This is a genomic window from Paracoccus sp. 22332 (assembly GCF_052045125.1).
Lineage (GTDB): Bacteria > Pseudomonadota > Alphaproteobacteria > Rhodobacterales > Rhodobacteraceae > Paracoccus > Paracoccus haematequi_A.
In genome coordinates this window covers 163,991-273,945 of sequence record NZ_JBQEOI010000003.1, presented here as the reverse complement: position 1 = coordinate 273,945, position 109,955 = coordinate 163,991, and the positions used below count along the sequence as shown (strand labels likewise).

115 protein-coding genes and 1 tRNA gene (2 of these 116 running past the window's edge) are annotated in these 109,955 nt (G+C 67.4%); 41 read left to right on the top strand and 75 right to left on the bottom strand.

Annotated features, from left to right (window positions below):
* The 13 genes from ACTJI6_RS05340 to cyoA all read right to left on the bottom strand — a co-directional run.
* Nucleotides 1-761 carry the start of an ABC transporter substrate-binding protein gene (locus ACTJI6_RS05340; protein ID WP_440798488.1) on the bottom strand. 835 nt of this gene lie to the left of the window's left edge, so 761 of the gene's 1,596 nt are visible here — the first part of the coding sequence; its start codon is at nucleotides 759-761; its stop codon lies beyond the left edge, outside the window.
* 94 nt (nucleotides 762-855) lie between these two features.
* Nucleotides 856-2,016, bottom strand: a complete 1,161-nt coding sequence (locus ACTJI6_RS05335) for a hypothetical protein (RefSeq protein WP_440798486.1) — start codon at nucleotides 2,014-2,016, stop codon at nucleotides 856-858.
* The gene (locus tag ACTJI6_RS05330) at nucleotides 2,010-2,627 is read right to left on the bottom strand and encodes a hypothetical protein (protein ID WP_440798484.1); all 618 of its coding nucleotides are present in this window, start codon (nucleotides 2,625-2,627) and stop codon (nucleotides 2,010-2,012) included. Before ACTJI6_RS05330 ends, ACTJI6_RS05335 begins: the two co-directional genes overlap by 7 nt.
* Nucleotides 2,624-3,523, bottom strand: a complete 900-nt coding sequence (locus tag ACTJI6_RS05325; RefSeq protein ID WP_440798482.1) for a VWA domain-containing protein — start codon at nucleotides 3,521-3,523, stop codon at nucleotides 2,624-2,626. Before ACTJI6_RS05325 ends, ACTJI6_RS05330 begins: the two co-directional genes overlap by 4 nt.
* On the bottom strand, nucleotides 3,511-4,455 hold the full coding sequence (locus ACTJI6_RS05320) for a VWA domain-containing protein (protein ID WP_126154186.1): 945 nt from the start codon (nucleotides 4,453-4,455) through the stop codon (nucleotides 3,511-3,513). Before ACTJI6_RS05320 ends, ACTJI6_RS05325 begins: the two co-directional genes overlap by 13 nt.
* Nucleotides 4,452-4,787, bottom strand: a complete 336-nt coding sequence (locus ACTJI6_RS05315; RefSeq protein ID WP_440798480.1) for a hypothetical protein — start codon at nucleotides 4,785-4,787, stop codon at nucleotides 4,452-4,454. Before ACTJI6_RS05315 ends, ACTJI6_RS05320 begins: the two co-directional genes overlap by 4 nt.
* Nucleotides 4,784-5,614 (bottom strand): DUF58 domain-containing protein, encoded by an 831-nt coding sequence (locus tag ACTJI6_RS05310; RefSeq protein WP_440798478.1) that lies wholly within the window; start codon nucleotides 5,612-5,614, stop codon nucleotides 4,784-4,786. The genes ACTJI6_RS05315 and ACTJI6_RS05310 overlap by 4 nt, the downstream gene beginning before the upstream one ends.
* On the bottom strand, nucleotides 5,608-6,567 hold the full coding sequence (locus ACTJI6_RS05305) for an AAA family ATPase (protein ID WP_440798476.1): 960 nt from the start codon (nucleotides 6,565-6,567) through the stop codon (nucleotides 5,608-5,610). Before ACTJI6_RS05305 ends, ACTJI6_RS05310 begins: the two co-directional genes overlap by 7 nt.
* A gap of 135 nt (nucleotides 6,568-6,702) precedes the next feature.
* Nucleotides 6,703-7,389 (bottom strand): SURF1 family protein, encoded by a 687-nt coding sequence (locus ACTJI6_RS05300; RefSeq protein WP_440798474.1) that lies wholly within the window; start codon nucleotides 7,387-7,389, stop codon nucleotides 6,703-6,705.
* Nucleotides 7,386-7,802, bottom strand: a complete 417-nt coding sequence (gene cyoD / locus ACTJI6_RS05295) for a cytochrome o ubiquinol oxidase subunit IV (RefSeq protein ID WP_126154183.1) — start codon at nucleotides 7,800-7,802, stop codon at nucleotides 7,386-7,388. Before cyoD ends, ACTJI6_RS05300 begins: the two co-directional genes overlap by 4 nt.
* Nucleotides 7,802-8,419 carry a cytochrome o ubiquinol oxidase subunit III gene (gene cyoC / locus ACTJI6_RS05290; protein WP_126154182.1) on the bottom strand — a complete coding sequence of 206 codons (618 nt, stop codon included), beginning with the start codon at nucleotides 8,417-8,419 and terminating at the stop codon, nucleotides 7,802-7,804. Before cyoC ends, cyoD begins: the two co-directional genes overlap by 1 nt.
* A gap of 3 nt (nucleotides 8,420-8,422) precedes the next feature.
* Complete coding sequence (gene cyoB / locus ACTJI6_RS05285; protein ID WP_440798472.1) at nucleotides 8,423-10,429, bottom strand: cytochrome o ubiquinol oxidase subunit I; 2,007 nt, start codon at nucleotides 10,427-10,429, stop codon at nucleotides 8,423-8,425.
* Nucleotides 10,430-10,439: 10 nt separating this feature from the next.
* Nucleotides 10,440-11,624: a ubiquinol oxidase subunit II gene (cyoA, locus tag ACTJI6_RS05280; RefSeq protein WP_440798470.1), complete on the bottom strand. Its 1,185-nt coding sequence runs from the start codon at nucleotides 11,622-11,624 to the stop codon at nucleotides 10,440-10,442.
* A gap of 223 nt (nucleotides 11,625-11,847) precedes the next feature.
* Here cyoA and ACTJI6_RS05275 point away from each other — a divergent pair, with 223 nt between their 5' ends.
* Nucleotides 11,848-13,167, top strand: coding sequence for an MFS transporter (locus ACTJI6_RS05275; protein WP_126154179.1), 1,320 nt, complete (start codon nucleotides 11,848-11,850; stop codon nucleotides 13,165-13,167).
* Between the two features lie 54 nt (nucleotides 13,168-13,221).
* Here ACTJI6_RS05275 and ACTJI6_RS05270 read toward each other — a convergent pair whose 3' ends face one another.
* From ACTJI6_RS05270 to cls, 8 genes are all read right to left on the bottom strand, one after another.
* A complete protein-coding gene (locus ACTJI6_RS05270) occupies nucleotides 13,222-15,381 on the bottom strand; it encodes a malate synthase G (RefSeq protein ID WP_440798649.1) in 2,160 nt (719 codons plus the stop codon).
* A gap of 141 nt (nucleotides 15,382-15,522) precedes the next feature.
* Entirely contained in the window at nucleotides 15,523-16,752 is a 1,230-nt protein-coding gene (locus ACTJI6_RS05265; RefSeq protein ID WP_126154178.1) for an AI-2E family transporter, read from the bottom strand.
* A gap of 94 nt (nucleotides 16,753-16,846) precedes the next feature.
* Entirely contained in the window at nucleotides 16,847-18,073 is a 1,227-nt protein-coding gene (locus tag ACTJI6_RS05260) for a saccharopine dehydrogenase NADP-binding domain-containing protein (RefSeq protein WP_440798467.1), read from the bottom strand.
* 35 nt (nucleotides 18,074-18,108) lie between these two features.
* Entirely contained in the window at nucleotides 18,109-19,203 is a 1,095-nt protein-coding gene (gene nspC / locus ACTJI6_RS05255) for a carboxynorspermidine decarboxylase (protein WP_440798647.1), read from the bottom strand.
* A gap of 95 nt (nucleotides 19,204-19,298) precedes the next feature.
* Nucleotides 19,299-19,664 (bottom strand): hypothetical protein, encoded by a 366-nt coding sequence (locus tag ACTJI6_RS05250; RefSeq protein ID WP_440798465.1) that lies wholly within the window; start codon nucleotides 19,662-19,664, stop codon nucleotides 19,299-19,301.
* A gap of 11 nt (nucleotides 19,665-19,675) precedes the next feature.
* Nucleotides 19,676-20,449 carry a DUF6478 family protein gene (locus ACTJI6_RS05245; protein ID WP_440798463.1) on the bottom strand — a complete coding sequence of 258 codons (774 nt, stop codon included), beginning with the start codon at nucleotides 20,447-20,449 and terminating at the stop codon, nucleotides 19,676-19,678.
* Between the two features lie 56 nt (nucleotides 20,450-20,505).
* Complete coding sequence (locus ACTJI6_RS05240) at nucleotides 20,506-20,790, bottom strand: 4a-hydroxytetrahydrobiopterin dehydratase (RefSeq protein WP_440798461.1); 285 nt, start codon at nucleotides 20,788-20,790, stop codon at nucleotides 20,506-20,508.
* Nucleotides 20,787-22,214, bottom strand: coding sequence for a cardiolipin synthase (gene cls, locus ACTJI6_RS05235; RefSeq protein ID WP_440798459.1), 1,428 nt, complete (start codon nucleotides 22,212-22,214; stop codon nucleotides 20,787-20,789). The genes ACTJI6_RS05240 and cls overlap by 4 nt, the downstream gene beginning before the upstream one ends.
* A gap of 91 nt (nucleotides 22,215-22,305) precedes the next feature.
* Here cls and accD point away from each other — a divergent pair, with 91 nt between their 5' ends.
* Both accD and ACTJI6_RS05225 read left to right on the top strand, forming a co-directional pair.
* The gene (accD, locus tag ACTJI6_RS05230) at nucleotides 22,306-23,226 is read left to right on the top strand and encodes an acetyl-CoA carboxylase, carboxyltransferase subunit beta (protein WP_126154171.1); all 921 of its coding nucleotides are present in this window, start codon (nucleotides 22,306-22,308) and stop codon (nucleotides 23,224-23,226) included.
* Nucleotides 23,227-23,285: 59 nt separating this feature from the next.
* Entirely contained in the window at nucleotides 23,286-24,557 is a 1,272-nt protein-coding gene (locus tag ACTJI6_RS05225; protein WP_440798457.1) for a bifunctional folylpolyglutamate synthase/dihydrofolate synthase, read from the top strand.
* Between the two features lie 15 nt (nucleotides 24,558-24,572).
* Here the strand turns inward: ACTJI6_RS05225 and zapE are convergent, their stop codons facing one another.
* Complete coding sequence (gene zapE, locus ACTJI6_RS05220; protein WP_126154219.1) at nucleotides 24,573-25,670, bottom strand: cell division protein ZapE; 1,098 nt, start codon at nucleotides 25,668-25,670, stop codon at nucleotides 24,573-24,575.
* A gap of 100 nt (nucleotides 25,671-25,770) precedes the next feature.
* Between zapE and ACTJI6_RS05215 the strand changes: the two genes are divergently transcribed.
* The gene (locus tag ACTJI6_RS05215; RefSeq protein ID WP_440798455.1) at nucleotides 25,771-26,418 is read left to right on the top strand and encodes a 5'-methylthioadenosine/S-adenosylhomocysteine nucleosidase; all 648 of its coding nucleotides are present in this window, start codon (nucleotides 25,771-25,773) and stop codon (nucleotides 26,416-26,418) included.
* A 52-nt stretch (nucleotides 26,419-26,470) separates the two neighbouring features.
* On the top strand, nucleotides 26,471-28,267 hold the full coding sequence (locus ACTJI6_RS05210; protein WP_440798453.1) for an ABC transporter transmembrane domain-containing protein: 1,797 nt from the start codon (nucleotides 26,471-26,473) through the stop codon (nucleotides 28,265-28,267).
* A 23-nt stretch (nucleotides 28,268-28,290) separates the two neighbouring features.
* On the opposite strand, the gene ACTJI6_RS05205 is transcribed toward ACTJI6_RS05210, so the two are convergent.
* The gene (locus ACTJI6_RS05205) at nucleotides 28,291-28,827 is read right to left on the bottom strand and encodes a CAP domain-containing protein (RefSeq protein ID WP_440798451.1); all 537 of its coding nucleotides are present in this window, start codon (nucleotides 28,825-28,827) and stop codon (nucleotides 28,291-28,293) included.
* A 169-nt stretch (nucleotides 28,828-28,996) separates the two neighbouring features.
* On the opposite strand from ACTJI6_RS05205, the gene lysM reads away from it, so the two are divergent.
* The 6 genes from lysM (at nucleotide 28,997) to ACTJI6_RS05175 (ending at nucleotide 34,077) form a co-directional block, all read left to right on the top strand.
* On the top strand, nucleotides 28,997-29,509 hold the full coding sequence (gene lysM / locus ACTJI6_RS05200; RefSeq protein WP_440798449.1) for a peptidoglycan-binding protein LysM: 513 nt from the start codon (nucleotides 28,997-28,999) through the stop codon (nucleotides 29,507-29,509).
* A gap of 143 nt (nucleotides 29,510-29,652) precedes the next feature.
* Nucleotides 29,653-31,536 carry an acyl-CoA synthetase gene (locus tag ACTJI6_RS05195; protein ID WP_440798447.1) on the top strand — a complete coding sequence of 628 codons (1,884 nt, stop codon included), beginning with the start codon at nucleotides 29,653-29,655 and terminating at the stop codon, nucleotides 31,534-31,536.
* 98 nt (nucleotides 31,537-31,634) lie between these two features.
* Entirely contained in the window at nucleotides 31,635-32,711 is a 1,077-nt protein-coding gene (locus ACTJI6_RS05190) for a glycosyltransferase family 61 protein (RefSeq protein WP_440798445.1), read from the top strand.
* Between the two features lie 23 nt (nucleotides 32,712-32,734).
* A complete protein-coding gene (locus ACTJI6_RS05185; protein WP_440798443.1) occupies nucleotides 32,735-33,583 on the top strand; it encodes a glycosyltransferase in 849 nt (282 codons plus the stop codon).
* Between the two features lie 5 nt (nucleotides 33,584-33,588).
* Nucleotides 33,589-33,867: an HNH endonuclease gene (locus ACTJI6_RS05180; RefSeq protein WP_440798441.1), complete on the top strand. Its 279-nt coding sequence runs from the start codon at nucleotides 33,589-33,591 to the stop codon at nucleotides 33,865-33,867.
* Nucleotides 33,868-33,936: 69 nt separating this feature from the next.
* Nucleotides 33,937-34,077 (top strand): hypothetical protein, encoded by a 141-nt coding sequence (locus ACTJI6_RS05175; protein ID WP_440798439.1) that lies wholly within the window; start codon nucleotides 33,937-33,939, stop codon nucleotides 34,075-34,077.
* Between the two features lie 178 nt (nucleotides 34,078-34,255).
* Here ACTJI6_RS05175 and ACTJI6_RS05170 read toward each other — a convergent pair whose 3' ends face one another.
* From ACTJI6_RS05170 to rimO, 6 genes are all read right to left on the bottom strand, one after another.
* A complete protein-coding gene (locus tag ACTJI6_RS05170) occupies nucleotides 34,256-34,825 on the bottom strand; it encodes a hypothetical protein (protein WP_440798437.1) in 570 nt (189 codons plus the stop codon).
* 134 nt (nucleotides 34,826-34,959) lie between these two features.
* Nucleotides 34,960-36,615: an energy-dependent translational throttle protein EttA gene (gene ettA / locus ACTJI6_RS05165; RefSeq protein WP_440798435.1), complete on the bottom strand. Its 1,656-nt coding sequence runs from the start codon at nucleotides 36,613-36,615 to the stop codon at nucleotides 34,960-34,962.
* A 56-nt stretch (nucleotides 36,616-36,671) separates the two neighbouring features.
* Nucleotides 36,672-37,589 (bottom strand): sulfotransferase family protein, encoded by a 918-nt coding sequence (locus ACTJI6_RS05160; protein ID WP_440798433.1) that lies wholly within the window; start codon nucleotides 37,587-37,589, stop codon nucleotides 36,672-36,674.
* Nucleotides 37,564-38,205 carry an MT-A70 family methyltransferase gene (locus tag ACTJI6_RS05155; protein ID WP_440798431.1) on the bottom strand — a complete coding sequence of 214 codons (642 nt, stop codon included), beginning with the start codon at nucleotides 38,203-38,205 and terminating at the stop codon, nucleotides 37,564-37,566. The genes ACTJI6_RS05160 and ACTJI6_RS05155 overlap by 26 nt, the downstream gene beginning before the upstream one ends.
* A complete protein-coding gene (locus tag ACTJI6_RS05150; RefSeq protein ID WP_126154157.1) occupies nucleotides 38,189-38,803 on the bottom strand; it encodes a BglII/BstYI family type II restriction endonuclease in 615 nt (204 codons plus the stop codon). The genes ACTJI6_RS05155 and ACTJI6_RS05150 overlap by 17 nt, the downstream gene beginning before the upstream one ends.
* Nucleotides 38,800-40,164 carry a 30S ribosomal protein S12 methylthiotransferase RimO gene (gene rimO, locus ACTJI6_RS05145; RefSeq protein ID WP_440798645.1) on the bottom strand — a complete coding sequence of 455 codons (1,365 nt, stop codon included), beginning with the start codon at nucleotides 40,162-40,164 and terminating at the stop codon, nucleotides 38,800-38,802. Before rimO ends, ACTJI6_RS05150 begins: the two co-directional genes overlap by 4 nt.
* Nucleotides 40,165-40,439: 275 nt before the next feature.
* On the opposite strand from rimO, the gene ACTJI6_RS05140 reads away from it, so the two are divergent.
* Entirely contained in the window at nucleotides 40,440-40,883 is a 444-nt protein-coding gene (locus ACTJI6_RS05140) for a hypothetical protein (protein WP_126154156.1), read from the top strand.
* On the opposite strand, the gene ACTJI6_RS05135 is transcribed toward ACTJI6_RS05140, so the two are convergent.
* From ACTJI6_RS05135 to ACTJI6_RS05120, 4 genes are read right to left on the bottom strand one after another with little or no spacing between them, the layout of a single operon-like run.
* Nucleotides 40,884-41,645 (bottom strand): ABC transporter permease, encoded by a 762-nt coding sequence (locus ACTJI6_RS05135; RefSeq protein ID WP_440798643.1) that lies wholly within the window; start codon nucleotides 41,643-41,645, stop codon nucleotides 40,884-40,886.
* A 5-nt stretch (nucleotides 41,646-41,650) separates the two neighbouring features.
* Nucleotides 41,651-42,592 (bottom strand): ABC transporter ATP-binding protein, encoded by a 942-nt coding sequence (locus ACTJI6_RS05130; RefSeq protein ID WP_440798429.1) that lies wholly within the window; start codon nucleotides 42,590-42,592, stop codon nucleotides 41,651-41,653.
* Complete coding sequence (locus ACTJI6_RS05125; protein ID WP_440798428.1) at nucleotides 42,589-43,785, bottom strand: MFS transporter; 1,197 nt, start codon at nucleotides 43,783-43,785, stop codon at nucleotides 42,589-42,591. Before ACTJI6_RS05125 ends, ACTJI6_RS05130 begins: the two co-directional genes overlap by 4 nt.
* Nucleotides 43,785-44,369 (bottom strand): NADPH-dependent FMN reductase, encoded by a 585-nt coding sequence (locus tag ACTJI6_RS05120; protein WP_440798427.1) that lies wholly within the window; start codon nucleotides 44,367-44,369, stop codon nucleotides 43,785-43,787. The genes ACTJI6_RS05125 and ACTJI6_RS05120 overlap by 1 nt, the downstream gene beginning before the upstream one ends.
* 136 nt (nucleotides 44,370-44,505) lie before the next feature.
* Between ACTJI6_RS05120 and chrA the strand changes: the two genes are divergently transcribed.
* Complete coding sequence (gene chrA / locus ACTJI6_RS05115; RefSeq protein ID WP_440798425.1) at nucleotides 44,506-45,723, top strand: chromate efflux transporter; 1,218 nt, start codon at nucleotides 44,506-44,508, stop codon at nucleotides 45,721-45,723.
* Here the strand turns inward: chrA and ACTJI6_RS05110 are convergent, their stop codons facing one another.
* Complete coding sequence (locus ACTJI6_RS05110; protein ID WP_440798423.1) at nucleotides 45,724-46,992, bottom strand: 4-aminobutyrate--2-oxoglutarate transaminase; 1,269 nt, start codon at nucleotides 46,990-46,992, stop codon at nucleotides 45,724-45,726.
* A gap of 115 nt (nucleotides 46,993-47,107) precedes the next feature.
* Here ACTJI6_RS05110 and ACTJI6_RS05105 point away from each other — a divergent pair, with 115 nt between their 5' ends.
* Together ACTJI6_RS05105 and ACTJI6_RS05100 are read left to right on the top strand one after the other, a co-directional pair.
* Nucleotides 47,108-47,530, top strand: a complete 423-nt coding sequence (locus ACTJI6_RS05105; protein ID WP_440798421.1) for an META domain-containing protein — start codon at nucleotides 47,108-47,110, stop codon at nucleotides 47,528-47,530.
* 4 nt (nucleotides 47,531-47,534) lie between these two features.
* Nucleotides 47,535-48,257, top strand: a complete 723-nt coding sequence (locus ACTJI6_RS05100) for a rhomboid family intramembrane serine protease (RefSeq protein WP_440798419.1) — start codon at nucleotides 47,535-47,537, stop codon at nucleotides 48,255-48,257.
* Here the strand turns inward: ACTJI6_RS05100 and mnmD are convergent.
* The gene (gene mnmD / locus ACTJI6_RS05095; protein ID WP_440798417.1) at nucleotides 48,254-48,925 is read right to left on the bottom strand and encodes a tRNA (5-methylaminomethyl-2-thiouridine)(34)-methyltransferase MnmD; all 672 of its coding nucleotides are present in this window, start codon (nucleotides 48,923-48,925) and stop codon (nucleotides 48,254-48,256) included. The two genes, ACTJI6_RS05100 and mnmD, sit on opposite strands and share 4 nt — an antisense overlap.
* Here mnmD and ACTJI6_RS05090 point away from each other — a divergent pair.
* Nucleotides 48,924-49,967 carry an NAD(P)/FAD-dependent oxidoreductase gene (locus ACTJI6_RS05090; protein ID WP_440798416.1) on the top strand — a complete coding sequence of 348 codons (1,044 nt, stop codon included), beginning with the start codon at nucleotides 48,924-48,926 and terminating at the stop codon, nucleotides 49,965-49,967. The two genes, mnmD and ACTJI6_RS05090, sit on opposite strands and share 2 nt — an antisense overlap.
* A 67-nt stretch (nucleotides 49,968-50,034) precedes the next feature.
* Here ACTJI6_RS05090 and ACTJI6_RS05085 read toward each other — a convergent pair whose 3' ends face one another.
* Complete coding sequence (locus ACTJI6_RS05085; protein WP_440798414.1) at nucleotides 50,035-50,556, bottom strand: NnrU family protein; 522 nt, start codon at nucleotides 50,554-50,556, stop codon at nucleotides 50,035-50,037.
* 67 nt (nucleotides 50,557-50,623) lie between these two features.
* Between ACTJI6_RS05085 and ACTJI6_RS05080 the strand changes: the two genes are divergently transcribed.
* Together ACTJI6_RS05080 and ACTJI6_RS05075 are read left to right on the top strand one after the other, a co-directional pair.
* Nucleotides 50,624-51,187 carry a DUF4202 domain-containing protein gene (locus ACTJI6_RS05080; protein WP_126154146.1) on the top strand — a complete coding sequence of 188 codons (564 nt, stop codon included), beginning with the start codon at nucleotides 50,624-50,626 and terminating at the stop codon, nucleotides 51,185-51,187.
* A complete protein-coding gene (locus ACTJI6_RS05075; protein ID WP_440798413.1) occupies nucleotides 51,184-51,861 on the top strand; it encodes a CbiX/SirB N-terminal domain-containing protein in 678 nt (225 codons plus the stop codon). Before ACTJI6_RS05080 ends, ACTJI6_RS05075 begins: the two co-directional genes overlap by 4 nt.
* Here the strand turns inward: ACTJI6_RS05075 and ACTJI6_RS05070 are convergent.
* Together ACTJI6_RS05070 and ACTJI6_RS05065 are read right to left on the bottom strand one after the other, a co-directional pair.
* The gene (locus tag ACTJI6_RS05070) at nucleotides 51,856-52,569 is read right to left on the bottom strand and encodes a GNAT family N-acetyltransferase (RefSeq protein ID WP_440798411.1); all 714 of its coding nucleotides are present in this window, start codon (nucleotides 52,567-52,569) and stop codon (nucleotides 51,856-51,858) included. The two genes, ACTJI6_RS05075 and ACTJI6_RS05070, sit on opposite strands and share 6 nt — an antisense overlap.
* Nucleotides 52,569-53,309: a competence/damage-inducible protein A gene (locus ACTJI6_RS05065; RefSeq protein WP_440798409.1), complete on the bottom strand. Its 741-nt coding sequence runs from the start codon at nucleotides 53,307-53,309 to the stop codon at nucleotides 52,569-52,571. The genes ACTJI6_RS05070 and ACTJI6_RS05065 overlap by 1 nt, the downstream gene beginning before the upstream one ends.
* Nucleotides 53,310-53,415: 106 nt before the next feature.
* Here ACTJI6_RS05065 and map point away from each other — a divergent pair, with 106 nt between their 5' ends.
* Nucleotides 53,416-54,213, top strand: coding sequence for a type I methionyl aminopeptidase (map, locus tag ACTJI6_RS05060; RefSeq protein WP_440798406.1), 798 nt, complete (start codon nucleotides 53,416-53,418; stop codon nucleotides 54,211-54,213).
* A 29-nt stretch (nucleotides 54,214-54,242) separates the two neighbouring features.
* On the opposite strand, the gene ACTJI6_RS05055 is transcribed toward map, so the two are convergent.
* The 4 genes from ACTJI6_RS05055 to kynU form a co-directional block, all read right to left on the bottom strand.
* Entirely contained in the window at nucleotides 54,243-57,284 is a 3,042-nt protein-coding gene (locus ACTJI6_RS05055; protein ID WP_440798404.1) for an efflux RND transporter permease subunit, read from the bottom strand.
* Entirely contained in the window at nucleotides 57,281-58,384 is a 1,104-nt protein-coding gene (locus tag ACTJI6_RS05050) for an efflux RND transporter periplasmic adaptor subunit (protein ID WP_440798402.1), read from the bottom strand. The genes ACTJI6_RS05055 and ACTJI6_RS05050 overlap by 4 nt, the downstream gene beginning before the upstream one ends.
* Nucleotides 58,381-59,367, bottom strand: a complete 987-nt coding sequence (locus ACTJI6_RS05045) for an efflux RND transporter periplasmic adaptor subunit (protein WP_440798400.1) — start codon at nucleotides 59,365-59,367, stop codon at nucleotides 58,381-58,383. Before ACTJI6_RS05045 ends, ACTJI6_RS05050 begins: the two co-directional genes overlap by 4 nt.
* Before the next feature lie 142 nt (nucleotides 59,368-59,509).
* Nucleotides 59,510-60,697, bottom strand: coding sequence for a kynureninase (gene kynU, locus ACTJI6_RS05040; protein WP_440798398.1), 1,188 nt, complete (start codon nucleotides 60,695-60,697; stop codon nucleotides 59,510-59,512).
* A gap of 61 nt (nucleotides 60,698-60,758) precedes the next feature.
* On the opposite strand from kynU, the gene ACTJI6_RS05035 reads away from it, so the two are divergent.
* Nucleotides 60,759-61,550, top strand: coding sequence for an alpha/beta hydrolase (locus ACTJI6_RS05035; RefSeq protein ID WP_440798396.1), 792 nt, complete (start codon nucleotides 60,759-60,761; stop codon nucleotides 61,548-61,550).
* Here ACTJI6_RS05035 and ACTJI6_RS05030 read toward each other — a convergent pair.
* On the bottom strand, nucleotides 61,540-62,010 hold the full coding sequence (locus ACTJI6_RS05030) for a YbaK/EbsC family protein (RefSeq protein WP_440798394.1): 471 nt from the start codon (nucleotides 62,008-62,010) through the stop codon (nucleotides 61,540-61,542). The two genes, ACTJI6_RS05035 and ACTJI6_RS05030, sit on opposite strands and share 11 nt — an antisense overlap.
* Nucleotides 62,011-62,091: 81 nt before the next feature.
* On the opposite strand from ACTJI6_RS05030, the gene ACTJI6_RS05025 reads away from it, so the two are divergent.
* The 3 genes from ACTJI6_RS05025 to ACTJI6_RS05015 all read left to right on the top strand — a co-directional run bounded on the left by ACTJI6_RS05025 (nucleotide 62,092) and on the right by ACTJI6_RS05015 (nucleotide 64,405).
* Nucleotides 62,092-62,427, top strand: a complete 336-nt coding sequence (locus tag ACTJI6_RS05025) for a hypothetical protein (protein ID WP_440798392.1) — start codon at nucleotides 62,092-62,094, stop codon at nucleotides 62,425-62,427.
* A gap of 84 nt (nucleotides 62,428-62,511) precedes the next feature.
* Entirely contained in the window at nucleotides 62,512-63,768 is a 1,257-nt protein-coding gene (locus ACTJI6_RS05020; RefSeq protein WP_440798390.1) for a lytic murein transglycosylase, read from the top strand.
* A gap of 115 nt (nucleotides 63,769-63,883) precedes the next feature.
* Nucleotides 63,884-64,405 carry a hypothetical protein gene (locus ACTJI6_RS05015; RefSeq protein WP_440798388.1) on the top strand — a complete coding sequence of 174 codons (522 nt, stop codon included), beginning with the start codon at nucleotides 63,884-63,886 and terminating at the stop codon, nucleotides 64,403-64,405.
* 56 nt (nucleotides 64,406-64,461) lie between these two features.
* Here ACTJI6_RS05015 and ACTJI6_RS05010 read toward each other — a convergent pair whose 3' ends face one another.
* The 6 genes from ACTJI6_RS05010 to rsfS form a co-directional block, all read right to left on the bottom strand.
* Nucleotides 64,462-64,950: an RNA pyrophosphohydrolase gene (locus ACTJI6_RS05010; RefSeq protein WP_440798386.1), complete on the bottom strand. Its 489-nt coding sequence runs from the start codon at nucleotides 64,948-64,950 to the stop codon at nucleotides 64,462-64,464.
* The gene (locus ACTJI6_RS05005; RefSeq protein ID WP_440798384.1) at nucleotides 64,943-66,373 is read right to left on the bottom strand and encodes a S41 family peptidase; all 1,431 of its coding nucleotides are present in this window, start codon (nucleotides 66,371-66,373) and stop codon (nucleotides 64,943-64,945) included. The genes ACTJI6_RS05010 and ACTJI6_RS05005 overlap by 8 nt, the downstream gene beginning before the upstream one ends.
* 17 nt (nucleotides 66,374-66,390) lie before the next feature.
* On the bottom strand, nucleotides 66,391-67,566 hold the full coding sequence (locus ACTJI6_RS05000) for a murein hydrolase activator EnvC family protein (RefSeq protein WP_440798382.1): 1,176 nt from the start codon (nucleotides 67,564-67,566) through the stop codon (nucleotides 66,391-66,393).
* Entirely contained in the window at nucleotides 67,563-69,080 is a 1,518-nt protein-coding gene (gene gpmI / locus ACTJI6_RS04995; protein ID WP_440798380.1) for a 2,3-bisphosphoglycerate-independent phosphoglycerate mutase, read from the bottom strand. The genes ACTJI6_RS05000 and gpmI overlap by 4 nt, the downstream gene beginning before the upstream one ends.
* A 117-nt stretch (nucleotides 69,081-69,197) precedes the next feature.
* Complete coding sequence (gene rlmH / locus ACTJI6_RS04990) at nucleotides 69,198-69,665, bottom strand: 23S rRNA (pseudouridine(1915)-N(3))-methyltransferase RlmH (protein WP_440798378.1); 468 nt, start codon at nucleotides 69,663-69,665, stop codon at nucleotides 69,198-69,200.
* Between the two features lie 15 nt (nucleotides 69,666-69,680).
* Nucleotides 69,681-70,064, bottom strand: a complete 384-nt coding sequence (gene rsfS, locus ACTJI6_RS04985) for a ribosome silencing factor (RefSeq protein WP_126153015.1) — start codon at nucleotides 70,062-70,064, stop codon at nucleotides 69,681-69,683.
* A 361-nt stretch (nucleotides 70,065-70,425) separates the two neighbouring features.
* Between rsfS and leuC the strand changes: the two genes are divergently transcribed.
* Both leuC and leuD read left to right on the top strand, forming a co-directional pair.
* Nucleotides 70,426-71,862, top strand: a complete 1,437-nt coding sequence (gene leuC / locus ACTJI6_RS04980; protein ID WP_440798376.1) for a 3-isopropylmalate dehydratase large subunit — start codon at nucleotides 70,426-70,428, stop codon at nucleotides 71,860-71,862.
* Nucleotides 71,863-71,873: 11 nt separating this feature from the next.
* Complete coding sequence (leuD, locus tag ACTJI6_RS04975) at nucleotides 71,874-72,479, top strand: 3-isopropylmalate dehydratase small subunit (protein ID WP_126153017.1); 606 nt, start codon at nucleotides 71,874-71,876, stop codon at nucleotides 72,477-72,479.
* 99 nt (nucleotides 72,480-72,578) lie between these two features.
* Here the strand turns inward: leuD and ACTJI6_RS04970 are convergent, their stop codons facing one another.
* The 5 genes from ACTJI6_RS04970 to ACTJI6_RS04950 all read right to left on the bottom strand — a co-directional run bounded on the left by ACTJI6_RS04970 (nucleotide 72,579) and on the right by ACTJI6_RS04950 (nucleotide 77,848).
* Entirely contained in the window at nucleotides 72,579-73,685 is a 1,107-nt protein-coding gene (locus tag ACTJI6_RS04970; RefSeq protein ID WP_126153018.1) for a site-specific DNA-methyltransferase, read from the bottom strand.
* Between the two features lie 112 nt (nucleotides 73,686-73,797).
* On the bottom strand, nucleotides 73,798-74,430 hold the full coding sequence (locus tag ACTJI6_RS04965; protein ID WP_440798373.1) for a ribonuclease HII: 633 nt from the start codon (nucleotides 74,428-74,430) through the stop codon (nucleotides 73,798-73,800).
* The gene (locus tag ACTJI6_RS04960; RefSeq protein ID WP_440798371.1) at nucleotides 74,427-74,906 is read right to left on the bottom strand and encodes an ureidoglycolate lyase; all 480 of its coding nucleotides are present in this window, start codon (nucleotides 74,904-74,906) and stop codon (nucleotides 74,427-74,429) included. The genes ACTJI6_RS04965 and ACTJI6_RS04960 overlap by 4 nt, the downstream gene beginning before the upstream one ends.
* Before the next feature lie 22 nt (nucleotides 74,907-74,928).
* Nucleotides 74,929-76,638, bottom strand: coding sequence for a glycosyl transferase family 90 (locus tag ACTJI6_RS04955; RefSeq protein WP_440798369.1), 1,710 nt, complete (start codon nucleotides 76,636-76,638; stop codon nucleotides 74,929-74,931).
* A gap of 7 nt (nucleotides 76,639-76,645) precedes the next feature.
* Nucleotides 76,646-77,848 carry an MFS transporter gene (locus ACTJI6_RS04950; RefSeq protein WP_440798367.1) on the bottom strand — a complete coding sequence of 401 codons (1,203 nt, stop codon included), beginning with the start codon at nucleotides 77,846-77,848 and terminating at the stop codon, nucleotides 76,646-76,648.
* A gap of 197 nt (nucleotides 77,849-78,045) precedes the next feature.
* On the opposite strand from ACTJI6_RS04950, the gene ACTJI6_RS04945 reads away from it, so the two are divergent.
* A complete protein-coding gene (locus tag ACTJI6_RS04945; RefSeq protein WP_440798365.1) occupies nucleotides 78,046-78,801 on the top strand; it encodes a GntR family transcriptional regulator in 756 nt (251 codons plus the stop codon).
* Here the strand turns inward: ACTJI6_RS04945 and ACTJI6_RS04940 are convergent.
* Nucleotides 78,798-80,048, bottom strand: a complete 1,251-nt coding sequence (locus ACTJI6_RS04940) for a TRAP transporter large permease subunit (protein WP_440798363.1) — start codon at nucleotides 80,046-80,048, stop codon at nucleotides 78,798-78,800. The genes ACTJI6_RS04945 and ACTJI6_RS04940 overlap by 4 nt on opposite strands.
* A gap of 172 nt (nucleotides 80,049-80,220) precedes the next feature.
* Here ACTJI6_RS04940 and ACTJI6_RS04935 point away from each other — a divergent pair, with 172 nt between their 5' ends.
* Together ACTJI6_RS04935 and ACTJI6_RS04930 are read left to right on the top strand one after the other, a co-directional pair.
* The gene (locus ACTJI6_RS04935; RefSeq protein ID WP_440798361.1) at nucleotides 80,221-81,504 is read left to right on the top strand and encodes a L,D-transpeptidase family protein; all 1,284 of its coding nucleotides are present in this window, start codon (nucleotides 80,221-80,223) and stop codon (nucleotides 81,502-81,504) included.
* Complete coding sequence (locus tag ACTJI6_RS04930; protein ID WP_440798359.1) at nucleotides 81,501-82,253, top strand: extensin-like domain-containing protein; 753 nt, start codon at nucleotides 81,501-81,503, stop codon at nucleotides 82,251-82,253. The genes ACTJI6_RS04935 and ACTJI6_RS04930 overlap by 4 nt, the downstream gene beginning before the upstream one ends.
* 9 nt (nucleotides 82,254-82,262) lie before the next feature.
* On the opposite strand, the gene ACTJI6_RS04925 is transcribed toward ACTJI6_RS04930, so the two are convergent.
* Nucleotides 82,263-83,006 carry a Crp/Fnr family transcriptional regulator gene (locus tag ACTJI6_RS04925; protein ID WP_241232640.1) on the bottom strand — a complete coding sequence of 248 codons (744 nt, stop codon included), beginning with the start codon at nucleotides 83,004-83,006 and terminating at the stop codon, nucleotides 82,263-82,265.
* 107 nt (nucleotides 83,007-83,113) lie between these two features.
* Nucleotides 83,114-84,448: a FliI/YscN family ATPase gene (locus ACTJI6_RS04920; protein ID WP_440798357.1), complete on the bottom strand. Its 1,335-nt coding sequence runs from the start codon at nucleotides 84,446-84,448 to the stop codon at nucleotides 83,114-83,116.
* 87 nt (nucleotides 84,449-84,535) lie between these two features.
* Between ACTJI6_RS04920 and ACTJI6_RS04915 the strand changes: the two genes are divergently transcribed.
* The 10 genes from ACTJI6_RS04915 to ACTJI6_RS04870 all read left to right on the top strand — a co-directional run bounded on the left by ACTJI6_RS04915 (nucleotide 84,536) and on the right by ACTJI6_RS04870 (nucleotide 90,101).
* Nucleotides 84,536-84,919: a FlgB family protein gene (locus ACTJI6_RS04915; RefSeq protein ID WP_126153028.1), complete on the top strand. Its 384-nt coding sequence runs from the start codon at nucleotides 84,536-84,538 to the stop codon at nucleotides 84,917-84,919.
* Nucleotides 84,919-85,311: a flagellar basal body rod protein FlgC gene (flgC, locus tag ACTJI6_RS04910; RefSeq protein WP_440798354.1), complete on the top strand. Its 393-nt coding sequence runs from the start codon at nucleotides 84,919-84,921 to the stop codon at nucleotides 85,309-85,311. The genes ACTJI6_RS04915 and flgC overlap by 1 nt, the downstream gene beginning before the upstream one ends.
* A 12-nt stretch (nucleotides 85,312-85,323) precedes the next feature.
* Nucleotides 85,324-85,608: a flagellar hook-basal body complex protein FliE gene (gene fliE, locus ACTJI6_RS04905; RefSeq protein ID WP_126153030.1), complete on the top strand. Its 285-nt coding sequence runs from the start codon at nucleotides 85,324-85,326 to the stop codon at nucleotides 85,606-85,608.
* Nucleotides 85,609-85,611: 3 nt separating this feature from the next.
* A complete protein-coding gene (locus ACTJI6_RS04900; protein ID WP_126153031.1) occupies nucleotides 85,612-85,878 on the top strand; it encodes a flagellar biosynthetic protein FliQ in 267 nt (88 codons plus the stop codon).
* Nucleotides 85,879-85,881: 3 nt separating this feature from the next.
* Nucleotides 85,882-86,598, top strand: a complete 717-nt coding sequence (locus ACTJI6_RS04895) for a flagellar hook-basal body complex protein (protein WP_440798352.1) — start codon at nucleotides 85,882-85,884, stop codon at nucleotides 86,596-86,598.
* Nucleotides 86,599-86,609: 11 nt separating this feature from the next.
* Nucleotides 86,610-87,395: a flagellar basal-body rod protein FlgG gene (gene flgG / locus ACTJI6_RS04890; protein WP_440798350.1), complete on the top strand. Its 786-nt coding sequence runs from the start codon at nucleotides 86,610-86,612 to the stop codon at nucleotides 87,393-87,395.
* Nucleotides 87,395-87,808, top strand: a complete 414-nt coding sequence (flgA, locus tag ACTJI6_RS04885) for a flagellar basal body P-ring formation chaperone FlgA (protein WP_440798348.1) — start codon at nucleotides 87,395-87,397, stop codon at nucleotides 87,806-87,808. The genes flgG and flgA overlap by 1 nt, the downstream gene beginning before the upstream one ends.
* A gap of 13 nt (nucleotides 87,809-87,821) precedes the next feature.
* Nucleotides 87,822-88,538 (top strand): flagellar basal body L-ring protein FlgH, encoded by a 717-nt coding sequence (gene flgH / locus ACTJI6_RS04880; RefSeq protein WP_440798346.1) that lies wholly within the window; start codon nucleotides 87,822-87,824, stop codon nucleotides 88,536-88,538.
* A gap of 9 nt (nucleotides 88,539-88,547) precedes the next feature.
* Nucleotides 88,548-89,072, top strand: a complete 525-nt coding sequence (locus ACTJI6_RS04875; RefSeq protein ID WP_440798344.1) for a hypothetical protein — start codon at nucleotides 88,548-88,550, stop codon at nucleotides 89,070-89,072.
* 60 nt (nucleotides 89,073-89,132) lie between these two features.
* Nucleotides 89,133-90,101 (top strand): glycosyltransferase, encoded by a 969-nt coding sequence (locus ACTJI6_RS04870; RefSeq protein ID WP_440798342.1) that lies wholly within the window; start codon nucleotides 89,133-89,135, stop codon nucleotides 90,099-90,101.
* Here the strand turns inward: ACTJI6_RS04870 and rfbA are convergent.
* The 10 genes from rfbA to ACTJI6_RS04820 all read right to left on the bottom strand — a co-directional run bounded on the left by rfbA (nucleotide 90,071) and on the right by ACTJI6_RS04820 (nucleotide 100,732).
* Nucleotides 90,071-90,949 carry a glucose-1-phosphate thymidylyltransferase RfbA gene (rfbA, locus tag ACTJI6_RS04865; protein ID WP_440798340.1) on the bottom strand — a complete coding sequence of 293 codons (879 nt, stop codon included), beginning with the start codon at nucleotides 90,947-90,949 and terminating at the stop codon, nucleotides 90,071-90,073. The genes ACTJI6_RS04870 and rfbA overlap by 31 nt on opposite strands.
* Complete coding sequence (gene rfbD / locus ACTJI6_RS04860) at nucleotides 90,946-91,803, bottom strand: dTDP-4-dehydrorhamnose reductase (protein ID WP_440798338.1); 858 nt, start codon at nucleotides 91,801-91,803, stop codon at nucleotides 90,946-90,948. Before rfbD ends, rfbA begins: the two co-directional genes overlap by 4 nt.
* A complete protein-coding gene (gene rfbB / locus ACTJI6_RS04855; RefSeq protein ID WP_440798336.1) occupies nucleotides 91,800-92,840 on the bottom strand; it encodes a dTDP-glucose 4,6-dehydratase in 1,041 nt (346 codons plus the stop codon). The genes rfbD and rfbB overlap by 4 nt, the downstream gene beginning before the upstream one ends.
* Complete coding sequence (gene rfbC / locus ACTJI6_RS04850) at nucleotides 92,837-93,397, bottom strand: dTDP-4-dehydrorhamnose 3,5-epimerase (RefSeq protein WP_440798334.1); 561 nt, start codon at nucleotides 93,395-93,397, stop codon at nucleotides 92,837-92,839. Before rfbC ends, rfbB begins: the two co-directional genes overlap by 4 nt.
* Nucleotides 93,398-93,484: 87 nt before the next feature.
* Nucleotides 93,485-94,567 (bottom strand): flagellar basal body P-ring protein FlgI, encoded by a 1,083-nt coding sequence (locus ACTJI6_RS04845; protein WP_126153115.1) that lies wholly within the window; start codon nucleotides 94,565-94,567, stop codon nucleotides 93,485-93,487.
* A 17-nt stretch (nucleotides 94,568-94,584) separates the two neighbouring features.
* Nucleotides 94,585-95,595: a hypothetical protein gene (locus ACTJI6_RS04840; RefSeq protein ID WP_440798332.1), complete on the bottom strand. Its 1,011-nt coding sequence runs from the start codon at nucleotides 95,593-95,595 to the stop codon at nucleotides 94,585-94,587.
* A gap of 2 nt (nucleotides 95,596-95,597) precedes the next feature.
* Nucleotides 95,598-97,052 (bottom strand): flagellar hook-associated protein FlgK, encoded by a 1,455-nt coding sequence (gene flgK / locus ACTJI6_RS04835; protein WP_440798330.1) that lies wholly within the window; start codon nucleotides 97,050-97,052, stop codon nucleotides 95,598-95,600.
* Between the two features lie 13 nt (nucleotides 97,053-97,065).
* Nucleotides 97,066-98,382 (bottom strand): flagellar hook protein FlgE, encoded by a 1,317-nt coding sequence (locus tag ACTJI6_RS04830; protein WP_440798328.1) that lies wholly within the window; start codon nucleotides 98,380-98,382, stop codon nucleotides 97,066-97,068.
* Nucleotides 98,383-98,450: 68 nt separating this feature from the next.
* The gene (locus tag ACTJI6_RS04825) at nucleotides 98,451-99,188 is read right to left on the bottom strand and encodes a flagellar motor protein MotB (protein ID WP_440798326.1); all 738 of its coding nucleotides are present in this window, start codon (nucleotides 99,186-99,188) and stop codon (nucleotides 98,451-98,453) included.
* 104 nt (nucleotides 99,189-99,292) lie between these two features.
* A complete protein-coding gene (locus tag ACTJI6_RS04820) occupies nucleotides 99,293-100,732 on the bottom strand; it encodes an aldehyde dehydrogenase family protein (protein WP_440798641.1) in 1,440 nt (479 codons plus the stop codon).
* A gap of 165 nt (nucleotides 100,733-100,897) precedes the next feature.
* Between ACTJI6_RS04820 and ACTJI6_RS04815 the strand changes: the two genes are divergently transcribed.
* Nucleotides 100,898-101,554, top strand: coding sequence for a peroxiredoxin (locus tag ACTJI6_RS04815; RefSeq protein ID WP_126153047.1), 657 nt, complete (start codon nucleotides 100,898-100,900; stop codon nucleotides 101,552-101,554).
* A 51-nt stretch (nucleotides 101,555-101,605) separates the two neighbouring features.
* On the opposite strand, the gene ACTJI6_RS04810 is transcribed toward ACTJI6_RS04815, so the two are convergent.
* From ACTJI6_RS04810 to ACTJI6_RS04775, 8 genes are all read right to left on the bottom strand, one after another.
* A complete protein-coding gene (locus ACTJI6_RS04810; protein ID WP_440798323.1) occupies nucleotides 101,606-102,388 on the bottom strand; it encodes a hypothetical protein in 783 nt (260 codons plus the stop codon).
* Nucleotides 102,389-102,470: 82 nt separating this feature from the next.
* Nucleotides 102,471-103,220, bottom strand: coding sequence for a hypothetical protein (locus ACTJI6_RS04805; RefSeq protein ID WP_440798321.1), 750 nt, complete (start codon nucleotides 103,218-103,220; stop codon nucleotides 102,471-102,473).
* An 85-nt stretch (nucleotides 103,221-103,305) separates the two neighbouring features.
* Nucleotides 103,306-105,450, bottom strand: coding sequence for a polyribonucleotide nucleotidyltransferase (gene pnp / locus ACTJI6_RS04800; protein ID WP_126153052.1), 2,145 nt, complete (start codon nucleotides 105,448-105,450; stop codon nucleotides 103,306-103,308).
* A gap of 268 nt (nucleotides 105,451-105,718) precedes the next feature.
* Nucleotides 105,719-106,357, bottom strand: a complete 639-nt coding sequence (locus tag ACTJI6_RS04795; protein ID WP_440798318.1) for a hypothetical protein — start codon at nucleotides 106,355-106,357, stop codon at nucleotides 105,719-105,721.
* Between the two features lie 184 nt (nucleotides 106,358-106,541).
* A complete protein-coding gene (gene rpsO, locus ACTJI6_RS04790; RefSeq protein ID WP_103172335.1) occupies nucleotides 106,542-106,811 on the bottom strand; it encodes a 30S ribosomal protein S15 in 270 nt (89 codons plus the stop codon).
* 135 nt (nucleotides 106,812-106,946) lie between these two features.
* The gene (locus tag ACTJI6_RS04785; protein ID WP_440798316.1) at nucleotides 106,947-107,921 is read right to left on the bottom strand and encodes a calcium-binding protein; all 975 of its coding nucleotides are present in this window, start codon (nucleotides 107,919-107,921) and stop codon (nucleotides 106,947-106,949) included.
* Nucleotides 107,922-108,086: 165 nt separating this feature from the next.
* On the bottom strand, nucleotides 108,087-108,212 hold the full coding sequence (gene ykgO / locus ACTJI6_RS04780; protein ID WP_042245282.1) for a type B 50S ribosomal protein L36: 126 nt from the start codon (nucleotides 108,210-108,212) through the stop codon (nucleotides 108,087-108,089).
* 78 nt (nucleotides 108,213-108,290) lie between these two features.
* A tRNA-Val gene (locus ACTJI6_RS04775) sits at nucleotides 108,291-108,365 on the bottom strand.
* Nucleotides 108,366-108,523: 158 nt separating this feature from the next.
* On the opposite strand from ACTJI6_RS04775, the gene ACTJI6_RS04770 reads away from it, so the two are divergent.
* Nucleotides 108,524-109,390 carry an N-formylglutamate amidohydrolase gene (locus ACTJI6_RS04770; RefSeq protein ID WP_440798313.1) on the top strand — a complete coding sequence of 289 codons (867 nt, stop codon included), beginning with the start codon at nucleotides 108,524-108,526 and terminating at the stop codon, nucleotides 109,388-109,390.
* A 58-nt stretch (nucleotides 109,391-109,448) separates the two neighbouring features.
* Nucleotides 109,449-109,955, top strand: partial view of an SPFH domain-containing protein gene (locus tag ACTJI6_RS04765; RefSeq protein WP_420899381.1) — the 5' portion only. Its footprint extends 351 nt past the window's final position; 507 of the gene's 858 nt are visible here — the first part of the coding sequence; it begins with the start codon at nucleotides 109,449-109,451; the stop codon falls past the right edge of the window.

Here is a 109,955-nt window from a genome sequence, read left to right as displayed (position 1 = left end):
TCGCCCTGTTCCAGCAGCAGGCGTTGCGCGCTGCTTTCCTGGACGTTGCGCACGATCACCCGCTTCATCGTCGGCGCGCCCTGCCAGTATTCCTCGAAGGCGGCAAGCTGCACGGCCTCGTTCGGGCGCCAGGCGGTCAGGGTATAGGGGCCGGATCCGGCGGCGTTGTTCGACAGCCAGGTATTGCCCAGATCGTCGCCCGCATTCGCCATGACGGTTTCCTTGTCGACCACGCTGGCGACATTCGCGGTCAGGCAGTTCAGCACGAAGGACGGCGCATAGGGCTTGTCCAGGTGCAGGGTCAGGCTGGTGTCGTCGAAGGTGATCTTGTCCTCGACATTGTCGGCGGTGAAGCCGAACTGCGTCAGGATGAAGGCGGGCGTCAGGTTCAGCTGGACCGCGCGTTGCAGCGACCAGGCGGCATCCTCGGCCCGGACCGGGTTGCCGGAATGGAACTTCACGCCCTCGCGCATTCGGAAGGTGATGGACAGGCCGTCCTCGGACACTTCCCAGCTTTCGGCAAGGCTGGGCTTGAAGCCCGCCTCCATGTCCATCGGATCGAAATCGACCAGACGGTCATAGGTGTTCTGGTTCACGTCATTGCCCGAGAATTCGAAGCTTTGCGCCGGATCCAGGCTGATGATGTCGTCGATTGTATGGGCCACCACCAGCGTGTCGGCGGGCGTCTCGGCCCAGGCGGCGGGCGCGATTGCCAGGGCCGAGGCCAGCAGGATGGCGCGGGGGGTCAGCAGATGTCTCATGATGGTTCCCTGTTCTTGTCGTCCCCGCCTTGGACGCGGGTTTGCATGACGTGAAGGGTGGCCCAAGGCCGCGCGGCTGGCAAGCCTTCGATGATCACGCCTGCCGCAACGTCCGCTGGAACGCCGCCAGCCAGCGGCGGGCGTCGAAGCCGGGCGGGGGCGCGGCGGCGTAAAGCTGGCGGTCCAGGTCGGCCAGGATCGGCGGGGCGGGCTGGCGCCGCCAGTGCAGATGGGCGGCGGCCGCGGCGCGCAGAGCCGCCAGGTCGCCCCGTTCGGCGGCGCGGCGCATGGCCCGCCGGTGCGGACCGGGCAGCAGGCGGCGCAGACGCGCGGCCATCGCGGCCCAGGGCAGCAGCCCCCGGCCCCGCAGCATCAGGCCCAGCGCGGCCGCCATCCCCCCGCCCAGCGCCGACAAGGCCAGCGGCCAGTTGCGCCAGGCCACCTGGTCCGAGGCGCCGAAGTTCGATCCGAAGCCCGCGAAGCCGAAGGGAATGGGCTTCATCGGCGCGACCTCGACATGGCGGTTGTCGGTGTCGAACCAGGAAAACGCCTCGGCGTGAAGGATGGCGGGCTCGCCGGTCCGGGGGCGCAACTGCCATTCCCAGACGACGCGCGCCACCGGCCCCGCCTCGGTCAGCACGGTCTCGCGGATCTCGGGCTGGCTGAACAGGATCAGCCAGGGTTCGGACAGGTCGGGCCGGGGCGGCAGCTGGTGGGCCAGCGTGCCCAACGCCTCGACCGTGACGCGGCGGGTCAGGATCTCGTCCTTTTTCAGGCGGCCGGGTTCGGCGGACAGCTCGTCCTTCACCGTCAACTGCCGCGCCGACAGCGGCGGGGCATCCGCCGGGAAGGGCTTTACCGACAGGGTGACCGGCGCGGAGGTCACGGTGGTTTCCGCGCGTCCGCCATCCGCCGTCACATAGGTCAGGTTGTGGCTGATCGGCCCGACCGTCACCGGGCCGTCGCGGCGCGGAAACAGCGCTATCTTGCGTTCGAAGATTTGCAGCAGTCGGCCCTGGACGCGTTCCTTGTGCCAGTCGTCCCGCGCCGTCTGGATCCAGTCGTAGTCGGGCGAATTCGGAAACTCCATTTTCTCGCGCGAGACGGTCAGGTCGTATTCGCCCCGGATCGTCAGTTCGACCATCTCGGACACGACGGGGTTGCCGTGGTCGTGCAGGATCATCAGCCGCGTGTCGCCCTGCGCCAAAGCGGCGCCCGCCGTCAGCAGCCAGGCCAGAAGGATGCGGATCACCATGGGTCGCCCTCTTGCGGGCGGATCAGGCCCAGCGCGGCGCGGCGGTCGAATTCGGCACGGATGCGCAGCTTGAGGAATTCGCCGGGATCGTCGGAAATGGTGTCCAGCCACTGGTCGGTCGCGGCAAGACCCCTGGCCTCGACCCGGCCCTCGCGCTGTTCCGGCCCTGCGGCGGTGGCCAGCAGCTCCGAGATGGGCTTCTGCCCCGCAGGCAGGCCGCCCGCGCCCTTGATGCGGCCCGGCACCACGGACTCGCCCCGGTGCGGGGGATACATCGCCGCGACCAGGTCTCGGTTGGCGCGGGCCTGTTCGTCGGCGGGATTGGCAAACAGCATCGCGTCGAAATAGGCCACCGACAGCGGATAATCCCCGACTGCCGCCAGCGACAGCCCCCGGTTATAGGTCTGCGATCGCCCCGCCCTGGCGAAGGCCGCGTCCGCCGCCGCGTAATCGCCCAGCCGATACAGCGCCACGCCCCGCGCCGCCGGGTCGGACAGCAGCCATGCCGCCGGGCGGTCCCATCCCGCATGCAGCGCCAGCCGCCCCATCGCGCCCGGTCCCGCGACGGCCAGCGCCGCGATCCCGGCCAGGGCGATCAGCGCGGGCTTCATTCCAGCCTCCGCAGCATGACCAGCAGCGGCGGCAGGGCCAGCATCGCCAGCCAGGGGCCAAGGTCGCGGTATTGCAGGGCTTGCAGGACCGGATCGCGGACCGATCCGCCGCTGCGGGCCAGCCGCGCGGCCAGACGGTCCATGCGGTCCCAGTCCATCGCCTCGCCCCCGCGCACCAGCCGGTCCAACGCCTCGGGGGGGGCGGCGGGCGCTTCGGCGGCGCGCTCGGTCAGGCGCAGCGCCCACAGCCGGACGCCCTGCGCGGCCAGCCGGTCGGCCTCGGCCACGGCCTGCCTGTCGATGCCGCCGCCGTCCGAAATCAGCACCAGGTCGGCGCGCAGCAGACCGGCCAGCATCTGCGCGGCCATGCCGATGGCAGCGGCGGGGCGGCTGCCCCCGGCGGGCATGGTGTCGCCGTCCAGGACGCCGATCTGGGTCTGCAAGCTGCCGACGTCCAGGGTGGGCGCGGCCGCCGTGAACGCCTCGCCCGAGAACAGCAGAAGGCCCACGGGGCGGCCCGACAGCGCCTGCGCCAGGCCCGCCGCCGCCAGCTTGGCCTGGTCCAGCCCCGGTCCCTGGGCGACGGATGGCGACAGATCCAGCGCCAGCACCACCGCATCGGCCTGGGCCAGCACCGGCGCATCGCTGCGCGGCACCGCCGGACCCGCCAGCCCGCAGATCAGCGCCGCCAGCGCCAGCGGCGCCAGCAGCCGCATCCACAAGGGCTGCCGCCCGCCCAGCGCGCCCAGCGCCTGCATCGCCCGCAGCATGTCGCGCCCCATCACCCGTTCCCAGCCGCCCGCATCGGGCGCGCGCGCCGCCCGCAGCAGGATCAGCCCCGCCAGCGGCAGCAGCGCCAGCAGCCACCAGGGCCGCAGCAGGATCAGCCCGTCCATCCGCGCCGCCCCCCTGCGATCAGCGCCAGGCACAGCGCCGCGACGGCGGCGGGCCAGACCCACAGCGGCTGCCACAGCCGCATAGGCGGCCGGGCCGAGGGGTTCGGCTCCAGCCGGTCCAGGCTTCGCGCCATGGCCTGCAAATCGGCGGCGTCGCGGACGCGGAAGCTTTCTCCCTGCGAGACCTGGGCGACCGCCCGCAGCGTCGCCACGTCCACCGCATCGCGGGACTGCGGCTGGTTTTCCAGGTCCTCGGGGCCGAGGGCGATGGAATGGACCCGGATGCCGTGGTCATGGGCCAGCCGCGCGGCCTCGACCGCAGGCACGGTGCCGGAGGTGTCCACCCCGTCCGACAGCAGCACGATCACCCGCGTCGGCGCATCGCTGCGCGCCAGCCGCTTGGCGGCCAGCCCCAGCCCGTCGGAAATCGCGGTGCCGCGCCCGGAAATGCCGATCTGCGCCTCGTCTATGGCGCGGGCGACGGCGTCCACGTCGAAGGTCAGGGGGGCGGCGAAATAGGCGCGCTCGCCAAAGATCACCAGCCCGATCCGGTCGCCCCGCCGCGCCGCCACGAAGGCCGAGGCGGTGCGCTTGACCGCGTCCAGCCGCGTGACCGGCTGGCCGTCCAGGAAGAAATCCGTCTTCAACATGCTGCCCGACAGGTCGATGACCAGAACGATGTCGCGGCCCGATGCCGGGATCACGTCGCTGGCGACCTCGATCCGGGGTCCGGCCAAGGCCAGGACCAGGGCGATCCAGGCCAGCCCCGCCAGCCATGGCGCGCGCATCCGCCCGCCCGCCGGTCGGGCCGCTTGCAGAAGATGGGCGGGCACCGCCAGCGCGGGACGGGGCACGGCCAAGGGCGGCAGCAGGCGCCGCAGGATCAGCGGCAGCGGCAGCAACGCCAGCAGCCAGGGCCAGGCGAGGCTCACCTGCGGCCCCGGCGCAGGGCGATGCGTTCCAGCGTCGCGTCGTCGGGCGCGGGCGCCGCGCCATAGGCGGCGGGGCGCAACGGCTCGGGCAGCCGCCCCAGGATCCGGGCGATGGCCAGGATGCGGTCCTGCGGCGGCTGGCCGCGCGTGGCCCGGATCAGCGCGCGCCGCGACGGCCTGCGCGCCAGCAGCGGGCGCAGCAGCAGCGCGACGGCCAGCCCGGCCAGCAGCCCGATCCCCGCCAGCGCCAGCATCTCTCTCCAGCCCAGCGCCGCCATGTCCAGGGGCAGGCGGGGCGGCGACAGCCGGGCCAGCAGTTCGTCGCGGGTCATGGCGCGATCTCGGCCACGGTGGCACCCAGGGCGCGCAGGCGCGTCACCTCGGCGGACAGGTCGGGGGCGCCCAGGCGGGCGAGGCGGCTGTTCTGTCCGTCGCTGACCGCCAGCGGACCCAAGGGCGGGCGGATTTCCGCGTCGTCCAGCATCAGCGCCAGCGTGACCGACCGGCGCCGGACCAGCGCCGCCAGGGCCGGTTCGGCGCCCTCCAATCCGTCCAGGCAGGTCGCGACCAGCACCCGCCCGCCCGAAGGCGACAGGCGCATGGCGCGGGCCAGGGCCTCGGACAGGGGCGCATGGCCGGGGGCGGCCAGGGCCTGATCGTGCTGGCGCGCAAGGGCGTGGCAGACGGCGGCCATCTGCCCGTCGCCGCCCGATCCGCGCAGTTCCGCCAGCCGCGTCCCCGCCATCAGCGCCGCCACAGACCCGCCGCGCAGCGCGACGGTCCAGCCCGCCTGCGCCAGATGCCGGGCGGCGCGGACCGAGCGCAGCGCCGCGCCCGTGCCCCACAGCATCGGCGCGCGGAAATCGGCCAGCAGCAGGACGGTGTCGTCGCGATCCTCGTGCAGGCTGCGGATATGCGGATGGCCGGTGCGCGCGGTCGCCGCCGGATCCAGCCGCCGGGGATCGTCGCCCGCGACATAGGCGCGGATTTCGCGCAGATCCATGCCGGCGCCGGGCATCCGCGCGGGAACCGCCCCGGCCCGGCGCGTCAGGGGCCGATGCTTGCCCCGGCCGGTCGCCTGATCGCGCAAGGCCAGCAGTTCGGCGGCGGTCAGCCGGATGCCCGAAGCGTCGGGGAAGCCCGCGGGCAGGGCTACCACGGGCGGACCTCGCGCAGGATGTCGGCAACCAGGCTGCGGCTGGTGCGGCCTTCGCCGATGGCCGACCAGGCGGGGATCAGGCGGTGGGACAGGGCGTCGGCGGCCAGGGCCTCGGCATCCTCGGGCAGGCCGTGGTCGCGGCCGTGCAGCCAGGCCCGCGCCCGGACCCCGGCCGCCAGCGCCAGCGTGCCGCGCGGCGAGACCGGATGTTCCACCCATTCCGCCACCGCCCCGCCCGGCCGGGTCGCCATGACCAGCCGGACGATGAAATCCTTGAGCGCGGGGGCAAGATGGATCCGCGCCACCTCGGCCCGCGCCTGGGCCAGATCAGCGGCCGCGATCATCGTGCCGCGCGCGGCGATGGGGGCGACCGCCTCGGCCTCGACCAGATCCAGGATGGCGCGCTCTGCCTCGGCCCCCGGCAGGTCCAGGCGCAGGTGCAGCAGGAAGCGGTCCAACTGCGCCTCGGGCAGCGGGAACGTGCCTTCGTGTTCGATGGGGTTCTGGGTCGCCACCACCATGAAGGGATCGGGCAAGGGCCGCGTGGTGCCGCCCGAGGTCACCTGCCCTTCGGCCATCGCCTCCAGCAGGGCGGATTGCACCTTGGGGGGCGCGCGGTTGATTTCGTCCACCAGGACGAGGCTGTGGAAGATCGGGCCGGGGATGAAGTCGAAGCCGCCGGTTTCCGGCCGGAACACCTGCGTGCCGGTCAGATCCGAGGGCAGCAGGTCGGGCGTGCATTGGATTCGCGCATGACTGCCGGGCAGATGCGCGGCCAGCGCCTTGACGGCGCGGGTCTTGGCGATGCCGGGCGGGCCCTCGATCAGGACATGGCCCCCGGCCAGCAGCGCGATCAGCAGCCGTTCCACCAGGACGGCATGGCCGATCAGCGTGGCGCCGATCTCGGCCCCCAGTCGCCGGACGGCATGGGATTGTTCGGACAGGTCGTCCATCGCTTCCTCCCTCGCGCTGGAACGGGACCAGACTGCCGCCGCAAACGACTGAAATCCAGCCGAAAAGGGGGAATTTACCTGCCACTTTGGTCTGAAATCCCGCCCCGCCACGGGATGATCCCGCACAAAGGCCCGTCAGCGGCGCAGCGCGCGCAGGGTCAGAAATGCCAGCAGGCCCGCCATCGCGAACCAGGTCAGCGCATAGGACAGGTGGTTGTTGCGAAAGGCGATCACTGTCATTCCGCCCACCGGCTGCTGCCCCTCGCCCGCTCGGTCGGCGTCGATGAAATAGGGTGCGGCCCGCGGCAGGCCCAGCGTGGCCGCGATGGCCTGGGTGTCTCGGGAATACCAGCGGCCCGCCCGGGGATCGTTGGCGCGCAGGAAGGCCCCGCCCGGCTGGGACAGGCGCAACAGGCCCGTCACGGTCTGCGCCCCCGCAGGCAGGGGCCGGTCGTCGCGGCGGTCGGCGGCGACAAAGCCCCGGTTGACCAGCACGGTCCAGCCATCCTGGGTCCGCAGCGGCGTCATCACCCAGAAGCCCGGCCCGCGTTCGGTCACCGCCTGCACCAGCACGTCGCTGTCGGGACGATAATCCCCCGCCACCGTGACACGGCGGTATTCGGCATTCTCCTCGGTCAGCGCATCCCATTCGGCAGGACCGGGCGCGGCCACCGGGGCCGCCGCCACCCGCGCGTCCACGCGGGCGATCAGGTCGGTCTTCCAGGCCAGCCGCTGGACCTGCCAGATGCCAAGCCCCATCAGCAGCAGAAAGACGATCCCCGCCGCGACCAGGACCGCGACGGGACGGCGGCGGGGGGTCACGACCCCAGGCCCAGCGCCTCGTGATCCATCTGCGGCATCATGTTGGTGTTCATGTGATACATGACCCACAGCGACCCGGCCAGGACGATGACCAGGATCACCACGGTGAAGATCAGCGCCATCATGGTCCAGCCTTCGTCGCTGCGGGTGTTCATGTGCAGGAAGTAGACCATGTGGACGATGATCTGCACGAAGGCCAGCCCGACCACCACGGCGGCGGTCAGCAGCCGGCTTTCGAAGCCGCCGCCCATCACCAGCGCGAAGGGGATCGCCGTCAGGACCACCGACAGGACGAAGCCGGTCAGATAGGACCGGACGCTGCCGTGGTCGTGGCCGTCATCATGGCGATCGCCATGCGAATCCGCGCGGCGATCGGCGCGGTGCTTGTCGCCCTGGGCCTCAATCGAACTCATCAGATCATCCCCAGCAGATAGACGAAGGTGAAGACGCCGATCCAGATCACGTCCAGGAAATGCCAGAACATCGACAGGCAGGACAGGCGGCGGCGGTTGGCGTCGATCAGCCCCCGCTGGCCGACCTGGATCATCAGCGTGACCAGCCAGAGGCACCCAAAGGCGACATGCAGCCCGTGGGTGCCCACCAGCGCGAAGAAGGCCGACAGAAAGGCCGACCGCTGCGGCCCGGCGCCCAGGTGGATCAGGTGGTGGAATTCGTAAAGTTCGACCGCCAGGAAGGCCAGGCCGAAGACCAGCGTCACCCCCAGCCAGCCCAGCGTGCCGCCCTTGCGGCCCTTGACCATGGCCAGCATAGCGAAGCCGTAGGTGATCGAGGACAGCAGCAGGAAGGCGGTGTTCAGCGCCACCAGTTCCAGGTCGAACAGATCCTTCGGCCCCGGCCCGGCGGCATAGCTGCTGCCCAGCACGCCGAAGACCGCAAAGAGAACCGCGAACATCAGGCAGTCGCTCATCAGGTAGACCCAGAAGCCGATGCCGGTCGAGGCGCCCTCGTGATGGTGGTGCGGCTCGACCTCCCAGAAATCGCCGGGGGGATGTTGGGAAACGGTGCTCATGGATCAGGCCCCCACGCTTGCCAGCTGGCGGTCGCGCGCGTCTTCGGTCTCGCGCACCTCCTCGGCCGGGATGTGATAATCGCGCGCATAGTTGAAGGTATGGACGATGGACGCGATCACCACGCCCGCGAAGGACAGCGCCGCCAGCCACCAGATATACCAGACCAGCGCGAAGCCGCAGACGGTGGCCAGACCGGCGATGATGACCCCCGCCCCGGTGTTCTTCGGCATGTGGATCGGCACATAGGTTGCGCGAGGGCGGGTCTGACCGAAGCGCTTCATGTCCCACCAGGCGTCCAGCCCATGGCTGACCGGCGTGAAGGCAAAGTTATAGGCGGGCGGCGGAGAGGAGGTCGCCCATTCCAGCGTACGCCCGTCCCAAGGATCGCCCGTTTCGTCCCGCAGCGCGTCGCGGTTCCTGATGGACACCCCGAACTGGATGAACATCGCGGCGATGCCGATGGCGATCAGCACGGCGCCGAAGGCGGCGATGCCGAACCAGATTTGCAGGCTGGGATCGTCGAAGACCCGCACCCGGCGCGTCACGCCCATCAGGCCCAGGATATACAGCGGCGCGAAGGCGACCCAGAAGCCCACCACCCAGAACCAGAAGCTGACCTTGCCCCAGAACGGATCCAGCCGGAAACCGAAGGCCTTGGGCCACCAGTAATAGACCGCCGCGAACAGCCCGAACAGCACGCCGCCGATGATGACGTTGTGGAAATGCGCCACCAGGAACAAGGAATTGTGCAGCACGAAGTCGGCGGGCGGCACGGCCAGCAGCACGCCCGTCATGCCGCCGATCACGAAGGTCAGCATGAAGGCGATGGTCCACATCATCGGCAGCTCGAACCGGATGCGGCTGCGGTACATGGTGAACAGCCAGTTGAAGATCTTGGCCCCCGTGGGAACCGAGATGATCATGGTGGTGATCCCGAAGAACGAGTTCACCGAGGCCCCCGACCCCATCGTGAAGAAATGGTGCAGCCAGACCAGATAGGACAGGATGGTGATGCAGACCGTCGCATAGACCATCGAGGTGTATCCGAACAGCCGCTTGCCGGTGAAGGTCGCCACGACCTCGGAATAGACGCCGAAGAGCGGCAGGATCAGGATATAGACCTCGGGGTGGCCCCAGATCCAGATCAGGTTCACATACATCATGGCGTTGCCGCCAAGATCGTTGGTGAAGAAGTTCGTGCCGACGTAACGGTCCAGCGACAGCAGCACCAGCGTCGCCGTCAGCACCGGGAAGGAGGCCACGATCAGGATGTTCGTGCACAGCGAGGTCCAGGTGAAGATCGGCATCCGCATCATGGTCATGCCGGGCGCGCGCATCTTGATGATCGTCACCAGCAGGTTGATGCCCGACAGCGTGGTCCCGACCCCGGCGACCTGAAGGCCCCAGATGTAATAATCGACGCCGACATAGGGGCTGTAGCCGATACCCGACAGCGGCGGGAAGGCCAGCCAGCCGGTCTGGGCGAATTCGCCCACGAACAGCGACATCATCACCAGCACCGCGCCGCCGACCGTCATCCAGAAGCTGAAGTTGTTCAGGAACGGGAACGACACGTCCCGCGCGCCGATCTGCAGGGGCACGACGAAGTTCATCAGGCCCGTAACGAAGGGCATCGCCACGAAGAAGATCATGATGACGCCATGCGCCGAGAAGATCTGGTCGTAGTGATGGGCGTTCAGATAGCCCTCGGATCCGTTGAAGGCCAGAACCTGTTGCAGCCGCATCATGATCGCGTCGGCGAAGCCGCGCACGAACATCACCAAGGCCAGCACGACATACATGATGCCGATCTTCTTGTGATCGACCGAGGTGAACCATTCGTGCCACAGATAGCCCAGCAGCCGGTGCTTGATCAGCATCCACATCAGCCAGGCGCCGCCGATGACGACGACGACGCCGGTCACCCAGACGATCGGATCGGCCGGGATCGCGTGCCAGTCCAGCCGGCCCAGAAGGAAGGTGGTGGGAATGTCGGAAGGGATCGCCATCGTAACGCCTCTAGAGGTTCTGCTCGGCGCCGACCTGCGGCACGGATTGGGTCAGTCGGTTCGGAATCAGGCCCAGGCCCAAAATGCCCTGGGGCGCATCCAGACCCCGCCCGCGCAGGGGCGACGGGTCGCGCGGCTGAGGGGCGGCGGGGGCGCTTGCCAGCATCCGGTCCAGTTCCTCGACCGTGCAGATGCCGCTGACCTGGAAGGGCGGCAGGCCCAGCACCGGGCGGGGCGTGCCGCGCCCCGGATCGGACAGCGCCGCGACATTGGCGATGCCCGGCAGGCCAAGCCCGCCCTGGGCGTCTAGGGCCATCATCTCGGCCATGCACATGCGGCCTTCCTCGACGCACATGTTCACGACGCGGCTGAACAGTTGCGGATCGACCTGGGCGAAGGTCATGGGCGGCACGTTCTCGCTGGGCTTTTCCAGCTCCAGATAGCGGGCGCGGTCCAGGGCCTCGCCACCGGCCTGGGCCTGCGCGACCCAGGCGTCGAAGCCCGCGTCGTCCAGCGCATGGGCCTTGAACCGCATCCCCGAAAAACCGTGGCCGGAATAATGCGAGGCAAGACCCTGGTATTCGCCCGCCTCGTTGAAGACGCCGTGCAGCGTGGTCTGCATCCCCGGCATGGCATAGATCATCCCCGCCATCGCCGGGATATAGAACGCGTTCATGACCGAGGTCGAGGTCAGCGTGAATTCCACCGGACGGTCGACCGGCACGGCCAGTTCGTTGACCGCCGCCACGCCCTGTTCGGGATAGATGAACAGCCATTTCCAGTCCATCGCCACCACCTGCACCTGCAACGGCTGCCGGTTGTCGACCGGCGTTTCCGCGCTGATCCGGTCCAGCGGGCGATAGGGATCCAGCAGATGCGTGCCGACCCAGGTCAGCGCGCCCAGGCAGACGATGATCAGCAGCGGGATCGCCCAGATCACCAGTTCCAGCTTGGTCGAATGGTCCCAGTCGGGATTGTAGGTCGCCTTGCGGTTCGACGCGCGATAGCGCCAGGCGAACCACACCGTCAGCGCCATCACCGGCACGATGATGATCAGCATCAGAAGCGTCGATTGCACCAGCAGATGCGCCTGCCGGGCGGCGATGTCGCCCGACGGCCGCAGCACCACGGCCTCGCACCCGGCCAGCGGCAGAAGGGGCGAAAGCCAGCAAAGACGTTTGAAAGGATGTGTCATGTCGGTGATGACCCCGTTTGGCCGCGAATCGCTTCGGCTGTTCGGACGGCGACGCTGATTTAGGCGGTTCGATTATCCGCCATGACTTAAGTCAAACATAAGACAATTTGTCGCGTGTCCATTTCGGGCATTCTGTAAGATGCAGTCCGGGCCAAGCGAATCCCGATGGATGTCGCCTGCCTTGCCTTCATGCCGTCTGGCGCAACCCGAGGTGGTTCATGCAATGGTGACATCGACCGCAACCCCGTCCCGTCATGGTCCCGGCAACGACGCCGACCAGATCCACGTCTCGCCCTCGGACATCGCGGTGGGCGTGGTGATCGGGCGCACGTCGGAATTCTTCGACTTCTTCGTCTTCGCCATCGCCGCGGTCATCGTCTTTCCGGCCCGGCTGTTTCCCTTTGCGGACCCGCTGACCGGGACGCTGCTGTCCTTCGGGCTGGTGCTGCTGGCCTTCGTCGCGCGGCCCGTCGGCACGGCGATCTTCATGTATGTCGACCGCAAGCAGGGGCGCGTGGCCAAGCTGACGCTGGCGCTGTTCCTGCTGGGCACGTCCACCGTGGCGATGGGGCTGGTGCCGTCCTATGCGGTGATGGGCGAATGGGCGATCGTGGTGATGGCGGTCCTGCGCATCGGCCAGGGCCTGGCCATCGGCGGCAGCTGGGACGGCCTGGCATCCCTGCTGGCGCTGAGCGCGCCGGAACGGAAGCGCGGCTTCTACGCCATGGTGCCGCAGCTTGGCGCGCCCATCGGGCTGATCGTCGCGGCGCTGCTGTTTTCCTTCCTGGTCTCGAACATGTCGGAACAGGACTTCCTGGACTGGGGCTGGCGCTATCCGTTCTTCGTGGCCTTCTCGGTCAACGTGGTGGCGCTGTTCGCGCGCCTGCGCATCATCGCCTCGCCCGAGTTCCAGGAGGCGTTCGAGACCCGCGAGTTGCAGCCCACTCGGATCCGCCAGACCTTCCGCAGCGACTGGCGCGCGATCTGGCTGGCCTCGTTCGTGCCGCTGGCCAGCTTCGCGATGTTCCACATGGTGACCGTGTTCCCGCTGTCCTGGGTGTATCTCTATACCGGCGAGACGTTGACCTTCTTCCTGAACCTCACGGCGGTCAGCGCGGCCTTCGGCCTGGGATCGATTCTGCTGTCGGGCTGGCTGTCGGATCGGTTCGGCCGCCGCCGCGTGCTGATATGGGGCGCGGTCGCCATCGGCGTCTTCAGCCTGATGGCGCCGCTGCTGCTGCAAGGCGGCAAGACCGGGGAATCGGTCTATATGATCGCGGGCTTCCTGATCCTGGGCATCAGCTTCGGCCAGTCCTCGGGCGCGCTGGCGTCGATGTTCAACAGCCGCAACCGCTATACCGATTCCGCCTTCGCCTCGGCCCTGGGCTGGCTGTTCGGGGCGGGCCTTGCGCCGCTGACCGCGCTGTTCCTGTCGACCACGCTGGGGCTGTTCGCGGCGGGCCTGTACCTGCTGTCGGGCGCGGTCGCCACGGTGGTGGCGCTGTGGCTGGTCCGGCAGCTGGAGTTCCAGAAGCAGGGCTGATCCCGCCCTGCCCCCAAGAAGAACCGCCGGAGCCGTCGCCCCGGCGGTTTTCCGTCATCCGCCGCGCCGCAGCGCCTTGGCCTGCCTGCGCCGGGCGTGCAGCGCCGGTTCGGTATAGCCCGAGGGCTGCGTGGTCCCGGTCAGCACCAGGTCGCGCGCGGCCTGGAAGGCAGGGCCATCGAAGCCGGGGGCCATCGGGGTATAGCCGGGATCGCCCGCGTTCTGCGCATCGACCTTCAGCGCCATGCGGCGCAGCGCGTCCTCGACCTGATCGCGGCCGACCAGCCCCTGTTCCAGCCAGTTCGCCAGCAGTTGCGCGCTGATGCGGCAGGTGGCGCGATCCTCCATCAGCGGCACGTCGTCGATGTCGGGCACCTTCGAACAGCCGACGCCCTGGTCCACCCAGCGGACGACATAGCCCAGGATCCCCTGCGCGCTGTTGTCCAGTTCGCGCAGGATGTCGTCCTGCGGGATCGGCGTGTCGCCGACCAGGGCCGGGGTCAGCAGGGCGTCCAGGCCGGGGACCGGCTGGCCCGCCAGTTCGTCCTGACGCGCGGCGACATCGACGGCGTGGTAATGCAGCGCGTGCAGGGTCGCGGCCGTGGGGCTGGGCACCCAGGCGGTACTGGCGCCCGCCTGCGGATGGGCGATCTTGGTCTCCAGCATCTCGGCCAAGGCGTCGGGTTTGGCCCACATGCCCTTGCCGATCTGCGCGCGTCCGCGCAGCCCGGCGTTCAGTCCGATCAGGACGTTGCGGTCCTCGTATGCTTTCAGCCAGCCCGACTTGCGCGTGGCGTCCCGCCCGGCGAAGGCCCCCGCCTGCATCGAGGTATGGATCTCGTCCCCCGTGCGGTCCAGGAAACCCGTGTTGATGAAGAACAGCCGGTTGCGCAGCGCGTGGATACAGGCGGCAAGGTTGGCGCTTGTGCGGCGCTCCTCGTCCATCAGGCCCAGCTTGACGGTGTTTGCGGGCAGGCCCAGGATTTCCTCGACGCGGGTGAAGGTCCGGTCGGCGAAGGCAGCCTCGTCCGGGCCGTGCATCTTGGGCTTGACGACATAGATGGCGCCGACGCGGCTGTTGCGGGGGCCGTCGGTCTTGCGCAGATCATGGATCGCGCAGGCCACGGTGACCAGGGCGTCCATCAACCCCTCGGGCGTGTCCTGGCCGTTCAGGCGCACCGCGTCGGTGGTCATCAGCAGGCCCACATTGCGCACCAGCAGCAGCGCCCGGCCCGGCAGGGTGACGGTGCTGCCGTCGGGGCGCGTGACCATACGGTCGGCGGCCAGACGGCGGGTCATTGTCTTGCCCCCCTTCTCGAAGGTATCGACCAGGTCGCCCTTCATCAGCCCCAGCCAGTTGGCATAGACGCCGACCTTGTCCTCGGCATCGACGGCGGCCACGCTGTCCTCGCAATCCTGGATGGCCGACAGCGCGGCTTCCACCACCACGTCGCGCAGACCCGAGGGCGAGGCCGCGCCGATGGGATGGTCGGGGTTGACGACCAGTTCGACATGCAGCCCGTTATGGCGCAGGACAAAGCCCGTGTCCTTGCCCGCGACATGCGTTCCGACAAAGGCGGTGGGATCGCGCAGCGCCACCTCGTCCCCGCCGAGGATCGCCTTCAGACCGTCGGCATCGGCGCGATAGCCCGACACCTCTGCATGGCTGCCCGTGGTCAGGGTGAAGGTTTCGTCCAGGAACCGCGCGGCACGAACCACGACGGCGTCGCGGCGCGCGGGGTCCAGGGGGCCGGGCGCGGGGGGCGGTCCCAGCACATCCGATCCGTACAGCGCGTCATACAGGGATCCCCAGCGGGCATTGGCGGCGTTCAGCGCGAAACGGGCATTGCTGACCGGAACCACCAGTTGCGGGCCTGCAACCTGGGCGATTTCCGGGTCGATCCGGCCGTTTTCGATGGCGAAGGGCGCAGGCTCGGGCACCAGATAGCCGATCTCGGTCAGGAAGGCGCGATAGGCGGCCACATCCCAGGGCTGGTTGCCGCGCGCCTTGTGCCAAGCGTCGATCCGGCCCTGCAATTCGGCGCGGCGATCCAGCAGCGCCCGGTTTTCGGGCGCAAACTCGGCCAGCAGATCCGCATAGCCCGACCAGAAGCGGTCCGCGTCCACCCCGGTGCCGGGAAGAACGCGGTTTTCCACGAAATCCGCAAGCTCGGGGGCCACGTCCAGGCCATGCCTTTGGGTATAGGGGGTCACGCTCATCTGGATCATCTCCTTGGGTCGGGCCACGGTATGCCATCGCACACTTTTGCGCCTTGCTTTACGGCAGGCCGGGCCCGTTTCCAAGTGGAGTGAAAAAATTTTCTGCCGCTTGGAAAAACCGCTGCGGCGTTCCGGTCAGGGCTTGGCGTCCCCCTCGGCCACCACCTCGGCGGTGACTTCGCGGGCGGCGGGCTCGTCCTCGGCCTCGCTGCCGGCCTCGATGATGTCGCGGGCTTCCTCTTCGTCCTCGTCCTCGATGGCGGGGGGGTCTTCGCCTGCCAGGAAGTTGCCGAACTTCTCCCATCCGGGGACGTATTCCGCCAGGACGCGCAGCACGACCAGCACCGGCACGGCGATGATCATGCCGATCACCGACCACAGCCAGGCCCACAGCGCCACGGCCAGGAACACCACCACCGTGTTCATCTGCAACCGCCGCGACACGAAATAGGGCGTGATCACCTGCCCCTCCAGCGAGGTCAGCAGCATATAGCTGCCCGCGACCATCAGCGGCCAGAAGATCCCCGGCATCACCACCAGGGCGACCATGCCCGAGGTGGCGACGCCCATGATCGCGCCCAGATAGGGGATGAAGTTCAGGATGAAGGCGCCGATCCCGAACAGCAGCGCGCCGGGCATTCCCCAGGCGAACATCGCCAGCCCGACCGCCAGCCCCAGCCCGGCATTGATGATGGTGATGGCGCCCAGGTAATTGCCCAGCGAATCCTCGATCTGGCGCAGGGCCAGATAGGCGCTGCGCTTTTCCGCCATGGAATCGAAGCTTTGCACGATCTTGAGATACAGCAGATCGCCCGAGGCCAGCATGAAGAACAGCAGGAACAGCGTGAAGACCACCTGGCCCGCGATGGCCGGGGTGAATTTCATCAGGGATGTCAGCGGACTGTCGCCATCCTGTTCGACCGCGATGACGGCCGGCGGGTCTTCGCCGCCTGACTGGACATTCTCGATCTCCTCGGCGGCCTGCTGAAGTTCCGCGAAGGATTCGCGCAGGTCGCTGAATTTGTCCTCGAGCCGGATCTTGATCGTGGGCAGGTTCTGCGCCGCCTGGTTGATCGGCCCGCTGGCGCCCAACGCGATCAGGGCGATGGCGATCACCAGCCCCAGGCTGACGGCCGTGGCGGTCAGCGCGTCGGGGATGCCCCGGCGGCGGGCAAGACGGCGCAGCGGCGTGAACACGAAGAACAACAGCGCCGCCAGCGTGACCGGCATCAGGAAATCGCGCCCGGCGGCGATGGCGGCAAAGGCCAGAATCAGGAAGATGCCGATGACGGCCCAGTTGGCCGCCCGCCCGCTGGCACCGCTGCTGTCGGGCCGGAAGCGCGGAAAGCTGAATTTCTCGGCCATGATTCCCGCGCCCCCACGCACTTGCCACGGCGCCGAACGCAAGCGGCGGCCCGGTCGTTCCGGGCCGCCGGGGGAAGACCGCGACGCGGGCGGTTCAGATCGGGTGATCGCCCGTCGCGTCGATCACACGCGTCGGCAGGCCCATCCGCCCCAGCAGTTCCAGGAAGGGCCGGGCGGGCAGATCCTCGACATTGGCCATCTTCTTCACGTCCCAGGTGCCGCGCGCGACCAGGATCGCCGCCGCGACCGGGGGCACGCCCGCCGTATAGCTGATGCCCTGCGATCCGACCTCCTCGAAGGCCTGCTTGTGGTCGGCGACGTTGTAGATGAAGACCTCGCCCGGCTTGCCGTCCAGGCTGCCCTTGACCAGATCGCCGATGCAGGTCTTGCCGGTATAGTCCGGCGCAAGGCTGGCCGGATCGGGCAGCACCGCCTTGACGACCTTCAGCGGCACGACCTCCAGCCCCTCGGCGGTCCTGACCGGCTGTTCGGACAGCAGGCCCAGCTTCTGCAAGACGGTGAAGACGTTGATATAATGGTCTCCGAAGCCCATCCAGAACCGCACATCGGCATCGGGATAGCGGGCCGACAGGCTGTGAACCTCGTCATGGCCCGACAGATAGGCCTTCTGCTTGCCGACCACCGGCAGATGCCATTCGCGGCCCACCTCGAACATCCTGTTCTCGCGCCATTCGCCGCCCTGCCAGGAATAGACGGTGCCGGTGAATTCGCGGAAATTGATCTCGGGGTCGAAATTCGTGGCGAACCAGCGGCCATGGGAACCGGCGTTGATGTCCACGATATCGATGCTGTCGATCTTGTCGAAATATTCATCCTCGGCCAGGCGGGCATAGGCGTTGACCACGCCGGGGTCGAAACCCGCGCCCAGGATCGCGGTGATCCCGGCCTTGGCCACGTCATCGCGCCGCTTCCATTCGTAATTGCCGTACCAGGGCGGCGTTTCGCAGATCTTCGCCGGATCCTCGTGGATGGCCGTGTCGATATAGGCCGCGCCCGCGCGGATGCAGCCTTCCAGAACGGTCATGTTGATGAAGGCCGTCCCGACATTGATGACGATCCCGGCGTCCAGTTGCCGGATCAGCGCCTCGACCGCCGCAGGGTCCATGGCGTCCAGAGCATGGCTGGCGAAGGGCATCCGGTGGCCCTTGTCGCGCAGGGTCTGGATGATCGCATCCGCCTTGGACTGCGTGCGGTTGGCGATGTGCAGGGCGCCGAATTCGGCGGCCGATTGCGCCACCTTATGCGCCACGACTTGCGCGACGCCACCCGCGCCGATGATCAGGACGTTCTTCTTGGCCAATTACGGATCCTTTCCGGGGTTGCAGAGAGGGTGCCTTACGACAGGCTGGACTTGTAGTCTTCATAGGGGAAGCTGCGGACGGTGCGGATCGCCCCGTCCTCTTCCCGGATGGCGATGCTGGGCATGGCGACGCCGTTGAACCAGTTCTTCTTGACCATCGTATAGCCCGCCGCGTCGGCGATGCTGATGCGGTCGCCGACGGCCAGCGGGCGGTCGAACCGCGCCTCGCCGAAGATGTCGCCCGCAAGGCAGGTCTTGCCCGCGATCTGATAGGCGTGATCGCCCGATTGCGGCAGCTTGGCGGTCTCGCGGTAGATCAGCAGATCCAGCATATGTGCCTCGATGCTGCTGTCGACGATGGCGACCTGCTTGCCGTTGTCGATGATGTCCAGCACGCTGACCTCCAGCGTGGTGGTGCCGGTGATGCTGGCCTCGCCCGGCTCCAGATAGGCCTGGACGCCGAAACGGTCCTGGAAGGATTTCAGCCGGTCGGCAAGGCGGTCGATCGGATAGCCCTCGCCGGTGAAATGGATGCCGCCGCCCAGGGAGACCCAGTCCAGCCGCTTCAGGATGGCGCCGAATTCGGTCTCGATCCGGGTCAACTGCTGGTCGAACAGGTCGAAATCGCGATTCTCGCAATTGTAATGGATCATCACGCCGCTGATGTGGTCAAGGGCCGCCTCAAGGCGCGGCAGATCCCATTCGCCCAGCCGGCTGAAGGGGCGGGCCGGATCCGCCAGGTCGAAGCCGCTGGTCGAAAAGCGCGGGTTCAGCCGCAGCCCGCGCGTGATCCCCGCCGCCTTGCCGCCGAAACGGTCCAGTTGGCCCAGGCTGTTGAAGATGATCTTGTCGGCATAGGAAATCGCCTCGTCGATCTCGTGATCGGCCCAAGCGACGGAATAGGCGTGCGTTTCCTTGCCGAATTCCTCGTGCCCCAGGCGCAGTTCGAACAGCGACGAGGACGTGGTGCCGTCCATGTAGTCGCGCATCAGGTCGAACACCGACCAGGTGGCGAAGCATTTCAGCGCCAGCAGAGCCTTGGCCCCCGACGCCTCGCGCAGATGCGCGACCTTTTCCATGTTGCGGCGCAACGCGGACGTGTCGATCAGGTAGAAGGGCGTCTGCATCACGGCCATGCGGAACCTTTGGGGTCGAAAGCGAAAGGGCCGATATAGCCACGGCCCCGGCTTTTCGCAAGAAAGCGTGACAGCCGGGTGACAGCCGCTCAGCCGCCCGCGGCCAGCCGCCGGAATTCGCGTTTCAGCAGATCCAGTTCGGCGCGCAGATGCGCGACCTCGGCCAGCAGCTCGTCGCCCGCCACCTGCCCCGACACCAGGGTCAGACGGGCCAGCACCTGCGAGCCGGGCGCGCCGGGTTCGCCCGCCACCAACAGCAGGCCATGCGCGCCCTGGTCGATGACGGTGCCCGGCAGGTCGGCCTCTACCGCCCAGACGCCCGGCCCGGCATCGCGCAGCCGGGCCTGGGCGACGACGGCGCCGCGATGGACCACGCAGGGCGGGTCGGGCTGGCGGTCCACCCGCAAGGCCCCGGTCCAGCAACCGCCCGCTACGCCGTGATCCTCGAACGTCATCGCGCGACCTTTCAGACCTGCGCCCGCGCACGATGCGACAGCAGCAGGTCGTTGATGCAGACCGCGTTCAGGCGCGGCGCTTCAAGGATCAGATCCAGCCAGGCCCGTTCCACGGGGCGGCTGGCCAGATCGGCATAGGCCAGATCGAATTCCGCGCGGCGGCGCGCGTCTGTCCCCTCGACCGGGGGACCCAGTTGGCGCAGCATGGATTCGGTATTCGGACCCTGCACCAGGTTGATGCGGGCATAGACGGTGATCGGCCGTTCGGCATCCAGGACCGCATCCAGTTGCAGGATCCGGTCGGCGCCCAGGGCCGCCAGGGCATCCTGGGGCAGATCCAGGGCCAGAGACAGGAAACCGCAGGACGTGCCCATCACCTCGATCTGAAGGGCATAGCAGGCGGCCTGGCCCGGACGCGGGCGCGCCGACTGGCGCAGGATCAGCGCCCGATGCGGGCAATCGTGCCACAGGGCCGCGTCATCGCCCAGCGGATGGCCGGTGCCGGGGGACACCGCCGCCTGCGGGCTGATCTGCCCGCACAGCAGGCGCGGCCGCCAGTGCCAGTCGGTGCCGGGGGGCAGGTCGTCATCCGCCAGCCCGGTCTTGCGCAGCATCCAGGGATCCGACGCCTGCAGGAAGCGCGACAGGCAGCGGTGCAGGGTCAGCGCCTCGTCGCGCAAAGCGGGGTCGACAGGGCGCGGCCTGCGGTCCAGCCGCTCGGCCAGACGCGCCCAGTCGGGGCGGCGCCGGTTCAGGCCGAAGATATCCAGCAGACGCGCGACCATAGGCAACCCCAACCCTGCCCCGCGTCGATAGACTGCGGGCGCGGCGCGGACAAGCCTTACGACAGCAGGGCGTCCAGATGCGCGGCGGCGGCGAAATCGGCATCCGTCAGCCCGCCCGCGTCACGGGTGGTGAAGGACACCTGGCAATAGCCCCAGCCGAAGGCCACATCGGCGTGATGGCCGCGCTTGTTGCCCAGCCAGGCGGCCAGGTTCGCCATCTCGACCGCCTTGGCGAAGCCCTTGAAGTCGAAGCGCCGGGTGATGGCCTTACCGTCCGGCGACAGCGACCAGCCGTCCCGGTCTGCCAGCCGCCGCGCGATGTCGTCGGGTTCCAGGATCACAGCAGCGGCGAGGCCAGGGCCAGCAGGTTGTTGCGCAAGCGGCGCAGGATCGACCAATTGCGCACCTCCTCCAGGGTGATCTCGCGCGACCGCTCGGCATAGCTGTCCTGCCGCGCGTCCAGTTCGCTGACGAATTCGTGGTCGAAGACGGCCATGTTCACCTCATAGTTCAGTTCGAAGCTGCGGCGGTCTAGGTTGGCGCTGCCGACCATGCCCATGCGGCCGTCGACCGTCAGGATCTTGGAATGCAGCAGCCCGTCCTGGAACAGCATGATCCGCGCGCCCGCCGACAGCAGGCCGTAATAGAAGCCCTGGCTGGTCGCGCCGACGACGAGGGAATCGTTGCGGGCGGGCAGGATCATCGTCACCTCGACCCCCCGCCGGGCGGCGGCGCGGATCGCGGCGTCCAGGGCCACGTCGGGCACGTAATAGGGCGTGGTGATCACCACCCGGTCGCGCGCCGCGTGCAGCATCCCCGCCAGGCAGTCGGAAATCGACCCCTGCCGCCGGTCCGGTCCGGTGGGGATGACCTGCGCGACCTCTCCGGGATCGGCGACCGGCGCCACGGGTTGCAGCATGTCGCCCAGATCCTTGCCGGTATAGCTCATCCAGTCGCCCAGGAAGACCGACTGGAACTGCCGCACGACGGGGCCTTCGACCGACATCAGGATATCGACCCAGGGCGCGAAGCGCGGCTTGATGGCAAAGGCCATGTCGGCGCAGTTGCGGCTGCCCGAAAAGGCGACGGCGTTGTCCACGACCAGGATCTTGCGGTGGTTGCGCAGATCCAGCCTGCGGAACAGCACGCTGATGAAGGGCAGCCCCCAGGGAAAGGCTGTCACGCATTCGGCCCCGGCCTCCTGCATCCGGGTCCACAGAGGCGACCGGACCAGCAGGCGCGACCCCAGGGCATCGACGATCACCCGGCATTCGACGCCGCGCTGCGCTGCCCGGGCCACGGCATCGGCGACCTTCTGGCCGGAATGGTCGGGCAGCCAGATGTAGAACAGGATATGGACATGGTCCCTGGCCCGGTCGATGGCGTCGATCAGCCGATCGATAGCGCCGTCGCTTTCCTCCAGCAGGTGGATGCGGTTGCCCGACAGCGCCGACATGCCGCCCACGGCCGCATTGGCGGCGACCACGGGCTGGGCATAATCGGGCGGCTCGGCGATGACGGCGGGGTTGGGGACGCGCAGGTTGGTCAGCCGGTCGCGCACGTCCGCCATGCGCTGGACCTCGGCCTGGTTCATCCGCACCTCTCCGAACAGCACATAGGCCAGGATGCCGACCAGGGGCACCGCCTCGATCACCATGATCCAGGCCAGCCGCACCGAGGGGTCCAGCCGCGGGCGGATCAGGACGCGCGCGATCAGGGCCAGCGTGACCGTCGTGTGAAGGATGACAAGAAACGAGGCCCACATGCCGCGCATCATTCCCGCCCGCCGCGGCAATTGCAATTCCCCCCGTCGCGGCCTATCTCGGGGGCTTGAAAGCAGCAGGGGCCGCCCGCGAATGAACTGGATCACCAACTATGTCCGTCCGCGCATCAATTCGCTGTTCTCGCGCCGCGAGGTGCCCGAGAACCTGTGGACGAAATGCCCCGAATGCGGGACGATGCTGTTTCACCGCGAATTGTCGGACAACCTGAACGTCTGCACGAATTGCGACCACCACCTGGCGATCAGCCCGCGCGACCGCTTCACGGCGCTGTTCGACGGCGGCGCCTTCCTCGAAGTGAAGGTGCCCGAACCCATCGCCGACCCGCTGGGCTTCCGCGACCAGAAGAAATACCCCGACCGCATGAAGGCCGCGCAGAAGGCCACGGGCGAGAAAGAGGCGATGCTGGTGGCCGAGGGCGAGATCGGCCGCACCCCCATCGTCGCCGCCGCCCAGGATTTCAGCTTCATGGGCGGGTCGATGGGCATGTATGTCGGCAACGCCATCATCGCCGCCGCCGAACGGGCGGTGAAGACCAAGCGGCCCCTGGTGCTGTTCTCCGCCGCAGGCGGCGCGCGGATGCAGGAAGGCATCCTGTCGCTGATGCAGATGCCCCGCACCACCGTCGCGGTCGAAATGCTGAAGGAAGCGGGTCTGCCCTATATCGTCGTGCTGACCCATCCCACGACGGGCGGCGTGACGGCCAGCTATGCCATGCTGGGCGACATCCAGATCGCGGAACCCAACGCCCTGATCTGCTTCGCCGGTCCCCGCGTCATCGAACAGACCATCCGCGAAAAGCTGCCCGAGGGCTTCCAGCGCGCCGAATATCTGCTGGAACACGGGATGCTGGACCGGGTGACGCATCGCAAGCATCTGCGCGACGAGCTGATCTCGATCCTGCGGATGGTCGGCCGGATGCCCGCCCCGACCCGCGCCGACCTGCCCGCGCCCGCCCCGGAACCCGCCCGGCCCGAACCCGCGCAGGCCGGATAGCTTCTTCTTTGTCCAAATACCCCAGGGGGTCCGGGGGCTGGCCCCCGGCTTTCAGCTGCATGAGCCATTCCGACGCCATCCTCGACCGCCTGATGTCGCTGCATCCCAAGGTCATCGACCTGTCGCTGGACCGAATGCACCGGCTGCTGGCGGCGCTCGGCAATCCCGAACGCCGCATCCCGCCGGTGATCCATGTCGCGGGCACCAACGGCAAGGGCAGCACCCAGGCGATGATCCGCGCCGGGCTTCAGGCCGGGGGCTTCCGGGTCCACGCCTATACCTCGCCGCATCTGGCCGGCTTTCACGAACGCATTCGCCTGGCGGGCGATCTGATCACCGAAGCCGCCCTCGCCGCCATTCTGGAAGAATGCGAAACGGCCAACACAGGCCAGCCGATCACCTTCTTCGAGATCACCACGGCGGCCGCCTTCCTGGCCTTCTCGCGCGTCCCCGCCGACTATACCTTGCTCGAGGTCGGGCTGGGCGGCAGGCTGGACGCCACGAATGTCGTCGACGCCCCGCGCCTGACGGTGATCACCCCCATCAGCATCGACCACACCCAATACCTGGGCGACACCCTGCCGCTGATCGCCGCCGAAAAGGCAGGCATCATCAAGCGCGGCGTGCCGGTGATCGTCGGCCCGCAACAGGACGAGGCATTGCGGGCGATCGAGGCCAGGGCATCCGGCCTGACCGCGCCGGTCTTCGCCCATGGCCAGCACTGGATGGCCGCGCCGGATCGCGACGGCATGATCTATCAGGACGATCATGGCCTGTGGGATCTGCCGCTGCCGAACCTGATCGGCCCCCACCAGATCCAGAACGCGGGCACGGCCCTTGCCGCGCTGCGTCAGCTGGGCGCGACGGCCGCCCAGGCCCGCGCGGCGGTGACGCAGGCCGAATGGCCCGCCCGGATGCAGCGCTTGCGCCACGGCCCGCTGGTCGATCTGGCCGGCCCCCAGGCGGAACTGTGGCTGGACGGCGGCCACAACCCTGCGGGGGGCGAGGCCCTGGCCGCGACCCTGGCCGCCATGCCGCCGCGCCCCACGCATCTGGTCTGCGGGATGCTCAACACCAAGGACATCGCGGGCTACCTCCGCCCGCTGGCCGCCCATGCCTGTTCCCTCACCGCCATCGACATTCCGGGCGAACCGAACACCCTGCCGGCCGAGACAACGGCGGGGGTGGCGGCCAGCGTGGGCATGATCTCGGGGGTGGCGGCGGATGCGGGGGCGGCGATCGCGGCGATCGCGGGCCGCGACCCCCAGGCGCGGATCCTGATCTGCGGATCGCTGTATCTGGCGGGCCGGGTGCTGCGCGAGAACGGCTGATCCTGCGAAAAGCGGTCAGTCCGCCTGTTGCCCCCAATCCGCGTCCTGCATTTCCCGCAAGCGGCTGGCGGTGCGTTCGAATTCGAAGCTGCCTTCGCCTTCGTTATAAAGCTGTTCCGGCTCGTCGGCGCCGCTGGCGATCAGGCGCACCTTGGCCTCGTACAGCGCGTCGATCAGCGTCACGAAACGCTTGGCCTCGTTGTAATTCGACGCCGACAGGCGCGGGATGGCGTCGATCATCAGCACCTGAACCGCGCGCGACAGCGCCAGGTAATCCGCCGGTCCCAGCGGCTTGCCGCACAGATCCCAGAAACCGGCGCGCCCGACGCCCTCCGCGAACAGCGGCAGGTCGAAGCCGCGCCCGCCGACCTCGATCCGGCGCGGCGCGCCCTCGCCGCCGGTCAATTCGTCCCAGATCCCGTCCATCGCCGCCTTGGCGGCGGCATCGGCGGGGCAGAACCACACCTGCCCGCCCGCGGTCCTGCCCTGCCGGTGATCGACCTGGCTGTCCAGGCACACGACCTCCAGCCTCTGGCGGATCAGGTCGATGAAGGGCAGGAACAGCTGCCGGTTCAGCCCGTGCTTGTACAGATCCTCGGGCACCCGGTTCGAGGTGGTGACGATCACCACCCCCTGTTCCAGCAGCACCTGGAACAGCCGCCCGACGATCATCGCATCGGCGATGTCGGTGATCTGCATCTCGTCGAAGCACAGCAGCCGGACCTTGGCCGCGACCTCCATGGCGACGGGGCGCACGGTGTCCCGGTCGCCCCGCAACCGGGCGCGGTTCAGCCCGGCCTGGATTTCCTGCATGAATTCGTGGAAATGCACGCGCCGCACGGGAACGGTCGCCGCCTCGGCCATCAGGTCCATCAGCATCGACTTGCCGCGCCCGACCCCGCCCCACAGATACAGCCCACGGGCGGCGGGCGCGGGCGGCGGGCTGCCGACGCCCAGGAAGGCCCGCCAGGCCGACCGCTTTTCCGGCGCGGGCGCGGCGGCGATGTCGTCCAGCACGCGGTCCAGGTGCGGCAGGACCGATTGCTGCGCGGCGTCGGGGCGGATCCGGCCCTCTGCCACGCGCTGCCGATAAAGATCGCTGACCTTGCCCATGGCGCGCCCTTGCCACGGTTGGCCGCCGCCCCGCAAGACCCAATGCTTGACCGCGCGCCGCCGCCTGTGCCACCCCTGCCCGGACAGCGCCAGAGGTTCCATGACCATGACCCCCACCCTGATCGCCGACATTCCCGTCCTGTTCGTGATGGCGGCCAAGGCAGAATACGGCCCGGCCCTGCGCGCCCGGATCGACCCGCTGATCACCGGCATCGGCCCGGTCGAGGGCGCGGTGCAACTGACCGCAGCCCTGGCGGCGATGCCCGCCTTGCCCCGGCTGATCGTGTCGCTGGGATCGGCGGGGTCGGCGCGGCTGGAACAGGCCGAGATCTATCAGGCCACCGCAGTCGCCTATCGCGACATGGACGCCTCGGCCCTGGGATTCGAAAAGGGGCGCACGCCGTTCCTGGACCTGCCGGTCCGCGTCGAATTGCCCCACCGCGTCGACGGGATCGCCACGGCCACCCTGTCCACCGGCGCCAATATCGTCAGCGGCACCGCCTATGATTCCGTGGCCGAGGACATGGTGGACATGGAAACCTTCGCCCATCTGCGCGCGGCCCAGCATTTCGGCATTCCGCTGATCGGATTGCGCGGCATTTCAGACGGCGCGGCGGATTTGCAGCACCTGTCGGACTGGACCCAATACCTGCATGTCATCGACGAAAAGCTGGCCTTGGCAGTGGACCGGATCGCCGACCAGCTTGCGGACGGACGGCTGATGCCCGGCGCCCCGCGCTTGTCCTGACCGCCGTCAGCCCCTAAACGCATGGGGGGCGCAGCTACCGGACAAGGCAGACATGGCACGCGGCACGACGATCATCTCCGACCGGCCCTCCAGCAGGCGCGTGGGCGCCCTAGGTGCGCTGTGGCCGTTCCTGCGGCCTTATCGCGTGCAGGTGGTGCTGGCGCTGTTCGCGCTGGCCGCGACCTCGGCGATCAGCTTGGTCCTGCCCCTGGCCGTGCGCCGGGTGGTGGACAATTTCGACGACGGCGCCGGGCTGCTGGACGAATATTTCGGCGCCGCGCTGATCATCGTGGCGCTGCTGGCCCTGGGCACGGCGGCGCGGTACTATTTCGTCACCCGGCTGGGCGAACGGGTCGTGGCCGATATCCGCAAGGCGGTCTTCGCCCGCGTCATCACCCTGTCCCCCGCCTTTTTCGAACGCGTGATGACCGGAGAGATCCTGTCGCGCATCACCACCGACACCACGCTGATCCAGTCGGTGATCGGATCGTCGCTGTCCATCGCGCTGCGCAACATGATCATCCTGGCGGGCGGCATGGCGATGCTGGCCTTCACGTCGCTGAAGCTGATGGGGCTGGTCCTGCTGATCATCCCGGTGATCCTGGTGCCGATCATCGTGCTGGGCCGCCGGTTGCGCGGGCTGTCGCGCAAGGCCCAGGACTGGATCGCCGCGTCGTCCGGGGCCGCGTCCGAGACGCTGCTCGCCGCGCAGACGGTGCAGGCCTATACGCATGAAGGCCGCAGCATCGCGCGCTTCGACAACGTGACCGAACGGTCCTTCGACGTGGCGCTGACGCGGATCCGCACGCGGGCGCTGATGACGGCAATCGTGATCTTCCTGATCTTCGCGGGCGTGATCGGCGTGCTGTGGGTCGGCGCGCGCGACGTGCAGGCCGGGGCGATGACCGCCGGGCAGCTGGTGCAGTTCGTGATCTATGCGATCCTGGTGGCCGGATCGACCGGCGCCCTGTCCGAGATCTGGGGCGAGTTGCAGCGCGCGGCGGGCGCCACCGAACGCTTGGGCGAACTGCTGGCGGCCGAGGACGCGTTGACCGATCCTCCGCGCCCTGTTCCCCTGCCCCGCCCGGTGCGCGGCCGGATCACCCTGGAAGAGGTCGGCTTCCATTATCCCACCCGGCCCGATGTCTCGGCCTTGGAGGGGGTCAGCCTGTCGATCCAGCCCGGCGAGACGGTGGCCCTGGTCGGCCCGTCGGGCGCAGGCAAGACGACGGTCATTCAGCTGATCCAACGGTTCTGGGATCCGCAATCGGGCCGCGTCACCCTGGACGGCATCGACCTGCGCGACATGGCGCGGGCGGATTTCCGGCAGGCCATCGCCCTGGTTCCGCAGGATCCGGTGATCTTCGCGACGACCGCCCTGGAAAACATCCGCCTGGGCCGTCCCGACGCCTCGCCCGCCGAAGTCCAGGCGGCGGCGCGCGCCGCCCATGCCCATGACTTCATCAGCACCCTGCCCCAGGGATACGACACGCCGCTGGGCGAACGCGGCGTCATGCTGTCGGGCGGGCAGCGCCAGCGCATCGCCATCGCCCGCGCCATCCTGCGCGACGCCCCGGTCCTGCTGCTGGACGAGGCGACAAGCGCCCTGGACGCGGAATCCGAATCGCTGGTCCAGGCAGCCGTCAACCGTCTGTCGGAAGGCCGCACCACGGTCGTCGTGGCGCACAGGCTGGCCACGGTGAAGAAGGCCGACCGCATCGTGGTCTTCGACGGCGGCCGGATCGTGGCCCAGGGCACCCACGACGCCCTGGTGGCCGAGGGCGGGCTTTACGCCCGGCTGGCGCGGATGCAGTTCATGGACATGCCCGCCCTGCCGGACCCAGCCTGACCGGCGCCTGACCGGCGAACCGCTTACCGGGGCGCGGCATAGACCGCCGCCCAGAACCGCGTCTTGCCGTCCGGCCCGATGGCCTGGCCGATCCCGTAATCGCGGACCTGCGGGATCAGGATATTGGCCCGGTGCCCGGACGATCCGTTCCATTCCGCAAGCACGCGGCCTTGCGAGAACGGCCCGGCGGCGATGTTTTCCGCCGTGACCGAAGGGGCATAGCCCGCCGCCTTCACGCGCGGTCCGGGCCCGGTCGTCTTGCTGCCCAGATGGGTCATGCGGCCGCGCTGCGCCATGTCGCAGGCGTGCCGGGCCGCGACCTGCGCCAGGACCGGGCTGGGCCGCACGGGGGGCAGGCCCGCGCTGCGGCGCAGGGCATTGGTGGCCGCCGCGCCCTGTTCGTTCTGGCCGGGCGAGGTGGCCAGGCAGGTCGCCTGGCCCGCCGACATCAGTTGCATGGCATGGGGATCGCCGCTGCGGGCATCGGAGGCGGTTTGCGCGCAGCCGGACAGGATGGCACCGCACAGGGCGGCAGCGGACAGCAAGGGAAGTCGTGTCATCGGGTTCCACCTTTCGAAGCGAAGTGCATCCTACGGGTGAAATTATGAATGGATTAACAATGCACGATTGTCATATGGGTCTGGGATTGCGGAATGACCAGATGGAACGCTTGCATAAAGCCCGCGTTTTTATTCAAATCGTTCCGTAACATGCTTGAAAGGACGCAGCATGGCCATCTGGGATTTCGTCAAGGACGCCGGGAAATCGGTCTTCGGCAAGGCCGAAGCCGCCGAAGCAAAGCCTGCCTCGCAACCCGCCGCCGCAGCCGGCAAGCCTGCCCAGGATCCCGACACGGCCCGCAAGGTCGCGGCGCTCAAGGCGGAACTGCGCGCGCTGAACCTGGACAAGGACGACGTGCACCTGACCCTGCGCGGCGATACCGTCAGGATCGACAGCAAGGGCGCCGACCGCGAGACCTTGGAAAAGCTGGTGCTGGCCGTCGGCAATATCGAGGGCATCGCCAAGGTCGAGGCCGACCTGCCGGATACAGGCGCCGGGGCCGAGGCCGGGCAGGCGCCGGTCTTCCACACCGTCAAGAAGGGCGAGACGCTGTCGGCCATCGCCAAGGCCTATCTGGGCAATGCCAGCAAATACAACGCCATCTTCGAGGCGAACCGGCCCATGCTGACCGATCCCGACAAGATCTATCCCGGCCAGACCCTGCGCATCCCGCAGGGCTGAGGGCCCTGACGCGGCGTCGGCCATGTCCTGACGCCGCGTCCTGACGCAGCGGGGCGCCAAGCCTCTTGCCGCCTTTCCCGCCCATGGCCCATGGTATGCAAAAGCGGGATCAGGAGGGTGGTCCCAGGACTGGGGGAGGATGGATGACCCGTTTCATCAGCTATGACGACCGCAACGCCTTGGAAGCCGAGATGCCGTATCAGGCGCGGGATCTTCCGGTCACGATCTACGGCTTTCTGGCCCGCACCGCCGAACGTTTTCCCGACCGGCCCGCGATCAGCTTCCAGCTTCTGTCCGGTCCGGGCGACCACGCCACCACCCTGACCTGGCGCGAATTGCTGGAACGCGTCACGGAAACCGCCAACCTGCTGCGCAAGCTGGGCGTCGGCCCGACCGACACGGTGGCCTATCTTCTGCCCAACAGCATCGAAACCCCGGTGGTTCTTCTGGCGGGCGCGACGGCGGGGATCGTCAACCCGATCAATCCCCTGCTGGACGCCCAGCAGATCGCGGGCATCCTGCGCGAAACCCGCGCCAAGGTGCTGGTCACGCTGCGCGCCTTCCCGAAAACCGATGTCGCCCAGAAGGCCGCCGAGGCCGTGGCCCATGCCCCCGACGTCACCCATGTGATCGAGATCGACCTGAACCGTCACCTGCGCGGGCTCAAGCGGCTCATCGTGCCGCTGATCCGCCCGCGCGTGAAGCGCCGCCACAAGGCCAAGGTGCTGAACTTCGAGGCCGCGACCAGTGCCGAGAAGCACACCCGCCTGGATTTCGAGGATGTGCAGCAGGACCGCGTGGCGGCCTTCTTCCACACCGGCGGCACCACCGGCACGCCCAAGGTCGCGCAGCACAAGTATTCCGGCATGATCTATAACGGCTGGCTGGGGGGCACGCTGCTGTTCGACGAAACCGACGTGCTGATGTGCCCGCTGCCGATGTTCCATGTCTTCGCGGCCTATCCGGTGCTGATGTCCTGCATCGCGTCCGGCGCGCATGTGGTGATGCCGACCCCGGCCGGATACCGGGGCGAGGGCGTCTTCGACAACTTCTGGAAACTGATCGAACGCTGGCAGGCGACCTTCCTGATCACCGTGCCGACCGCCATTTCCGCGCTGATGCAGCGGCCGGTCAATGCCGACGTGTCCTCGCTGAAAACCGCCATCTCGGGTTCCGCCCCCCTGCCGATCGAGCTTTACAACCGCTTCAAATCCGCCACCGGCGTCGAGATCGCCGAAGGCTATGGCCTGACCGAGGCGACCTGCCTGGTCAGCTGCAACCCCGTGGACGGCATCAAGAAGGTCGGATCCGTCGGCATCCCCCTGCCCTATAGCCATGTCCGCATCCTGAACCATGACGACAGCGGCCGCGTCCACGAATGCCCGACCGATGTGGTGGGCGAAATCTGCGTCGCCAATCCCGGCGTGTTCCCCGGATCGACCTATACCGAGGCCGACAAGAACCACCACCTGTTCGCCGAGGACATCTATCTGCGCACCGGCGACCTGGGACGGCTGGACCCGGACGGCTATCTGTGGATCACGGGCCGCGCCAAGGATCTGATCATCCGCGGCGGCCACAACATCGACCCCGCCGAGATCGAGGAGGCGATGCTGTCCCATCCCGCCGTGGCCTTCGCGGGCGCCATCGGCCAGCCCGACAGCTTCGCGGGCGAACTGCCCTGCGTCTATGTGGAACTGGTGGCGGGCGCCTCGGTGACGGAATCCGACCTTCTGGAACACGCCAAGGCCCATATCCACGAACGCGCCGCGATCCCCAAGCATATCGAGATCCTGCCCGAACTGCCCAAGACCGCCGTGGGCAAGATCTTCAAGCCCGACCTGCGCCGCCTGGCCATCAAGCGCGTCTATGACGCCGCCCTGTCCGGCACCGGCGCCCATGTCGCCGAGGTGGTCGAGGACAAGAAGCGCGGCCTGGTGGCGCGGCTTGCCCGCGAGGGCAGCGTGGACGAAAACGCCGTCAGGGCGAAGCTGGGCGAATTCACCCGGCCCTGGGACTGGGCATGACGGCCCCAGCAAGGATCCCGCTTCAATCGCCACGCCCAAGCGGCTAACACAGCCGCAAGGCATAGGGCGGCCCGTGCCCTTGCAGGCAAGGACATGCGATGAGCGAACCGCTTCCCGGCTGTGGCTGGTCCCGAGAGATCGTCACCGTGGCGAACGCCTGGATCTTTCCTCCGACGGAACTCGTCGGCCGCCCTTTCTGCGGGGTTACGGGGGACGGGCAGGACGTGCTTCACGCCTCGACCTGGCGGGACGGCGTGCGCATGACACGGGCCGTCGAAAGCGCGGAAAGGCCGTCCGCTGTTCTGCCGGGGCGGCATCTGTGGGGCGGCCTCTATTACGGCCATTTCGGCCATTTCATGACCGAGACCATGTCCCGCTGCTGGGGCTTCGACCAGCCCGGCATCGACAGCGTGCTGTTCGTCCCGAAGCACGACAAGCTGGTGAAATTCCAGTCCTACCAGACGGATTTCTGGTCGCTTCTGGGCGTCCGGGCCCCGGAAGGCATTGTCCAGACGCCGATCCGGGTCGAGGAGCTGGTGATCCCCGGCCAGGGCTTCGGCCTGGGAAGGATCGCCCAAGGAACCCCGGAATTCCGGGCCACCATGGCGTGGATGGCCCAGGCCCTGCCCCAGGATACGCCGCGCCGGATCTATGTCTCGCGCACCCGCTTCAACGGACGCGGCGGCGTGCTGTGCGAAAAGGTGCTGGAACGCAACATGGCCGCGCGGGGCTATACGATCATGCACCCGGAGCGGATGGCCCTGGCGGATCAGTTACGCTTCTACAAATCCGCCACCCATATCGTGGGCGTCGACAGCTCGGCTTTCCATATCGCGGGCATGGTCGCCGATCCGTCCAAGCGGATCGCCTTCATCCTGCGCCGCGACAACAACGCCCATCGCTCCATCGCCGCCCAGATCAACGGCATGACCGGACGCGATCCAGTCATCATCGACGCGCTTGCGGCGAACTGGATCGAGGATGGCGCCGCCGCCTCGAACCACCTGAGCTGGGGAGAGCTTGACCACGACACCCTGGCGCAGGGCTTGCAGGATCACGGTTTCATCGACGACAAGAGGGGCTGGCAGGGTCCGACCGAGGCCGAGATGGCCGACAGCCTGGCCTTCAGCCGGTCGAAACACGCGGTCGATCTTGTCCGCAAACCGCTGCGCTGACGGGCAGGCCAAGGGGGCATGGAATGAACGACCGCGATGTCAGGATCCTGGGGGTCTGCCGGTTTTCCATGCTGGGCCGGGGGGACTGGAAGGCCTATCGCAACCAGCCCGACGAGGCCTTGGAGGCGATCTATCTGGACCAGTCCCGCGACCTGTTCGCACCCCGGCGGCTGGAATCGCGGCTGGCGACCTTCGAACATCTGACGCTGCGGTCGCTGGCCAACCAGAGCGACGCGGATTTCCGGTTCCTGGTGGTGTCCTCGGACCGGATGCCGGACCCGTATCGTGCCCGGCTCGAGGATATCTGCCGCGGCGTGGACCAGGCGATCCTGCGGTTTTTGCCGCCGACCCATATCTCGGATGCGATCCACGAGGTGTCTGCGGATCTGGGGATGGACCTGGCCGATACGGTGCAATTCCGGCTGGACGACGACGATTGCGTCTCGCGCGACTATATCCGCCGCCTGCGCCGCCACGCCGCCAGCCTGTGGCGCAACGCCCATTTCGCGGTCAGCTTTCCGGCGATCTTCTATTGCGTGACGGACGGCCCCACCGAGGGGGTCTATAACTGGTTCAGCCCGTTCTTCAGCGCGGGCGCCGCGATCCGCCATTCGTCTCGCACGGTCTTCGACTATGGCCATTACGCCATCCCGACCCGGCTGGTGGCCGTGACCGACCCGCATTTCCCCAACATCGTCACCCATCGCGGCGACAACGACACGCCCCGCCACGCGCCCGAGATCCTGCGCAAGCGCGGCATGTCCAAGGCCAGCCGGTCCGATGTGGCACGCGCCGTCGACCGGCATTTCGATTACCTGTCCGATGCCGGGATGGCGCTATGCAGTTTCGACCGGATCCTGGCCCAGGGCTGAGCACCGTGGCGGACGATCCTATCTGCCCGCTGTGCCTGCGCCCGATCCCGCCCGGCGTCCCGCAAAGCCGCCACCACCTGATCCCGAAGCTGCGCGGCGGCAAGGGCGGCGAAACGGTGCTGCTGCACCACGTCTGCCACAAGACCATCCACAAGACCCTGACCGAGACGGAACTGGCCCGCAACTTCGCCACCGTCGAGGCCCTGCGCGCCCATCCCGACCTGCGGCGGTTCTTCGACTGGGTGGGCAGGCGCCCGCCGGGCTGGACGGGCAAAGTCCGGTAACGCGGCTGTGTGTTTGCGCATCTGTCGATTCGGGTCAGGCTTGGCTGTCCCAACCGGAAAGGACTGCGCATGAAAAGACTTGCCCTGACCACCCTGACTGCCTGCCTTCTGGCAGGCCCGGTGCTTGCCGCCCCGGTCGCGCCGGACACTACGGCCACCGGCCCGGTGGTGCTGGCCAACTGCCCCGGCAAGCCGCCGGTGAATGCCTGAAGGATGCGCAACGCCGGAAGGCGTTGCGTGTTTGGTTGGGTTTTAACCCGCCATTGGCGCCGTTGATGGTGGGATGGAACCCCACACTACAGTTTATGTAGGGAGCGTGATTTCACGCACCTTTTTGCGTCGTAATGGCTCGTGCAGAGCACGCAACCTACACTTGCTTACTATTTTTCTAATTCGAGCCAATAGATAGTGCATCAACCAAGTCCAAGCCAAATAGCTGCACACCAAAAGCCAGCAAAGCAAGTATACCAGTGGTAATCAGTGTAGAAGTAACACCAACTTTCACAAGCGCCCAAAAACTACCACTTCCCTCGATTTGCAAGAACGCTTTTTCCGCTCTTCCAGTTAAAGCCTCCTGAATAATTGAGGCCCTCTCGTCTGAAACAAACTCATTAGCAAAGGCTATAAGTATATCCTGCGCATCTTTGCGATATCTATCTAATTGATCGGGGGTCGCCGCTGCTCGTGCGAAGCCCTCCTCCTCGTCTGGGGTAGGTTCTCGTCCTGTGGTTCTCACTCCTTCAGCCCAAGCTCGCTTATGCTTTTTGTACAAAGCATAAGCGGCTAGTCCTTCGATATCGTTGGACGAACCAACAAGCAGACCAAAAATGGGATTCAAGTTACTTCTTCTTAGCGCTTGACGCTGACGCGGTTCTACTAATGACCGAGGCAGCAGCGTTGCGCCCTTTGTTGTAAGTAGAGGAATCTGCGGTAAAGACAGTACGTCCTGACGCGCCATCCTGCTTTACAATCTTGCTCCATTTACCTGTGGAGTTCCCTCCTTTGGAGACCCGAAACATGGCCTTGGCCATCTTTACCTCCACTCCTCACCAACCTTACAAAAGCTTATAACGCCAGCCATGTAAAGCAAGTTCACCGCGTAAACTTCTTATACTTCACCCGCTTCGGCTCAATGCTGTCCGGCCCGAGCCTACGCACCTTGTCCTTCTCGTAATCCTCGAAGTTGCCCTCGAAGAACTCGACATGGGCATCGCCTTCAAACGCCAGGATATGCGTGCAGAGCCGGTCCAGGAAGAAGCGGTCGTGCGAGATGATGATCGCGCAGCCTGCGAAGTTCTCGATGGCGGTTTCCAGGGCTTGCAGGGTTTCCACGTCCAGGTCGTTGGTCGGTTCGTCCAGCAGCAGCAGGTTGCCGCCCGATTTCAGCAGCTTGGCCATGTGGACGCGGTTGCGTTCGCCGCCCGACAGAAGGCCCACCTTTTTCTGCTGGTCGCCGCCCTTGAAGTTGAACGATCCCACATAGTTGCGGCTGTTGACCTGCGCGTCGCCCAGTTCGATCACCTCGGCACCGCCCGAGATCTCCTCCCACACGGTCTTTTCCGGGTCCAGGCTGTCGCGCGACTGGTCGACATAGGACATCTTCACCGTCTCACCGATGGTGATGGTGCCTTCGTCGGGGGTTTCCTGCCCCGTGATCATCTTGAACAGGGTCGACTTGCCCGCGCCGTTCGGGCCGATAACGCCGATGATGCCGCCGGGCGGCAGGCTGAAGGACAGATCCTCGATCAGCAGCTTGTCGCCCATGTGCTTCTTCAGGCCCTCAACCTCCAGCACCTTGCCGCCCAGGCGAGGGCCGTGCGGGATGACGATCTGCGCCTTGCCGACCAGTTCCTTGACCGATTCGTCGGCCATCTTGTTATAGGCCGAGATCCGGGCCTTGGATTTCGCCTGCCGGGCCTTTGCGCCGGCCCGGATCCATTCCAGTTCCTTTTCCATGGCCTTCTGCTTGGCCTTGTCCTCGCGCGCTTCCTGGGCCACGCGCTTGGCCTTGGCTTCCAGCCAGCTGGAATAGTTCCCCTCGTGCGGGATGCCGCGGCCGCGCTCCAGTTCCAGGATCCAGCTGGTGATGTCGTCCAGGAAATAGCGGTCGTGGGTCACGGTCAGGATCGTGCCCTTGTATTCGATCAGGTGCTTTTGCAGCCAGGCGATGGTTTCGGCGTCCAGGTGGTTGGTCGGCTCGTCCAGCAGCAGCATGTCGGGCGCCTCAAGCAGCAGCTTGCACAGGGCCACGCGGCGGCGTTCGCCCCCGGACAGGGTTTCCACGTCGGCGTCGTCGGGCGGGCAGCGCAGGGCCTCCATCGCGATGTCGACCTGGTTGTCCAGATCCCACAGGTTCTCGGCGTCGATCTCGTCCTGCAACCGCGCCATCTCCTCGGCCGTCTCGTCCGAGTAGTTCATCGCCAGTTCGTTATAGCGGTCCAGCTTGGCCTGCTTGGCCTTGACGCCTTCCATGACGTTGCCGCGCACGTTCAGTTGCGGGTCCAGCCAGGGTTCCTGCGACAGATAGCCGACGCGCGCGCCCTTGGCGGCCCAGGCCTCGCCCTGGAAATCCTTGTCGATCCCCGCCATCACCTTGAGCAGCGTCGATTTCCCGGCGCCGTTCACGCCGACGACACCGATCTTGACGCCCGGAAGGAAGTTGAGATGGATGTTCTCGAACACCTTCTTGCCGCCGGGATAGGTCTTGGACACGCCGTCCATGTGGTAGACGAACTGATAGGACGCCATCGGAATCTCCTGCAAACTTTGGTGCTATGTAGGCGAAAGCGGGGCCGGGTGAAAGGTCAGCGCGTCTCGGCCAGGAAATCGGCGCCCATGTGTTCCTCAAGAAAGGCGATCTGAGGACGCAGGCGTTCGGCCAGGGCAGCCACGGCCTTATGCGGCGGACGGGGACCGTCAGGAGTGGCAAAGACCTTTTCGCGCAGATTCCGATAGAGGAAGGGGCCGATGCCCAGGTGCGCCTCGACAGCGTCCATCACCGCCTGGGGATCGCGGGCGATGCGCCCGAAGGGCAGCACCAGCATGTCGGGAAAACGCGCCTGCCAGCGGGGCAGGCAGGCCGCGTAATCGCCCCGGTCGTCAAGCACGGGATTCTCGATCTCGGCCAGCCAGTCGGCCAGCGTCTGGGGATTGCGCCCCTCGCGGCGCAGGTTCATGCGCAGTTGCGACACCGCGCGGTCCACCGGGTGGCGGACCAGATAGATCACCCGCGCCCTGGGCAGGACGTTTGCCACGAAATCGACGCCATCGTCCGGCAGGGACGCATATTCGGGGGTAAAGTCCATCGGCATGGCTTGGGCGGGCGCCGGGGCGAAGACGCGCTTGTACCAATGGTTGTGAAACATCTGTCCGCGCGTCAGCCCGTCCAGATACGCGTCCAGTTCCGGCGGCATCGGCAACCCGCGCGCCTTGTGCCGGGCGCGGATCTCGTCGGGCTTGTTGCGGTAATGCCAGCCGATCCACTGGCGATGGCCGGGAATGAAGCGGTGGTTGAAGAACTGCACCTCCTTGAACGGAGGGATCCAGACCTGCGGGTGCTGGCCCAGCATCTGCGCCAGCCAGCTTGTTCCCGCCTTCTGGGCGCCGATGCACAGCGCGCCGGGCTTGCGGGGCCGGCCGTGAGGATCGAAGGCCGGGCTGACGGTGATCAGCGACAGGATGCGCCCGGCCGCCGGCTCAGTCGCCCCGCAGCTTGACGACATTGCTTTGCGAGTGGTTCGAATAGGTCGGCCAGTCGGGTTCGTATTCCTCGGCCTGGTTGCCCCAGACGGTCCAGCCCTTGCGCGGGCCGCGGGCGAACATCTCCAGCCGCGGACCCCAGGAACAGGACTCGATCAGGCCGTATTGCTCGTCCGGCTTGCGCGAATGCTCGCGCTTCTGCGTGGCGATGATGTTTTCCTGGGTCCGGCCCGGATCCAGCGTGCGCACATCCTTGCCGCGCACACCGAACAGCAGAATCTCGGTCACGTTGCGGAAGTAAAAGCCGACGCCGCGCCGGTCCGGGCCGCCGTCCTTGCGGACCTTGTACCAGATCAGGTTGGATTTGTACTTGAAGCCCCAATGCTCCATCACCTTCAGCCCTTCGGGCAGAAGGGCGTTGGGCACCCACAGGTAAAGATGGGACCGGGCATCCGCGATGGCCTCGACAGGCAGATCGCAGATCTCGTCCAGGCCCATGGTCGGATAGCGCGACAGGCGCTTGTGTTCGGGGGCCATCTTGCCGGTGCGGTTCTGGAACTGCCAGGGCGGATCGGCCAGGATGGTGCCGAACTTGACCGCGCCCGCGGTGGCCAGAAGATCGTCAGACGCGCTGCTCAACGGGGCCTCCGGTGTCCAGGTAAAGGGCTTTGGTGATCCCGAACACCAATAGCGGACAGCCCGCCCCGCCGCCACCTTCAATTCGCGGCAGCAGCTTCGACATATGCGTGGTGGATTCGCCATAGGACGAACCGCGCCCCAGTTGCCGGAAGATCTGCTGCAATTCGTCGGCGCGGGTGACGATGACCCCCACGGACAGCGCGCGCAGGTCGAACAGCAGGCGGAAATTGTTGAGATCGCGATCGTAGAAGGGATCCTTGTTGTTCCACTCGATCTCCAGCCCGATGCCGTTCTTGAAGCAGTCGACCTTGTGGGTGGGGCTTTCCTTCAGCGCGTCATCGACCACGATGCCGGTGCGGAACTGCCGTTCGCGCCAGCCGCGCCTGTCCAGGAATCCGTCGATGAAGGCCGAGACGCGCGACTTGTTGCCGCCCGCCACCTCGATCCATTCGCGCCGCAGGCGGAAGGCGGTCAGCACGTCGATGATGTCGCGCCATTCGTCGGGAAAGTCATGGGCCAGGATGGCGCTGGCATGGCGCCATTCGTGAACCTCGTAATGATCGGCGATGAAGGCGGGCAGCCGGTTGCGCAGCGTCACAAACGGCCCCAAAGGTCGTATTCGCCCGCCTCGTCCACGGTCACGGTCACGATGTCGCCGGGGGTCAGGCCCTCGAAGCCTGCGTCGATGAACAAGTTGCCGTCGATCTCGGGGGCGTCGGCCTTGGTGCGGCAGGTGGCGCCCTGGTCGTCCACGCTGTCCACGATCACCTGAATCCGGGTGCCCACCTTGGCGGTCAGCTTCGCCTCGGAAATCGCCTGGGCCTTTTCCATGAAGCGGTCGAAGCGGTCCTGCTTCACGTCGTCCGGCACATGGTCGGGCAGGTCGTTGGCCCGCGCGCCCTTGACGTTTTCGTACTGGAACGCGCCGACGCGATCCAGTTGCGCCTCGTCCAGCCAGTCCAGCAGGGTCTGGAATTCGGCCTCGGTCTCGCCGGGGTAACCCACGATGAAGGTGGATCGCAGGGTGATGTCAGGGCAGATGGCGCGCCAGGCGGCGATCTCGTCCAGGGTGCGGGCGGCGGCGGCGGGCCGGGCCATGCGGCGCAGCGTGTCGGGATGGGCGTGCTGGAAGGGGATGTCCAGATAGGGCAGCACCAACCCCTCGGCCATCAGCGGGATCAGGTCGCGGACATGCGGATAAGGATAGACGTAATGCAGCCGCACCCAGGCCCCAAGCCCGCCCAGATCGCGGGCCAGATCGGTGATATGCGCGCGGTGGCCGCGTTCGGTTTCATGGCGGCGGTCCAGCCCATAGGCCGAGGTGTCCTGCGAAATGACCAGCAGTTCGCGCACCCCCGCCTGCACCAGCTTTTCAGCCTCGCGCATCACGGCATGGGCGGGGCGGCTGACCAGGCGCCCGCGCATGTCGGGGATGATGCAGAACTTGCACTTGTGATTGCAGCCTTCCGAAATCTTCAGATAGCTGTAGTGGCGCGGCGTCAGGCTGACGCCCGATGCGGGCAGCAGGTCGATGAAGGGATCGGGCTGCGGCGGCACGGCGGCATGGACGGCGTCCAGCACGGCTTCGTATTGATGCGGGCCGGTGACGGCCAGAACCTTGGGATGGGCGCCGGTGATGTATTCGGGTTCCGCGCCCAGGCAGCCGGTGACCAGCACCTTGCCGTTCTCGCGCAGCGCCTCGCCGATGGCGTCCAGCGATTCCGCCTTGGCGCTGTCCAGGAAGCCGCAGGTGTTCACGATCACCGCGTCCGCGCCCTTGTAGTCGGGGCTGATCGCATACCCCTCGGCCCGCAGGCGGGTCAGGATGCGTTCGCTGTCCACAAGCGCCTTGGGACAGCCGAGGCTGACCATGCCGATGGTCGGCTGGCCATCGCGCCGCTCCTCGGGGATGCGGGCGCGGGCCAGGTCGGGGCGCAGATCGGGCGGGTTCATGTGCATCCGCCGCAAATAGGCGATTCGCAGCCGCCGGAAAAGAGCAGAGACGCCCCGCCCCTGACAATCGCGCGAGCGGGCCTGCGCGGGGGTTTTCAAAATCCCTTTGTCACCCCACCCTTGGGGCCATGAAAAAGATTGTCGGATGGATCGTGGTGGCCCTGGTCTTGGGGTCGATGATCATGGCGGACATGGCCATGGCGCAGCAGGCCGCCCTGGCCTGACGGCGGCTTCGCCGGAACGTGATTTCCTTCGCCCCGGCCAATCGGCAAGATGGGCGCATGACCCGATTTTTCCCGATCCTTGCCGCCGCCCTTCTGGCCGCCCTGCCTTTCGCCAGCCAGGCCGAAATCGTCGATCGCGGCCGCTTCATCGACGTGAACGACCATCGCGGCGGCAATGTCATCCAGACCGTGCAGTTGCGCGAAAGGCTGGCGCGGTCCGGCAAGACCGTGCGGATCCGGGGCTATTGCCGGTCGGCCTGCACGATCCTGACCACCATGCCGAATGCCTGCCTGTTTCCCGACGCGCGCATCGGCTTTCACGCGCCGCGTATTCCGAACACCCAGTTCATCCCGCCTCTGGTGGACGAGATCATGGGCAATTTCTATCGCGGCGGCATCCGCGACCGCTGGTTCGGCGGCTGGAACCGATCGATGAAGATGACCGTGCTGTCGGCGCGCGACTATGTGCGGCTGGATCCGCAGACGAAGATCTGCGGCTGATCATTCCCGCAGCCGCCAGCCGGTCGCGAAGATCCAGCGGATCGCCAGGCAGCAGGCCAGGATCATCAGGCTGACGGCCACCAGCGACACGCCGACCGGCACGTCGGCCAGCCCGAAGAACGACCAGCGGAAGCCCGACACCAGATAGAGCACCGGGTTCAGCTTGGCCACCGCCTCCCAGAAGGGCGGCAGCATGTCGGACGAATAGAAGGCGCCGCCCAGGAAAACCAGCGGCGTGATGACCATCATCGGCACGATCTGCAACTGCTCGAACGACTTGGCCCACAGCCCGATGATGAAGCCCAGCAGGCTGAAGCCGGTGGCGGTCAGCACCAGAAACGCCAGCATCCAGAACGGGTGCAGGATATGGACGCCCACGAAGAAGAAGCTGGTCAGCAGGATCACCAGGGCGATCAGCACGGCCTTCATGGCGGCGGCGCCGACGAAACCCAGCGTCACCTCGATCCAGCCGACCGGGGACACCAGGTATTCATAGATCGTGCCGCTGAATTTCGGGAAATAGATGCCGAAGCTGGCATTGCTGACCGATTGCTGAAGGATCGTCAGCATCATCAGGCCGGGGACGATGAAGGCCCCGTATGCCACGCCCTCGACCGACTGGATGCGCCCGCCGATGGCGGCGCCGAAGACCACGAAATACAGCACCGTGGACAGGACCGGCGACAGCAGCGACTGCATGACGGTACGGAAGAAGCGCGTCATCTCGTGGTGGAAGATTGCCCAGACGCCGGGCCAGTTGATCGCGCTCATGCCGTCACCTCTTGCCGGGGTTCGCTGACCAGGGCGATGAACACCTCTTCCAGGCTGGACTGCCGGGTCGATACGTCGCGCACCATGATCCCCTGCGCGGCCAGATCGCCCAGCAGATGCGCGATGCCGGTGCGTTCCGCCCGCGTGTCGTATTCATAGGTCAGCGCCCGGCCGTCCAGCGACAGCCGCAGGCCCCGGCCGGTCAGTTCGTCGGGGATCATGGTCAAAGGCTCGGACAGTTCGATGGTCAGGGTCTTCTTGCCGAATTCGCCCATCAACTCGTGCGTGGGCTTGACCAGCAGCAGCCGGCCCTTGTTGATGACGCCCACGCGGTCGGCCATTTCCTCGGCCTCTTCCAGGTAATGGGTGGTCAGGATGATGGTCACGCCGTCGCGGCGAAGCTGGTCCACGACCTCCCACATCTCGCGGCGGAGCGCCACGTCCACGCCCGCCGTGGGTTCGTCCAGGAACAAGACCTTGGGCCGGTGCGCCAGCGCCTTGGCGATCAGCACGCGCCGCTTCATGCCGCCGGACAATTCGCGGGTCATGGCGTCGCGCTTGTCCCACAGGGCCAGGCTGCGCAGCACCTTTTCGATATAGGCCTCGTCCGGGCCTTCGCCGTAAAGGCCGCGCGTGAAGCGGACTGCGGTGATCACCTTCTCGAACGGTTCCAGCGCGATTTCCTGGGGCACGAGGCCGATCAGCTTGCGCGCCGCGCGCCAGTCGGTGCGGATGTCGTGCCCGCCCACGCGGACCGTGCCGCCGGTCGGCACCACCAGCCCGCAGATGATCGAGATCAGCGTCGTCTTGCCCGCGCCGTTCGGACCCAGCAGGGCGATGATCTCGCCTTCGTGGATGTCCAGCGACACATCGCTCAGCGCGCGGGTGCCGCTGTCGTATTGCTTGGACAGGTTGTCGATCTGGATGATCGCGGTCATTCGGCAGTCCTTTTCACATGCAGCGCGGGGGCCTGCCGCCGCAGGATCGCGACCAGCGCCACGGCCAGCAGACCGCAGCCCGCCGCCCCGGTCAGGAAGGCCCCCGCATAGCCCAGATGGGCGACCAGGGGCGTCGATGCCAGGGGCGACAGGAACTGCCCCAGGAAAATGGCCGAGGTGATCAGCCCCGACACCAGCCCGCGATAGCGCGCGGGGGCGGCGTTCAGCGCCGTGGTGATGAAGGTCGGCATGCAGAAGCCAAGCCCCGCCCCGATCAGCGCCGCGCCCGCCATCGCCATCGCCAGCCCATGCGCCAGGGCGATCGCGGCGAAACCCAGGGCCAGCATCAGATAGCCCAGGACCGGCGTGGCGATCCGGCCCAGCCGGACCAGGCCCGAGATCACCGACATCACGGCGGCCGAGGCCATCATCGCCCCCATCACCGTGCCCGCATGGCGCGGATCCTCCAGCCCGATTCCCCGCAGGTGATAGGGCAGTTGCGTGGGCACCGCATAGAAGATCACGAAGGTCAGCCCGGCGGCCCCGGCCATGACCCCGGCGACCATCCGCCAGCCGGGATCGGCGGGCAGGTCCGGGGCGGCCGCAGGGCCGCGCGCGGATCCGTGGCGGGGCGGTTCGGGCAGGATGCGCCACAGCAGCGGGAACAGCGGCACGGCCAGGCCATAGATCGCGAACGGCAGCCGGGGATCGCTGGCGGCCAACAGCCCCGCGGTCGTGACGAAAGCCAGCCCGCCCAGGTTGGTCGCGGCCATCTGGTATCCCATCAGCCGCCCGCGCGCCGGACCGTCGAAGTAATCGCCGACCAACGCCGCCTGAGCCGTCATGATCAGCGCCACCCCCAGGCCAAGCGCCAGGCGGCTGGCCAGGATCGTCTCCAGCGTCGGCAGATACAGCCCCGCCGTTCCCGCCACGGCATAGATCGCCAGCCCCCACAGCAGCGGGCGGCGGCGGCCCAGGCGGTCGGCCAGAACCCCGGCCAGCGGCGCCACCACCGCGACCAGCAGCGACGGCGCGGTGATCAGCAGCCGGGTGATGGTGGGCGCCAGCGGATCATCGGCGAAAGCGGACTCCAGCCCCGGCAGGGACGGAGTGATCGTCGCGTTCGACATCACCGTCAGCGTCGCGGCCAGCATCAGCCCCCAGCTGCGCGGATCGGCCAGCAGCCGGTCCATCAGCCGTCGTCCCGGGGGTGATAGGGGCGCGCGCGGCGGGCATCGGCCAGCGCGTCGACCCACCATTCCAGCCGATGCGCAAAGACCGCCATTGCCGCTTCGGCCGCCGCGGCCTCGTTCGGGTCGGTGATATGGCCCAATTCGTCGAACCGCCGCCAGGGCGAGGCGAAACTGACCGTGTCGCGCAGGGTGACCGTGTGCAGTTCCGCCAGGATGATGCGCAGCGCCTCGACCGCGCGCAGCCCGCCCGAAAGGCCGCCATAGCCGATCAGCCCCACCGGCCGCGCCCACCATTCGGCGGTCACGCTGTCGATCAGCGTCTTCAGGTGGCCCGGTTCGGCATGGTTGTATTCGGGGGTCACGATGACGAAGCCGTCCAGATCCGCCATCCGCTGCCGCAGCCGCCCGATGGCCTGGGCATCGCCGGTCTGCACCGGCAGCAGGTCGGGGTCGGCGGGGTCGATCGTCCGCGTGGCGAAGCCCTGCCCCTCAAGCTGGCGGATCACCCAGAAGGCCACCCGGTCGTTGATCCGCCTCTCTCGGATCGACCCGAGGATCACCCCGATGCACTTGCGTTCCGCCATCGCCTGTTCCTTGCGCGCTCTGTAAGGCTTCGGCCCTAAAGACAATCCTCGCGGGCCGAGGACAAGGCTTAAATGCCCCCTCCTGTTCCGGCGCCCCCCATTGCCCTGCCGCGCCCGCCCGTGCAAGAAACCCGCGATGCCGCCGATCAAGGGAAGCCTGCCCATGCCCGCCCGCAGCACGCCGATCCAGGTTTTCCTGGTGTTCCTGAAGCTGGGCCTGACATCCTTCGGCGGGCCGGTGGCCCATCTGGGCTATTTCCGCGACGAGTTCGTGATCCGGCGGCGATGGCTGTCGGATGCGGCCTATGGCGATCTGGTGGCGCTGTGCCAGTTCCTGCCCGGACCGGCCTCAAGCCAGGTGGGCTTTGCCCTGGGGCTGATGCGCGCGGGCTGGGCGGGGGCCGTGGCGGCGTTCCTGGGCTTCACCCTGCCTTCGGCCCTGCTGCTGGCGGGCCTGGCGCTGACCGGGCTGGGCCTGGGCGGCGGCGAGGCCGCGTCGGGCCTTGTCCACGGGCTGAAGATCGTGGCGGTCGCCATTGTCGCCCAGGCCGTCTGGGGCATGGCGCGCAGCCTCTGCCCCGACCGGACGCGGGCGGGCATCGCCCTGGCGGCGGTCCTGGTGCTGATCCTGCTGCCCGGATCGGTGGGCATGATGAGCGCCATCGCCGCAGGCGCGGCGGCGGGGCTGGTCCTGTGCCGCGCGGGCAGCGCCCCGGCCCCGGCGGTCTTCGCGGCCCACATCTCGCGGCGGACGGGACTGGCGGCGCTGACCCTGTTCGCGGCGCTGCTGGCCGCCTTGCCGCTGCTGGCGCCCTGGGGCCAGGGATTCGCCCTGGCCGAGAGCTTTTTCCGCGCCGGGTCGCTGGTCTTCGGCGGCGGCCATGTCGTCCTGCCGCTGCTGGAGGCCGGGACGGTCGCGACCGGCTGGATCGCCCCCGACGCTTTCCTGGCCGGATACGGCCTGGCGCAGGCGGTTCCCGGCCCGCTGTTCACTTTCGCCGCCTGGCTGGGCGCGCTGATGGCCGTTCCGCCCAACGGCGTCGCGGGGGCGGTCATTGCGCTTCTGGCGCTGTTCCTGCCGGGCTTCCTGATCCTGACCGCCGCCCTGCCCTTCTGGGACCGGCTGCGTCGGCAACCGGGCGCGCAGGCGGCGATGGCGGGCGCCAACGCGGCGGTCGTGGGGATCCTGGGTCTGGCGCTCTATGATCCGGTCTTCGTCAGCGCCATCGCGGGCCGGGCCGATTTCGCCCTGGCCCTGACCTGCTTCCTGGCGCTGACCCTGTGGAAGGCTCCGTCCTGGGCGGTGGTGCTGCTGGCGGCGGGGGCGGGGGCGGCGATGTCGCTGGCCGCGTGACTATCCCCGTGCCGCCAACAGGCTTTCGTCCAGGATGTCCAGCGCCTCCTCGAACACTGCGTCCGGGATCGTCAGCGGCGCCAGGAAGCGGACCACGTTGCCGTAGACCCCGCAGGTCAGCAGGATCAGGCCGCGCCTCAACGCCTCTTCCCGGACACGGTTGGTGAAGTCGGGATTGGGGCTGTCACTGCCGGGCAGGGTGAATTCGACCGCGTTCATGAAGCCGGGGCCACGGATGTCGGCGATCTGCGGGATCCGGTCGCGCGCGGCGGCCAGCCGCTGCTTCAGCCGCTGGCCCAGGCGGGTGGCGCGGTCGCAAAGACCCTCGTCCTCGATCACGTCCAGGACGGCATGGGCCGCCGCCACCCCCAGCGGATTGCCCGCATAGGTGCCGCCCAGGCCGCCGGGGTCAGGGCTGTCCATCACTTCGGCCCGGCCCGTGACCGCGCTGATCGGCAGCCCGCCGCCCAGCCCCTTGGCCATGGTCACCAGGTCGGCGGCGACGCCGTGATGCTCCATCGCGAACAGCTTGCCGGTGCGGGCGAAGCCGGTCTGGACCTCGTCCGCGATCAGCAGCATCCCGTGATGGTCGCACAGCGCGCGCAGTTCCGCCATGAAGCCGGGCGGCACCTCGTAGAAGCCGCCTTCGCCCTGCACCGGCTCGACGATGATCGCGGCGACGCGGGCGGGCTCCAGATCGGCCTTGAACAGCTGTTGCAGCGCCTTCAGCGCGTCTTCCTTGCTGACGCCGTGCAGCGGGTTCGGGAAGGGCAGATGCCAGACATCGGGCATCATCGGCCCGAAGCCCGCCTTGTAGGGCTGGACCTTGCCGGTCAGCGCCATGCCCATGAAGGTCCGCCCGTGAAAGCCGCCCGCGAAGCTGACGATGCCGGGACGGCCGGTGTAATGGCGGGCGATCTTGACGGCATTCTCGACCGCCTCGGCCCCGGTGGTGGCGAAGATGGTCTTCTTGTCGAAATCGCCCGGCACAAGCGCGTTCAGACGTTCCGCCAGGGCCACGTAATTCTCGTATGGCACGACCTGGTGGCAGGTATGGGTGAAGCGGTCCAGCTGCGCGCGCACGGCCTGGATCACCTTGGGATGGCGGTGGCCGGTGTTCACCACCGCAATTCCGGCGGCAAAGTCGATATAGCGGTTGCCGTCCCTGTCCCAGATCTCGGCATTCTCGGCGCGGTCGGCATAGATCTGCGTCGTCATGCCCACGCCGCGGGAAATGGCGGCGTTCTTGCGGTCGGTCATGCTGGTCATCGGAATCCCCCCCTGCGGTTCGCGGGATGCTAGCGCAGCGGCCGGGCGCCGAACAGGCCCGGCTTGCGTCCGGCGGCGGGCCGCGCGATGCTTGCCCCAACCAAGGAGGTTCCCGATGCCTTTCGCCCGAACGATCGCCGGCCTTGCCGCCATCGCCAGCCTTGCCGCCTGCCAGGACGCGGGCGAACGGTCGGTGGCCATGCTGCAGCCCGGCAGCAGCTTCACCGTCGCCCGCATCGACGGCGCCCCCGCCCCCGCAGGCGTCACGCTGGACGTGGGCGCGGATGGACGCGTCAGCGGCCGCGCGCCCTGCAACCGCTACAGCGGCCAGTTGACCGAAAGCGGCGGGGCGATGGCCGTCAGCGGCATGGTGATGACGCGCATGGCCTGCGTCGAGGCCGATCGCAACCTGGCCGAGACGCGCTTCGCCACCGCCCTGAGCAGCATCACCGCCGCGCGCAGCACGGCGGACGGCATTGCCCTGATCGACCCCGAGGGCAAGGTCCGCATCGCCCTGATCCCGTCCAGCGGCACCTGACCCGGTGTTCCCGATCCGCGACCACAACCCGTCGCAGCAAACCCCCTGGGTCACCTATGGGCTGATCGCGGCCAATATCGCGCTGTTCCTGCTGACCTTGCCCCTGACAGGAGACGAGATGCTGTGGGCGCGGCTGGCGCTCTATCCCCTGGCGGTGACGCATGGCGAACTGCTGTGGGGCCTGCTGACGCATATGTTCCTGCATGGCGGAATCCTGCATCTTGCGGGCAACATGCTGTTCCTGTGGATCTTCGGCGACAACATGGAGGAACAGCTGGGCCATGTCGGCTTTCTGGCCTTCTACCTGACAGCGGGTCTTGCGGCGGCGGCGGCGCAGACCCTGGCCGAGCCGCTGTCGCCCATTCCGATGGTCGGCGCATCGGGGGCGATCGCCGGGGTGATGGGCGGCTATCTGCTGCTGTTTCCCCGGGCAAAGGTCGATATCGTCGCGATCTTCATCGTCTTCTTCAAGGTCTTCACCCTGCCCGCCTGGATCGTCCTGGGCGTCTGGCTGGCGATCCAGATCTTCGGCGGCTATTCCTCGCCCGGCGATCAGGGCGGGGTGGCCTATTGGGCCCATGCCGGAGGCTTCGTGGCCGGGGCGCTGCTGGCCCTGCCCCGCTTCCTGCGGCTGGGCGGTCCGGGGTTCTGGGCGCGCACCCATGGCCACCCGCCCCACCCCGAGGCCGTCTATGCCCCGACCCGCATCCCGCCGGTCGGGCGCTAGGGTTTGACGCCGACGCTCATGTGCCGCTTGCGGCCGAAGCCGGGGCGGCGCTCGACCCGGAACCCGGCCTCGGCCAGGGCGCGCCGCACCCCGCCCGCCGCCGTATAGGTGGCGAAGCTGCCCCCCGGCGCGGTGCAGCGCCCGACATGCGCCATGATCTCGTCGCGCCACATCTCGGGGTTCTTGGCAGGCGAAAAGCCGTCCAGGAACCAGGCATCCGCCCGACCCTGCCACGCGGGCAGGGTCCGCGCCACGTCGCCGATCCGCAGATGCAGTTCCACCTGCCCCACGCGGATCACCTCGCCGCCCCAGCCCGCGCGCAACTGCGCCGCCAGATCGGCCAGTTCGGGGAAGGCCGCATGGGCCTGTTCCAGTTGCGCAACGGTCATCGGCCAGGCCTCGAAACTGGTCATCACCACCGGCACCGCCGCCACCTGCGCCAGCGCCAGGCAGTTCAGCCCGGTCCCGAAGCCCAGTTCCGCCACATGGAACCCAGGTCGCAGCCGCGCGGGCAGCGCATTGCCGTCCAGGAAGACGTGCCGGGTCTCGGCCAGCCCGCCCGCAAGGCTGAAATAGGGATCGTCGAAACGGGTGGACACCGGCACGCCGCCCTCGCGCCAGTCAAGCTGCGGGTGGCGGGCGGGATCGGGATCGGGTAACGCGCTCATGACGGCAGCTAGGGGAAAGGCAGGGGCCTTGACAAGCGTCACGATCATCGGCGGCGGCATCTTCGGCCTGGCCTGCGCGTGGGAGATGACCCGGCGCGGCGCCCCCGTCCGCCTGTTCGAGGCCGCGCGGATCGGCGCCGGATCCTCGGGCGGTCATGTCGGCGCCCTAGCCCCGCACGCGCCGGAAAACTGGAACGCCAAGAAGCAGTTCCAGCTGGACAGCCTGCTGATGGCCCCAGCCTTTTGGGCGCCGGTCGAGGCCGCCTCGGGCCTGCCCAGCGGCTATGCCCGCACCGGCCGCCTGCAACCCGTCGCCGCCGACCGCCTGCAAGACCGCATCGCCGCCGCCGCCGCCCGCTGGCCTGACGGCTGCGCCCTGCGGCTGACCGACACGCCGGGGGGGGAGCTGATCCCCGACAGCCCCTCGGGCCTGTGGCTGTTCGACGGATTGACCGCGCGCCTGTCCCCTCGCGCGGCGGGCGCGGCGCTGGCCGTCGCAATCCGCAACCGGGGCGGAGAGATCATCGAAGGCAGCGAACCCGGCCCTCTGCCCGGCCTGGTCCTCTGGGCGACCGGCACGCCAGGCCTGGCGGATCTGACCCGCGCCCTGGGCCGCCCGATCGGCAAGGGCGTCAAGGGCCAGTCGGCGCTGTTGCGCCACGCCGCCCCCGACGCGCCGCAGGTCTTCGCCGACGGGCTGCATATCGTGCCCCATGCGGACGGAACGGTGGCGGTCGGATCAACCTCGGAAAACGACTACGCCCACCTGGACCCCGACGACCGGATCGACGCCCTGATCAACAGGGCGCGCGCCCTGTGCCCGCAGCTTCGCGACGCCCCGGTGATCGACCGATGGGCGGGCGCCCGGCCCCGCGCGCAAAGCCGCGCCCCGATCTTGGGACCGTGGCCGGGCCGACCGGGTCACTTCGTCGCCAATGGCGGCTTCAAGATCGGCTTCGGCATGGCCCCCAAAATCGCCCAAGTCATGGCCGACCTGATCCTGGACGGCCGGGACAGGATCCCGGAGGGCTTCCGCCTGTAATCTGCTTTGGACCTCAAATATCCTCTGGGGGTCCGGGGGGCGAAGCGCCCCCCGGCTTCGCCTGCCGTCAGGCAGGCAGCGGCGACACGCCGATCAGCAGCGGATGCAGATGCAGCAGCGCCGCCCAGATCACCACCGCCAGCACCACCCGCTGCCAGGTCACGCGGAACGCCCCCGGCAGGCCGGACCGCGCCACGCCCGACAGCGCAAAGACCAGCATCCCGCCGAAGAAGATCGCATGGGCCAGATCGCCGTTCGCGACCAGATGCGCGCCTGCCCACAGGGTAAAGGCCGCAATCAGCCCCGACATGCCGACCGCCAGGGCGGCGACCAGGATCGCCAGCGGCATGGCGATATTGACCAGCCAGCGGCTCCACAGGGGCTGGTCCCACAGATGGACATAGGGCGCGCGTCCCGCAGACAGGATCAGCCAGTACAAAAGCCCGATCGACAGCAGGCTGAACGCCGCCAGATAGCCGCGCCGCCCCAGCCTCGCCACCAGCCAGCCGCGCGGGCCGGGCAGCGCCGGGATCATGTGCGCGCCCAGAAAACAGGCCCAAGCGGCCAGATATTCGCCCCATCCACTCATTCCCCTCATCTAGCGGCTTGCGGGCGGAACCGCCAGCGGGTGAAACTGCGGCAAAAAGGACGCGCCCATGACAACCCGACTGGATCACGCCTTTCAGGCCATCGACGCCGCCAATGCCCGGGATCCGAACCTGGAGGACGGCAAGCCCGCCAACCTGCTTTACGGCCAGCGAATGACCGAGCAGCAGCAGCACCTGTTTCCCGACGCCTCGGACGCGCTGCGGATCGCCTGCCGGGGCCAGCATATCGAACGCTGGCTGCTGCCGCGCGATGCCTATCCGATGGACCGGGCGGGCTATCTGCAATGGCGCCAGGAACAGGGCCGCCGACACGCCGACCGCATCGCCGGGATCATGGCCGACGCGGGCTACGCGGAAGACGACATCGCCCAGGCCCGCAAGATGCTGACCAAGCAGGGACTCAAGCGCGACGATCAGGTGCAGGCGCTGGAGGACGTGATCTGCTTCACCTTCATCCGCTGGTATCTGGGCGATTTCATGGCCGAGCATGCCGACAAGAACCTCCCGAAGATCATCGAGAAGACCGCCCGGAAAATGTCGCCCGAAGGCCGCGCCCGCGCGCTGCGGGAATTTCCCATGCCGGACGAACTGGCCTTGTATTTCCGGCAATGAAGGCCGTCATCGTCTCTCATGGCCAGCCCGGCGATCCCGGCCCGCAGCAGCGGGCCGTCGAGGATCTGGCCGCCCGTGTTGCCGCCTGCGATCCCGGCTGCGCGGTCGCGGGCGCGACCTTGGCGATGCCCGGCGCGCTGGCGGCGGTGGCGGATGACGACAGCCTGATCTATCCGATGTTCATGGCCGAGGGCTGGTTCACCCGCACCGAACTGCCCCGACGGCTGGCTCAGGCGGGTGCAGGCGCCACGCTGGTTCTGCGCCCCTTCGGCACCGATCCGGCCCTGCCCGGTCTGATCGTGTCCCAGGCCCGTGCCGCAGCCGCGACCCAAGGCTGGTCATCGCAGGACACGGTGCTGCTGCTGACGGCGCATGGATCGCAGCGGTCGCAGGCGTCCTTCACCATCACCACCGCGCTTGCCGAAACCGTCGCCCCGCATTTCGCCCGCGTTGTCACCGGCTTTGTCGAACAAGAGCCCTTCATAGCCGATGCCGCGCGGGGGCTGGCGCGCGCGGTCAGCCTGCCGCTGTTCGCGCTGCGGGCGGACCATGTCCTGGACGACCTGCCTGCGGCGCTGGATCAGGCGGGGTTCACCGGCCCGCGCCTGCCCCCCATCGGCCTTGCGCCCGAGGTGCCGGGCCTGATCGCCGCCAGCCTGCGCGCGGCGCTATGACGAACGCGCGTAATAGGCGTAACCGGCGACCTCGGTGAAGCCCAGCCGGTTCCAGGTCGCCCATGCGCCCGCATTGTCCCGACTGACGGCCAGGCCGATGCGGATCGCGCCCTGCCCGGCAGCCCAGATCGCCGCCTGGCGAACCATCCAGCCCGCCATGCCCCGGCGGCGAAAGGCGGGCAGAATCTCGACGGCATGGACCATGACCACATCGCCATGGATCGCCGCGAAGGCCGCCCCTGCCGCACGGTCATCCATGCGCCCCAGAATCGCGGTCTTCGGCCCCGCCACCCGGTCCATCACCGCCTGCCGCGCCGGATTGATGTTTCCCGCCGACCAGATGTCGCGCTGAATGGCCAGCGGCGGCCAGACCGCGAAGGTGGTCACGGGGGGAATCGGATCGCCCGTCAGCGCGGCGACCGGCGCCTGCATGATCGCGGTAGGGGAATCCCGCCGGTATCCGGCAGCGGCCAGGGCATCGGCCAGGGCGGTGTCGCTGTCCGGCACACGGAACATCGGCTGCTGGCCCCAGCCCCGATGGATCGCCTCGACCCCGGCAAAGTCGTCGGGCGACCATGCGCCCATCGCACGCGCCGAACTGACCCGCCCGCCCGCCCCCAGGCCACGGCCCACGCGGAACCCCCCGGCATCCGCGTGATCGGCGGCGGGCCAGGTTTTTTCGAACGCCTGGGCCAGGGCGGTGTCCATCACAGGCCCAGCCGGTCTTTCAGCGCCGCCATCGCCTGGGCGACGCGATCCGCGTCAAGGCCGCGCACCACCAGGTTCGTGCCCCAGCCGGACTGGTCCTGGAAAGGATAGGATCCCAGCGACAGGTCGGGAAAGCCGTCGGCGACGGCCTTCAGATCCTCGGCCACGTCGCTTTCGCCGCGCCGCACCTCGACGCTTTGGGACTGGACGGGGCGCCCGCCCGACAGGCGCGGGATCAGCCAGTCCACCATGCCCCGGAACACCTCGGGCACGCCCGCCATCACATGGGTGTTGCCGATGGAAAAGCCCGGCGCCCCCGACACCGCGTTGTCGATCAGCGTGGCCCCGACCGGGATGCGCGCCATGCGCAGGCGGTTTTCGGTCAGCTCGGTTCCCATCCGGTCGCAGCGGGCTTGCAGGATCGCGCGCGCCTGGGGATGGATCTCGACCGTGGTGCCATGGGCAGCGGCCACGGCATCGGCGGTGATGTCGTCATGGGTCGGCCCGATCCCGCCCGATGTGAACAGCAGATCGTAATCCCCGCCCAGGCTGCCGTCCAGGGCGCGGATCGCCGCGACGATGCGGTCGTGATCGTCGGCCACGACGCGGATTTCGCGCAGGTCGAAGCCGGTCGCGGACAGCACCTGGGCCAGGTGATGGGCATTGCCCTCGCGCGTACGGCCCGACAGGATTTCGTCCCCGATCACCAGGATCGCCGCCGTCGGATTGTCGGATTGCATCGTTTCGTCCCCTGAAACCTGTGCTTGCCTGCATCTATGCGCACGCGCGGGGCTGGAACAAGGGATCATCCGGGTCTATCTATGCGGCCAGACGAAAGGATCACCGATGGACCAGAGCCATATCACCAAGGAAGGCATCCGCATCCACGCGCGAGAGGATTTTGCGGGAATGCGCAAGGCCGGGGCCGTCGCGTCGCAGATCCTGGACGAGGTGGGGCCGCTGGTCCGGCCGGGCGTCACCACCGGCGCGCTTGACGATTTCATCACCCGCCGGGTGACGGAACTGGGCGTCACCTCCGCCACCATCGGCTATCGCGGCTATGAACATGCCAGCTGCATCAGCGTGAACCATGTCGTCTGCCACGGCATTCCGGGCGACAAGGTGCTGGCCAATGGCGACATCCTGAACATCGACGTGACGGTGATCGTCGACGGCTGGTATGGCGACACCAGCCGCATGTATGTGGCGGGCAAGGCGCCGATCAAGGCCAAGCGGCTGATCCAGGTCACGCATGACGCGCTGATGAAGGGAATCGAGGCCGTGCGCCCCGGCGCCACCTTCGGCGACATCGGCGCCGCGATCCAGTCCTATGCCGAAGGGCGCGGCATGTCGGTGGTGCGCGACTTCTGCGGCCATGGGCTGGGCCGGGTCTTCCACGCGCCGCCGAACGTGCTGCATTTCGGCCGCCCCGGCAAAGGCCCGGTGCTGGAGGAAGGCATGTTCTTCACCATCGAACCCATGATCAACCTGGGCCGCCCGGAAACCAAGGTTCTGGCCGACGACTGGACCGCCGTGACCCGCGACAAGTCTCTGTCGGCGCAGTTCGAACATGCCATCGGCGTGACGGCGACGGGCTGCGAGATCTTCACGACCTCGGACAAGTTCTTCCCCGACCTGGACTGAGCGGCGGCGCGGCCGCCCGGGATCCGGCGTCAGGCCGGATCCGGCCTGACCCGCATCACCGCGCAATACAGCGCGGGCACGAAGACCAGCGTGATCAGCGTCCCCGCGATGATGCCGCCCATCATCGAAAAGGCCATCGGTCCCCAGAACACCTGGCGAGAAATCGGGATCAGCGCCAGCGATGCCGCAGCCGCCGTCAGCAGGATCGGCCGGGCGCGGCTGTCGGACGCCTCGAACACGGCCTGCCACGGGCTGCGGCCCTTGTGCAGCAGTTCCTGGATCTCATGGACCAGGATCACCGAGTTGCGGATCAGGATGCCGATCAGCGCCAGGATCCCCAGGATCGCGACAAAGCCCATCGGCACGCCGAAGGGCACCAGCACCGCGACCACCCCGATCAGGCCCAGCGGCGCGGCGGCAAAGACGATCAGCGACAGCCGGAAGCTTTGCATCTGTGCCATCACCAGCAGCGCCATGATCAGCAGCATGACGGGCACCACCGCGGCGATGGGTTCCTGGCTGTCGGCCGAAGTCTCGACCGTGCCGCCCACGGTGATGGTCACGTCGGGCGGCAGGCCAGCCTGGAATTCCGCCACCGCCGGGGCCAGGGCGTCGACCAGGGTCGCGGGCTGGTCCTTGGTGGACACCGCCGCCTTGACGGTCACGGTCGGCAGGCCGTTGCGCTGCGCGATCAGCGGCTGTTCGGTGACGTAATCCAGCGTCACGATCGAGACCAGCGGCGTGCCCTCTCCGTTGGGCAGGCGGATTTGCAGGTTGCGGATCGATTCGATCGAGGTGCGGTCGTCCGCCTCGCCTCGCCCGACCACGTCGATCAGGAAGATGTCGTCGCGAAGCTGGGTGATCGTCGTGCCCGAGAACAGCGCCGACAGGGTTTCGGCGACCTCTTGCGTGGTGACGCCCAGACGGCGCGCCTGGTCCTGGTCGATTTCCAGGCGCACCGCCCGCGCCGGTTCGTTCCAGTCCATCGAGATGTCGCGCAGGCGCGGCTCTTTCGCCAGCACGGCGGCAAGGTCGCGCGCGGCGTCGCGGGCGGCGTCGGGATCGGGGGCGCTGATGCGGTACTGCACGGGCTTGCCGACCGGAGGGCCGATTTCCAGGTTCTTGACATAGATGTCGACCCCCGCGAAATCCTGCGCCGCCCGGTCCATCAGCAGCGCCTTCAGCCGGTCGCGCGCGGCCAGATCCGGGGTCTGGATGACGATCTGGCCCATATACGGCCCTGGCGTCGGCACATCCATCGCCAGCACGAAGCGCGGCGCCCCGCTGCCGACATAGGATGTCCAGAACAGCACGTCGTCATTGCCGGCCAGGATCTGTTCCAGCCGGTCCATGTCCGCGCGCGTCTTGGCGATCGACGCGTTCTGGCGTTCCGCGATGTCGACCAGGATCTCGGTCCGGTCCGAGGTCGGGAAGAACTGCTGTTCGACGAAGCGCATCCCCCAGACGGACAGCGCGAACAGGGCCAGCGTGACCGCGATCACGATCCATTTGTGATGCATGGACCACAGCAGCAGCCCGTGAAAGCGGCGGCGCAGCCAGCCGGGCCGGGGTTCGTGGTGGACCGCATGGGGGCGCAGCAGGGTCACGCCCAACAGCGGCGCGAACAGCACCGCCACGATCCAGGACACGACCAGCGACACCGCGATGACCACGAACAGCGAAAAGGTGAATTCCCCCGCCGCCGAACTGTTCAGCCCGATGGGAATGAAGCCCGCCACCGTGACCAGCGTTCCGGTCAGCATCGGGAAGGCGATCGAGGTCCAGGCATAGCTGGCCGCGCTTTCCAGCGATTCGCCGATTTCCAGGCGCGATATCATCGTCTCGATGGCGATCATCGCGTCGTCGACCAAGAGGCCAAGCGCGATGATCAGCGCCCCCAGCGAGATGCGCTGCAAGGTGATGCCGTACAGTTCCAGGATCACGAAGGTAATCGCCAGCACCAGCGGGATGGTCAGCGTCACGACGAAACCGGCGCGGAAGCCCAGGCTGACGAAGCTGACGACCAGCACGATCAGCACGGCCTCGGCCAGCGCCTTCACGAAATGGCCGACCGCGTGATCGACCACCTGCGGCTGATCGGCGACCTTGGCCATTTCGATCCCGATGGGCAGCCCGGCCGCGACGCGCTCCATCAGCGCGTCCAGTTCCTTGCCGAATTCCAGGATGTTCTCGCCGTCGCGCATCCCGACCTGCAAGCCGATGGCGGGCTTGCCGTTGTATCGGAACAGCGATTGCGGCGGATCCTCGTAGCCTCGGGTGACGGTGGCCACGTCGCCCAGGTTGAAGAACCGTTCCCCAACCCGCAGGTTGACGGCGGCGATGGACTGGGCGTCTGCGAACTGCCCGCCGACGCGGACCAGCACCTGTTCCGGTCCCGCCTGGATCACCCCCGAGGGCAGGATGGCGTTCTGTTGGGCCAGCGTGGCGATCACCTGCTGCTGGTTGAGACCCAGGGCCGCCAGCCGCGCGGCCGAGAATTCCAGGAAGATCTGCTCTTTCTGTTCGCCCAGCAGTTCGGTCTTGCCGGCGGCGTCCAGCCCCGCCACCTGCTTGCGGATGCGTTCCACCCGGTCGCGCAATTCGCGCGGGCTGTATCCGTCGGCGGTGAAGGCATAGATGTTGCCGAACACATCGCCGAAATCGTCGTTGAACTGGAAGCCCGCGAATTCCTGCGGGAATTCGGGGCGGATGTCGGACATCATCTCGCGCACGCGCTTCCAGATCTCGGGCACCTTGGGGCCGCGCGTGGTGGGCAGCAGTTCCAGATAGACGACCGCCTGGCCCGGCATGGTGACGGATCGGGTGAAGTAAAGCTCGTCCAGTTCCTCGAGCTTCTTTTCGATGCGCGTGGTGACCTGGGTCAGCGTCTCGTCCACCGTGGCGCCGGGCAGGGCGGCGCTGATCACCATGATCTTGATAGTGAAGTTCGGGTCTTCCTCTCGCCCCAGGTTGTTATAGCTGAGCGTCCCCGCCACCAGCGAGACGATCAGCAGGAACCACACGAAGCTGCGATGGTTCAGCGCCCAGTCGGACAGGTTGAAACGCTTCACGGATGGACCCTTTCGCCGACGGCCTGGCCGTCGGTCAGCGAATTGACGCCTCGGATCACCACCTCGTCGCCGGGGGACAGTCCCGCGCCGATCAGGACGCGGCCCTGGAAGGCGCCGCTGGGGGTGACGGGAACCGCCTCGACATGGGCGCCGCCCTCGGTTCGGATCACGCGCCAGACATGGGGGGCGCCGTCGCGCAGGAAGATCGCCGCCTGGGACAGCATAAGCGCGGGTTCGCTGGCGCTGCCCAGCCGCGCGCGGATCAGTGCGCCCAGGCGGAACGGCGCGTCGGGCGGCAGGGTCAGGTACAGCCTGCGGGTGCGGGTCGCCATGTCGGCCACGGGGTCGATCCGGTCCAGCACGGCCTGCACCTGGCGGTCGGGGTCGGTGCGCTGCCACAGGGTGAAGACGGCATCGTCGGGAAGGCCCGCAAGCGCCGATTCGGGCAGGTCGATCACCGCCTCGCGCTGGTCTTCCGCCGACAGTTGCAGGACCGGCGTTCCCGCGCCCAGCACGCTGCCGGGGGCCTCGTAAACCGCGCTGACGACGCCCGAAAACGGCGCGGTCATCCGGGCATACCCTTGGGAATCGCGCGCCTGCACCAAGGCAGACCTCGCCTGTTCAGCCCCGGCCTCGGCTGCGGTGGCGGCGCGTTGGGCCTGTTCCAGTTGCGCCGCGCTGGCGACGTTGCGGGCCGCCAGGGCCTCGACCCGTTCCAGCGTCAGGCGGGCGGTGTCGCGCTGAACCTCGGCCGCGGCCAGGGCGGCCTCGGCGGCGCGGGTGGTCGCCTCCAGATCCTCGGCCGCAAGGTTCGCCAGAACGTCGCCCTGCCGGACCCGGTCGCCCAGATCGACGGGGCGCGACACCATCCGGCCCAACGTCTGGAACGCCATCGTCACCTGCGTGCGCGACGCCACCACGCCGGGGATCCACCGCGCGTCCTGGCCGCGATCCTCGACGATCTCGGACACGACGGGACGGATCGGGGCGGCATTTTCGGCATAAGAGCTGAAATCCAGCCATCGGGGCAGATCCAGCGCCCCGGCGGGCGCGGCCAGGACCAGGAAGAAGGCGGCAAGCGGGACTGTCGGCCGGATCATGGCAAGACCTTGGCCTGCTGGACCTGCCGTCCGGGATAAAGAAGCTGAGAACCCGCGCCGACCACCATATCCCCCGCAGCGATCCCGTCCGAAAGATAGACCAGGCCGTCGGCGAACTGTGCGATGGTCACGGGCACCAGGCTGACGCGGCTGTCGTCATCGACGCGCCAGACGGCGGGCCTGTCGCCGTCGCGCATCAGCGCCGTCCAGGGCACCGCGATGCCCCGGTCCACGGCGATATCCACATGCCCCCGCACCGCCGCCCCCAGCAGCGCGGTATCGGCGGCCACATCGTCGATTCGGACCCGCATCGCCACCGTCCCCGAGGCCGGGTCGACCAGCGGCGAAATCTCGGACACGGTGCCCCGCATCTGGGGGCGGTCGATGTCCAGGGTGTCCAGCCGCACCACCGTGCCCATCGCGCTGTCCAGGGCGGGATGGTCGGGGGCGTTGAACACGGCCTCCAGCCCGTCCAGCGTGGCCAGGGTCAGGACCGCCTGCGCGGCGCCCACGACCAGGCCGGGGGCCATGTCGCGGGCCGTGACGACCGCATCCTGAGGCGCCCGCATCACCGTATCCTCGACCGCGCGGCGGGCCTGGTCCAGGGTGCTTTCAGCGCGTTCGACAGAGCCTTGGGCCTCGGACAGGGCGCGCAGGGCGTCGTCGCGGGCGGCGCGGGTGCCGACGCCGCGTGCCAGCAGGGCATTGGCCCGTTCGCTGGCCAGGCGGGCTTGCGCCAGTCCCGCGCGGGCGGCATCCAGACCCGCCTGGGCCACATGCAGGGCCTGATCCTGCTGGACCGAATCCAGGCGCGCCAGTTCCTGGCCCTCGGTCACGCGGTCGCCTTCGTCCACCAGCACGCGGGTCACGCGTCCGGGCTGGCGAAAGCTCATCTGCACGCTGTCGGCGGCGGTCAGGCTGCCCGACAGTTGCAGGTCGATCTGCACCGGCTGCTCGCGGGCCGCGACCATCTCGACACGCAACAGGGCATTTTGCGCAACTGCCGGAAAAGCCGACAATCCCGCAACCGCAATACCCCATGCCAACCGCCAGATGCCCATCAAATGCCCTATCGAAATATGACATGTCTGCTTTACAATCGGCGCCAAGGGAAGCCCCCTGCCTTTACGTCACCGCGGCCTTCTGCCGAAACTTTTCATCATCCCAGATGCCGTCGCGCAACACGCGGGCCAGCGTGTCGACCGCCCGTTCCACATCGTCCAGGTCGTTATACAGCGGCGCGAAGCCGAAACGCAGCACGTCCGGGGCGCGGAAATCGCCCACCACGCCCGCCGCGATCAGCGCCTGCATGACCGCATAGGCCTGGGGATGGCGAAAGCCGATCTGCGACCCGCGCCGGGCCGGATCACGCGGCGAGTTCAGCGTCACGTCCGGGCAGCGGGCCTCGACCCCGGCGACGAAGGCCTGGGTCAGGTCGATGGACCGCGCGCGCAGATCGGCCAGGCCGACCCCCTCCCAGACATCCAGGGCGGCATCCAGCGCGGTCAGCGCGATCACCGGAGGGGTGCCGACGCGCATCCGCTCGATCCCCGACGCCGGGCGATAGTCCAAGTCGAAGGCGAAGGGCGCGTCATGGCCCATCCAGCCTTGCAGGATCGGCTGGGCGGCATCGGCATGGCGCGGATGGGTCCAGATGAAGGCGGGCGCCCCCGGCCCGCCGTTCAGGTATTTATAGGTGCAGCCCACCGCGAAATCGGCATCCGCGCCGGTCAGGTCCACATCCACCGCCCCCGCCGAATGCGCCAGATCCCAGACCGCCAGGGCGCCCGCCTGATGCGCACGGGCGGTCAGCGCGGCCATGTCGTGGCGCCGCCCGGTGCGGTAATCCACTTCGGTCAGCATCAGGACGGCCAAGTCGGGGGTGATCGCGGCCTCGACATCCTCGGGCGGGACCACGCGCAATTCGGCCCCGACCGCCTGGGCCAGGCCCTGCGCGACATAGAGATCCGACGGGAAATTGCCGCTGTCCGACAGGATCACCCGACGGCCGGGGCGCAGCCGCAACGCGGCGCTGAGCGCCTGGAACACCTTGATCGACAGTGTGTCGCCCATCACCACCTGCCCCGGCCCCGCGCCGATCAGCCGGGCAATGCGGTCGCCGACGCGGCGCGGCTGGACATACCAGCCCGCCTTGTTCCAGCCGGTGATCAGCATCTCGGACCATTCGTCGGCCATCATCCGGGCCACGCGGTCCCTGGCCGCCACCGGCATCGGTCCCAGCGAATTTCCGTCCAGATAGGTGATGCCCTGCGGCAGGTGGAAGGCGCGACGGGTGGCGGCGAAATCGGTCATGGTCCTCTCCCTCTTGACCGCAGGCTAGCAGCAGCCTTTGCTGCGCGAAAGAGAGGGCAGGATGCTGTATCACGTCACCGATTGGGACGACGCCTATGCCAATACCGTCCATATTCCGCAGGGCGAGGGCTTCTTTGCCCGCTGGCAGGACGCCTCCGCCCGATTCCGCGACGCCCACCCGCCCCAGGCCCTGGGCCGGGGCCACCTGTTCCGCCCCAATGGACCCGCGCGGGGCCTGATGGTCTTCGTCCACGGCGGCTACTGGATGGAAACGACGCCCGATCTGTGGTCGCATCTGGCGGAGGCCGCCTTGGCGCGCGGCTGGGCGGCGGCCCTGCCCGGTTATACCCTGGCGCCCCAGGCCCGGATCGCGCAGATGGTGCATCAGGTCGCCGCCGCCATCGCCGAGGCCGCCGGGCGCATCGGCGGGCCCATCGTCCTGACCGGCCATTCGGCGGGCGGGCATCTGGCCGCGCGGATGATCTGCGACGACGCCACCCTGCCCGATTCGGTGGCGGCGCGGGTGACGGGATGCGTCCCGATTTCGCCCATTTCGGACCTGCGCCCGCTGCTGCGCACGGCGATGAACGACAGGCTGCGGCTGGATCCGGCGCAGGCGGCATCCGAAAGCCCGGCCCTGCTGACGCCCCGCCCCGGCGTTCCCGTCACGACCTGGGTCGGCGGGATGGAGCGGCCGGAATTCCTCCGCCAAGCCCGGCTGTTGGCCGACATCTGGGCGGGCCTGGGCAGCGCAACCGACTGTGTGGTCGAACCGGGACGCCACCATTTCGACGTGATCGAGGGGTTGGAGCGGCCGGACAGCCCGCTGATGGACCGCCTGCTCAGCCCGTGAAATCCGCCAGCGTCGCCCCGGTCAGGTCCAGCAGCACCTGCGGGACGATGGCGAAGATGTGGCGTGGCGTGCCCGCAGCCGCCCAGACGCGGTCGAATTCCAGCAGGCGCGGGTCGAAGAAGGCGGCCACCGGCTTCAGATGCCCGACCGGGGCCACGCCGCCGATGGCGAAGCCGGTTTCCTCGCGGATCAGGGCGGCGTCGGCCTTGCCCAGGGGCTGGCCCGCGACCGCCGTCGCCTTTGCCGGATCGACACGGTTGCCGCCTGCGGTCAGGAACAGGACCGCATGGCCGGACGCCTCGCCCCGGAAGATGATCGACTTGGCGATCTGGTCCACCTGGCAGCCCGCCGCCTGCGCGGCCTCGGCCGCGGTGCGGGTGCTGTCCGCCATCTCCAGGATCTCCACCGCGACGCCCGCCCCGTCAAGGGCGGCCCTGACCCGCGCCAGGCTCTTGCTCATGTCCCATGTCCCCCTGCGCCAGGCGTCTTGCGCTTTGGCGCCAGCCGTGTTGTTGCAGGACCGATCATCATGGAGGCCCGCATGAACGTCTATACCCTTCTGGTCGAGGTGGGCCGCAGCAAGGACGACGGCCTGCCCGCCGGATCGACCGGCGCGGCGCTGATCTGCTATGCTGCGGGCGGGGACGAGGCCGAGGCGGTGCGTGAAACCGTCGCCATCCTGAAACAGGCGGATCTGGCGCCGCTGGACGTGACCGGCTACGGCACGCTGGAAGAACGGCTGGCCGAGGGGCACGAGATCGACGCGGACGAACGCGCCCTGATGCAGCGTGCCCTGGACGAAAACTCGGTCATCATCGCGCAGATGCAGCCCTTCTTCAAAGGCTGCGAGGGCGACGCTGACGACATGCTGCATTAGCCCGCGCGGGCCTACCCAAGGCGGACCGGGTTTGTTACGCTGCTTCACAACAACAATCGAAGCAGTCACGAACAGGCGATCCCCATGAGCTTTTCCCGCATCTTCCTGACCACCGCCCTGGTGGGCGCGCTGGCGTCCTGCGCCACGCCGATGAACCGCGCGCCCGGCGGCATGTCGGGCGGCGGTCCCGTCACCCCCGCGCCGATCCCCGCCGCATCCGCCGGGGACGAGGCCGGGCTGCAACGCTTCGTGCAGTCCTTCCGGCCCCGCGCGCTCGCCTCGGGCGTGTCGCCCGCGACCTATGACCGGGCCATGCGCATAGCCCGCTACAACCCCGACGTGATCCGCCTCGACCGCAAGCAGGCCGAGTTCAGCCGCCCCGTCTGGCTGTATCTGGACAGCGCCGTGTCGGACGTGCGCGTCACCACCGGGCGGCAAAAGGCCGCGCAACTGTCGGGCACCCTGTCGGCGATCGAGGCGCGCTATGGCGTCCCGCGCGAGATCGTGCTGGCCGTCTGGGGAATGGAATCGAATTTCGGCGCCAATCGCGGCAAGATGCAGATCATCCCGTCGCTGGCGACGCTGGCCTATGACGGCCGCCGGGGCGAGATGTTCCAGAACCAGCTGATCGCCGCGCTGCGGATCCTGCAAGCGGGCGATACCGATCCCGAACACATGCTGGGTTCCTGGGCGGGCGCGATGGGCCATACCCAGTTCATGCCCACCTCCTATCTGGATTACGCGGTCGATTTCACCGGCGACGGCCGCCGCGACATCTGGTCCGAGGATCCGACCGATTCGCTGGCCTCGACGGCGAACTATCTTCGCCGCAACGGCTGGGTGCCGGGCCAGCCCTGGGGGGCCGAGGTGCAGCTGCCGCCGGGCTTCAACATGGGGCTGATCGGCAAGGGCACACGGCGGTCGGACTGGGCCGCGCAAGGCGTGCGCCGGATCGGCGGCGGCGCGCTGCCGGGCGGCAACGGGTCGATCATCATGCCGGCCGGCGCGAACGGTCCGGCCTTCCTGATCCTGGACAATTTCCGGTCGATCCTGCGCTACAACAATTCCGACAACTACGCGCTTGGCGTAGCCTTCCTGGGCGAACGCATCGCCGGGCGTCCGGGCATCCAGGGTTCGTGGCCTAGGAACGACCGCCCGCTGTCCACGGGCGAGCGGCAGGAAATCCAGCAGCGCCTGCGCGCCAAGGGCTTCTACCAGGGCGAGATCGACGGGCTGTTCGGCTCGGCCACGATGGAGTCGGTCGCGGCCTACCAGCGGTCCATCGGCGTGACCCCAGACGGCTATCCGACTTCGATCCTGCTGGGGCAGCTGCGGCGGTGAGGGATAACGGGGCGTCCGGGAGGGCGCCCTTTTTCTGTGGTCGTTCCGAGCCCTTACCGGACGTTCCAGAGCCCCGTATGTCGTCCTAAACCACATCGAGCCAAGGACAAACTGAATGCGCCCGACCAACGTTCTTGTAGTAGCGTTCGTTGCTGGCTGCTCGCCCGAGTCACATCGTGCAACCGCGTCACTCCCTTATGGAGGTGAAGTGGAAATGAGCGTCCGCGGTATGTGGAGCTTGCAGAGTGACTGGCATCGCTCTCTGCTTGTAAGTGGACCCAAGGGCAGTGAAGAGATCGAATTACAAACAGATACCGGCTGGTGGCGGGGGTCGAACCTCTATGCCCACAAGTCAGGGGTTTATGTTCTTCATGAAGGACAAGGAGGCTGCATATACTTCACTATAAGCCCGCCAGCGTTTGTATCTGGGAATGGTATCTCCTGCGAGAAAAGCGGCGGGCCGGTCCGGCTAGAACCTCCTCTAGCACATGTCGCAGGAGCAGAGGTGAGTAAGTCACAATTTTATGCCGACTTATTCTATATCGGGCATTTCGAGGAAACTTCCGAAGAACTGCGCAGGGTTCGCTTCGTGGACGCTGCTGAGCAACCGGAGATCGAGTTGCCTGACACGATGTGATGGAGGCGAGCGGCCGCTTCGTCCGCAAAGCAGACCTCAACCTCCCCGAGGCGTCGTCAGCGCAACCATCCCTCGAACGCCGCTAGCACCTCCTCATAAACCCCGCGCTTGAACGGAACGATGTTCTCCAACAGCGCCACCGCGGGCATCCATCGCCATTCCTGGAATTCCGGGTGGTCGGTGTCGATGCGGATGTCGGCGTCCTGGCCCAAAAACCGCATCAGCACCCATTTCTGGCGCTGGCCGCCATACTTGCCCTTCCAGACCTTGCCCAGCAATTCGGGCGGCAGGTCGTAATAGACCCAGTCCGGGGTTTCGCCCAGAACCTCGACCTTGTCGGCGGGAAGGCCGGTTTCCTCGGCCAGTTCGCGCAGGGCGGCCTGGCGGGGATCCTCGCCCTTGTCGATGCCGCCCTGGGGCATCTGCCAGGCGCCGGGCATGTCGATGCGCTGGCCCGCGAAGACCAGCCCCTCGGCATTGATCAGCACCACCCCCGCGCAAGGCCGATAGGGCAGCCCGCCCGGTCCCGCGCGCCTGTCAGCCATTCGTGTTCGAGGCCCCGGTCCCTTCGGTTCCCGAACCCTCGCCGGTCACGGCGGGGGTCGCCTCGGCGGGCACCTGCCCAGCCTTGAAGTCGACCGCCGCGAGCCCCTTGAGGATGTCCACGGCATAGGCCAGCTGGTAATCCTCTTGCCGCAGCTTGGCGGTGGCCTCGACCTCGGCGGCTTCCTGTTCGATCTGCTGCTTTTCGTCGTCGCTGACCGAATCGTTGTTCAGCGCGCCGCGCAGGTCTGCCTCGGACCGGCCGAAATTCGACTGGCTGCGGGGCGCTTCCTCGTCCTCTTCCGAGGCGGGCGGGGGCGAGGGCTGGGCCACCAGGATGTCGGGCTGGATGCCCAGCGACTGGATCGACCGGCCGGACGGCGTGTAATAGCGCGCGGTGGTCAGCCGGATCGCGCTGTCGGCCGTGACCGGCATCACCGTCTGGACCGACCCCTTGCCGAAGGTCTTTTCCCCCACCACGATGGCGCGGCGGTGATCCTGCAAGGCGCCCGCGACGATTTCCGACGCGCTGGCCGAACCGCCATTGGTCAGGACGACCATCGGCTTGCCTTGGGCCAGGTCGCCCGGCTCGGCGTTCCAGCGTTCGCTTTCCTCGGGGTTGCGGCCCCGGGTGCTGACGATTTCACCCGCGTCCAGGAAAGCGTCGGACACACTGATCGCCTGGTTCAGCAAACCGCCGGGATTGTTGCGCAGATCCAGGACGAAGCCGGTCACCTTGTCGATGCCGCCTGCCTCCTTGACCGCCTTGTCCAGTTCCGTTTTCAGCGTCTCATAGGTCTCGTCATTGAAGGTCGAGACGCGCAGGACGACCGATTTCCCCTCGATCCGGGTCTTGACGACCGTCAGCTTGATCGTGTCGCGGGTCATGGTCAGGTCGAACGGCTCGGTCTCGCCCTCGCGCAGGATGGTGACGGTGATCTCGGATCCGATGGGGCCGCGCATCATGTCCACGGCCTGATCCAGCGTCAGGCCCATCAGCGATTCCCCGTTCACATGGGTGATGAAGTCCCCGGATTTGACGCCCGCCTGGGCGGCGGGGGTGTCGTCGATGGGCGAGACGACCTTGACCAGCCCTTCCTCCTGGCTGACCTCGATCCCCAGGCCGCCGAAGCTTCCGCGGGTCTGGGTCTGCATGTCCTCGTAATCGTTGGCCGACAGGAAGCTGGAATGCGGGTCCAGCGAGGTCAGCATGCCGTTGATCGCGGCCTCGATCAGTTCCTTGTCGTCGGGCGCCTCGACGTAATCGGCGCGGACCCGTTCGAAGACGTTGCCGAACAGTTCAAGCTGTTCATAGATCGAGGCGTTGGAGCCGGTTTCCTGGGCCACCAGCGGCCCTGCGATCTGGGTGGTCAACAGCGCGCCGGCCAGAACGCCGCCCACCCCTGCGATCAGATAATGTTTCATGACGGCCTTTCCTGCCTTCAATCCTGTTCAGGCTCCACGACGGGATTCAGCACGAACCAGTCCGCCGGGTCCAGAGTTTCCTGTCCCTTGCGCAATTCCAGATACAGGGATTCGGTCCGCCCTGCATTGCCGCCGATGGCGGCATCGGTCACGAACTGCGCGCCGAATTCCTGCGCCGGCGCCTCGGTCCCGCCCATCAGGCCCAGGGGATCGCCCGCTTGCAGCACGTCGCCCACCTCTCCGAACACCTGCGACATGCCCGCGAAGACCAGAAGATACCCGCGCGCGGGTTCGACGATCATCACATTGCCGTAATCCAGCAACGGCCCGCGATAGCGGATGGTGGCGGGCCAGGGGGTGGTGACAAGGGCGGCGGGCGGCGTGGCGATCACCCAGCCGGGCCGTTCGACCCCGGCGGCATCGGGCTGGTCGTAAAGGCGCAGGATGGTCCCCACCACCGGCAGCGGCAGGGCGCCGCGCGCGCCTTCGAAATCCTCCATCGGCGGGCCGACATCCATCTGGACCTTGGCGACCCCGGCGGCGAATTCGTCCAGCGACTGCGCCGCGTCGCGCAGCTTCTGCAACTCGGCGGGCGCGTCGGCGAAGCGGACCGGCAGGCTGGAACGGTCGGTGACCGCGCTTGCCAGCAGCCGGCGCGCCTCCTGCACGGATGCCAGCCCCGCGCCCAGCATCTGTGCCGCGCCGGCCTGCAAGTCGCGCACGGTGGCGATTTCGGCCAGGTCGTCCTGCAACCGTTCGGCCTCGGCCCGCAGGCCGGGGGTGACATCGGTCAGGACCATGCCAGAGCGCGCATTGGCCAGCGCCCCCGCCGGATGCAGCAGCAGGGTGGTTTCGGGCGCCTGTTGCAGCGCCGTCATCGCACCCAGGACCGAGGCCAGGCGCCCGCGCTGCGATTCGAAGCGGGCGCGCAGATCGGCCTCGCGCGCGCTGGCCTGGCGCAACCCGTCGCGCAGCGCGGACAGCCCCAGCTCATAGCCCCGGATCACCTCGGTCAGGGCCGTCACCTGGTCGTCGGCGGACACCGCATCGGCCAGCTTGGCCACGGCGGCGCGCAACTGGGCGGCGGCGTCCTGCGCCTCGGCCACGGCGGCCGTGACCGAGGGCTGGGGTTCCTGGGCCGATCCGGGCGCGGCGATCAGCGCGGCAAGCGCCAGAGAGCGGAGAAGCTTCATGCGGTCTCGATCAGGCTTTCGCCGGTCATCTCGGCGGGCTTGTCGAGGCCCATCAGGTCCAGGACGGTGGGCGCCAGATCGGCCAGCCGCCCGCTGCGCAGGCGCGCGCCTGCCGGACCGCCATAGACGATCACCGGCACCGGGTTGGTGGTGTGCGCGGTATGCGGTCCGCCGGTCACCGGGTCGATCATGGTTTCGCAATTGCCGTGATCGGCGCAGACCACCGCCGCGCCGCCGACGCGATCCAGCGCCTCCAGCATCCGGCCCAGGCCGCGATCCACCGCCTCGCAGGCCAGCATGGCGGCGGGCAGGCTGCCGGTATGGCCCACCATGTCGGGATTGGCGAAGTTCACCACGATCAGGTCATAGCCCGCGCCGATCACCTGAACCAGCTTGTCGGCCACCTGATCGGCGGCCATCTCGGGTGCCAGGTCATAGGTCGCGACCTTGGGGCTGGCGGGCATGAAACGATCCTCGCCCGGTTCGGGGGCTTCCTTGCCGCCGTTCAGGAAGAAGGTGACATGGGGGTATTTCTCGGTCTCGGCCAGGCGGAACTGGCGCAGGCCCTTGGCCGCGACCCAGGCGCCCAGCGTATTGACCACCTGCCGCTTGGGATAGGCGGCGGTCATGTATTCGTCGTGGCGGGTGCTGTAATCGACCATGCCCAGCAGCGCCGCCCATTCGGGACGGTCTCCGGTGTCGAACTGGTCGAAGGCGGGATCGGCCAGGGCGGTCAGGATCTCCCGCGCCCGGTCGGCCCGGAAATTAAGGCAGAAGAACCCGTCCCCGTCCATCGCGCCGTTATAGCCGTCGATGATGAAGGGCTGGATGAATTCGTCGGTCTCGCCGCGCGCATAGGCCATGGTGACGGCCAGATCGGCCGACAGCGCGGGTTCCCCCTGGCCCGCGACGATGGCGCGATAGGCGCGCTCGATCCGTTCCCAGCGGTTGTCGCGGTCCATCGCGTAATAGCGCCCGATCACCGTGCCGATCCGCGCCCCCTCGGGCAGGCTGCCCTGCAATTCGGTGACGAAGCCCATGGCCGATTGCGGCGGCACGTCGCGGCCGTCGGTGATGGCGTGCAGCACCACCGGCACCCCGGCGGCGGCGATGGCGCGGACGGCGGCCTGGACATGGACCACATGGCCATGCACGCCGCCGTCCGAGACGATGCCCATCAGATGCGCCGTGCCGCCGGTCGCGCGCAGCCGTTCCACGAATCGGACCAGCCCTTCGTTGCCCACGAAGCTGCCGTCCTCGATCGCCAGGTCGATCTGGCCCAGGTCCATGGCGACGACGCGGCCCGCGCCGATATTGGTGTGGCCGACCTCGGAATTGCCCATCTGGCCGCGCGGCAGGCCCACGTCGGGGCCGAAGGTCGTCAGCGTGGCATGGGGGCAGCTGCGCATGAGCCGGTCGAAATTCGGCGTCGCCGCCTGGTCGGGCGCGCTTTGTTCGGGCCGGTCGGAGATGCCCCAGCCGTCAAGGATGCACAGGACCACAGGTTTCGTCATATCGTCCCTCGGGGATGGTTTGCGCCTTGTTACGCTTGTGCGGCGCTTGCGGCAACCGCAAGGCCGGGGGCGCTTCTTCCCCCGGACCCCCCGAGGATATTTGGGCAAAGAAGAAGATCATTCGCGGTGATAGGGCGATCCGGCCAGGATGGTGGCGGCGCGATAGAGCTGTTCCGCCAGCATCACGCGGACCAGCATGTGCGGCCAGACCATCCGGCCCAGGCTGATCTGCCAGTCGGCGCGGGCGCGCAGCGACGGATCCAGCCCGTCCGCGCCGCCGATCACGAAACAGAGATCGCGGGCCTGATCGCGGTATCCCGCCAGCCGCCCCGCGAAGTCCGGCGATGTGGGCTGCTCGCCGCGTTCGTCCATCACCACAAGCGCCGCGCCCGGAGGGATGGCGCGGGACAGAAGCTCAGCCTCGGCGGACATGCCGCCGCCGCGCTTGTCCTCGACCTCGTGGAGGGTGACGGGGGGCAGGCCAAGGCTGCGGCCGGTCCTGGCGAAACGGTCGAGGTAATCCGCCACCATCGCCGCCTCGGGGCCTTTGCGCAGCCGTCCGACCGCGGCGATGTCGATCCGCATGGCGTCCCGCCCGGCCTAATGCGCGGGGCGGGCCTGGTCGCGCCCGCGGCTGAGCGCGTCTGCGGGCATCCACATCTTCTCAAGCTGATAGAATTCGCGCACTTCGGGGCGGAAGACATGGACGATGACATCATCGGTGTCGATCAGCACCCAGTCGCCGGTATCCTTGCCCTCGATCCGGGGGGTGCGGCCGGTGATCTGCTTCATCCGCTCGGCCAGCTTTTCGGCGATGGCGCCGACCTGGCGCGCGCTGCGGCCCGATGCGATCACCATGTGATCCGCCATGGCCGACCGGCCGCGCAGGTCGATCGTGACGATGTCCTCGGCCTTGTCGTCGTCGAGCGAGGACAGGATGCGGTCAAGAATCTGGTCGCTGGTCAGATCCTGCGCCGCGGGGATCGCTGCCGGCCCCGTGGCCGGCGAGACGTCTTGTGACAGGGTTCAATCCTCCGGTCAGCGCGCCGATCGCCCCCGGCGCAGGGGATGGATCAAAGATAGCAACTTTTCAGGCCATCTCAATGTTCCCGGTCCGATTCCCGTCCTTGTAGCAGGGCTTGTCGGCAATATTGCGTCAAGGGGCAAACAAGATTAGAACAGGCGCATGTCCGGGTTCATCTATTTCGACATCCATGACCGCGCCCGCCTGCCCTCGCGATTCTTCGGCGAAGCAAACTGCGTGACGGCGCGACTGTGACGGGCTGCGGTCCTGCCGCAGCCGCGTGTCCGTCATGATCTCATCACAGCCGAAAGCCAAACAGCCATGACCACCGAACCCCAATCCGCCGCCGCGCGGACGCTTTACGACAAGATCTGGGATGCCCATGTCGTCGACCGCCAGGACGACGGCACCTGCCTTCTGTATATCGACCGCCACCTGGTCCACGAAGTGACCAGCCCGCAGGCCTTCGAAGGGCTGCGCATGACCGGCCGCAGCGTCCGCGCCCCCGAACGGACCATCGCCGTGCCCGACCACAACGTGCCGACCACCTGGGACCGCGAACAGGGCATCGACAACGAGGAATCGCGCATCCAGGTCGACGCGCTTGACCGCAATGCCCGCGAATTCGGCGTCGTCTATTACCCGGTCAACGACATCCGCCAGGGGATCGTCCATATCGTCGGCCCCGAACAGGGCTGGACCCTGCCCGGCATGACGGTGGTCTGCGGCGACAGCCATACCGCCACGCATGGCGCCTTCGGCGCGCTGGCCCACGGCATCGGCACCAGCGAGGTGGAGCATGTGCTGGCCACCCAGACGCTGATCCAGAAGAAGTCGAAGAACATGAAGGTCGAGGTGACGGGCCGCCTGGCCCCCGGCGTCACCGCCAAGGACGTGGTGCTGGCGATCATCGGCCAGACCGGCACGGCGGGCGGCACCGGCCATGTCATCGAATATTGCGGCGAGGCGATCCGCGCCCTGTCCATGGAAGGCCGCATGACGATCTGCAACATGGCCATCGAGGGCGGCGCCCGCGCGGGCCTGATCGCCCCCGACCAGACCACCTTCGATTACGTCAAGGGCCGTCCCCACGCGCCGAAGGGCGCGCAATGGGAAGCCGCCGTCGCCTGGTGGAAGACGCTGTTCAGCGACGAGGACGCGCATTGGGACAAGGTCGTCACCCTGCGCGGCGAGGATATCGCCCCGACCGTGACCTGGGGCACCAGCCCCGAGGACGCACTGCCGATCACCGCGACCGTTCCCGATCCGTCGGATTTCACCGGCGGCAAGGTCGAGGCCGCGCGGCGGTCACTGGATTACATGGGGCTGACCCCCGGCACCCGGCTGACCGACATCGCCATCGACGCGGTGTTCATCGGATCCTGCACCAACGGCCGGATCGAGGATCTGCGTGCCGCCGCCGACGTGCTGCGCGGCCGCAGGCTGGCCCCCGGCGTGCGCGGCATGGTGGTGCCGGGTTCGGGCCTGGTCCGCGCCCAGGCCGAGGAGGAAGGGCTGGACACGATCTTCAAGGAGGCCGGTTTCGAATGGCGCCTGGCGGGCTGTTCGATGTGCCTGGGCATGAACCCCGACCAGCTTGCCCCCGGCGAACGCTGCGCCGCGACCAGCAACCGCAATTTCGAGGGGCGCCAGGGCTACAAGGGCCGCACCCATCTGATGTCGCCCGCCATGGCGGCGGCGGCGGGGGTGGCGGGCCATCTGGTCGACATCCGCGAATTCGCCGCCCAACCCGCATAAGGAACCCGATCATGGACAAGTTCACCACCCTGACCGGGATCGCGGCGCCGATGCCGCTGGTCAATATCGACACCGACATGATCATCCCGAAACAGTTCCTCAAGACGATCCAGCGGTCGGGCCTGGGGGTCAACCTGTTCGACGAACTGCGCTATGACCGCGAGGGCAACGAGCTGCCGGATTTCGTGCTGAACCAGCCGGCCTACCGGCAGGCCGAGATCATCGTGGCCGGGGACAATTTCGGCTGCGGATCGTCGCGCGAACACGCGCCCTGGGCGCTGCTGGATTTCGGGATCCGCTGCGTGATCTCGACCAGCTTCGCCGACATCTTCTTCAACAACTGCTTCAAGAACGGCATCCTGCCCATCGTCCTGCCCCAGGACGCCGTGGACGTGCTGATGGAGGATGCCCAGAAGGGCGCCAATGCCCGGATGACCGTGGATCTGGAAAACCAGACCGTCACCACATCGGATGGGGTGGCGTTCCAGTTCGATGTCGATCCGTTCCGCAAGCATTGCCTGCTGAACGGGCTGGACGATATCGGGCTGACCATGGAAAAGGCGCCCCGCATCGAAAGCTATGAAACGCAGATGGCGCAGGCCCGGCCCTGGGTCTGAGCCGAGGGCCTAAAAAGGCCCCGCCATGCGTGGATGGCGGGGCAAGGGGGTTCCCCTCGATGGCGGCAGCCTGGGGGGAACCTGGCGAACCGTGACGCCTCAGTTGGGGCGGGAAACCTCGCCTTCCATCTCGGCGCGGATCTGCTGGCGCAGGATGTCGATGGGGATCATCTTGCCCTCGCGCTTGTAGCACCAATAGGTCCAGCCGTTGCAGCTGGGCGCGCCCTCCAGTGCGGCGCCGACCTGGTGGATCGACCCCTTCACGTCATTGCCGATCACCGACCCGTCGGCGCGGACCTTGGCCTTGTGGCGGTTGTTCATGGAATACAATTCCTCGCCCGGCCGCAGCATCCCGCGTTCGACCACCTGGCCGAAGGGAATGCGCGGTTCGGCGCGTTTGGCGCGGGTCGTGGCCAGCGCCTCGGCATCCAGACGGCGGATGCGGGACAGCCGCCGTTCGGCGACCGCGCGATAGGCCTCCTCGCGCTCGATCCCGATGAAGTCGCGGCCCAGCATCTTGGCGACCGCGCCGGTCGTGCCGGTGCCGAAGAACGGATCCAGCACCACGTCGCCGGGATTGGTCGTGCCGATGATGACCCGGTGCAGCAGCGATTCCGGTTTCTGCGTCGGATGGGCCTTGTCGCCCGCCGCGTCCTTCAGCCGTTCGCCGCCGTTGCAGATCGGCAGCACCCAGTCGGACCGCATCTGGACGCCTTCGTTCAGCGATTTCAGCGCCTCGTAGTTGAAGGTGTATTTCGACGATTCCGATTTCGCCGCCCAGATCAGCGTTTCATGCGCGTTGGTCAGCCGCTTGCCCCGGAAATTCGGCATCGGGTTCGACTTGCGCCAGATCACGTCGTTCATTATCCAGAAGCCCTGGTTCTGGATCTCGGCGCCGACGCGGAAGATGTTGTGATAGCTGCCGATGACCCAGATCGCGCCGTCCGGTTTCAGAAGGCGGCGCGCGGCGGCCAGCCAGTCGCGGGTGAAGGCGTCATAGCTGGCGAAGCTGGAGAACTGGTCCCAGTGATCGTCGACGGCATCGACCTTGGAATTGTCGGGTCGGTGCAGGTCGCCGCGCAGTTGCAGGTTGTAGGGCGGATCGGCAAAGATCAGATCCACGCTGGCTTCGGGAAGCGCGTTCATCGCCTGGATGCAGTCGCCTGCCAGGATTTGATTCAGGGGTAACGGTCGCGCGGCTGCCATGCGCTGATCCTTGGTCTTTATCATCTCTGCCTCGGGAGTGGTGCCGGCTTGGGCCGGTCTGTGTCCCGTTAACATGATTCAGACCCGAATCGGCGTCAATTTCTTTTTTGAATCAAAGGGTTGATTGCATGTCTTTACACAAGATGTTGTGGACCGGCTGGAACGAACGCCTATGAAAGGGGGTGACGCCCAGATCTAGCAGCGCGCGTTTATGGGCGGGCGTGGCGTAACCGGCATTCGCCTCCCAGCCATAGCCGGGATGTTGTTGCGCCAAATCCACCATCAGCCGGTCGCGCGCGACCTTGGCCAGGATCGACGCGGCGGCGATCGTCACGCAGCGCGCGTCACCCTGGACGATCGCCTCTCCGGGGCAGGACAGGTCGCGGGGGATGCGGTTGCCGTCCACCAGCACAAGGCAGGGACGCTGGCGCAGGCCCGCGACCGCCATGCACATCGCCAGATGGGCCGCGTGATAGATGTTCAGGCGGTCGATATCTTCAACGCCGACATGGACGATGCAGTGATCGCAGTTGGCGGCCAGCCACGCGGCCAGGGTTTCGCGGCGTTTCGCGGTCAGCTTCTTGGAATCGTTCAGCCCGTCGGGGATGTTGGCGGGATCCAGGATCACGGCGGCGGCGGTGACGGGTCCGGCCAGCGGGCCGCGCCCGACCTCGTCCACGCCCGCGACATGGCGGGCGCCTCGGGCCAGGGCGGTTCGTTCGAAGCTGAAATCGGGCAGGCTCATGCGGTGATGGTTACAGGGGGAATGGTCACCTCTTCAAGGTTCACGCCCGCGCCTTCCCGGTCCACCACCAGGAAATCCGCCGGGCTGTCCAGCGGCGTCAGCACCCCGTGCCAGACGCCCGCGCGCAGGTTGACGCCGGTGCCCGCGGGCACCAGGAAGGCGCGCGGCTGGCCGGGCTTGCCGCCATCGTCGGGGGCCACCACAGACAGCCAGGCCCCCTGCCCCAGCGGCATGAAGGCCTGGCTGCCCAGCGGATGGCGTTCCAGCAGCGTGCAGTCATAGGGCAGGCTGACCGCCTGCGACCGGAAGATCGAGATGATCGCATCGCCCCCGCCGGTCTCGACGGTGGCAAGCGCGTGATGGCGTTCGCAGCGGCCCGCGTTGATCATGCGGTCGGGGGTCGCGCGCGGGGTCAGGACATCCCCGAAGGGGGCGAAGGCTTCGGCGGTGATCGGTTCGATGCGGATGCTGGTCATGGGTTTCTCCTTGCGCCTTGGCTTACCCTGCCGCGGCCAGCCCGTCGAGGATCCGCGCCAAGATCGCGCGCCGCGTGGCGGGCTTGCGCAGCAGCGCGGCCTCGGCCCGCGCGGCGGCGGCCATGGCCTTGCATTCGCTGGGGTTTTCCCGTGCCCAGGCCAGTTTTTCGGCGATGTCGCCGCAATAGCGCTCCAGCGGGATATAGTGTTTCCATGCCTGAAAGCGGCCGGAATAGAACACCTCCCACCCGTCCTCCTCGGCCAGCAGGACCGATTGCCCGTCGATGGCCTGGATGAAGTTCGAACCGTGGTCATAGCCGGTCATGCACAGCTGATAGCGGAAGCGGTGGAAGAATCCGCGCCCCTCGCGCGGCGCGCAATAGGGGGCCAGCAGCGGATCGCGGGCGAAGTCGCGAAACCCCCAAGCCATCACCACCCCCAGGTCGAAGTCGGGATGGCCGAACCATTGCCGCAGGAGAGCCAGCCGGTTGGTGTTGCACAGCCGGTCCCAGGCCGCCTGCCGCCGGGTCGGGTCTTCCCCCGCCGCCGCCAGGTCGCGCAGAAAGACGTGGGAGGCCGGGCCGGGCTTGACGCCGCCCGTGCGTTCGCTGCCCGAGATCATGCCCCGCCAGACCACCCGGTCCAGCTTGTCCTCCCACGGGATCGGATCGGGCGCGGCATCGGGATCGAAGCCGGGCAGGCCGATGGCGTGCTGGTCGGGCAAGGGCCACAGGACCGCGTTCCGTGCGCCCGTGCGGCGGTTGTGGCACAGGACGGGGGCGGCCAGCGGCTGGCCCTGCGGCGATCCGAACCACCGCGAATCCTCCATGTCGATGCGCAGGGGCATCGGGCGGCCCAGGTGCAGGGCGTCGTTGATGACGCCTTCGGCCCGGATCAGCTTGAAATGTCGGTCGGGCGCGGCGAGGGCGAGGCGACCGTCCGGCACGGCGATGCGCCGGGGGTTGCCGTTCCTGTCGATGACGGAACCGCCGCCATCCCAGATGGAAAAATATTCCGAAAACCCGCCGTCCTGGCCGGTGCCCGGCGCGCGGTGGCCCAGGCAGAAATCAGCCACCTCCTGGACATAGGCGTCATCGACCCGTTCCGCCGCCGGGGCGGCCCGGGGCACGGCGGGATCGGCGGGCGGGCCATCCGCCGGGAACCAGTCCTGCGGCCATCCGGAATCCGGCAGGGGCAGGATCGGTGCCAGCCTCTCTGCCAGGTCGCGGGGCGAATCGCGGTCCAGATCGACGCGGATCAGCCGGGGATCGGTGCCGAAGGCGGCATCCACCGCCGCCAGATGGGCGTGCCAGTCGGCCTCCCATATCCGGGGCAGGTCGGCGGGGGCGCAGCCACGGTGATGGGCATGGCAACGCGCTGCGGCGCCCCCGTCGCGGGTCAAGCGGTCCCGGATCCAGTCCTGGGGCGCGCGGATGGTCAAGATGAAGCGGGCCTGCGGAAAGCGGTCGGCCAGCCAGCCGAACTGCCGCCACGCCTCCAACAAAGGGCGCCAATGCGGAGCGTCGCGGTAAAGGCCCGAAAACAGCACCGCGCCCGGCCAGAGGCGCAGCGGATCGGCGCCGGTGGCCCGCGCGAACAGGATATCCTCGGCCAAGCGACCCTGGTCGTGGCAGACGGCGGCATGGCCGTTGCCGCGGAACATCCGGGCCAGCCGCGCCTCTCCACAGCCGTCCGGGCTGATGTGGAAGAACAGCGGCGGCGCGCCCGTCATCGGGCCATCACCCGCCGATCAGCCGCCCCGGCCGTGGCAGGAAGATCGTCAGGATTCCCAGGATCGGCAGGAACGAACACAACAGGAACACCGTCTCGATCCCCTGCGCGTCGGCCAGCACGCCCAAGGCAGCGGCGGCGATGCCGCCCATGCCGAAGCTGAAGCCGAAGAACAGCCCGGCGATGGTGCCGGTGCGGCCCGGCACCAGCTCCTGCGCGAAGACCACGATGGCCGGGAAGGCCGAGGCCAGGATCAGCCCGACGATCACCGCCAGCACCCCCGTCGCGACCAGCCCGACATGGGGCAGCAACAGCGTGAAGGGCAGCACCCCCAGGATCGAAAACCAGATTACCCGCAGCGGCCCGATCCGGTCGCCGACGATGCCGCCCAGGATGACCCCGGCCGCCATGCCGCCCAGGAACAGGAACAGCATCATCTGCGCGCCCTGCGGACCGAGGCCGAACTTCTCGATGGTGAAGAAGGTGAAATAGCTGCTCATCGAGGCGGTATAGATGTTCTTGGTGAAGGTCAGCACCGCCAGCACGACGATCGACCGGATCACCAGGTCGCGCGGATAGCGCAGCATGGTGTCGGCGCGGGCCGTGGCGGCGCGGCGTCGGCCCTCGGCCCAGCCGCCGACATGCCACAGCATCGCCGATCCCAAGGCAGCGGCGACGGCGAACCAGGCCACCGCCGGGCGGCCCAGCGGAACGACGATGAAGGCCGCCAGCAGCGGACCCAGCGACTGCCCGAAATTGCCGCCCATCTGGAACAGCGACTGCGCTGTCCCGAACCGCCCGCCCGAGGCCAGCCGCGCCACGCGCGAGCTTTCGGGATGGAACACGGCCGAGCCGACCCCGATCAGCATCGCCCCCGTCAGCAGCATCTCGTAGCGATGGGCGAAGGCCAGCAGCAGCACCCCGCAGAAGGTCGCGGCCATGCCGAAGGGCAGCGACCGGGGCTGCGGATGCTTGTCCGTGGCCATGCCGATCAGCGGTTGCAGCAGCGATGCCGTGACCTGGAAGGCAAAGGTCATCACCCCGATTTGCGCGTAGGTCAGCGAGAACTCGACCTGGAGCAGCGGATAGATCGCCGCCAGCATCGACTGCATCACGTCGTTGATCATGTGGCACAGGCTGATGGCGGTCAGGATGCCCCAAGCCGTGCCGGTGGCTGCCATCGGGCCGGATGTCGGGATGTCGGCGCGCATCGTTCCCCCACGCTTACCTGCATATCCTGCAATACCAGCCCTTCGGGCGGGCGCAAGCGGACTGTTGCCGCCGGTCCGCCCCGGGCCTGCGCGGGTCTTGGCCGATCCCGGCCCACTGACGATTTGGACAGCTTCCCTAAACGTCGCCCGGCGCCGACACTGGCGCGGTATGTGTTTCGAGTAACAAAGTTAAAACAATGGCAAAAATTCCCGGCAACCTTGTCAGGTCGCTGCGCGCATCCGGCGCGGCGGGCGGCGGGCGGCGTATGAATACCTGGCAATCCGTGCGCGCCGATGTGCTGGAACGAATCCGGTCCCGCGAATGGCCACCTGGCGAGTTGATCCCCACGGAACAGGAACTGGCCGTCAGCTTGGGGTGCGCGCGGGCGACCGTCAACCGGGCGTTGCGCGAACTGGCCGACAGCGGCATCCTGGAACGCCGCCGCAAGGTCGGTACCCGCGTGGCCGCGACCGTGGCCCGGCGCACGGTGCTGGACATGCCCGCCATCCGCACCGAGATCGAGAACATGGGCGCCGTCTATTCCTATGAGCTGGCGCGCTTCACGACCCGCCACCCCACCCCTTTCGCGGCGCGGGCGCTGCAAGTGCCCCTGTCCCAGGAACTGCTGCTGATCCACGCGAAATACACCGCCGACGGCCAGCCGCATTGCTGCGAGGCGGTCTGGCTGAACCCCGACCTGCTGCCACCCCTGACGCGCGAGGATGTCGAACAGCAATCGGCGCATGAATGGCTGACCAGCCATGTGGCCCTGACGCATGGGCGGTTCTCGATCCTGGCCGCTGCCGCCAAGGGCGATTGCGCCTTTCACCTGAACATTCCCGAAGGCACGGCGGTCCTGACCATCGAGCGCACGAATTGGGCGGACACCCATCCGGTGTCCTTTGCCCGCCAGTTCTATCCCCCTCAGCACCGCCTGGTGTCCGAGGACTAGGCCAGCGCCGGAAACAGCGCCAGAGCGGCCAGGACCAGAAGGTCCAGGAACAGGAAGCGGCCAAGTCCCGCAAGAACCGTGCCGGTCGGAATGTCGCGGACAGCAGCGGCGACCACCACGGCGTTCAGGCCCAGCGGCGGCAGGATCAGCGCGATCTCGACCATCTTGACCAGCAGGATGCCGGACCACACCGGTTCAAGGCCATGCGCCCCGCCGATGCTCAGGGCGAATGGCAGGGCCAGGACCAGGATCGCCGCCGGCTCGGCCAGCAGGCCCAGCACCGCGCAGGCCAAGGTCAGCAGCGCGACGGCGGCCAGATGCGGCAGGATCCCTGCGTCCCGGACGAGCAACGACGAAAGCGCGCTCAGATCCAGGACGGTCAGGAACAGCCGCGCGCCGATCAGGATCAGCAGGATCGACGCCGCCTGCATCGCGCTGTCGCGCAGCGCGGCCCACAGCGTCTCGGCCGTCAGACGATGCTGGAGGACGGCGGCAGCCAGGGTCACGGCCACGCAGACCGCCAGGGCGGCGACCGCCGACAGCCGACCCGTCCAGATGCCGCCCAGGATGATCCCGAACAGCACCGGCGCGGGCCAGACCGCCCGCAGCGCCGTGCCGCGCGGCATCGGCACGGCCCGCGACGGCGGCGCGGCCTGGGGATCGCTGCGGACCCACCAGGACAGCACCGCGATCATTCCCGCCAGCGACAGGGCCGCAGGCAGCAGCGCGCCCAGGAACATCGCGGCGACCGGGGTTCCGGTCAGCAGCGCCCACAGGATCAGCAGCATCGACGGCGGCAGCAGCGCCCCCAGCGTGCTGCCGATGGCGACCGAGGCCCCCGCCAGGCGCGGGTCATAGCCCGCGCGCAGCATCTCGGGCACGGCGATACGCGACATGGTGGCGGCGCAGGCGACGGACGATCCGCAGGTCGCCGCGAAGCCCGCGCAGCCCAGGATCGCCGCCCCGGCCAGCCCGCCGCGCCTGTCCTGCAACAGCACCGCCGCCGCGTCATGGACCCGCGTCGCGAAACCCGCATAGAAGGCCAGGTTGCCCAGCAGGACCACCAGCGGCACCGCCGCCAGATCGGGGGCCGCCAGCAGGGCCGCCACCTGGTCCCAGGCCCGGTCCTCCGCCCCCAGAAGCGCCGTCCCGACGCCGCCAGCCAGCAGCAGCGAAAGCGCGACGGGCATCCGCAGGACCAGAAAGGCGATCACCGCCGCCATGGCGGCAAAGCCGATCATCTCCATCGCCGGTCCGTTCCGTCCTGTCTCACCGCGTCCCCGGATCCGTTGCCGTCGGGGAACGCTAGTGCGGCGGCCCGGCAAACTCAAACTGGAATTGACCGGAATGTGACCGGCGGTCTATCTGGCGATTTCGCGCAAGACATTGAATGCTGCGCCCACCCCGACGGAGAGATTGATGCCGCGATTCCCCCTGCGAATCCCGCTTGCCCTGATCCTGGCGGCGCTGTCGGGCCTGCCTGCGGCGGCCCAGACCGACCTGCCCTTCACCGCCGCCGATATCGAGGCGGCGGCCTATGACGGCGGCGACCTGCCCTCGGGGCGGTCGGCGCTGACGACCAAGGTGCAGGTGCTGCTGGACCGTTCCGGGATCTCTCCGGGCGTGATCGACGGCTTCAAGGGCGGCATGAGCCAGAGCGCGATCATGGCCTTTGAACGCCGGTCGGGCCTGCCCATCGACGGGGTGATGGATCCGCATGTCTGGAACCTGCTGCAATCCTTCGCCGCCCTGCCCGCGACCAAGGATTACACCATCACGGCCGAGGACGCGCAGGGCCTTGCCGATGCGATCCCCACCGATTACGCCGAAAAGGCGAAGATGCCCGCGATGGCCCATACCAGCGTCGCCGAACGCCTGGGCGAGCGGTTCCACATGGACGAGAAGTTCATCGCCTTCCTGAATCCCGGCGTGGACCTGGTGCCGGGCTCCACCATCAAGGTCGTCGACACCGGCAGCCGGATGCGCGGCAGCGTGGCGCGGATCCTGGTCGATGTGAACACGCGCCGGGTGGCGGGGTTCGACGCGAATGGCAGGCTGCTGGTCGATTATCCGGCGACCATCGGGTCTTCGGCCACGCCCTCGCCTTCGGGAAGCCATCATGTGAAGACGGTCGCGCTGAATCCGAACTATACCTACAACCCGCAGAAGAACTTCCAGCAGGGCGACAACGACAAGGTGCTGGTGGTGCCGCCGGGGCCGAACGGGCCGGTCGGCACGGTCTGGATCGGCCTGTCGAAACCCACCTACGGCATCCACGGCACACCGACGCCCTCGCAGCTGTTCCGCAACCAGTCCATGGGCTGCGTCCGGCTGACCAACTGGGATGCCGAGGAACTGGCCAGGATGGTCACGCCTGAAACCACGGCGGTGGAATTCCTACCCCAGGGCGTGACCATCGCCGACGCGACCGGCGCGGCCCCCGCCCCGGCGGCAGAGCCTGCCGGGCCTGTCGAAACCGTGGCCACGCCCGTGACGGAACCCGCGCAGACGGCGCCCGCCGCACCGCTGGGTTTCCCGGCCGACCCGCTGGCGGCCAAGCGCGCGCCGTCCGAGCCTGTCTATGAGAACACCTCCGAGGAAGAGGCCGACGCCTTGGCCCCAGCAGCCGATGCGCTGACCGACGCCCTGACGGGCGCGTTGCCCGACGGCTTCGTGGCGCCGCCGCTGGACGAGCAGCCGTGATCCGGCCGGGCGCGATCCTGCTGGCCCTGACCCTGAGCCAGGCCGCACCCGCCGCCGCGCAGGACCGCCCGCCCGAACGACCCGCCCCGGCCGAACAGCCCGCCGCCGCAGAGCCACAGCCCGATCCTCCGCCGGTCTTCGGCCCCCCCGCGCCGCCCCGCTGGTTCGGCCTGCGCGAAACCGACCAGGAATACGCCGCCTGCAAGCTGGCCCTGTCCTTTCTGGGCACCGTCTATTCCGAGCAAGCGGCGATCACCGACCCGGACGATCCCGGTTGCGGCATCGCCCGCCCGATCCGGGTCGACCGCATCCTGCCCGACCTGACGCTGGAGGGCGAGGCGGTGATGCGCTGCGACACGGCCCGATCTCTGGGCTTCTGGGCGCGCGATTTCCTGCGGCCAGCCTCGCTGATGCTGCCCGGCGCGCCTCGGGTCATGGGCTTGCAACTGGGCACGACCTATGAGTGCCGCCCGCGTGTCGGCACTGGCGCAGACCAGCCGAAGCTGTCCGAACATGCGCTTGGCAATGCCGTCGACATCGCCGCCTTCGTCCTCGACGGCGCGGACCCGCTGGCCGTGCAGCCGCGCGCCGACACCGGCGACATGGCCGAGGCGTTCCAGCGCACCGTCCGCGCGGCGGGCTGCCTGTTCTTCACGACGGTGCTTGGTCCCGGATCGAACGAGGCGCATGACGACCACCTGCATCTGGACATGGCGGCACGGCGCGGCGGCTGGCGCCTGTGCCAGTGACCCCCGCCCTCAGCGCCTGCTGCGTTCAAGATCCAGATAGGACGGATCGAACCGCGCCAGCAGCGTCAGCCCCTTCCAGTCGGTGATGGTGATCTCCGCGCCCAGCCAGCGGATCAGCCCGCGGTCGCGCAGATCCCGCACCGCGCGGTTCACATGGATCGGCGAATAGCCCAGGATATCGGCCAGTTCGCGTTGCAGCAGCGGCAGGTGGAACTGATGCTCGGACGCGGCACCCACGGCGTTCAGCCGCGTATAGATTTCGCACAGCAGATGGGCCAGATGCGCGCTGGACCGCAGGGACGCCGCCGCCACCAGCCACTGCCGATGGATCGCCGCGTCCAGCACCGTGGCCATCCACAGAAGCCGGGTCAGATGGGGAAAATTCTCGGTGATCTCGGTCAGTTCGGTATGGTCGACGAATTCCACCTCGGCCGGGCCGACGGCAATGATCGAATGATCCAGCTTGGCCATCACCAGGGCGTGCAGATCCACGAAATCCCCCGGCACATGCAGCGCCGTGATCACCCGGTCGTCGGGCCGCCCGACAAGCGGATGGGACCGCGCCGACAATCCGCGCAGCATCATGCAACTGCGATCGGGGCTGCTGCCCGCAGGGACGATCACCTCCCCAGGGGCATAGCTCGCATGTTCGGTCTTCAACGTCCGCAGGCGTTCCAAGTCTTTCGTGCTGAGACTGTCACGCCTTTGAAGATAGCGGACAAAATACTCGGTGATCGCCAATTCGTTCCCCATCCTTTCCCGTGGTGTGGCAAATCGCCCGGACCGGCGCAATGGGATCAGGTTTCATCTAACATTCATTAAGCCAACTCAAATGCTTGGCTGTTGGTTTCACCTTATGCTCAGCCGCGCGCGGCCTGCCGCCCATGCGCCGGAACCCGCAGGGCGCTGCCCAGAGCCGCGAAACTCTCGGCGATGCCCGGCGTCCTGACGGTGATCAGGTCGTCAAGCTGGGGAAACAGCTTCACGGCCTCGTCCAGCCGGGGATCGGCCCCTGGAGCGTAAAGACCGGCGCGAATCATCAGTTCCGATTCCGAATAGGCGCCCAGGGCGGCCCTGGCCTTGCCGATCATCCTGTTTTCGTCGGGGGTGGCGGCGTCGGGCAAGGACCGCGACACCGACTTTACCACATCGATCGCCGGAAAGCGCCCGCGTTCCGCAATCGTGCGATCCAGGACCACATGCCCGTCCAGCGTGCCCCGCAGGATGTCGGCCACCGGCTCCTCCATGTCGGACCCGGCGACCAGGACGCTGAAGATGCCGGTGATGTCGCCCGTCCCCTCCAGCCCCGGCCCGGACCGCTCGGCCAGGGCCATGATCAGGTTCGACACGGATGGTGGAAAGCCGCGATAGCTGGGCGGCTCACCCGCGGCCAGGGCGATCTCGCGATGCGCCTCGGCGAATCGGGTGATCGAATCGGCCAGGAACAGCACATGCCGGCCCTGGTCGCGGAAATGTTCGGCCACCGCCATCGCGGCCCAGGCGCAGCGCCGCCGGATCAGCGGCGAACGGTCCGAGGTCGCGGCGACAATCACCGCCCGCGCCATGCCCTCTGGTCCCAGGGTCTTTTCGACGAATTCGCGCAATTCGCGCCCGCGTTCTCCGATCATGGCGATGACCACCACATCGGCCTGCACGCCCTTGGCAAGCCCCGACAGCAGCGTGGACTTGCCGACGCCCGATCCCGCGAACAGTCCGATCCGTTGGCCGGTGACCAGGGGCAACAGCGTGTCGAAGACGGCAAATCCCGTGGGCAGGCGCGCGCCCAGCCGTTTGCGGCGCACGGCGGGCGGGGCCTCGCGGCGATAGGGACGGGGTTCGCGGCCCGGTGTCAGGGGACGGCCGTCCAGGGGCTGGCCCAGCGGGTCGATGATTCGCCCCACCCAAGCGTCGCAGGGCGCAATCGAGGGGGCAAACAGCAGTTCGACCTGCGCCCCCACAGACAACCCTTCGGAATCGCCCTCGGGCAGCACATCGGCATGGCGCGGCGCAAGCCCCACGATTTCCCCCGCGACATGGCCTTTCTGAAGCGAAATCAGTACCCTGTCCCCGACCGAGGCATGGCTGTTCAACCCCTCGACCCGGATCAGGCCGGCCTGCATCGAATGCACCCGGCCAAAGTGCCGCGTCATGCGCAAATCCGCGATCCGTGTCGCGATCGAGGTCAGGTGATCCATGTCCGCCATCCGTTTTTTCCAGCCTGCAAACGGTTTCTAAACGAATCGGGGTTAAGACCGGGTTATCGCCAATGAGGGAGAAGCCTCATGTTTGAAAAGATCGAGATGATGCGCATGGCCCGTGCCCTGGGCGCCCATGCCAGCCAGCGGCACCTTGTCGTTGCGCGCAATATCGCCAATGCCGATACCCCCGGCTTCAAGGCCGCCGATACGGCGTCCTTTGCCGACAGCTATCGCACGGGCCTGGTCCCGATGCGGGCCACCGACCCGCGCCACCTTGCCACGCCCGAGTGGTCGCCCGTGACGCGCCAGACGGTGGATGAAACCGGCGTGTCGCCCAACGGCAACTCTGTCTCGCTGGAGGAGGAGATGCTGAAGGCGGCCGAGGTCAAGCGCAGCCACGACCTGTCGCTGGGCATCTACAGCTCGGCCCTGGACCTGATGCGGACCAGCATCGGAAGGAGAACGTGATGGACAAGCCCGTATCCGCCCTGCACCTGGCCGCGTCCGGGATGCGCGCGCAAAGCGAACGCCTGCGCCATACCGCCGAAAACATCGCCAATATCGATACGCCCGGCTATCGCCGCAAGCTGGTCACCTTCGAGGAGGCGACCCGTTTCGGCCGCCCCACCGGAGAGGTCGAGGCCTCGAAGCTGCGGCTGGACCGATCGGATTTGCCCCGCATCTACGACCCCTCGCACCCGATGGCGGACAAGGACGGCTATTACCTGGGGTCGAACGTCGACCTGGTGATCGAGATCGCCGATTCGCGCGAGGCGGGCCGCAGCTACGAGGCCAATCTGAAAATGTTCGAGCAGACGCGCCAGATGGGCGCGTCGCTTCTGGAACTTCTGCGCCGCTAGAAAGGTCGCCCCATGTTTACCAGTTTGAATGCAGCAAGCGCCTATTCCGCCGCCCGCACCGCCGTGGCGCCGGGCCAGCCCGCCCCAGCCGTCCAGGCCCTGTCCAATGCGGCCGAGGATTTCGCAGCCCAGATGGGCCAGGTCGACCAGGTCGCCACCGGCGCCATGACCGGCCAGGTGGAAACCCACCGCCTGGTCCAGACCCTGGCCGAGGCCGAGATGGCGATGGAGACCGTGGTCGCCATCCGCGACAAGGTGGTCGAGGCCTATCAGGAAATCCTGCGGATGCCGGTGTGAACCATGGATGAGACGCTGCTGTTCGACATGCTGCGCCAGGCCCTGCTGATCGCGGTCCGCATCTCGGCCCCGATGCTGGCGGTGGCGCTGATCGCCGGGGTGGTGATCGGCCTGTTCCAGGCGCTGACCTCGGTCCAGGAAATGACGCTGACCTTCGTGCCCAAGGTCGGGCTGATGCTGGGCGTCTTCTGGGTCACGATGAGCTTCATGACCACCGCGCTGTCCGACTTCTACCTCGGGCAGATCATCCCTCTGATCGCGGGAAGCTGAGCGATGGACAACGCGATCTATGCGACGCTGACCCGGCAATCCGGGCTGATGGCGGAAATGCGGGTGGTGGCCAACAACATCGCCAACGCCAACACCACCGGCTTCCGGCGGGAAGGCGTGATCTTCGCCGAACACCTGTCCGCGCTGGACCGGCATGGCGACACGCTGTCCATGGCCCATGCGCGGGGCCGGATGATCGACCTGGGCCAGGGCGTTCTGACCCAGACCAACGGCAATTACGACCTGGCCATCGAGGGCGAAGGCTTTTTTATGGTCGAGACGCCCGAGGGCAACCGACTGACCCGCGCCGGGGCCTTCCTGCCCTCGGCCGAGGGCGAGCTGATGACCGCCGAAGGCTTCCGCCTGCTGGACGAGGGGATGGCCCCGATCATCGTCCCGGCGGGCGCCAGCGGTGTGGCGGTGGGCGCGGACGGCACGCTGTCCGCGAACGGCGTGGCCTTCGGCAAGATCGGCGTCTTCACCGCACCCGAGGAGGCGCAACTGACCCATCAGGGCGGCACCTCCTTCACCATCGACGGACAGCCCGAACCCGTCGACGACGTTCGCATCCGCCAGGGCTTCCTGGAGGAATCCAACGTCGATTCCGTATTCGAAATCACCCGCATGATCGAAGTCCAGCGCGCCTATGAACTGGGCCAATCCTTCCTCGACCGTGAAGATCAGCGCATCCGCAGCGCGATCGCCGGCATGAGCCGCTGAAAGGACCACCGATGAGAGCCTTGCAAATCGCCGCGACCGGCATGAGCGCGCAGCAAACCCGTGTCGAGGTCATCTCGAACAACCTCGCCAACATGTCGACCACCGGCTACAACGCCCGGCGCGCCGAATTCGCCGACCTGACCTATCAGCAGGCGACGCGCCCCGGCATCGTGACGGCCGCCGACGGCACCGTCATCCCGGCGGGCGTGCAGCTGGGCCTGGGGGTGCGGCCCACGGCGGTCAGCATTAACCTGCAACAGGGGTCGCCGATCCAGACCGGGGGCGACCTGGATCTGGCCATCGACGGCAACGGCTATCTGGAGGTGACGCTGCCCTCGGGCATTTCGGCCTATACGCGCGACGGCGGGCTGAAACGGTCCCCGGACGGCCTGGTCGTCACCTCGGACGGCTATCCGGTGGTTCCGAACATCACCATCCCGGACGACGCGCGCTCGATCTCGATCAATGCCGCGGGCGAGGTTTACGCCGATTTCAACGATGAGGTCGAACCGGAGCTGCTGGGCCAGCTGACGATGGCGGGCTTTTCCAACGAAAAGGGCCTCGAAGCGATCGGCTCGAACCTGTTCCTGGAAACCGCCGCCTCCGGCACGCCCCAGGTGACGACGCCAGGCGTCGACGGGCTGGGCATTCTTCGCCAGGGCTATCTGGAGGACAGTTCGGTCGATCCCGTCCGAGAGATCACGGAACTGATCAAGGCGCAGCGCGGATACGAACTGAACGCCAAGGTCATCACCGCCGCCGACCAGATGCTGGCGGCCACGACGCAGGTGCGCTGATGCGGTGGCTGGCCCTTCTTCTGGCGCTTGCCCCCCTGCCCGCCTCGGCGGCGGTGCTGGCGGCGGCGCGCACGCTGCCTGCGGGCACGGTCATCACGGCTGCCGACCTGCGCGCGGTCGATGGCGACCGGCCGGGACTGTCCGATCCGTCCGAAGCCATCGGCTTGCAGACCCGCATCACCATCCACGAAGGCCGGCCGCTGCAAGCCTCGCTCTTGCAGGCGCCCAAGCTGATAGGGCGAAACCAGATCCATCCGCTGGTCTTCCAGCGCGGCGGGCTGCGGATCGTCGCCCAGGCGCGAACCCTGTCCGATGGCGCGGCGGGCGACGTGATCCGCGTCATGAACCTCGAATCCCGCAACACGATCAGCGCGGTCGTCCAGCCCGACGGCAGCCTGCTGGCCACGCAATAATCAAGGACATCCGATGAAACCGACCGCCCTGATCTGCCTTGCCCTTGCCGTGACCGCCTGCGCGCGGGCCGACCACCTGGGCAAGCCGCCCACCCTCACCTCGCCGCGCAACAGCGAGGAATTCATCGCCATGACCAACCCGCCGCTGGAAATCCCCGTCGATTCCGGCCGCCCCGAGGCCGCGGCCTCGTTGTGGGCGNCGTCGCTGATCAGCGACCGGCGGGCGGCCACGCGCGGCGATATCCTAACCGTGGTGATCGAGATCGACGACGAGGCGCAGATGACCAACACCTCGGGCCGCAGCCGCTCCTCGGGGGAAAGCGTCAGCGTTCCGCAGATGATCGGCATTCCGCAGCGCCTGAACAAGAAACTGCCCGAAGGCGCCAGCTTCGACAACCTGGCCGAAGCGGAATCCTCCTCGACCTACAAGGGCAGCGGCAACATCACCCGGCGCGACAAGCTGACCCTGCGCGTCGCCGCGACCGTGATCGACACGCTGCCCAACGGCACCTTGCAGATCGAAGGGACGCAGGAGGTCCGGGTGAACTATGAACTGCGCGAACTGACCGTCAGCGGCTTCGTGCGTCCCGCCGACATCGACCGCAGCAACGAGATCGCCTACGACCGCATCGCGGGCGCGCGCATCAGCTATGGCGGACGCGGGCAGATCACCGACGTGCAGCAACCCCGCTTCGGCCAGCAGATCGCCGACGTGATCCTGCCGTATTGAGGGTGGCCCATGAAGAAGATCCTGACCCTGCTGATCCCCATCCTGGCCCTTGTCGCGGGCGTCGCCGCCGGCGACATCCTTCGGCCCGCGCCCGAGGGAACCGAACAGGCCGCTGCCGAGGGCGATCATGGCGATGCAAAACCCGCCGCTGACGGACACGCCGCCGCTGCCGATCACGGCGGCGGCCACGGGGACGAGACCGCCGTTCCCGCCGAGGCCTGGTTCACCTTCCCGTCCCAGTTCTTCGTGCCGCTGATGCGCAACGGTGACATGGGCGCGGTGATGATCCTGACGCTGACTATCGAAACCGGCGGCGCCGAGCTGCCCGCGATGGAACAGCAGGAACACCGCCTGCGCGACGCCCTGCTGCGCGAATTGCTGATCCACGCCAATACCGGCGGCTTCGACGGCAACTTCACCTCCGAGGCGCGGCTGGCGCCGCTGCGCGAGCGCCTGCAAAAGGCCGCGCAGGCCAGCACCGACCTGCCTGTCAAGGCGGTCCTGATCGAGGATATCGCCCGCCAGGCAAGCTGACGGTTGCATCGGCAAGGCCGGCAGGGCAGAAACCGGCCCTGCCCGATCAAGGACATGCCGGTGGACCAAGCCTTTCCGGAAAGCGATTGCATCACGATCCTGCTGGCCAGCTATCGCGGCGCGGGCTTCATCCGGGCGCAACTGGACAGCATCGCGGCGCAGACCCACCCGAACTGGCGCCTGATCCTGTCCGACGACGGATCGGACGACGGAACCCCCGGCATCGTCGCGGCGTTCGCGGCCTCGCGCCCGGCCGGACAGGTGCAGATGATCGACGGGCCCCGCCGAGGCGCCACGCAGAATTTCCTGCACTTGCTGACCGCCGCGCCCGAAGGGGCCATCGCCTTTTGCGACCAGGACGATGTCTGGTTTCCCGACAAGCTGGCCCGCGCCGCGGCGGCGCTGTCACGGCGGGACGGCCCCGTCCATTACGCCGCCCGCACGATCATCACCGACGCCGCCCTGGTCCCGATCGCCCAGTCGCGGCATTTCCACCGCCCCTTGGGCTTCAGGAACGCTCTGGTACAGGCGATCATGGCGGGCAATACGTCGGTCTTCAACGCCGAGGCCGCCGCGCTGCTGCGCCGCTGCGCCGCTGCGGCCCGGGCGCGAAACATCGAATCGCATGACTGGTGGGCTTATCAGGTCACTTCGGGGGCGGGGGCGGCACTGATCCACGACCCCCGTCCCGCGCTGTTCTATCGTCAGCACGCTCACAGCGTGATGGGCCGCAACGATACGGTTCCGGCCCTTTCGCAGCGCATCGGCAAGTTGCTGGCGGGCGACTATGGCGGCTGGCTGGCAGCCAATCACGCCGCCCTGGAGGCCGTCCGATCGGAGCTTTTGCCCGAAAACCGCCGGATCTTGGACCGCTTCGGCGCGGCCCTGTATCAGCCGGGCCCGATGGCGGCAGCCCGGATGGCGCGGATCGGCCTCTATCGCCAGACCGCGCCCGGGACCGCCGCCCTGTTCGCGGCGGCCCTGTTGGGCAGGCTGCGTCAGCGCGGCCCCAGCAGCGCCATCAGATAGCGGCCATAGGAGTTCTTGGAAAACCGCTGCGCCTGTTCGCGCAGGGCGTCTTCGGTGATCCAGCCTGCCTCGAAGGCGATTTCCTCGGGGCAGCCGGTCTGCAATCCCTGCCGCTTTTCCAGGGTGCGCACGAAATTGCCCGCATCCAGCAGGCTGCCATGGGTGCCGGTATCCAGCCAGGCAAAGCCGCGGCCCATCTTCTCCACCGTCAGGCTGCCATCGTGCAGATAGCTTTCCAGAAGCGTGGTGATCTCAAGCTCGCCCCGTTCGGACGGGATGACCTGCCTGGCGCGTTCCGAGGCCGTGCCGTCCAGGAAATAAAGTCCGGTTACGGCAAAATTCGACGGCGGCAGTTCCGGCTTTTCGATGATCGCGCGGACCCGGCCGTCGGGCTGGAAGTCCACCACGCCATAGCGTTCGGGATCCGACACGCGATAGCCGAAGACCGTGCCCCCGCCGGTCCGCCCGTCCGCCGCCTTCAGCAGTTCGGGCAGGCCGTGGCCAAAAAAGATGTTGTCGCCCAGCACCATGGCCGAGGATGCGCCGGCCAGGAAATCCTCGGCCAGGAGATAGGCCTGGGCCAGCCCGTCGGGCGAGGGCTGGACGATCCATTCGAAGCGCAGACCCCATTGGGCACCGTCGCCCAGAAGCCGCTGGAACTGGGCCTGATCCTCGGGGGTGGTGATGATCGCGATGTCGCGGATTCCGGCCAGCATCAGCACGCTGATCGGATAATAGATCATCGGCTTGTCATACAGCGGCAGAAGCTGTTTCGACACGCCCATCGTGATCGGATAAAGGCGCGTTCCCGATCCGCCCGCCAGAATGATGCCCTTGCGTCCCGTCATCTTGCATATCCCAATTGCGTCAAAACCTGGTCGAGGTCAGCCTGCCAATCCGGGCGGGCAATACCGAAATCGCGCGCGATGCGCGAACAGTCCAGCCGCGAATTGGCCGGACGCTGCGCAGGCGTCGGATAATCGCTTCCGGGGATGTCCTGGACCGCGCAATCCAGCCCCGCACGCGCGAAAATGCGGCGCGCGAAATCCGCCCAGCTGACATCGGGCGCGCCGCTGAAATGATAAAGCCCGCCCTTGCCGCGGTCCGCCTGCATCTGCCGCGCCATCTCCAGCAGGGCGACGGCGATCCGGTGGGCGGCCGTCGGACCGCCGACCTGATCGGCGACCACGTTGATCCGGTCCCGCTCGGCCCCCAGGCGCAGCATCGTCTTGACGAAATTCGCGCCATCCGGCGAAAACACCCAGGATGTCCGCATCACCGCCCATTGCCCGCCGCACGCCGCAACCCGGCCCTCGCCCTCCAGCTTGGTTTGCCCATAGACGCCCAGCGGCCCCGTCGGCGCATCCTCGTCGCGCGCGTTGTCGCCCGTCCCATCAAAGACATAATCGGTCGAGACATGCAGAAACGGGATCCCCAGATCGGCCGCCGCCCCGGCCAGCAGGCCGGGCGCGGTGGCGTTCAGCATTGCCGCCGCCTCGGGCTCGGATTCGGCTCGGTCCACGGCGGTGTAGGCAGAGGCGTTGATGATTACCTGCGGCCGCAGCGCCTGAATCCGCGCGGCGACGGCCTGGGGTTCGGACAGATCGGCCTCAGCGCGGCCCCAGACGGTCGCCTCCGGCGCCAGGCGCGCCAGGGCCTGCCCAAGCTGCCCCGACCTTCCAAGAACCAGAAGCCCTGTCATCCGGCCTGCCCCAGGCGCTTCCCGACCCCGTCGCGCGACAAGAGCGGTTGCCACCAATCGCGACGGGTCAGATACCATTCGACGGTCCTGCGCAGGCCCTCCTCGACCGTGACGGATGGCCGCCAGCCCAGTTCGGTGCGGATCCGCGAAGGGTCGATTGCATAGCGGCGGTCATGCCCGGGGCGGTCGGAGACGAAGGTGATCAGGTCCGCATGCGGCGCGCCTTCGGGATGAAGATCGTCCATATGCGCGCAGATGGTGCGCACCAGGTCGATATTCTTGGCCTCGTTTTCGCCACCGATGTTGTAGCTGCTGCCGACCCGGCCCTTTTCGACGACCAGCAGCAGCGCATCGGCGTGATCCTCGACATAGAGCCAGTCGCGGACGTTGCCGCCGTCGCCATAGACGGGGATCGGCTCTCCCGCCAGGGCTTTCAGGATCACGACCGGCACCAGCTTTTCGGGGAAATGATACGGCCCGTAATTGTTCGAACAATTGGTCAGAACCACCGGCAGGCCATAGGTCTCGTGCCAGGCGCGCACCAGGTGATCGGACCCGGCCTTGCTGGCGGAATAGGGGCTGCGCGGATCATAGGGGGTGGTTTCGGTGAACTGGCCGGTGTCGCCCAGCGATCCGAAAACCTCATCGGTCGAGATATGGTGGAACCGGAATTCCCCTGGCCTGCCCTGCGCGATCCAGTAAGCCCGCGCGGCCTCCAGCATGTTGAAGGTGCCGATCACATTGGTTTCGATGAAGGCGGCGGGTCCGTCTATGGATCGATCCACATGGCTTTCGGCGGCCAGATGCATCACCACGTCAGGCCGATGGGACGCGAAAACTCGATCCAACGCAGCCCTGTCGCGGATGTCTACCTGTTCGAAGCGATAGCGCGGGCTGTCTGCGGCCTCGGCCACATTTGCGGGATTGGCGGCATAGGTCAGGGCATCGACATTGACCACATCGTGTCCACGCGAAACGGCCAGGCGCACCACGGCCGAGCCGATGAAGCCGGCGCCGCCGGTCACAAGGATTTTCATGCTGCGGTCCTGTATTCAAAAGGAGATGTCCATTCGGCAAAGGGGGGGGCGTCGCGGTCCTTGTTGGACAGCAGCGGATCGTCCACCCCCCAATCGATGCCAAGGCTGTCCCATCGGACAGCCCCATCGCTCGCCCGGTCGTAATGGGCGGTGCATTTGTAGATGATTTCGGTGTCCGGTTCCTGGGTTACGAAACCATGCAGAAACCCGATCGGTATCCAGAGCTGACGACCGTTATCATGGCTGAGCTGGACTGCGACCCATCGGCCATAGGTGGGGCTGCCCCGCCGGGCATCGACCGCCACGTCCAGAAGCGCGCCCCGTCCGCAGCGCACCAGCTTGCCCTGCGCAAAGGGCGGAGCCTGATAGTGCAACCCGCGCACCGTTCCCGCGCGGCGCGACATTGAATGGTTGTCCTGCACGAAATCGGGCAGGTCCAGTCCGGCTTCCGCCAAGGCCTTGCGATTCCAGCTTTCCGAAAAGAAACCCCGTTCGTCGCCAAACCGCGCGGGGGTCAGGATCAGGACATCGGGCAAGGCGGTGGCTTCTATCTTCATCAGATCAACCCAAGGACTGGAAACATCGCCTACCGTCTATGCGATAGGGCAGAGCCTGTCACTTGTCAGGCGAAAAAATCCCGTCCTTCACTCAATCACCAGATCGGCATGAAGCGCCCCTGCCGCATGGATCGACTTCAGGATGTCGATCATTTCCCGCGGCCGGACACCAAGGGCATTCAGCCCTTCGACCAGATCACTAAGCGAGGTCTCGCCCGCCACCTCGGCAAAGCCGATGCCGGGTTCGTTGCGCAATTCGGCAACCGTCCTGGGCACAGTCACGGTTTCGCCCCGCGCAAAGGGGTTGGGCTGCGACACCATGGGTGCCTCGCTCACGCTCAGCGTCAGGGCACCCTGCGACACCGCCACCCGAGAGATGCGCACCCTTTCCCCAATCACGATGGTGCCCGATTTGTGGTCGATGACCACCTTGGCCCGGTCCTCGGGTTCGACGGTCAGGTTCTCGATCCGCCCCAGAACGCGCGCCGGATTGACGGCGCCGAGCTGGCGGAATTCGACAAGAACCGTGCCGCTGTCCTGGGTCGTCGCAACACGGCGATCAAAATCGCTGTTGATCGCATCCTCGATCCGGGTCGCGGTCGTGAAATCGGCGTTCCGCAGGGCGACGCGGATATTCTGGATGCCGGCGAAATCGAACTCGACCTCCCGCTCGACCCGCGCGCCGACCGGGATCTTGCCCGAGGTCGGCACACCTTCGACCACGCGGGCGGCCTCGCCTTCGACCGCCGCGCCGCTGGCGATGATCGAACCCTGGGCCACCGCATAGATGTTGCCGTCCGCCGCCTTCAACGGCGTCATCACCAGGGTCCCGCCCAGCAGGCTCTTGGCGTCCCCGATGGTCGAGACGCTGACGTCGATGCGGCTGCCCGAACGCGCGAAGGGCGGCAGGGTCGCAGTGACGACCACAGCCGCGACGTTGCGGGATCGCAGCGCCTCGTCCGTGACGTTGACGCCCAGCCGCTCCAGCAGCCCCGCCAGCAGTTCCTCGGTGAAGGGGGCGTTGCGAAAGCCGTCGCCGGTGCCGTCCAGGCCGACGACCAAGCCATAGCCCACCAGGTCGTTGCCGCGTACGCCGTCGAAATCGGCCAGATCCTTGATGCGGACCGGGGCGGCTGCCGCGATCACAGGCAGCAATGCCATGACGATCATCGCAAGAAGACGCCGCATCACAGATAATCCACCAGCTTCAGCTGCGATAACCGTCCGATCACGGAGTAAAGCGTATCCAACTTGGTTTCCGCATCGCTGAGCGCGGTTGAGGTCGCCAGCGGATCGGCCTCTCGCAAGGTGTTGCGGGCAGTTTGCAGCGTGGCTGTCGCAGCGGACCCCTCGGTCTGAGCCGTGGCGATAAGCTGCTGAGCATAACCCACGCGTGCCATCTCGGCGATCAAGGGCGGCGAGTTGTCCAGCAGCGACTTGCCTGCCGCCTGCAACAGCATCCGTTGTTCGGCTCCGTTTCCGGCCAGGGCGCCGCGATCGACCATCGCCGCCGTCGCCAAGCCCTTGAGGCTGTCGCGGATGGCGGGCGACAGGGCGGTCGTGGTCAGGGTGATCGTCATGCTTTCACCGATGGGGGTCAGTTGCCCGCCGGTTCCGCCATGATAGGCGACATCCGCAAAACCGCCCGCGCCAGGGGGCGCATCGAACCAATCCGACACCGCCTGGGCCACATCTGCCGCCGTGGTCAGCCCTGCGACCTGGGTCGTCAAGGCGGTCAGGATGGTTTCGGCCGAGGCAAGGGGCTGGGTATCGCTTTGCATGCCGGAAAACAGAAAACGCTGCCCGACCGAGCCGTTCAGCTGGCCGATCACCGCCTGCAAGGACGAAGCCGCTTCCGCCGAGCGGGTGGCCACAAGCGCATCCGTCGCGGCCTGGGGCTCCAGGTAAAGGCTCTGCCCTATCCGGGTGGCCGTCGTCTGGACCGAGGTCAGCGCGTCCTGCATTCCCTTGGTATGGGCGGCGGCCTCGGCAGCGTTGCGCCCGAACTGCGCCAGCGCAGCAAGCCGCGCTTCGATCCCGGCGAGGTTCTGGGTGTTGCCTTGCAGCCTGCCGCCCAGGTCGGCGACTTCGCCGCTGGCCAGTTCGGCAGTCAAGGTTGCCATGGTGGTCTTGATCCGGTTCGTCGCGGCCTGCATGGCAAAGGCGCGCGCCTGATCCCCGATGGGTTGCACCGTCATCGTCATATCCCCAGTATCTGATCCATCATGGTCTGAATGGCCTGAATGACCCGCGCATTGGCGGCATATGCCTGTTCATATTGCAGCAGCCGCTGCATTTCGGCATCGCTGTCCACCCCATCCGCCGCCAGCCGCGACCAGATCGTATCGGCTTGCCCATTGCGGATCGCGGCGTCGGATTGGGCATTCACCCGCGCGGTCGAGACCTGCGATTCCACCGTACCCAGGCGGTCGGCCAATGAGGCCTTGCCGCTGAATCCGGTGCCCGCCAAGGCTGCGGTCGCCTGGTTCAGGGCATCCGACATCGCGACCAGCAGGGTGGCGTCGCCAACGGCACCTTCTGCACCGGCTGCCAGCCCGGACCGCAGGCGCCACACATCGCCGCCCTGGGATTCGATGACGGCGGTGTTCAGGCTGATCCGCCCTGCCAGCCCCGTCTTGTCCGCCAGGCTGGCGCGGACGCCGTCGTCGGTGAACAATCCCGCCGAGGTGGCGGTCAAGGTGCCGTCGACCGCAGGATCGGCCAGCCGTTCATGCAGGTCATAGGCAAGATCGTCCAGCGACGCCTGAACCGCAGGGGCCAGTTCGTCGCGGATGGCGAAATTCGCCGCCAGCGACCCGCCCGCGTAAAGCCGCATCTGGGCCTGCGTCAGGTCGATCCCGTTCTGCGTCAGCAGCGCCAGCCCGGATCCGACCGTCTGGCCAGCCGTCACCTGACCAGCCGCGTCGAAGCCGAAGGCGGTCGGCGTAGTGCCGTCCAGAAGCACGGCACCTCCGGTCGTGAACAGGGCCACGGCACCGGCGGCGCGCGTCACCTCTTGCACCGGGACGATCTTGGAGATCTCGCTGATGATCCCCTGCCGCTGGTCGATCAAAGACGAGGGGTCCGACCCGTCGGCTTCCATCACCGTGATCCGGCGATTGAGATGCGCGACCTCGGCCAGGGACTTGTTCAGCGTGGCGACATCGGTGGCGATCGCCTGATCCGCCGCGCTACGGGCGGCCTGAACCTGGTCCGAGGCCGCATTCAGCCGCGAGGCCAGAGCCTGCGCCTTGTCCACGGCCTGCGTCAGGCGGATTTCGTCGTCGGGGCGGCTGGCGGCCGATGACAATGCGGTCTGGAAATCGGTCAGCGCCGCGCCCAGGCTGCCGGCATTGCCGGCGATGCCGATCTGATCCTCGATCGCGGTGGCGAAGGCCAGCCGGGTGGAAGCCTCGGCCCTCGCGGCCTCGGCCAAGCGGGACTCGGACAGCACGCTGGCATTCACGGCGCGGGTGACGCCATCGACGCGCACGCCCCCGGCATTGCCGCCCGCGGTCTGGGCGCTGACCGCCAGTTCCCGCCGGGCATAGCCGGGGGTCGCGGCATTGGCCAGGTTCGCCGCCACGGTTTCGGTCCCCCGCGCCGTGGCCGTCAAGCCTGACACGGCATTTCCAAGGGCGCGCGCGATGCTCATCCCAACTTACCCCTTAGCGCTTGATATTGGTGGTTTCCTGCAGCATCTCGTCGACGGTCTGGATGATCTTGGCGTTCGACGAATAGGCGCGCTGCGTCATGATCAGATGGGTCAGTTCCTCGGCCACGTCGGTGGTCGATTCTTCCAGCGCATAGCCTTGGACGGAACCCGTCGGGCCGTCGCCCGCGTCCCACAGGAAGAAGCTGCCCGAGGTGGGTGAGATCGTGAAGGCCTGCGAATCGACCGAGACCAGGCCGTTGGGGTTGGGCACGTCCACCAGCGGGATCTGATACAGCGTCTTGACGAAGCCGGTGTCATAGCTGGCTTTCAGGAAACCGTCCGCATCCACCTCGACCGTGGTCAGGTTGCCGACCGGCGAGCCGTTCTTGGTGACGTTGGTGGGCGAGAAATTAGCCGAAAGCTGGCGCATACCCGTCGTCCCGCCCGGCGTACCGATGACCAGATCCATGGACCCGCCCGCCACGGCCAGACCGATCGCCCCCGTGACCGGGTCGTAAGCCCCGCCGCTAAGCGTGGTCACGCTGGCGATGCTGCCGCCGTTCGCCTGACTTTCATCGAAAACGATCCGGTACGATCCGACCAGATTGGACGCCGGATTCGACGCCGAATCGCGGACCTCCATCACCCAAGTGCTGGACATGCCTGTGGCGTCCGAGATGTTGGGAGTGAAGGTGATATTCAAGGATTCCGACGTGCCCAGGTTGCCGAAATATTCCACCTTGTAAGGGATCGAGGCGCCTGACGCCGTGGGCAGCGTTTCGGTCGCGGGCAGGTTGACGCCAAGGGATATCTGGGTGGTCGGATCGCCGGCGGTCTGGTTGGCGCTGATCTGGACGGGCACCAGCCCGGTCATGGTATCGCGCGACATCACCGGGATGCTGCCATCCGCCTGGGCGGGCCAGCCCATCAGGACCAGACCGGATTGTGTGCGCAGGATACCCTCGGCATCGGTGCGGAACGATCCGGTCCGGGTCATCATGAACGGCAGGTCGGTAAAGCCGTTGTCCAGATCCACCGCCGATGTCACCGGCAGCATTCCGCGCCCGGACACCGCGATGTCCAGCGGGTGAGAGGTGGTGGACAGCCCCCCGTCATCCTCGATCAGGCGCTGCGTCGTCGCCGTGACGCCGCCCGCAGAATACAGCCCGGCGATGCGATGCTGGTTCAGCACGAAGGAATTGAAGTCCGTTTCCATCCGTTTGTAGCCATAGGTGCCCGAGTTCGCGATGTTGTCGGAAATCGTTGCAAGACGGGTGGAGTTTGCCGCCAGCCCGGAAACACCGGCGCTCATCGCGGAAGACATTGACATGGCATCACCTTTTTCAGTTCGTCTTGATCATCCGACGCAGGGCTTAAGATTCGCCTAATCGCGCCGGCCTATCTGAGTAAAATCACTTCGATCCGGTTGTTAGCCGGATCCATGGGGTTTCCGGTCTTGCTCTTGCGGTCGGCATATCCTGTAACCCGCTGGATTCGCTTGGCGTCCAGGCTGGATCCCTCCAGCAGGTTGCGGACCGCATGGGCGCGGGCGTCCGACAGCGCCCAGACCGGAGAGTTCACCAGCATCTCGGGATAGGCCCGGACATGGCCGGAAACGGCGATCTGGTTGCGGGTCTTGGCGATAACGCGGGCGATGATTCGGGTCAGTTCGGACAGGACCGGCTGAGGCTGGGCGCTGTCTTCCACGAACAGCGCCTGGTCGGTCAGATCGCCCAGTTCAATGACCAGCCCCTCGTCGGTCATGCGGGTGACGACATGGCGCAGAAGATTGGTCAGCTGCTGCGATTCGCCGCCGGTGGCGCGAAGCTGGCGGCCGATCTCCTCGGCCACCTGGTCCAGGGTCGCGTCCGAGGCGTCCTTGCCCAGCTGTTCCACCCCCTCGCCCGAGGCGCCGGGGGTCCGCACGATGGTCGGATTGAAATACTCGGCCAGGCCCGCGCGCTGCTGTTCTGTGGTGGCGTTCAGAAGCCACATCAGCAGAAAGAACGCCATCATGGCGGTCACGAAATCCGCATAGGCAACCTTCCAGGCGCCGCCATGGTGGCCGGCTTCGCTGGAAGCGGTCACCCGCTTGATCAGGATCGTCGGACCCGTCTCCGCCTTCTGCCGTGCCATCGCCATTCCGCCATCGCTGTTCAGGCGCAATGTCGCGGCAAGTCGGCTTTGGAACAAGCCGACCCCTCAAATGCTAGGCATTATCCGCGGACGGAACGACCCGATCAGTCGCTGTGCCAGCCGCTGATGGCCTTGGAATCCATGAACTCCTCCAGCCCCATGACACCGCCCTCGCGGGCGCGGCCCGACATCTTGACGCCGCCGAAGGCCGACCCCGCCCCGCGCGACTGGCCATTCATCTCGACCATCCCCGACCGCAGGCGCCGCGCCACGCGGTTGCGGCGCGCGCCGTCCTGGGACTGGACATAGTTGGTCAGCCCGTAGGGCGTGTCGTTGGCGATCTCGATGGCCTGTTCCTCGGAATCGAAGGGGATGATCGACAGGACCGGACCGAAGATTTCCTGCTGGGCGATGGTCATGTCGTTGCTGACATCGGCAAAGACGGTCGGGCGGACGAAATAGCCGCGGTTCACGCCCTCGGGCAGGCCGGTGCCGCCGGCGACCAGGCGCGCCCCCTCGTCGATGCCCTTCTGGATCATATCCTGGATCCGGTCCCATTGCAGCTTGCTGACCACAGGGCCGATATGCTTTCCGGGCTGATGCGCGCTGGCCACCTGCGTTTCCTGGGCGACCCTGGCCGCCGTTTCGACCGCCTGGTCATAGATCGAGCGTTCGACCAGCATCCGGGTCGGCGCGTTGCAGGACTGGCCGCTGTTATAGAAGCAATGCCGCGCGCCGCGCACCACCGCCTTGTCGTCGGCATCGGCGAAGACGATGTTGGCCCCCTTGCCGCCCAGTTCCAGCACGACCTTCTTCAGCGTGTCCGCCGCCGCCTTGGTGATCGCGATCCCGGCGCGGGTCGATCCGGTGAAGCTGATCATGTCCACGTCCTTGTGGGTCGACAGCTGCGTGCCGACCCCCGGTCCGTCGCCGTTCACCAGGTTGAAGACGCCCCTGGGCGGGCCCGCCTCGTCCACGATCTCGGCAAAGATCAGCGACGACAGGGGCGCGATCTCGGACGGTTTCAGCACGCAGGTATCGCCCGCCAGGATCGCCGGGATGACCTTCAGCGTGACCTGGTTCATGGGCCAGTTCCAGGGCGTGATCAGCCCGACAACGCCCACCGGCTCCCATGCCACCATCGAGGTCGGGGCGTGATCCCCCAACGGGCGGATGAAGTCGAATTCCTTGAAGGCGTTGATGAAATTCTGGATGTGATAGGTGCCCGCGGCAACCTGGTCGCCCAGCGACATGTCCTGCGGCGCGCCCATTTCGTGACTGATCGCCCAAGCCATGTCCGGCGCCCGGCGATTGTAGATTTCCAGGATCCGTTCGACATGGCGCAGCCGTTCTGCGGGCTCGGTGAGCGACCAGTCGGCGAACGCCGCCTTGGCGGCGGCGACCGCCCGGTCGGTATCGGCCCGGTCGCCCAGGCTGATGACCGCCACGGCCTCCTCGGTCGAAGGGTCGATCACCTCGAGGTCGTTGGCCCGGACGGGATCGACCCATTCCCCGTCGATATAGAACTTGCGCTTGTCCAGCAGCCCGGTCATGGCGATCCCTTCCCCGTTCGGATTTCCCGCACAAGGTGAAACGACGGGCGGCCCTGTGCAAGCCTTGTTAATCTCGACCAATGAAGTAGATAAAAGACTGGCATTCCGGTTCGTTTCCCCTATTCTGCCGGAACGTTCCCTCTCGAAAGGCCCCTCATGTCCCTGCGTATCAACGACATCGCCCCCGATTTCACCGCCCCCTCGACCGAGGGCGAGATCCGCTTTCACGACTGGCTGGACGGAAGCTATGCGATCCTCTTCAGCCATCCGCGTGATTTCACGCCGGTCTGCACGACCGAATTCGGCGCCGTGGCCCGGCTGGTCCCGGAATTCGAGAAGCGCGGCACCAAGGTTCTGGGCGTCTCGGTCGATTCGGTCGAGGATCACGGCAAATGGAAGCGCGACATCGAACAGGTTGCGGGTGTCCCGGCGAATTTCGCGATCATCGACGACCGCGACCTGACCGTCGCCAAGGCCTATGACATGCTGCCGGCCGAATATTATCTGCCGAACGAAGGCCGCACCCCGGCCCATTCGGCTACCGTGCGCAGCGTGTTCATCATCGGTCCCGACAAGAAGATCCGCCTGACGCTGACCTATCCGATGTCCATCGGCCGCAACTTCGCCGAGATCCTGCGCGCGCTGGACGCGGTGCGCAAGACCGACGGCGTGCCCATCGCGACCCCCGCCGACTGGCAGCCGGGCCAGGACGTGATCGTGGCCCTGTCGCTGGACGACAAAGCGGCCGAGGAAAAATACGGCCCGCTGGACATCAAGCTGCCCTATCTGCGCTTTGCCAAGGATCCCGCGTAACACCCCTATCGGCCGCGCCCGGGGTGCGGCCGATCCTCAGGCCGACTGCTCTCAGGGATTTTCCCAGGCCCGGCGCAGCCAATCGATCTTGCCGATCCGACGATAGACCTTATGCCCTCGGCCGGCAAAGACATCCTCCATCTTCGGCGCCCCGGCAAACAGGACGATCCTTGCACCTTCGGGCAAACTGGGGTCGCGCAGATAGCTGGCGACGTTCCTCGGCACGCAGTCATTCTTGAAACTGACGCACCATCCACGCGGCCAATAGGTCAGCTTGCCCTGCCGATCCAGCAGATCGCTGACCAACTGCTGTTCGTGTTCATAACGGGCCGAGGCACCCGCGGGATCAGCAAGATAGCTGTCCAGCACTTCGGGATGCGCGCCAATGGTGAAACGGAAGACCGAGGTATTGCCGACCATATGCAGGAAGCGGTCGCGAGCGGGCCGCAGGCGGCGCAGAGGTTTCGGACGAAACAGATCGTCATCACGAATGATCGGCACCTCGCCTGGATAATCGAAGAACGGCGCCAGATCGCCAACGACCACCAGGTCCAGATCCAGGAACAGCGCCGTCCCTGAAAGCCCCCCCAGATCGCGGCGAAACAGCGCCAGCTTGCGCCAGCGCGTATCGGAATTGCCCTTGGGCAGGCCCAGTTCGGGCAGCGGCAGGGCCTCAATTTCCGGCGCCAGCCCCTTGGCATCATCGGTGAAGCAGATGAAGCGGTGCGGCCGGTCCAGGTGTCGGCGCACCTGCGCGGCCAGCCGGTTGACATCCGCAGCACCGTAGAGTGTGCCCCATTTCATCGTCAGGATCAGCAAGGGCTTGCTGTTCATGTCCAGATCTCGCTTTTTGAAGGCAGCTTGCGCCAAGCCGGACCCGCCTGGCAAGCAGGGCCTGGCGACGTGCAGACAGAATTCAGGTTTCGCTACTGTCCCACCACCTGGTTCGGTCACGATGGTGCAGTGCGCGCAGCCGGGCGAATGCCGTGTCATGGACCTGCATGCGGTCATAGATCGTCTTGAAGATCATCCCCGCAGGACCCGCGGCGAAATAAGGCTCAAGCCGCCAATACATGTTGCGAAGCATGTCATCGGAACCCACCTTGAACACGGCCAGCCCGTCGAACAGCGGGACCATGCCTGCCTGAAGCCCCTCGATCCGCTCGGGCACCGGTGCCAGAGCCTCGGCACCGTGGATATAGCGGTCGGATTCGCCGATCTTGACGGCATTCCCCAGAAGCGTGGCCATCATCCCGACCGCCCGCGCCTGCGGATCGGCGGCATGGTCGGCCAGCGTATCCGCCGCCGAGATCAGCCAGCGCAGATTCAGGTGCCGGCACAGGAACTCTGCCTCCTGCGTCCAAAGAGCTTCGAACTGTGCGATGTTTTCGGACAGCCGCACTTCACGGCGGATCAGGACGATCAGCGAGGCATGGTGAAAAAGCAGCTCGGCCTGCCCCGAGAACTCGCGCCGCAGGTTCGCCAGATGCAGGTCCAGCGACTTTTCCGACCCGTGGGTCTGCACCGGCTCGCCCGCCTCGACGATCCGGTCCCGCATCGCGGCCAGATCGGGATCGGCAACGACATGCCGCCGCGCGCCCCAGCGTTTGCGGTGCTGATTGAGCGAGAAGAACCGCTCGATCCTGGATTTCCTGCGCCTGACCATCCGCCCGCGTGGCCCCTGCCGAACTGAGGTACCGTCAAAAGAAGAACCCGGACAAGTCCGGGTTCTTCACGATCTTGCGGAACAATCAGCCCTCGGCCGGTTCTTCCTTGGTCTCGGTGATCTCCTGCCCGGTTTCCTGGTCGACCATCTTCATGCCCAGCCGGACCTTGCCGCGGTCGTCGAAGCCAAGCAGCTTGACCTTGACCTCCTGGCCTTCCTTCAGCAGTTCGTTCGGGTGGTTCAGGCGCTTGTTCGCGATCTGGGACACATGGACCAGGCCGTCGCGCTTGCCGAAGAAGTTCACGAAGGCGCCGAAATCGACCAGCTTGACGACCTTGCCGGTATAGATCCGGCCTTCTTCGGGCTCGGCCACAATCGAATAGATCATGTCATAGGCCTTCTTGATCGAATCGGCATTGGCCGAGGCGATCTTGATGGTGCCGTCGTCGTTGATGTCGACCTTGGCGCCCGAAACCTCGACGATCTCGCGGATGACCTTGCCGCCGGACCCGATCACTTCGCGGATCTTGTCGGTCGGGATCTGCATCGTCTCGATCCGGGGGGCGTGGGCCGAAAATTCGCGGCGGCCTTCGGTCAGGGCCTTGGCCATTTCGCCCAGGATGTGCAGACGCCCTTCCTTGGCCTGCGCCAAGGCCTGTTCCATGATGGCAGGCGTGATGCCCGCGACCTTGATGTCCATCTGCAACGAGGTGATGCCCTCGGCGGTGCCGGCGACCTTGAAGTCCATGTCGCCCAGGTGATCCTCATCCCCAAGGATGTCGGTCAGGACCGCATAGCGGCCGTCGTCTTCCAGGATCAGGCCCATCGCCACCCCGGCGACCGGCGCCTTCAGCGGCACGCCCGCGTCCATCATCGCCAGCGACCCGCCGCAGACCGACGCCATCGAGGACGAGCCGTTCGATTCGGTGATCTCGGACACGACGCGGATGGTATAGGGGAAGTCGGTCGGCGCCGGCAGCACGGCTTGCAGCGCGCGCCAGGCCAGCTTGCCGTGGCCGATCTCGCGGCGGCCGGGGGAACCGACGCGGCCGACCTCGCCCACCGAATAGGGCGGGAAGTTGTAGTGCAGCAGGAAGTTGCTGCGGCTGTTGCCGTGCAGCGCGTCGATGATCTGCTCGTCGTCGCCGGTGCCCAGCGTGGTCACCACCAGGGCCTGCGTTTCGCCACGGGTGAACAGGGCCGAGCCGTGGGTGCGCGGCAGGATGCCGACTTCGCTGTCGATGGCGCGCACGGTGCGGTTGTCGCGGCCGTCGATGCGGGCGCCGCCATTGATCACGTCGCCGCGCAGGATGCCCGATTCCAGCTTCTTCAGCGCCGAACCCAGGTTCGGGTCGGCCAGTTCTTCTTCGGACAGACCGGCCTTGACGGCGGCTTTCGCGGCTTCGATGGCGTCGTGACGCTCGCCCTTGTCGCGGATGGCATAGGCGGCGCGCATCCCGGCTTCGCCCAGCGATTTCACGCGGGCATACAGCGCGCTGTAATCGGGCGACTGGAAGTTGAAGGGCTCTTTCGCGGCAGCCTCGGCCAGATCGATGATCAGGTCGATCACCGGCTGCATCTGCTCGTGGCCGAACTTCACGGCGCCCAGCATTTCCTCTTCCGACAGCTCATAGGCCTCGGACTCGACCATCATCACGGCGTCCTTGGTCCCGGCGACGACCAGATCCAGCCGCTGTTCCGGGTTGGCGCGCAGGTTGTCCATGTCCTGAACCTCGGGGTTCAGCACATACTGGCCATTGGCGAAACCGACGCGGGCGGCGCCGATCGGACCCATGAAGGGCACGCCCGACAGGGTCAGCGCCGCCGAGGCCGCGATCATCGCCACGATGTCGGGATCGTTCACCAGGTCGTGCGACAGGACCGTGCACATCACCAGCACTTCGTTCTTGAAGCCCGGCGCGAACAGCGGGCGGCAGGGCCGGTCGATCAGGCGCGCGGTCAGCGTTTCCTTTTCCGACGGGCGCGCCTCGCGCTTGAAGAAGCCGCCGGGGATCTTGCCCGCGGCATAGTATTTTTCCTGATAGTGAACCGTCAGCGGGAAGAAATCCTGCCCGGGCTTCGGTTCTTTCGCGAAGGTCACGTTGGCCATGACGCTGGTCTCGCCCAGGGTGGCGATGACCGTGCCGTCGGCCTGACGGGCAACCTTGCCCGTTTCCAGCGTGAGCGTTTCCTGGCCCCACTGAATGGATTTCTTCACTTCATCAAACATCTGATTTCCTCTGGGCCGCGCCAGCCCTCTGGTTCGCGCCCGTGTCATATGGCGGCCCCATTGCCGCCGCCCCTATCCTTTGCATGTGCCCCAGGGCATGGGCGTCACGTCACAGATGGCGGGGCCTTACAGGAAAACAGGGGGTTTGGGAAGTGGCCAGACCGGCCCGGCGCCGGATGCCCGCCCAGGCGCGGGGCGCGGCACAGGCCGGTCGCCGAAGACAGCGCCCGCAGCCGGGGCCGCGGACGCGTTCCGTGCGGACCAAGCGTTACGCGGCACCCCGCTGGCTTGCCGGAGCGGCCTGGACGCTGGGCTGCGCGGCGGCATGTTCGGCCACTTCCTTCTGGGCCGGGTCGGCCTTGGGCGTGACCTTCAGGGTAGCGACCAGGCTCAGCAGCTGTTCGCGCTCCATCCCGCGAATGGCCCAGGCGCGGGCGCGATCCTCCTCGGTCGGGTCGGCGGTCTCGGCGGGTTGGTCGGCGGCTGTTTCAGACACGGACGCCACGGGTTCGGTCCTTGCAGGAACCGAAGCCGCCGCCGGGCGGAACGCCCAGACCGACCCAGGTGCCGGTGCCGTCGCAGCGACCGAGGCTTGGGCCGCAGGGGCTTGCGGGGCCGTGGATTGGGTCGCGGCGGAAGCCTCGACCAGTTGCAACGCCTTGTCAGAAAGGTCGAACTTGACGCCCTCGGTCTGCGCCACGGCGGGGCTTGACTGCGAGGCCGACGCCACCGGCGGCGTTTCTGCGGCCTGCTGGACCGCCTGCTGGGACGCGGCGGCGGCCTGGACCACGGCCACGGTCGATGTCGTTGTGGCGGGGGTCGGCGTCGAGGCGGGAGCAGGCGTTGCCGCTGGGATCGCCAGGTTCAGAAGGGGCTTCAAGATCGGGTTCAGAGTACCAAGTACCATGTCCGCGGTTCCTCGTTGATAACGCCCCGATTTTAGAGGCGGTCGAACGGGAATCCACGAAATAGCCCTTTGAATTTTAACGAAACGTTAGTCAGTTCGCGGGGCCCTGACATGCAAGACGCCCGCGACGGGATCGCGGGCGCCTGCTTGTCCGGTCGGGCTGCGATCAGCGGCGCAGGCCCAATCAGCGGCGCAGGCCCAACTTGCCGATCAGGTCGGTATAGCGGGCTTCGTCCTTCTTCTTCAGATAGTCCAGCAGCTTGCGGCGCTGCGCGACCATCATCAGCAGACCACGGCGCGAGTGGTTGTCTTTCTTGTGGGTCTTGAAATGCTCGGTCAGGGTGGCAATGCGCGAGGACAGGATCGCGACCTGCACCTCGGGCGAGCCGGTGTCGCCGGCGGCGGTGCCGAATTCCTTGATGACGCGGGCTTTTTCTTCAACGGTGATCGACATCGGGGTCTCCTTTTCGGAACAGGGTTATGGCGCAGGCCGGGATGTCGTCCAGCACTGGCCCGTGGAGGGTCCGCCCGAAGCATCGGGCCGGATGCGCGCCCATACAGGGAAAGCGCGGCCAAGGAAAGGGGCAAGTTACCCCGGAAGCCTGACGATCACGATATCCGCGACGGCCAGGCCACCGCCATGCAGCATCCGGGCGATCGGGTCGCCGTTCACCGTCACCAGGACCGTGCCGTCCGGGTCTTCGGTCAGATCGACCCTGGCATCCTGCGCCAGGCTTTCGGGCAGATGCAGGATGATCTGATCCTCGCGCGCGTCGAAATCGGCGATCACCGGCAGATCGGTGCTGCCGTGCCTGACAACGAAATCATCCGCGCCCTGGTTGCCCTCGGCGAAATCGCCAGAACCGGGCATCAGCGTGTCGTCGCCTTCGCCGCCATGCAGCCAAGTGACCTGGGGATCGTCGTCGCCGGTCAGCAGGTCATCGCCCCGCCCACCGTCCAGATCGTCGCCGCCACCGCCCGAGACCAGCACATCGTCGCCGTCATTGCCCGAAAGCCAGTCATTGCCCGCGCCCCCGAACAGCGTGTCGCCGCCTTCGCCCCCCAACAGGGTGTCGTCGCCCTCATCCCCCCAGACGATGTCGTCACCGCCCTGCCCTGCCAGCGAATCATGACCCGCGCCGCCACGGATCTCATCCGCGCCCGCCGCACCGAAGTCACCGTCGCCCTGGACCCAGTCGTTCCCCGCACCGGCATGGATCGTGTCGTTGCCGAAGCCGCCCTGGAGGTCGTCGTCGCCATCGCTGCCGTCGATCAGATCGTCGCCCAGCGGCGCGCCCGGCGACGGCGCAATGGGTTCGGACTCGGGCAAGGCAGGCTCGGGTTCCGGCAATGGTTCCGCGGGATCCGCAGGGATCGGCCATATGAAGCCGTCGCCGCCCTGTTCGGTCCTGTCCGAACTGACATTCCCGACCTCTCCCGGATCGACGGGACCAAGCCTTGGAGCCAGATCGTCGGTGTCGTCATCGTCCCCGTCGCGGCTGCCGGACAGATCCAGGGCAGCCCCGGCCGCTGCAAGTGCCATCAGACCGGCAAGCACGAACATGACACCACCTTAAAGATCGTTACAATCCAATAATACAACCTTGAGGCATCATTAACCAAATGGTTTGTTTAGAAAGGGTTAGCCACGCGACAAATAGATCACGCGGCAAGAAAAAACCCGCCGGAACGGGCGGGTTCGTTTCGTTTTTCGCGGTGATCGCGCCGATCAGCCCTGGCGGGCCTTGAAGCGGCGGTTGGTCTTGTTGATCACATAGATGCGGCCCTTGCGGCGGACCACCTGGCAGTCGCGGTGCCGGCTTTTCAGCGAGCGGAGCGAATTGCGAACCTTCATCGGTTTTTCTCCATCACGCGGCTCGCAGCCGCAAGGAAAACGAAAGACCCCCGACGGTTGCCGGGGGCGGCGAAAACATGGTGGGCGGTACTGGGATCGAACCAGTGGCCACTACGATGTCAACGTAGTGCTCTACCGCTGAGCTAACCGCCCGTCCTTGGGCCATCCCGTCCGCTTCCCTGGGGAAACATCCCGAACCGCCTTTGGTCCGCGTGTCTATATAGGCCGGCCCTGGGGGTTTCAAGCCCTATCGCAGCAAGAAACTTATCGTCTATAAAGGTTCGGGAAGAAACCGCCCGCCGGGGTCTGACGTGACCGAAACCGACCTGCCTGTCCTGATTGACCGGCCCGACCGATGGGCCAGCGGCGTCATTTTCGGGTCGCCTCATTCCGGCCGCGTCTACCCCGACTGGTTTCTGGAAGGCACCAAGCTGCCGCCGGAAACCCTGCGGTCGTCCGAGGATGCCTTCGTGGACCGGCTGATCGCCTGCGCCCCCGCCTTCGGCGCGGTGACGATTCGGGCGCAGGTGCCCCGCGCCATCGTCGACCTGAACCGCGCCCCGGACGAGATCGACCCCCTGGTGGTGCGCGGCGTCCCCCGCCATCCCCTGAACCAGCGGACCCTGGCGGGCCTGGGCGTGATCCCTCGGGTCGTGTCGCAGGGCCGCGCCATCCTGGAACGCCCGCTGGACCGAGCCGAGGCGGAACGCCGCATCGACGCCTATTGGCGGCCCTATCACCAAGCCCTGACCGCCCTGATCGCCGAGGCGCGGGCGTGGTTCGGGCAGGCGATCCTGATCGACATGCATTCGATGCCGCACGACGCCCTGGCCCATCTGCACGGGCCGCGCCCCGACATGGTGCTGGGCAACCGCCACGGCCTGTCCGCCGCCGCGCGCGTGTCCGACGCCATCGTCGCCGCCGTCGAGGCCGAGGGCTGGCGGATCCGGCGCAACTCGCCCTTCGCGGGGGCCTATATCTGTTCAGCCTATGGCAGGCCGGGCCAGAACATCCATGTGGTGCAGCTGGAAATCGACAGGGCGCTGTATATGGACGAAAAGACCATCGCCCCACATGACGGGTTCGACGATGTCGCCGCCAGGATGGCGCGGGTGATTCGCAAGCTGGCCGCCCTGGAAGGCGACGGCCGCTCGGACCCGGCCATCGCCGCCGAATGACAGGAGTGAACGGATGGACGACCTGCCAAGCCTGATCGGCGATGCACTGGGCCGCAACATGGCCCTGATCGTGCTTGCGGTCCTGATCCTGCTGGCCGTCATGTCGGCGGTCAGGATCGTGCCGCAGTCGGAAAAATACGTGGTCGAGCGGTTCGGCCGCCTGCATTCGGTGCTGGGACCGGGGATCAACCTGACGGTGCCCTTCCTGGACCGCGTGGCGCATCGCATCTCGGTCCTGGAACGGCAGTTGCCGACCAACAGCCAGGACGCCATCACCGCCGACAACGTGCTGGTGCAGGTGGAAACGAGCGTCTTCTATCGCATCATCGAACCGGAAAAGACCGTCTACCGCATCCGCGACATCGACGCGGCCATCGCCACCACCGTCGCGGGCATCGTGCGGTCGGAAATCGGCACGATGGAGCTGGACCAGGTGCAGTCGAACCGCGCCTCGCTGATCACCCGGATCCGCGAATCGCTGGCCAATGTCGTCGACGACTGGGGGATCGAGGTGACGCGGGCCGAGATCCTGGACGTGAACCTGGACCAGGCGACCCGCGCCGCC

Bases quoted from the DNA above. Each gene is read 5' to 3' on its own strand.
- rlmH (WP_440798378.1), bottom strand. From the start codon at position 69,665: ATGCGGATCGACATCGCCGCGGTCGGACGGCTGCGCAAAGGCCCCGAG.
- pnp (WP_126153052.1), bottom strand. From the start codon at position 105,450: ATGTTTGATGAAGTGAAGAAATCCATTCAGTGGGGCCAGGAAACGCTC.
- ACTJI6_RS05130 (WP_440798429.1), bottom strand. From the start codon at position 42,592: ATGACCGCGATCATCCAGATCGACAACCTGTCCAAGCAATACGACAGC.
- ACTJI6_RS04925 (WP_241232640.1), bottom strand. From the start codon at position 83,006: ATGGGGAACGAATTGGCGATCACCGAGTATTTTGTCCGCTATCTTCAA.
- ACTJI6_RS04935 (WP_440798361.1), top strand. From the start codon at position 80,221: ATGCCGCGATTCCCCCTGCGAATCCCGCTTGCCCTGATCCTGGCGGCG.
- rfbC (WP_440798334.1), bottom strand. From the start codon at position 93,397: ATGAAGATAGAAGCCACCGCCTTGCCCGATGTCCTGATCCTGACCCCC.
- ACTJI6_RS05245 (WP_440798463.1), bottom strand. From the start codon at position 20,449: ATGGTCGCGCGTCTGCTGGATATCTTCGGCCTGAACCGGCGCCGCCCC.
- ACTJI6_RS04810 (WP_440798323.1), bottom strand. From the start codon at position 102,388: ATGAACAGCAAGCCCTTGCTGATCCTGACGATGAAATGGGGCACACTC.
- ACTJI6_RS05140 (WP_126154156.1), top strand. From the start codon at position 40,440: ATGACCCGATTTTTCCCGATCCTTGCCGCCGCCCTTCTGGCCGCCCTG.
- ACTJI6_RS05015 (WP_440798388.1), top strand. From the start codon at position 63,884: ATGCGCCCGACCAACGTTCTTGTAGTAGCGTTCGTTGCTGGCTGCTCG.
- ACTJI6_RS04795 (WP_440798318.1), bottom strand. From the start codon at position 106,357: ATGGTACTTGGTACTCTGAACCCGATCTTGAAGCCCCTTCTGAACCTG.
- ACTJI6_RS04785 (WP_440798316.1), bottom strand. From the start codon at position 107,921: ATGTTCGTGCTTGCCGGTCTGATGGCACTTGCAGCGGCCGGGGCTGCC.
- cls (WP_440798459.1), bottom strand. From the start codon at position 22,214: ATGTGGGCCTCGTTTCTTGTCATCCTTCACACGACGGTCACGCTGGCC.
- ACTJI6_RS05005 (WP_440798384.1), bottom strand. From the start codon at position 66,373: ATGAAACATTATCTGATCGCAGGGGTGGGCGGCGTTCTGGCCGGCGCG.
- cyoC (WP_126154182.1), bottom strand. From the start codon at position 8,419: ATGAGCACCGTTTCCCAACATCCCCCCGGCGATTTCTGGGAGGTCGAG.
- ACTJI6_RS05205 (WP_440798451.1), bottom strand. From the start codon at position 28,827: ATGACACGACTTCCCTTGCTGTCCGCTGCCGCCCTGTGCGGTGCCATC.
- ACTJI6_RS05110 (WP_440798423.1), bottom strand. From the start codon at position 46,992: ATGACCAGCATGACCGACCGCAAGAACGCCGCCATTTCCCGCGGCGTG.
- map (WP_440798406.1), top strand. From the start codon at position 53,416: ATGGACCAGAGCCATATCACCAAGGAAGGCATCCGCATCCACGCGCGA.
- ACTJI6_RS04970 (WP_126153018.1), bottom strand. From the start codon at position 73,685: ATGGCAGCCGCGCGACCGTTACCCCTGAATCAAATCCTGGCAGGCGAC.
- ACTJI6_RS04955 (WP_440798369.1), bottom strand. From the start codon at position 76,638: ATGACGGGCGCGCCGCCGCTGTTCTTCCACATCAGCCCGGACGGCTGT.
- ACTJI6_RS05075 (WP_440798413.1), top strand. From the start codon at position 51,184: ATGAAGGCCGTCATCGTCTCTCATGGCCAGCCCGGCGATCCCGGCCCG.
- ACTJI6_RS04940 (WP_440798363.1), bottom strand. From the start codon at position 80,048: ATGGAGATGATCGGCTTTGCCGCCATGGCGGCGGTGATCGCCTTTCTG.
- ettA (WP_440798435.1), bottom strand. From the start codon at position 36,615: ATGGCGTCCTATCAGTTCGTCTACCACATGGACGGCGTGTCCAAGACC.
- ACTJI6_RS05065 (WP_440798409.1), bottom strand. From the start codon at position 53,309: ATGCAATCCGACAATCCGACGGCGGCGATCCTGGTGATCGGGGACGAA.
- ACTJI6_RS05160 (WP_440798433.1), bottom strand. From the start codon at position 37,589: ATGTCGTCAAGCTGCGGGGCGACTGAGCCGGCGGCCGGGCGCATCCTG.
- ACTJI6_RS05170 (WP_440798437.1), bottom strand. From the start codon at position 34,825: ATGGCGCGTCAGGACGTACTGTCTTTACCGCAGATTCCTCTACTTACA.
- rfbA (WP_440798340.1), bottom strand. From the start codon at position 90,949: ATGACGGGACGCAAGGGCATCATTCTGGCGGGCGGATCGGGAACGCGC.
- ACTJI6_RS05175 (WP_440798439.1), top strand. From the start codon at position 33,937: ATGAAAAGACTTGCCCTGACCACCCTGACTGCCTGCCTTCTGGCAGGC.
- ACTJI6_RS05315 (WP_440798480.1), bottom strand. From the start codon at position 4,787: ATGACCCGCGACGAACTGCTGGCCCGGCTGTCGCCGCCCCGCCTGCCC.
- ACTJI6_RS05190 (WP_440798445.1), top strand. From the start codon at position 31,635: ATGAGCGAACCGCTTCCCGGCTGTGGCTGGTCCCGAGAGATCGTCACC.
- ACTJI6_RS05325 (WP_440798482.1), bottom strand. From the start codon at position 3,523: ATGGACGGGCTGATCCTGCTGCGGCCCTGGTGGCTGCTGGCGCTGCTG.
- ykgO (WP_042245282.1), bottom strand. From the start codon at position 108,212: ATGAAGGTTCGCAATTCGCTCCGCTCGCTGAAAAGCCGGCACCGCGAC.
- gpmI (WP_440798380.1), bottom strand. From the start codon at position 69,080: ATGACGAAACCTGTGGTCCTGTGCATCCTTGACGGCTGGGGCATCTCC.
- ACTJI6_RS05305 (WP_440798476.1), bottom strand. From the start codon at position 6,567: ATGGACGACCTGTCCGAACAATCCCATGCCGTCCGGCGACTGGGGGCC.
- ACTJI6_RS04965 (WP_440798373.1), bottom strand. From the start codon at position 74,430: ATGAGCCTGCCCGATTTCAGCTTCGAACGAACCGCCCTGGCCCGAGGC.
- ACTJI6_RS04900 (WP_126153031.1), top strand. From the start codon at position 85,612: ATGGATGAGACGCTGCTGTTCGACATGCTGCGCCAGGCCCTGCTGATC.
- flgK (WP_440798330.1), bottom strand. From the start codon at position 97,052: ATGAGCATCGCGCGCGCCCTTGGAAATGCCGTGTCAGGCTTGACGGCC.
- mnmD (WP_440798417.1), bottom strand. From the start codon at position 48,925: ATGAGCGCGTTACCCGATCCCGATCCCGCCCGCCACCCGCAGCTTGAC.
- ACTJI6_RS04805 (WP_440798321.1), bottom strand. From the start codon at position 103,220: ATGGTCAGGCGCAGGAAATCCAGGATCGAGCGGTTCTTCTCGCTCAAT.
- rfbB (WP_440798336.1), bottom strand. From the start codon at position 92,840: ATGAAAATCCTTGTGACCGGCGGCGCCGGCTTCATCGGCTCGGCCGTG.
- ACTJI6_RS04945 (WP_440798365.1), top strand. From the start codon at position 78,046: ATGGCAAAAATTCCCGGCAACCTTGTCAGGTCGCTGCGCGCATCCGGC.
- ACTJI6_RS05080 (WP_126154146.1), top strand. From the start codon at position 50,624: ATGACAACCCGACTGGATCACGCCTTTCAGGCCATCGACGCCGCCAAT.
- rpsO (WP_103172335.1), bottom strand. From the start codon at position 106,811: ATGTCGATCACCGTTGAAGAAAAAGCCCGCGTCATCAAGGAATTCGGC.
- ACTJI6_RS05265 (WP_126154178.1), bottom strand. From the start codon at position 16,752: ATGGCCGAGAAATTCAGCTTTCCGCGCTTCCGGCCCGACAGCAGCGGT.
- ACTJI6_RS04825 (WP_440798326.1), bottom strand. From the start codon at position 99,188: ATGGCACGGCAGAAGGCGGAGACGGGTCCGACGATCCTGATCAAGCGG.
- cyoD (WP_126154183.1), bottom strand. From the start codon at position 7,802: ATGAGTTCGATTGAGGCCCAGGGCGACAAGCACCGCGCCGATCGCCGC.
- ACTJI6_RS04875 (WP_440798344.1), top strand. From the start codon at position 88,548: ATGAAGAAGATCCTGACCCTGCTGATCCCCATCCTGGCCCTTGTCGCG.
- ACTJI6_RS04830 (WP_440798328.1), bottom strand. From the start codon at position 98,382: ATGTCAATGTCTTCCGCGATGAGCGCCGGTGTTTCCGGGCTGGCGGCA.
- ACTJI6_RS05210 (WP_440798453.1), top strand. From the start codon at position 26,471: ATGGCACGCGGCACGACGATCATCTCCGACCGGCCCTCCAGCAGGCGC.
- zapE (WP_126154219.1), bottom strand. From the start codon at position 25,670: ATGGGCAAGGTCAGCGATCTTTATCGGCAGCGCGTGGCAGAGGGCCGG.
- ACTJI6_RS05275 (WP_126154179.1), top strand. From the start codon at position 11,848: ATGGTGACATCGACCGCAACCCCGTCCCGTCATGGTCCCGGCAACGAC.
- ACTJI6_RS05030 (WP_440798394.1), bottom strand. From the start codon at position 62,010: ATGAGCAAGAGCCTGGCGCGGGTCAGGGCCGCCCTTGACGGGGCGGGC.
- cyoB (WP_440798472.1), bottom strand. From the start codon at position 10,429: ATGGCGATCCCTTCCGACATTCCCACCACCTTCCTTCTGGGCCGGCTG.
- ACTJI6_RS04840 (WP_440798332.1), bottom strand. From the start codon at position 95,595: ATGACGGTGCAACCCATCGGGGATCAGGCGCGCGCCTTTGCCATGCAG.
- flgC (WP_440798354.1), top strand. From the start codon at position 84,919: ATGGACAAGCCCGTATCCGCCCTGCACCTGGCCGCGTCCGGGATGCGC.
- ACTJI6_RS04950 (WP_440798367.1), bottom strand. From the start codon at position 77,848: ATGCGCGCCGACATCCCGACATCCGGCCCGATGGCAGCCACCGGCACG.
- ACTJI6_RS05120 (WP_440798427.1), bottom strand. From the start codon at position 44,369: ATGGCGGAACGCAAGTGCATCGGGGTGATCCTCGGGTCGATCCGAGAG.
- ACTJI6_RS04960 (WP_440798371.1), bottom strand. From the start codon at position 74,906: ATGACCAGCATCCGCATCGAACCGATCACCGCCGAAGCCTTCGCCCCC.
- ACTJI6_RS05000 (WP_440798382.1), bottom strand. From the start codon at position 67,566: ATGAAGCTTCTCCGCTCTCTGGCGCTTGCCGCGCTGATCGCCGCGCCC.
- ACTJI6_RS05105 (WP_440798421.1), top strand. From the start codon at position 47,108: ATGCCTTTCGCCCGAACGATCGCCGGCCTTGCCGCCATCGCCAGCCTT.
- flgA (WP_440798348.1), top strand. From the start codon at position 87,395: ATGCGGTGGCTGGCCCTTCTTCTGGCGCTTGCCCCCCTGCCCGCCTCG.
- ACTJI6_RS04915 (WP_126153028.1), top strand. From the start codon at position 84,536: ATGTTTGAAAAGATCGAGATGATGCGCATGGCCCGTGCCCTGGGCGCC.
- leuD (WP_126153017.1), top strand. From the start codon at position 71,874: ATGGACAAGTTCACCACCCTGACCGGGATCGCGGCGCCGATGCCGCTG.
- ACTJI6_RS05215 (WP_440798455.1), top strand. From the start codon at position 25,771: ATGACCATGACCCCCACCCTGATCGCCGACATTCCCGTCCTGTTCGTG.
- rfbD (WP_440798338.1), bottom strand. From the start codon at position 91,803: ATGACAGGGCTTCTGGTTCTTGGAAGGTCGGGGCAGCTTGGGCAGGCC.
- ACTJI6_RS05050 (WP_440798402.1), bottom strand. From the start codon at position 58,384: ATGATCCGGCCGACAGTCCCGCTTGCCGCCTTCTTCCTGGTCCTGGCC.
- ACTJI6_RS04845 (WP_126153115.1), bottom strand. From the start codon at position 94,567: ATGATCGTCATGGCATTGCTGCCTGTGATCGCGGCAGCCGCCCCGGTC.
- ACTJI6_RS05010 (WP_440798386.1), bottom strand. From the start codon at position 64,950: ATGGCTGACAGGCGCGCGGGACCGGGCGGGCTGCCCTATCGGCCTTGC.
- ACTJI6_RS05335 (WP_440798486.1), bottom strand. From the start codon at position 2,016: ATGGTGATCCGCATCCTTCTGGCCTGGCTGCTGACGGCGGGCGCCGCT.
- ACTJI6_RS04920 (WP_440798357.1), bottom strand. From the start codon at position 84,448: ATGGATCACCTGACCTCGATCGCGACACGGATCGCGGATTTGCGCATG.
- cyoA (WP_440798470.1), bottom strand. From the start codon at position 11,624: ATGACACATCCTTTCAAACGTCTTTGCTGGCTTTCGCCCCTTCTGCCG.
- ACTJI6_RS05185 (WP_440798443.1), top strand. From the start codon at position 32,735: ATGAACGACCGCGATGTCAGGATCCTGGGGGTCTGCCGGTTTTCCATG.
- ACTJI6_RS05250 (WP_440798465.1), bottom strand. From the start codon at position 19,664: ATGACGTTCGAGGATCACGGCGTAGCGGGCGGTTGCTGGACCGGGGCC.
- ACTJI6_RS05085 (WP_440798414.1), bottom strand. From the start codon at position 50,556: ATGAGTGGATGGGGCGAATATCTGGCCGCTTGGGCCTGTTTTCTGGGC.
- flgG (WP_440798350.1), top strand. From the start codon at position 86,610: ATGAGAGCCTTGCAAATCGCCGCGACCGGCATGAGCGCGCAGCAAACC.
- ACTJI6_RS05225 (WP_440798457.1), top strand. From the start codon at position 23,286: ATGAGCCATTCCGACGCCATCCTCGACCGCCTGATGTCGCTGCATCCC.
- ACTJI6_RS04895 (WP_440798352.1), top strand. From the start codon at position 85,882: ATGGACAACGCGATCTATGCGACGCTGACCCGGCAATCCGGGCTGATG.
- ACTJI6_RS05020 (WP_440798390.1), top strand. From the start codon at position 62,512: ATGAGCTTTTCCCGCATCTTCCTGACCACCGCCCTGGTGGGCGCGCTG.
- lysM (WP_440798449.1), top strand. From the start codon at position 28,997: ATGGCCATCTGGGATTTCGTCAAGGACGCCGGGAAATCGGTCTTCGGC.
- fliE (WP_126153030.1), top strand. From the start codon at position 85,324: ATGTTTACCAGTTTGAATGCAGCAAGCGCCTATTCCGCCGCCCGCACC.
- ACTJI6_RS05035 (WP_440798396.1), top strand. From the start codon at position 60,759: ATGCTGTATCACGTCACCGATTGGGACGACGCCTATGCCAATACCGTC.
- ACTJI6_RS05070 (WP_440798411.1), bottom strand. From the start codon at position 52,569: ATGGACACCGCCCTGGCCCAGGCGTTCGAAAAAACCTGGCCCGCCGCC.
- ACTJI6_RS05195 (WP_440798447.1), top strand. From the start codon at position 29,653: ATGACCCGTTTCATCAGCTATGACGACCGCAACGCCTTGGAAGCCGAG.
- ACTJI6_RS04815 (WP_126153047.1), top strand. From the start codon at position 100,898: ATGTCCCTGCGTATCAACGACATCGCCCCCGATTTCACCGCCCCCTCG.
- ACTJI6_RS05090 (WP_440798416.1), top strand. From the start codon at position 48,924: ATGACGGCAGCTAGGGGAAAGGCAGGGGCCTTGACAAGCGTCACGATC.
- accD (WP_126154171.1), top strand. From the start codon at position 22,306: ATGAACTGGATCACCAACTATGTCCGTCCGCGCATCAATTCGCTGTTC.
- leuC (WP_440798376.1), top strand. From the start codon at position 70,426: ATGACCACCGAACCCCAATCCGCCGCCGCGCGGACGCTTTACGACAAG.
- ACTJI6_RS05025 (WP_440798392.1), top strand. From the start codon at position 62,092: ATGAACGTCTATACCCTTCTGGTCGAGGTGGGCCGCAGCAAGGACGAC.
- rimO (WP_440798645.1), bottom strand. From the start codon at position 40,164: ATGCACATGAACCCGCCCGATCTGCGCCCCGACCTGGCCCGCGCCCGC.
- chrA (WP_440798425.1), top strand. From the start codon at position 44,506: ATGCCGCCGATCAAGGGAAGCCTGCCCATGCCCGCCCGCAGCACGCCG.
- kynU (WP_440798398.1), bottom strand. From the start codon at position 60,697: ATGACCGATTTCGCCGCCACCCGTCGCGCCTTCCACCTGCCGCAGGGC.
- ACTJI6_RS05125 (WP_440798428.1), bottom strand. From the start codon at position 43,785: ATGGACCGGCTGCTGGCCGATCCGCGCAGCTGGGGGCTGATGCTGGCC.
- ACTJI6_RS05330 (WP_440798484.1), bottom strand. From the start codon at position 2,627: ATGAAGCCCGCGCTGATCGCCCTGGCCGGGATCGCGGCGCTGGCCGTC.